The sequence below is a fragment of the Bradyrhizobium oligotrophicum genome, from assembly GCF_051168495.1.
In the GTDB taxonomy this organism is placed as follows: domain Bacteria; phylum Pseudomonadota; class Alphaproteobacteria; order Rhizobiales; family Xanthobacteraceae; genus Bradyrhizobium; species Bradyrhizobium oligotrophicum_A.
On the sequence record NZ_JBNPVB010000021.1, the window covers coordinates 1 to 112894 of the forward strand.

At 65.7% G+C, this 112894-nt stretch carries 106 protein-coding genes and 1 tRNA gene (1 of these 107 cut by a window edge); 51 read left to right on the plus strand and 56 right to left on the minus strand.

What is annotated here, in order from left to right; translation table 11 throughout:
* Positions 1-141: 141 nt before the first annotated feature.
* The 3 genes from ACQR1B_RS29860 to ACQR1B_RS29870 form a co-directional block, all read right to left on the minus strand.
* A complete protein-coding gene (locus ACQR1B_RS29860; RefSeq protein WP_434836246.1) occupies positions 142-1545 on the minus strand; it encodes a lipase family alpha/beta hydrolase in 1404 nt (467 codons plus the stop codon).
* 241 nt (positions 1546-1786) lie between these two features.
* A complete protein-coding gene (locus ACQR1B_RS29865; RefSeq protein ID WP_434836247.1) occupies positions 1787-2101 on the minus strand; it encodes a hypothetical protein in 315 nt (104 codons plus the stop codon).
* Between the two features lie 280 nt (positions 2102-2381).
* Complete coding sequence (locus ACQR1B_RS29870) at positions 2382-2519, minus strand: hypothetical protein (RefSeq protein ID WP_434836248.1); 138 nt, start codon at positions 2517-2519, stop codon at positions 2382-2384.
* 195 nt (positions 2520-2714) lie between these two features.
* Here ACQR1B_RS29870 and ACQR1B_RS29875 point away from each other — a divergent pair, with 195 nt between their 5' ends.
* Together ACQR1B_RS29875 and ACQR1B_RS29880 are read left to right on the plus strand one after the other, a co-directional pair.
* The gene (locus tag ACQR1B_RS29875; RefSeq protein WP_434836249.1) at positions 2715-2873 is read left to right on the plus strand and encodes a hypothetical protein; all 159 of its coding nucleotides are present in this window, start codon (positions 2715-2717) and stop codon (positions 2871-2873) included.
* Complete coding sequence (locus tag ACQR1B_RS29880) at positions 2870-3160, plus strand: type II toxin-antitoxin system RelE/ParE family toxin (RefSeq protein WP_434836250.1); 291 nt, start codon at positions 2870-2872, stop codon at positions 3158-3160. The genes ACQR1B_RS29875 and ACQR1B_RS29880 overlap by 4 nt, the downstream gene beginning before the upstream one ends.
* Before the next feature lie 187 nt (positions 3161-3347).
* Here the strand turns inward: ACQR1B_RS29880 and ACQR1B_RS29885 are convergent, their stop codons facing one another.
* From ACQR1B_RS29885 to ACQR1B_RS29895, 3 genes are all read right to left on the minus strand, one after another.
* Entirely contained in the window at positions 3348-4580 is a 1233-nt protein-coding gene (locus ACQR1B_RS29885; protein WP_434836251.1) for a GGDEF domain-containing protein, read from the minus strand.
* A 129-nt stretch (positions 4581-4709) separates the two neighbouring features.
* Positions 4710-6218 (minus strand): AMP-binding protein, encoded by a 1509-nt coding sequence (locus ACQR1B_RS29890; RefSeq protein ID WP_434836252.1) that lies wholly within the window; start codon positions 6216-6218, stop codon positions 4710-4712.
* A 67-nt stretch (positions 6219-6285) separates the two neighbouring features.
* Positions 6286-8112: an extracellular solute-binding protein gene (locus ACQR1B_RS29895; RefSeq protein WP_434836253.1), complete on the minus strand. Its 1827-nt coding sequence runs from the start codon at positions 8110-8112 to the stop codon at positions 6286-6288.
* 260 nt (positions 8113-8372) lie between these two features.
* Here ACQR1B_RS29895 and ACQR1B_RS29900 point away from each other — a divergent pair, with 260 nt between their 5' ends.
* A complete protein-coding gene (locus ACQR1B_RS29900) occupies positions 8373-9152 on the plus strand; it encodes an invasion associated locus B family protein (protein WP_434836254.1) in 780 nt (259 codons plus the stop codon).
* A 156-nt stretch (positions 9153-9308) separates the two neighbouring features.
* On the opposite strand, the gene hspQ is transcribed toward ACQR1B_RS29900, so the two are convergent.
* On the minus strand, positions 9309-9641 hold the full coding sequence (gene hspQ, locus ACQR1B_RS29905) for a heat shock protein HspQ (protein ID WP_008965329.1): 333 nt from the start codon (positions 9639-9641) through the stop codon (positions 9309-9311).
* A gap of 129 nt (positions 9642-9770) precedes the next feature.
* Between hspQ and ACQR1B_RS29910 the strand changes: the two genes are divergently transcribed.
* Positions 9771-10724, plus strand: coding sequence for an AEC family transporter (locus ACQR1B_RS29910; protein WP_434836255.1), 954 nt, complete (start codon positions 9771-9773; stop codon positions 10722-10724).
* Positions 10725-10746: 22 nt separating this feature from the next.
* On the opposite strand, the gene ACQR1B_RS29915 is transcribed toward ACQR1B_RS29910, so the two are convergent.
* Complete coding sequence (locus tag ACQR1B_RS29915) at positions 10747-11946, minus strand: UbiH/UbiF family hydroxylase (RefSeq protein WP_434836256.1); 1200 nt, start codon at positions 11944-11946, stop codon at positions 10747-10749.
* A 117-nt stretch (positions 11947-12063) separates the two neighbouring features.
* On the opposite strand from ACQR1B_RS29915, the gene pcsA reads away from it, so the two are divergent.
* The 3 genes from pcsA (at position 12064) to ACQR1B_RS29930 (ending at position 14670) form a co-directional block, all read left to right on the plus strand.
* The gene (gene pcsA / locus ACQR1B_RS29920; RefSeq protein ID WP_434836257.1) at positions 12064-12798 is read left to right on the plus strand and encodes a phosphatidylcholine synthase; all 735 of its coding nucleotides are present in this window, start codon (positions 12064-12066) and stop codon (positions 12796-12798) included.
* The gene (locus ACQR1B_RS29925; protein ID WP_434836258.1) at positions 12795-13520 is read left to right on the plus strand and encodes a TerC family protein; all 726 of its coding nucleotides are present in this window, start codon (positions 12795-12797) and stop codon (positions 13518-13520) included. Before pcsA ends, ACQR1B_RS29925 begins: the two co-directional genes overlap by 4 nt.
* Positions 13521-13695: 175 nt before the next feature.
* On the plus strand, positions 13696-14670 hold the full coding sequence (locus tag ACQR1B_RS29930; RefSeq protein ID WP_434836259.1) for a quinone oxidoreductase family protein: 975 nt from the start codon (positions 13696-13698) through the stop codon (positions 14668-14670).
* Between the two features lie 7 nt (positions 14671-14677).
* Here the strand turns inward: ACQR1B_RS29930 and ACQR1B_RS29935 are convergent, their stop codons facing one another.
* The 3 genes from ACQR1B_RS29935 to ACQR1B_RS29945 all read right to left on the minus strand — a co-directional run bounded on the left by ACQR1B_RS29935 (position 14678) and on the right by ACQR1B_RS29945 (position 17326).
* Positions 14678-15343, minus strand: a complete 666-nt coding sequence (locus tag ACQR1B_RS29935; protein WP_434836260.1) for a YkgJ family cysteine cluster protein — start codon at positions 15341-15343, stop codon at positions 14678-14680.
* A gap of 203 nt (positions 15344-15546) precedes the next feature.
* Positions 15547-15828: a hypothetical protein gene (locus ACQR1B_RS29940; protein ID WP_434836261.1), complete on the minus strand. Its 282-nt coding sequence runs from the start codon at positions 15826-15828 to the stop codon at positions 15547-15549.
* A gap of 301 nt (positions 15829-16129) precedes the next feature.
* On the minus strand, positions 16130-17326 hold the full coding sequence (locus ACQR1B_RS29945; RefSeq protein ID WP_434836262.1) for an acetylornithine transaminase: 1197 nt from the start codon (positions 17324-17326) through the stop codon (positions 16130-16132).
* Between the two features lie 395 nt (positions 17327-17721).
* Between ACQR1B_RS29945 and ACQR1B_RS29950 the strand changes: the two genes are divergently transcribed.
* The gene (locus ACQR1B_RS29950; protein WP_434836263.1) at positions 17722-18849 is read left to right on the plus strand and encodes a DUF2336 domain-containing protein; all 1128 of its coding nucleotides are present in this window, start codon (positions 17722-17724) and stop codon (positions 18847-18849) included.
* 12 nt (positions 18850-18861) lie between these two features.
* On the opposite strand, the gene rimO is transcribed toward ACQR1B_RS29950, so the two are convergent.
* Positions 18862-20187: a 30S ribosomal protein S12 methylthiotransferase RimO gene (gene rimO / locus ACQR1B_RS29955; RefSeq protein WP_434836264.1), complete on the minus strand. Its 1326-nt coding sequence runs from the start codon at positions 20185-20187 to the stop codon at positions 18862-18864.
* Positions 20188-20299: 112 nt separating this feature from the next.
* Here rimO and ACQR1B_RS29960 point away from each other — a divergent pair, with 112 nt between their 5' ends.
* The 5 genes from ACQR1B_RS29960 (at position 20300) to ACQR1B_RS29980 (ending at position 26109) form a co-directional block, all read left to right on the plus strand.
* On the plus strand, positions 20300-20890 hold the full coding sequence (locus ACQR1B_RS29960; RefSeq protein ID WP_008965342.1) for an ANTAR domain-containing response regulator: 591 nt from the start codon (positions 20300-20302) through the stop codon (positions 20888-20890).
* Entirely contained in the window at positions 20887-22041 is a 1155-nt protein-coding gene (locus ACQR1B_RS29965; protein WP_434836265.1) for a CmpA/NrtA family ABC transporter substrate-binding protein, read from the plus strand. Before ACQR1B_RS29960 ends, ACQR1B_RS29965 begins: the two co-directional genes overlap by 4 nt.
* A 345-nt stretch (positions 22042-22386) precedes the next feature.
* A complete protein-coding gene (locus tag ACQR1B_RS29970; RefSeq protein ID WP_434836266.1) occupies positions 22387-24174 on the plus strand; it encodes a NirA family protein in 1788 nt (595 codons plus the stop codon).
* The gene (locus ACQR1B_RS29975; RefSeq protein ID WP_434836267.1) at positions 24171-25787 is read left to right on the plus strand and encodes a sulfite reductase subunit alpha; all 1617 of its coding nucleotides are present in this window, start codon (positions 24171-24173) and stop codon (positions 25785-25787) included. The genes ACQR1B_RS29970 and ACQR1B_RS29975 overlap by 4 nt, the downstream gene beginning before the upstream one ends.
* A 172-nt stretch (positions 25788-25959) precedes the next feature.
* A complete protein-coding gene (locus tag ACQR1B_RS29980) occupies positions 25960-26109 on the plus strand; it encodes a hypothetical protein (RefSeq protein WP_434836268.1) in 150 nt (49 codons plus the stop codon).
* Here the strand turns inward: ACQR1B_RS29980 and ACQR1B_RS29985 are convergent, their stop codons facing one another.
* Genes ACQR1B_RS29985 through pxpB form a run of 3 tightly spaced genes read right to left on the minus strand, consistent with a single transcriptional unit; the run spans position 26110 to position 28696 of the window.
* A complete protein-coding gene (locus ACQR1B_RS29985; protein ID WP_434836269.1) occupies positions 26110-26883 on the minus strand; it encodes a LamB/YcsF family protein in 774 nt (257 codons plus the stop codon).
* 50 nt (positions 26884-26933) lie between these two features.
* The gene (locus ACQR1B_RS29990; protein WP_434836270.1) at positions 26934-27968 is read right to left on the minus strand and encodes a biotin-dependent carboxyltransferase family protein; all 1035 of its coding nucleotides are present in this window, start codon (positions 27966-27968) and stop codon (positions 26934-26936) included.
* A complete protein-coding gene (pxpB, locus tag ACQR1B_RS29995) occupies positions 27965-28696 on the minus strand; it encodes a 5-oxoprolinase subunit PxpB (RefSeq protein ID WP_434836271.1) in 732 nt (243 codons plus the stop codon). Before pxpB ends, ACQR1B_RS29990 begins: the two co-directional genes overlap by 4 nt.
* A 244-nt stretch (positions 28697-28940) precedes the next feature.
* On the opposite strand from pxpB, the gene ACQR1B_RS30000 reads away from it, so the two are divergent.
* Both ACQR1B_RS30000 and ACQR1B_RS30005 read left to right on the plus strand, forming a co-directional pair.
* Complete coding sequence (locus tag ACQR1B_RS30000) at positions 28941-29639, plus strand: ribonuclease activity regulator RraA (protein ID WP_257164758.1); 699 nt, start codon at positions 28941-28943, stop codon at positions 29637-29639.
* Between the two features lie 36 nt (positions 29640-29675).
* Positions 29676-30080: a (R)-mandelonitrile lyase gene (locus ACQR1B_RS30005; RefSeq protein ID WP_434836272.1), complete on the plus strand. Its 405-nt coding sequence runs from the start codon at positions 29676-29678 to the stop codon at positions 30078-30080.
* Between the two features lie 68 nt (positions 30081-30148).
* Here ACQR1B_RS30005 and ACQR1B_RS30010 read toward each other — a convergent pair whose 3' ends face one another.
* Positions 30149-31042 (minus strand): DUF2147 domain-containing protein, encoded by an 894-nt coding sequence (locus tag ACQR1B_RS30010; RefSeq protein WP_434836273.1) that lies wholly within the window; start codon positions 31040-31042, stop codon positions 30149-30151.
* Positions 31043-31133: 91 nt separating this feature from the next.
* A complete protein-coding gene (locus ACQR1B_RS30015) occupies positions 31134-31610 on the minus strand; it encodes an Lrp/AsnC family transcriptional regulator (RefSeq protein ID WP_434836359.1) in 477 nt (158 codons plus the stop codon).
* Between the two features lie 147 nt (positions 31611-31757).
* Here ACQR1B_RS30015 and ACQR1B_RS30020 point away from each other — a divergent pair, with 147 nt between their 5' ends.
* The 3 genes from ACQR1B_RS30020 (at position 31758) to ACQR1B_RS30030 (ending at position 34199) form a co-directional block, all read left to right on the plus strand.
* Positions 31758-32777: a 1-aminocyclopropane-1-carboxylate deaminase gene (locus ACQR1B_RS30020; RefSeq protein ID WP_434836274.1), complete on the plus strand. Its 1020-nt coding sequence runs from the start codon at positions 31758-31760 to the stop codon at positions 32775-32777.
* A 757-nt stretch (positions 32778-33534) separates the two neighbouring features.
* Complete coding sequence (locus tag ACQR1B_RS30025) at positions 33535-33675, plus strand: hypothetical protein (RefSeq protein WP_434836275.1); 141 nt, start codon at positions 33535-33537, stop codon at positions 33673-33675.
* 218 nt (positions 33676-33893) lie between these two features.
* A complete protein-coding gene (locus ACQR1B_RS30030) occupies positions 33894-34199 on the plus strand; it encodes a hypothetical protein (protein ID WP_434836276.1) in 306 nt (101 codons plus the stop codon).
* Between the two features lie 3 nt (positions 34200-34202).
* Here ACQR1B_RS30030 and ACQR1B_RS30035 read toward each other — a convergent pair whose 3' ends face one another.
* The 3 genes from ACQR1B_RS30035 to ACQR1B_RS30045 all read right to left on the minus strand — a co-directional run bounded on the left by ACQR1B_RS30035 (position 34203) and on the right by ACQR1B_RS30045 (position 37525).
* A complete protein-coding gene (locus ACQR1B_RS30035) occupies positions 34203-34424 on the minus strand; it encodes a DNA recombinase (RefSeq protein WP_434836277.1) in 222 nt (73 codons plus the stop codon).
* A 1013-nt stretch (positions 34425-35437) separates the two neighbouring features.
* Positions 35438-36637 (minus strand): IS91 family transposase, encoded by a 1200-nt coding sequence (locus tag ACQR1B_RS30040; RefSeq protein ID WP_434836278.1) that lies wholly within the window; start codon positions 36635-36637, stop codon positions 35438-35440.
* Positions 36638-36649: 12 nt separating this feature from the next.
* On the minus strand, positions 36650-37525 hold the full coding sequence (locus ACQR1B_RS30045) for a tyrosine-type recombinase/integrase (RefSeq protein WP_434836279.1): 876 nt from the start codon (positions 37523-37525) through the stop codon (positions 36650-36652).
* Between the two features lie 241 nt (positions 37526-37766).
* Here ACQR1B_RS30045 and ACQR1B_RS30050 point away from each other — a divergent pair, with 241 nt between their 5' ends.
* Positions 37767-38327, plus strand: coding sequence for a hypothetical protein (locus ACQR1B_RS30050; protein ID WP_434836280.1), 561 nt, complete (start codon positions 37767-37769; stop codon positions 38325-38327).
* A 449-nt stretch (positions 38328-38776) separates the two neighbouring features.
* Here the strand turns inward: ACQR1B_RS30050 and ACQR1B_RS30055 are convergent, their stop codons facing one another.
* From ACQR1B_RS30055 to ACQR1B_RS30095, 9 genes are all read right to left on the minus strand, one after another.
* Complete coding sequence (locus ACQR1B_RS30055; RefSeq protein WP_434836281.1) at positions 38777-39247, minus strand: PaaI family thioesterase; 471 nt, start codon at positions 39245-39247, stop codon at positions 38777-38779.
* Complete coding sequence (locus tag ACQR1B_RS30060; protein WP_434836282.1) at positions 39237-39836, minus strand: Ada metal-binding domain-containing protein; 600 nt, start codon at positions 39834-39836, stop codon at positions 39237-39239. The genes ACQR1B_RS30055 and ACQR1B_RS30060 overlap by 11 nt, the downstream gene beginning before the upstream one ends.
* Before the next feature lie 90 nt (positions 39837-39926).
* On the minus strand, positions 39927-40718 hold the full coding sequence (locus tag ACQR1B_RS30065; RefSeq protein WP_434836283.1) for a transporter substrate-binding domain-containing protein: 792 nt from the start codon (positions 40716-40718) through the stop codon (positions 39927-39929).
* A gap of 242 nt (positions 40719-40960) precedes the next feature.
* Positions 40961-41356, minus strand: coding sequence for a hypothetical protein (locus ACQR1B_RS30070; protein WP_434836284.1), 396 nt, complete (start codon positions 41354-41356; stop codon positions 40961-40963).
* 185 nt (positions 41357-41541) lie between these two features.
* Complete coding sequence (locus tag ACQR1B_RS30075) at positions 41542-42540, minus strand: hydroxyacid dehydrogenase (RefSeq protein ID WP_434836285.1); 999 nt, start codon at positions 42538-42540, stop codon at positions 41542-41544.
* 28 nt (positions 42541-42568) lie between these two features.
* Positions 42569-43669: an ABC transporter ATP-binding protein gene (locus ACQR1B_RS30080; RefSeq protein ID WP_434836286.1), complete on the minus strand. Its 1101-nt coding sequence runs from the start codon at positions 43667-43669 to the stop codon at positions 42569-42571.
* Positions 43670-43688: 19 nt separating this feature from the next.
* Positions 43689-44600, minus strand: a complete 912-nt coding sequence (locus ACQR1B_RS30085) for a carbohydrate ABC transporter permease (RefSeq protein WP_434836287.1) — start codon at positions 44598-44600, stop codon at positions 43689-43691.
* Positions 44600-45538, minus strand: coding sequence for a carbohydrate ABC transporter permease (locus ACQR1B_RS30090; RefSeq protein WP_434836288.1), 939 nt, complete (start codon positions 45536-45538; stop codon positions 44600-44602). The genes ACQR1B_RS30085 and ACQR1B_RS30090 overlap by 1 nt, the downstream gene beginning before the upstream one ends.
* Before the next feature lie 114 nt (positions 45539-45652).
* The gene (locus ACQR1B_RS30095; protein WP_434836289.1) at positions 45653-46993 is read right to left on the minus strand and encodes an ABC transporter substrate-binding protein; all 1341 of its coding nucleotides are present in this window, start codon (positions 46991-46993) and stop codon (positions 45653-45655) included.
* A 496-nt stretch (positions 46994-47489) separates the two neighbouring features.
* Between ACQR1B_RS30095 and ACQR1B_RS30100 the strand changes: the two genes are divergently transcribed.
* A complete protein-coding gene (locus ACQR1B_RS30100) occupies positions 47490-47636 on the plus strand; it encodes a hypothetical protein (protein WP_434836290.1) in 147 nt (48 codons plus the stop codon).
* A gap of 36 nt (positions 47637-47672) precedes the next feature.
* On the opposite strand, the gene ACQR1B_RS30105 is transcribed toward ACQR1B_RS30100, so the two are convergent.
* On the minus strand, positions 47673-48299 hold the full coding sequence (locus ACQR1B_RS30105) for a TetR/AcrR family transcriptional regulator (RefSeq protein WP_434836291.1): 627 nt from the start codon (positions 48297-48299) through the stop codon (positions 47673-47675).
* Positions 48300-48387: 88 nt separating this feature from the next.
* On the opposite strand from ACQR1B_RS30105, the gene ACQR1B_RS30110 reads away from it, so the two are divergent.
* Together ACQR1B_RS30110 and ACQR1B_RS30115 are read left to right on the plus strand one after the other, a co-directional pair.
* Positions 48388-49116, plus strand: coding sequence for an NIPSNAP family protein (locus tag ACQR1B_RS30110; RefSeq protein ID WP_434836292.1), 729 nt, complete (start codon positions 48388-48390; stop codon positions 49114-49116).
* Positions 49117-49311: 195 nt separating this feature from the next.
* The gene (locus ACQR1B_RS30115) at positions 49312-50760 is read left to right on the plus strand and encodes a hypothetical protein (protein WP_434836293.1); all 1449 of its coding nucleotides are present in this window, start codon (positions 49312-49314) and stop codon (positions 50758-50760) included.
* A gap of 136 nt (positions 50761-50896) precedes the next feature.
* Here the strand turns inward: ACQR1B_RS30115 and ACQR1B_RS30120 are convergent, their stop codons facing one another.
* Entirely contained in the window at positions 50897-51496 is a 600-nt protein-coding gene (locus tag ACQR1B_RS30120; protein ID WP_434836294.1) for a TetR/AcrR family transcriptional regulator, read from the minus strand.
* Positions 51497-51644: 148 nt separating this feature from the next.
* On the opposite strand from ACQR1B_RS30120, the gene ACQR1B_RS30125 reads away from it, so the two are divergent.
* Complete coding sequence (locus ACQR1B_RS30125; RefSeq protein WP_434836295.1) at positions 51645-52040, plus strand: VOC family protein; 396 nt, start codon at positions 51645-51647, stop codon at positions 52038-52040.
* Between the two features lie 152 nt (positions 52041-52192).
* On the opposite strand, the gene ACQR1B_RS30130 is transcribed toward ACQR1B_RS30125, so the two are convergent.
* Positions 52193-52282: transfer RNA gene (locus ACQR1B_RS30130), tRNA-Ser, on the minus strand.
* An 882-nt stretch (positions 52283-53164) separates the two neighbouring features.
* Here ACQR1B_RS30130 and ACQR1B_RS30135 point away from each other — a divergent pair.
* Positions 53165-54091: a septal ring lytic transglycosylase RlpA family protein gene (locus ACQR1B_RS30135; RefSeq protein ID WP_434836296.1), complete on the plus strand. Its 927-nt coding sequence runs from the start codon at positions 53165-53167 to the stop codon at positions 54089-54091.
* A 133-nt stretch (positions 54092-54224) separates the two neighbouring features.
* Here ACQR1B_RS30135 and ACQR1B_RS30140 read toward each other — a convergent pair whose 3' ends face one another.
* Complete coding sequence (locus ACQR1B_RS30140; RefSeq protein ID WP_434836297.1) at positions 54225-59411, minus strand: IPT/TIG domain-containing protein; 5187 nt, start codon at positions 59409-59411, stop codon at positions 54225-54227.
* A gap of 1152 nt (positions 59412-60563) precedes the next feature.
* Between ACQR1B_RS30140 and ACQR1B_RS30145 the strand changes: the two genes are divergently transcribed.
* The 4 genes from ACQR1B_RS30145 (at position 60564) to ACQR1B_RS30160 (ending at position 62918) form a co-directional block, all read left to right on the plus strand.
* The gene (locus ACQR1B_RS30145) at positions 60564-61106 is read left to right on the plus strand and encodes a phage tail protein (RefSeq protein ID WP_434836360.1); all 543 of its coding nucleotides are present in this window, start codon (positions 60564-60566) and stop codon (positions 61104-61106) included.
* Between the two features lie 135 nt (positions 61107-61241).
* Complete coding sequence (locus ACQR1B_RS30150; protein WP_434836298.1) at positions 61242-61769, plus strand: phage tail protein; 528 nt, start codon at positions 61242-61244, stop codon at positions 61767-61769.
* Between the two features lie 63 nt (positions 61770-61832).
* Positions 61833-62381, plus strand: a complete 549-nt coding sequence (locus tag ACQR1B_RS30155; protein ID WP_434836299.1) for a phage tail protein — start codon at positions 61833-61835, stop codon at positions 62379-62381.
* 18 nt (positions 62382-62399) lie between these two features.
* Positions 62400-62918 carry a GNAT family N-acetyltransferase gene (locus ACQR1B_RS30160; protein ID WP_434836300.1) on the plus strand — a complete coding sequence of 173 codons (519 nt, stop codon included), beginning with the start codon at positions 62400-62402 and terminating at the stop codon, positions 62916-62918.
* A 12-nt stretch (positions 62919-62930) separates the two neighbouring features.
* Here ACQR1B_RS30160 and ACQR1B_RS30165 read toward each other — a convergent pair whose 3' ends face one another.
* Positions 62931-63887, minus strand: a complete 957-nt coding sequence (locus ACQR1B_RS30165) for an alpha/beta fold hydrolase (protein ID WP_434836301.1) — start codon at positions 63885-63887, stop codon at positions 62931-62933.
* Between the two features lie 170 nt (positions 63888-64057).
* Between ACQR1B_RS30165 and ACQR1B_RS30170 the strand changes: the two genes are divergently transcribed.
* The 8 genes from ACQR1B_RS30170 (at position 64058) to ACQR1B_RS30205 (ending at position 72243) form a co-directional block, all read left to right on the plus strand.
* On the plus strand, positions 64058-65308 hold the full coding sequence (locus ACQR1B_RS30170; protein WP_434836302.1) for a D-alanyl-D-alanine carboxypeptidase family protein: 1251 nt from the start codon (positions 64058-64060) through the stop codon (positions 65306-65308).
* A 4-nt stretch (positions 65309-65312) separates the two neighbouring features.
* Complete coding sequence (gene tmk, locus ACQR1B_RS30175) at positions 65313-65993, plus strand: dTMP kinase (protein ID WP_434836303.1); 681 nt, start codon at positions 65313-65315, stop codon at positions 65991-65993.
* Positions 65990-67030: a DNA polymerase III subunit delta' gene (locus ACQR1B_RS30180; RefSeq protein WP_434836304.1), complete on the plus strand. Its 1041-nt coding sequence runs from the start codon at positions 65990-65992 to the stop codon at positions 67028-67030. The genes tmk and ACQR1B_RS30180 overlap by 4 nt, the downstream gene beginning before the upstream one ends.
* A gap of 70 nt (positions 67031-67100) precedes the next feature.
* Entirely contained in the window at positions 67101-69194 is a 2094-nt protein-coding gene (metG, locus tag ACQR1B_RS30185; RefSeq protein ID WP_434836305.1) for a methionine--tRNA ligase, read from the plus strand.
* Positions 69194-69985: a TatD family hydrolase gene (locus ACQR1B_RS30190; protein ID WP_434836306.1), complete on the plus strand. Its 792-nt coding sequence runs from the start codon at positions 69194-69196 to the stop codon at positions 69983-69985. The genes metG and ACQR1B_RS30190 overlap by 1 nt, the downstream gene beginning before the upstream one ends.
* A complete protein-coding gene (locus tag ACQR1B_RS30195; protein ID WP_434836307.1) occupies positions 69982-70779 on the plus strand; it encodes an MBL fold metallo-hydrolase in 798 nt (265 codons plus the stop codon). The genes ACQR1B_RS30190 and ACQR1B_RS30195 overlap by 4 nt, the downstream gene beginning before the upstream one ends.
* Positions 70780-70955: 176 nt before the next feature.
* Positions 70956-71585, plus strand: a complete 630-nt coding sequence (locus tag ACQR1B_RS30200) for an antibiotic biosynthesis monooxygenase family protein (protein WP_434836308.1) — start codon at positions 70956-70958, stop codon at positions 71583-71585.
* Between the two features lie 154 nt (positions 71586-71739).
* A complete protein-coding gene (locus tag ACQR1B_RS30205; protein WP_434836309.1) occupies positions 71740-72243 on the plus strand; it encodes a hypothetical protein in 504 nt (167 codons plus the stop codon).
* Between the two features lie 314 nt (positions 72244-72557).
* Here the strand turns inward: ACQR1B_RS30205 and ACQR1B_RS30210 are convergent, their stop codons facing one another.
* From ACQR1B_RS30210 to ACQR1B_RS30220, 3 genes are read right to left on the minus strand one after another with little or no spacing between them, the layout of a single operon-like run.
* Entirely contained in the window at positions 72558-74201 is a 1644-nt protein-coding gene (locus ACQR1B_RS30210) for an acyl-CoA synthetase (RefSeq protein ID WP_434836310.1), read from the minus strand.
* A 28-nt stretch (positions 74202-74229) separates the two neighbouring features.
* Positions 74230-76116, minus strand: coding sequence for a TRAP transporter large permease (locus ACQR1B_RS30215; protein ID WP_434836311.1), 1887 nt, complete (start codon positions 76114-76116; stop codon positions 74230-74232).
* A gap of 36 nt (positions 76117-76152) precedes the next feature.
* Positions 76153-77172 carry a TRAP transporter substrate-binding protein gene (locus ACQR1B_RS30220; RefSeq protein WP_434836312.1) on the minus strand — a complete coding sequence of 340 codons (1020 nt, stop codon included), beginning with the start codon at positions 77170-77172 and terminating at the stop codon, positions 76153-76155.
* 446 nt (positions 77173-77618) lie between these two features.
* Between ACQR1B_RS30220 and ACQR1B_RS30225 the strand changes: the two genes are divergently transcribed.
* Positions 77619-78455: a hypothetical protein gene (locus ACQR1B_RS30225; RefSeq protein WP_434836313.1), complete on the plus strand. Its 837-nt coding sequence runs from the start codon at positions 77619-77621 to the stop codon at positions 78453-78455.
* A gap of 70 nt (positions 78456-78525) precedes the next feature.
* On the opposite strand, the gene ACQR1B_RS30230 is transcribed toward ACQR1B_RS30225, so the two are convergent.
* Both ACQR1B_RS30230 and ACQR1B_RS30235 read right to left on the minus strand, forming a co-directional pair.
* A complete protein-coding gene (locus ACQR1B_RS30230; protein WP_434836314.1) occupies positions 78526-79251 on the minus strand; it encodes a site-2 protease family protein in 726 nt (241 codons plus the stop codon).
* Positions 79248-80129 carry a DUF2167 domain-containing protein gene (locus tag ACQR1B_RS30235; RefSeq protein WP_434836315.1) on the minus strand — a complete coding sequence of 294 codons (882 nt, stop codon included), beginning with the start codon at positions 80127-80129 and terminating at the stop codon, positions 79248-79250. The genes ACQR1B_RS30230 and ACQR1B_RS30235 overlap by 4 nt, the downstream gene beginning before the upstream one ends.
* A 271-nt stretch (positions 80130-80400) precedes the next feature.
* Here ACQR1B_RS30235 and ACQR1B_RS30240 point away from each other — a divergent pair, with 271 nt between their 5' ends.
* Positions 80401-81216, plus strand: a complete 816-nt coding sequence (locus ACQR1B_RS30240) for a hypothetical protein (RefSeq protein WP_434836316.1) — start codon at positions 80401-80403, stop codon at positions 81214-81216.
* A 46-nt stretch (positions 81217-81262) separates the two neighbouring features.
* Here ACQR1B_RS30240 and ACQR1B_RS30245 read toward each other — a convergent pair whose 3' ends face one another.
* Positions 81263-82183, minus strand: coding sequence for a hypothetical protein (locus ACQR1B_RS30245; protein WP_434836317.1), 921 nt, complete (start codon positions 82181-82183; stop codon positions 81263-81265).
* Between the two features lie 211 nt (positions 82184-82394).
* Positions 82395-83855 carry a GH1 family beta-glucosidase gene (locus tag ACQR1B_RS30250; protein ID WP_434836318.1) on the minus strand — a complete coding sequence of 487 codons (1461 nt, stop codon included), beginning with the start codon at positions 83853-83855 and terminating at the stop codon, positions 82395-82397.
* A 195-nt stretch (positions 83856-84050) separates the two neighbouring features.
* Between ACQR1B_RS30250 and nthA the strand changes: the two genes are divergently transcribed.
* The 4 genes from nthA (at position 84051) to ACQR1B_RS30270 (ending at position 86756) form a co-directional block, all read left to right on the plus strand.
* Positions 84051-84701, plus strand: coding sequence for a nitrile hydratase subunit alpha (gene nthA, locus ACQR1B_RS30255; protein WP_434836319.1), 651 nt, complete (start codon positions 84051-84053; stop codon positions 84699-84701).
* Entirely contained in the window at positions 84701-85360 is a 660-nt protein-coding gene (nthB, locus tag ACQR1B_RS30260) for a nitrile hydratase subunit beta (RefSeq protein ID WP_434836320.1), read from the plus strand. The genes nthA and nthB overlap by 1 nt, the downstream gene beginning before the upstream one ends.
* Positions 85357-85746, plus strand: coding sequence for a nitrile hydratase accessory protein (locus ACQR1B_RS30265; protein ID WP_434836321.1), 390 nt, complete (start codon positions 85357-85359; stop codon positions 85744-85746). Before nthB ends, ACQR1B_RS30265 begins: the two co-directional genes overlap by 4 nt.
* A gap of 176 nt (positions 85747-85922) precedes the next feature.
* Positions 85923-86756: a hypothetical protein gene (locus ACQR1B_RS30270; protein ID WP_434836322.1), complete on the plus strand. Its 834-nt coding sequence runs from the start codon at positions 85923-85925 to the stop codon at positions 86754-86756.
* Positions 86757-86831: 75 nt separating this feature from the next.
* On the opposite strand, the gene queC is transcribed toward ACQR1B_RS30270, so the two are convergent.
* Entirely contained in the window at positions 86832-87548 is a 717-nt protein-coding gene (gene queC / locus ACQR1B_RS30275) for a 7-cyano-7-deazaguanine synthase QueC (RefSeq protein WP_434836323.1), read from the minus strand.
* Between the two features lie 131 nt (positions 87549-87679).
* On the opposite strand from queC, the gene mazG reads away from it, so the two are divergent.
* Positions 87680-88498, plus strand: a complete 819-nt coding sequence (mazG, locus tag ACQR1B_RS30280; RefSeq protein WP_434836324.1) for a nucleoside triphosphate pyrophosphohydrolase — start codon at positions 87680-87682, stop codon at positions 88496-88498.
* 22 nt (positions 88499-88520) lie between these two features.
* On the opposite strand, the gene ACQR1B_RS30285 is transcribed toward mazG, so the two are convergent.
* Complete coding sequence (locus ACQR1B_RS30285; RefSeq protein ID WP_434836325.1) at positions 88521-89423, minus strand: LysR family transcriptional regulator; 903 nt, start codon at positions 89421-89423, stop codon at positions 88521-88523.
* Positions 89424-89549: 126 nt separating this feature from the next.
* On the opposite strand from ACQR1B_RS30285, the gene ACQR1B_RS30290 reads away from it, so the two are divergent.
* Genes ACQR1B_RS30290 through ACQR1B_RS30305 form a run of 4 tightly spaced genes read left to right on the plus strand, consistent with a single transcriptional unit; the run spans position 89550 to position 94378 of the window.
* Complete coding sequence (locus tag ACQR1B_RS30290) at positions 89550-90950, plus strand: MFS transporter (RefSeq protein ID WP_434836326.1); 1401 nt, start codon at positions 89550-89552, stop codon at positions 90948-90950.
* Complete coding sequence (locus ACQR1B_RS30295; RefSeq protein ID WP_434836327.1) at positions 90947-92632, plus strand: FAD-dependent oxidoreductase; 1686 nt, start codon at positions 90947-90949, stop codon at positions 92630-92632. Before ACQR1B_RS30290 ends, ACQR1B_RS30295 begins: the two co-directional genes overlap by 4 nt.
* A gap of 16 nt (positions 92633-92648) precedes the next feature.
* Positions 92649-93326: a thiamine pyrophosphate-binding protein gene (locus ACQR1B_RS30300; RefSeq protein ID WP_434836328.1), complete on the plus strand. Its 678-nt coding sequence runs from the start codon at positions 92649-92651 to the stop codon at positions 93324-93326.
* Entirely contained in the window at positions 93323-94378 is a 1056-nt protein-coding gene (locus ACQR1B_RS30305; protein WP_434836329.1) for a thiamine pyrophosphate-dependent enzyme, read from the plus strand. Before ACQR1B_RS30300 ends, ACQR1B_RS30305 begins: the two co-directional genes overlap by 4 nt.
* An 83-nt stretch (positions 94379-94461) precedes the next feature.
* Here the strand turns inward: ACQR1B_RS30305 and hflX are convergent, their stop codons facing one another.
* The 7 genes from hflX to dusB all read right to left on the minus strand — a co-directional run bounded on the left by hflX (position 94462) and on the right by dusB (position 103869).
* The gene (hflX, locus tag ACQR1B_RS30310; RefSeq protein WP_434836330.1) at positions 94462-95841 is read right to left on the minus strand and encodes a GTPase HflX; all 1380 of its coding nucleotides are present in this window, start codon (positions 95839-95841) and stop codon (positions 94462-94464) included.
* Between the two features lie 11 nt (positions 95842-95852).
* Complete coding sequence (gene hfq, locus ACQR1B_RS30315) at positions 95853-96101, minus strand: RNA chaperone Hfq (protein ID WP_006613906.1); 249 nt, start codon at positions 96099-96101, stop codon at positions 95853-95855.
* Positions 96102-96372: 271 nt separating this feature from the next.
* Positions 96373-97743 (minus strand): sigma-54-dependent transcriptional regulator, encoded by a 1371-nt coding sequence (locus tag ACQR1B_RS30320; protein WP_434836331.1) that lies wholly within the window; start codon positions 97741-97743, stop codon positions 96373-96375.
* A gap of 17 nt (positions 97744-97760) precedes the next feature.
* Positions 97761-100103 carry an ATP-binding protein gene (locus ACQR1B_RS30325; RefSeq protein ID WP_434836332.1) on the minus strand — a complete coding sequence of 781 codons (2343 nt, stop codon included), beginning with the start codon at positions 100101-100103 and terminating at the stop codon, positions 97761-97763.
* Between the two features lie 176 nt (positions 100104-100279).
* On the minus strand, positions 100280-101722 hold the full coding sequence (ntrC, locus tag ACQR1B_RS30330) for a nitrogen regulation protein NR(I) (RefSeq protein ID WP_434836333.1): 1443 nt from the start codon (positions 101720-101722) through the stop codon (positions 100280-100282).
* Positions 101723-101731: 9 nt separating this feature from the next.
* Positions 101732-102919: a two-component system sensor histidine kinase NtrB gene (locus ACQR1B_RS30335; RefSeq protein ID WP_434836334.1), complete on the minus strand. Its 1188-nt coding sequence runs from the start codon at positions 102917-102919 to the stop codon at positions 101732-101734.
* Positions 102916-103869, minus strand: a complete 954-nt coding sequence (dusB, locus tag ACQR1B_RS30340; RefSeq protein ID WP_434836361.1) for a tRNA dihydrouridine synthase DusB — start codon at positions 103867-103869, stop codon at positions 102916-102918. Before dusB ends, ACQR1B_RS30335 begins: the two co-directional genes overlap by 4 nt.
* A gap of 468 nt (positions 103870-104337) precedes the next feature.
* Here dusB and ACQR1B_RS30345 point away from each other — a divergent pair, with 468 nt between their 5' ends.
* The 3 genes from ACQR1B_RS30345 (at position 104338) to ACQR1B_RS30355 (ending at position 107228) form a co-directional block, all read left to right on the plus strand.
* Entirely contained in the window at positions 104338-105519 is a 1182-nt protein-coding gene (locus ACQR1B_RS30345; RefSeq protein WP_434836335.1) for a bifunctional 2-C-methyl-D-erythritol 4-phosphate cytidylyltransferase/2-C-methyl-D-erythritol 2,4-cyclodiphosphate synthase, read from the plus strand.
* 352 nt (positions 105520-105871) lie between these two features.
* Entirely contained in the window at positions 105872-106486 is a 615-nt protein-coding gene (locus ACQR1B_RS30350) for a CinA family protein (protein WP_434836336.1), read from the plus strand.
* Between the two features lie 97 nt (positions 106487-106583).
* Positions 106584-107228: a hypothetical protein gene (locus ACQR1B_RS30355; protein WP_434836337.1), complete on the plus strand. Its 645-nt coding sequence runs from the start codon at positions 106584-106586 to the stop codon at positions 107226-107228.
* 83 nt (positions 107229-107311) lie between these two features.
* Here the strand turns inward: ACQR1B_RS30355 and ACQR1B_RS30360 are convergent, their stop codons facing one another.
* From ACQR1B_RS30360 to ACQR1B_RS30375, 4 genes are all read right to left on the minus strand, one after another.
* The gene (locus ACQR1B_RS30360) at positions 107312-107533 is read right to left on the minus strand and encodes a hypothetical protein (protein ID WP_434836338.1); all 222 of its coding nucleotides are present in this window, start codon (positions 107531-107533) and stop codon (positions 107312-107314) included.
* Positions 107534-107883: 350 nt separating this feature from the next.
* A complete protein-coding gene (locus tag ACQR1B_RS30365; protein WP_434836339.1) occupies positions 107884-108234 on the minus strand; it encodes a DUF1127 domain-containing protein in 351 nt (116 codons plus the stop codon).
* A 244-nt stretch (positions 108235-108478) separates the two neighbouring features.
* A complete protein-coding gene (locus tag ACQR1B_RS30370) occupies positions 108479-109036 on the minus strand; it encodes an HD domain-containing protein (protein ID WP_434836340.1) in 558 nt (185 codons plus the stop codon).
* 31 nt (positions 109037-109067) lie between these two features.
* Entirely contained in the window at positions 109068-109325 is a 258-nt protein-coding gene (locus ACQR1B_RS30375) for a hypothetical protein (RefSeq protein WP_434836341.1), read from the minus strand.
* A 561-nt stretch (positions 109326-109886) separates the two neighbouring features.
* On the opposite strand from ACQR1B_RS30375, the gene ACQR1B_RS30380 reads away from it, so the two are divergent.
* Entirely contained in the window at positions 109887-111149 is a 1263-nt protein-coding gene (locus ACQR1B_RS30380; RefSeq protein WP_434836342.1) for a methyl-accepting chemotaxis protein, read from the plus strand.
* Between the two features lie 371 nt (positions 111150-111520).
* Here the strand turns inward: ACQR1B_RS30380 and ACQR1B_RS30385 are convergent, their stop codons facing one another.
* Both ACQR1B_RS30385 and lipA read right to left on the minus strand, forming a co-directional pair.
* Complete coding sequence (locus ACQR1B_RS30385; protein ID WP_434836343.1) at positions 111521-111994, minus strand: type II toxin-antitoxin system RatA family toxin; 474 nt, start codon at positions 111992-111994, stop codon at positions 111521-111523.
* 10 nt (positions 111995-112004) lie between these two features.
* Positions 112005-112894, minus strand: partial view of a lipoyl synthase gene (gene lipA / locus ACQR1B_RS30390; RefSeq protein ID WP_434836344.1) — the 3' portion only. 70 nt of this gene lie beyond the right edge of the window; only the last 890 of its 960 coding nucleotides appear in the window; its start codon lies off the right edge, out of view; the stop codon is at positions 112005-112007.

Here is a 112894-nt window from a genome sequence, read left to right on the forward strand (position 1 = left end):
TGACTCTCCGAGGGTTCGAGTGTGGAAACCCAAACCTATCGGAAGGGCTCGCTCACCGCTCCCCCATGGAATCTACGGACCACGACTCGTCGCTGGATAAGTAACGCCCGACTTTGTAGCTCAGGCCTTGCGCCGCGCGTCTCAGGGCGTTCCGCGCAACGGCGCCAGTCCTGGATGCGAATTGACGAAGAACACGGCGCTCGATGGTGCGCTCGTCTGATGTGTGTCGCCCTCGAACCGCATGACATAGGCGCCGGGGAGGCGTGGCGCCGTCCACTGCGCCGAGATGTGCGTGATCTCCGGTCCCTGGTAATCGAGTGGCACTCCTCCACCATAGGCGACCAGAGCAGGCTTCACGGCACTGCTGCTCTGCAAGCCCGGGCGCGGCGCAGCGCTGACGCTCAGCCGTCCCCTGATGGTCGTGGTCGGCGTGTCCGGGATGATCAGCAGCTGCATGACTTCGCCGGGAGCAAAGCTGTGCTTGTGGAGGTTGATCGTGATGCCAGGCTCGGCCATCAGGAAGGCCCGCATGCGCGAGAGGCCGAAGATGTTGTCAAGCGCATCCGACAACTGGACGGTACCAAGGATTCCGACATGGTCGCCCGGCATCGAATACTTGCCGGAGTAGCTGCCCGCGAGGGCGCTATAGACAGGCACCGTGCCATCGCCATCCACCTTGATCGTCTCGACGAAATCCGTGCCGCGATAGAGATACGCGTTCGAGGTGTTCAGACCCGTGCCGGCGATGAGATAGTACGCGACACGGGACGGCCGATGCGCGATGTCGAGCTGCTGCCACGAGGTCGCGGCGGCGCGCGTGCTCGATGCCGTCAGCCCGTATTTGCCGGCGACGGCGGGGTCATAGACGTCCTGCTCCTGAGGAGTCAGAAGGGTGTCGAGCAGCACCTCGGTCCCGGGAATCGGAAAGCATTGGAAGCAGGCCGGGTAGCTCGGATTGTTGGCGATCCTGCGCAAGTCGTCCCGGCTCACGCCGAGCGAGCCCGCTTCACAGCCCAGCGCCTGACCCTGAGCGGTCGCTGCGCCCAGATGCGGCCCGCAAACAGCGATCAGGCGCTTGATCGTCCCAAACCACGGCTCGTTCCGGTATCTCTGGCTTTCCAGCACCAGCCGCGCCACCAGATTGCCCATCGAATGGCACACCAAGGTGACCGCCGTTGCCCCCGCGCCGACGGCCTGGGCGATGCGCCGTGCCAGCATCTCCGACGAGGCGACGAACGGCGCGTTCGATTGCCAGAGATCGACCCGCCAATCATAGTAGAAGTCGATGCGCTCGGCCTTGGGCTGGAGCCGGTTTGCGATCTCATCCAGCTTGTTCATGATCGGCCGATAGACCGGATACGCGTAGCCGTCGAACACCGGAAGCTCGGCCCAGATCCCGGTCGCTTTCACCTCCGGATTGAGCAGATCGCCGACGCGGTGGTAACCGTCCCAGACGATCTCTTCCACTGTCGGCGGCCATACCTGGGTCTCCCCCAGACTGAGGCACGACCCCGTGATGCCGGGGACCAGAATGATCGTCTCCATCGACACCTCCCTGGTGCTGACACCGACCGCGCGGACCTATCGGTCGCCGGTACGTTGTTGCCGCAAGGAAGCTATGTGCATTTCCGGATGAAGACAATCGAAAGTTGAACCCGCTGCCTGCGGCTAGCGGGGCGATCGGAGCGCTGTGGATGAAGCACGGTCGAGCGCCTCGGAGACCCAATCCTCGCGACGCCGCGCGTTGCGTCTCGCCGTAGACGCGGGCCAACAGCGTGCTCAAGCATCACAGATCGACTCTGACCTCGACCGCATCAGGGTTTTTGGCTTCGCCATATCGCTTGATCACAATGCTACCCCGCGTCAGTGGAAACGCCTTCAGGATCGGCGCGATGACACCGAACAGCTGATCGGCGTCGGGACCGTACATGAAGAGTACACAGCGTCCGCCGCCGAACTCGTCGCCGTCGAACTCGCCGACTCCGTGATGGTCGATCGCCTGCTGCAGCTTGGCTGTCAGATCGGCGATCTCTGCGCATTCGCGCTTCGACCCGAAGGAGCCTTCTCTCAAGGGAATATAGGCAATGACAGCCTGCTCCATGCGCCGTTCCAATCAGATGCTGACGGTACAATGTAGCACGCGTCGGGCGGATGAGCGAAGGGCAATCAGCTACTGCACGTGATCGGCGTGCTACGGTCCGTTGACGCTCCTACTTCCTCGTCATATCCATCACCCATGCCCGCTGCTCTTCCGTATCCGGCACGGGCACGCCGCGCTTCGGCTCGCAGGGACAGCGCGGTCGGGGATCGGGAACGACAGGAAGGCCATGCCTTGCAACTGGCACGGCGCCGCCTCGCGCTGCAGTCCGAGGTCGTGAACCTCAGCAGGCTGACGACGAGGGCAACCCCTTGCTCGCCCAGGCGCGGATCTCGTCGTCGAGCCAGTCTCCGGCCCGCGGCCGCGCTGCGATGGCAAGGCGGCCGGTGATGGGGAGGCCGATCCAGTGCAGGCGGGACATGGGGATGATCCTCGTCAGTGAACGTCATCCGGATGAGCGAAGCGACGTCCGGGCTGACGCTGCCGGCCACAATTGGGCACTCATGACAGCTGGCCGGCTTTGCGCTAATCTGCGTCCATGAAGACCAAAAAGCTCACAGATGTTCTCGAACGCGTCGAGGCTTGGCCGGCCGAGCTGCAAGACGAGCTTGCCGAGATGGCGCTCGAAATCGAGGCTGGCGTGACCGCTGGCGAATATCGGCCGAGCGATCTCGAATTGGCCGGCATCGATCGTGGCCTCCACGCCGCCAACGAAAGGCGCTTCGCCAGCGAGGAAGACGTCGAAGCCGCGTTCGCCAAATTCCGCCCCCGATGAGGGTCGTCTACACAGACGAAGCCCTCAGGGATCTCGCAGACATTGCCGAATGGCTCGCCGATCATTATCCAGCCGCCGCGCCGGCCGTCGCTCGGCGCATCAAGCGTGTCGTGGCCCATATTGGCCGATGGCCGTCGAGCGCACGTCGTGTCGTCGATCGCCCAGATGTCCGCGCAGCCCCGCTCGGTCGCTATCCCTATAAGATATTCTATCGTGTCAATGATGATACGGTCGAGATACTGCACATCCACCATGCCGCGCGGCAGCCATGGACCTCACAGACGTGAGCTTCGGCAGGCCGAAGCAGTCTACGATGGTGTGGGCAAACAGGCGCATGCGACGCCGCCGCGTCGCTTCGTGCCGACCACATTCCAGGCGGTGCCAATGATAAGGCCCGCGCCGCCTTGCGGCCGCCCTTTGCCACCACGAATCGGAGTTCGAATCTGCGCAATGATGTCGGCGGGCTGCCCCGCCTCACGACGCCGCGCGTTGCGCCTCGCCATAGACCCTGGCCAGCAGGGTGCGCGCGGTGTCGCCTGGCTGCAGCGCGGCGACGGTGACGGAGGGCTCCGTGCGCGTGTCGCGCTTGCCGTGGGAGGTGTGGCGCATCACGCTGGAGAGGCGGCGCGCGATGGCGTGGGCTGAGCGCAGGTCGGTTTCGGCGAACACGACGACGACGGAGCCGTTGTCCTCGTGGGTGCCGAAATCCATCCGCCGCATCAGGCGGCTGATGATGCGGGCGCCGTCATATTGCGCGCGCGGGTTGACCGGATCGAAGGCGAAGCGGGCGACGGCGAGGCTGCCGCCGTTCTTCTGGGTCTGGCTGACCGCGGTGGCGAAATCGCGCGCGAATGCGCTGCGAGTCAGCAGGCCGGTCCGCGGGTCGAGCATGCCGCCGGCTTCGATGGCGCGCAGGGTGCGATTGAGCCTGGTCTCGAACGCATGCTGCCGGATCAGGGGCAGGGCGCTGGCCGCGATGCGCCGCGGCTCGCCGGCGATGATCTCGAGATTGGCGAGTTCCTGAAGCGGGGCCGGCTGGTTGGCGGTGACGATCACGGCGAGGTTGCGGAAGCGCGTATCCTCGGCAAGCACCGCGAGGAACGCGTCGACCACGCGCGGTGAAAAACCTTCGCCCAGCACGATGCCGTCGATGTCGCGGCTCGACAGATGCTTGGCGGCGACCTCGATGCTCAGCGCGCCGACGACGGCGATGCGCTCGCCGAGCGCGACCGACAGCCCGGGAAGCGAGGCGCCGCGGCCGAGCAGCAGCACCGTCGCGTCGTCGAGCGGGTCGCTCTCGGGCAACGTCGCCTCCGGCGCCTTCTTCTCGTCGAGCCGGCGCAGCACTGTCGTGTGCAGCGTGCGGACGCGCAGCGCCGCGCGCAGGCGCGCCAGCAGGCGGTCGGTATCGTCGCTACCGTGCAAAGGGATGGCGTTGTCCGGCAGAGCCGTATCGCCCGGCGCGATCGCCATCATTGGAATATAGGGTTTGCGCGCACTCACTTGTCGCGACAGCGCGGCGACGTCCGCCGCGTCGGCGCCGTCCATCACGGCCAGCACCGCAGCGGGTTGGACCCGCGACACGGCCGCTGTCGCATCGGCCCATCGGGTTTCGGCTGTGGGAAGGATTTGCGCCGCTGCGAGGGCCGCGATCAGCGAAGGCCGCGTGGCATGAGAAACGATGAGGAGCGGGCCTTGTTGGGACATCCAGGAACTCAGGATACGCTGACGACGACGCGCGATCCTAGGTCCCTGATGTTAACGCGGCGTCAACACTGTTCCGAACGCCTCGGTTGCCGTTCGTTCGATCGCGACAACAGATTCGACGCGGCCATTTCAGCCGCCCGAGCTGGCGCGGTCGCGGAAGGCCTCGACCATCAGAGGATTGAGGCCGAGTTCGGCCAGCGCTTCGCGCGCGCGGGCATTGTCCATCGCGCGGCCGGCGAGCCGGTGACCGCTGAGCCGGTCGGGCAGGGCCGTCAGCAGCGCGCCCTGGCCGAGGCGGCGCGACCATTCGTGCAGATCCTGCGCGAGGAAGCGGTAGCCGCCCACGGCCATCACCCCGGCGGGCGGCGCCGTGATCGAGATTGTGTCGTGGGCCCGGTCGAGGCGTACGGCGTATTCGGTGTCGACGAAATCGCGCGGCGGCGCGGGCATCAGCGAGTCGCTCGGCGGCGACGGCGGCGCGTAGGCGGCAAGCACGACCATCGGCCCGCGCAGGCCGAGCGTGCCCTTGGGCGTCACCACGATCTCGCCGGAGATCGACGATCCCGGCTGCTCGCGCGGCGCGCCCTGGCGCCCGGGCTTGACCGGCCCCGGCAGGCCGTCGGCCGAGGTGCGGCGCACGGCGAACAGGCCGGCTTCACCGAACAGATAGACATCGGTCAGCTCGATATCGCGCGTGCTCCAGGACGGGCTCGACGCGACCTGCTCGGGCGCACGCCACATTCCGAGCACGTAACGCAGGTTCGGCAGCCGGGCCGCGAGGTCACCCTCGTCGAGACGCAAGGCGAGTTGCGCCGGTGCGATCAACGTATCGCAGGCCAATTCCGCGAGCTGCTGGTCGAGCGCATCGGCGTCGAACGGGTGGTGCAACGCAAGGGTGCCGCCTGACAGCAGCCACGTCACGACGGAGGCTGCGAGACCGGCGAAGGATGACGGCAGAAACGCCGACATCATGTTCACGCCCTGCGGCAGATCGCTCTCGAGCGAGATCGCGAGCCCGCCGGCGATCAGGCTGAGATGGGTGCGCGGCACGGCGCGGAAGCCGTCGGCGGTGACGTCGAACGAGACGATCGCGGCCTTGCGGCCGTCGGGCATGATCCCCCGCGTCGTGCGCGACGGCTTGGCGATCGACTGATCGAGCGAGTACATGCCCTCGGGCAGGTCGGAGCCGAAGCCGCAGACGTGGCGGATCGAGAACGCCTCGGCTGCCGCGTTCATCGCTAGGTCGGCGTGGATCACGCCGTCGATCTTCGACATCGTGACGATCGCCCGGGCGCTGGTGCGGTTCAGCGCCGCCACCAGCTCGGACTGCCGCCACAGCAGCGGGAACAGGGCAACGACCAGGCCGGCGCGATGCGCGGCCAACACGGTCAGCACGAACTCGATGGTGTTGGGCAATTGGACCGCGATCACCGAATGCGCGGGCAGGCCGGCGTCGATGAAATGCGCCGCCAGCGCCGAGATCACGCGATCGGCTTCCGCATAGGTGAGTCGCATCGGCGGCCGGCCGGTGACGCGCTGCTTGTTGATCGGATCGATCAACGCAACCGCATCCGGCTTGCGCGCCAGGATGCGTTGAAACAACGCGTCGAGCGTCGGCGACGTATTGGCCTGATTCACCTGTTGCCCCGTACTTTCACGGACCCGGCCAAAACCAATTTGTCCCCAGACCAACTGCCCCGGTTGGTCATTTGGGTGCCGGCTCCGGCCGCTGCCACCAGCTCTCCGGGAGTGCTCCCGTCAAAGCTGTCCTCTTTGGCCGTTCTATACGATTCCACCGAGCAATCCATTCCTCGGCGGCATTGAGCACTGGAATAGCGTAGAATCCCGCCATCAGGGTACGGTCCAACGCGCGAACCGTCGAGATAAATTCCGTCCTGTCGCGGGCCCGCAACAGCGCGGCGATCATGGCGTCGACGGCCGGGTCCTTGGCGCCCATGTAGTTCCGCGTGCCGGTCCGGTCGGCGGCCTCGCTGCCCCAGTAGAACGCCTGCTCGTTGCCGGGCGACAGCGACTGGTCCCAGCGGTTCTGGATCATGTCGAACTCGAAGCTCAGGCGCCGCTGGTCGAACTGGACGGGATCGACCACCCTGATCGACGCATTGATGCCGGCGCGCTTGAGGCTGCCGGCAAAGGCCAGCGCAATGCGCTCCTGATCGCGTGTCGTGACCAGGATCTCGAAGGCGAGCGGCTCCCGGGTCGTCCGGCGGCGCAACACCGTGCCGTCCAGCCCGTAGCCGGCCTCGGCCAGCAGATCGAGCGCGGCCTTCAATGTGGCGCGGTCGCGCCCGGAGCCGTCGCTGACTGGCAGGCGGTAGCTGCCGTCCATGATGTCGGCCGGGATCTGCGCTGCGAACGGTCGCAACAGCTCGCGCTCGGTCACATCGGCTGCGCGCCCATAAGCCGACAGCTCGGAGCCGGCGAAATAGCCGCCGTTGCGGCGGTACAGGCCGAAGAAGTAGTTGCGGTTGATCCATTCGAAATCGAACAGCAAGGTCAGCGCGCGGCGGACCCTGAGGTCGGCGAACACCGTGCGCCGGGTGTTGAACACCAGGAACTGCGAGGGTTGCGGCATTCCGGAGGTGACGCTGTCGCGGATCACCTCACCGCTGCGCGCCGCCGGAAAATCATAGCCGTCGTGCCAGCGCAGCGGCTCGGTTTCGACCCGGAAGTCGTACAGGCCGCGCTTGAAGGCCTCGAACTGGCCGTTGGACTCGCGATAATAGTCGAGCCTGACCTCGTCGAAGTTCCACAATCCGCGGTTGACCGGCAGGTCGAGTCCCCAATAGTCGGGGTTGCGGGTCAGGGTGACGCTTGCGCCGGGCCGCACCGCCGTCACGCGATAGGGCCCGGAGCCGAGCGGTGCCGCCATCGTGGTGTCCTCGAAGGTCGCGACGTCGGTGGCATGCTCCGCCAGAATCGGCATCAGGCCGAGAATCAGCGGCAGCTCGCGATCTTCCGTGCCGCCGAAATCGAATCGGATCGTCGTGGGATCGAGCACCTCGGCCTTGGCGACCTTGCCGTAGAACTGCCGGTGGTTGGGCCGGCCGTGATCGCGCAGCAGGGCAAAGGAGAATGCGACGTCCTCGGCGCGCACCGGCTGGCCATCGGAGAATCGGGCGCGGGGATCGAGATGGAACGTGACATAGGTGCGGCGGTCATCGGTCTCGACACCGCGGGCCAGGAGCCCATACAGCGTGAAAGCCTCGTCATTGCCACGCGTGAGCAGGCTTTCAACCACATGGCTGCGGATTTGCTGCACTGCGACGCCGCGAACGATGAAGGGATTCAGGCTGTCGAAGGTGCCGAGCAGTCCCCACACGAGACGGCCGCCCTTGGGCGCATCCGGGTTGGCGTAGGGCATGTGGTCGAAATCGGTCGGCAAGGCCGGATTGCCGTGCATGGCAATCGCCGCAGTTTCGGCGGCATGTGCACTGCAAGTGTAGACCTGCGGCAACAACGCCAGGATGACGGCGATCCATGCCACCGCGGCGAGGAACATGCGCTGCAGCATCAGGATCGGGGCGCAAGCATTTGATTCGGAACGGGCCACTCGGGGCTTTTACCACAGGCTCGCCCGCGCTAGACCGCGGCTTAGACATGGTCTCGCGGCATTGATCTTTCCGCGCACCGCGTTATGAAGGCGGGCGATTGAGCAGGGCGGCAACGCCTGTCACTTAACCGCCTCATTTCCTGAGGAGACAGCCGCTTCAACGGCTTGGTGTGGCGCCTTTGGCGGTCTCGGGCGCTGCCGTTCAGAAAGGGTTTTCCGCAATGAATTTCCGTGACTTGGCCTCGTCGGTTGGGCCGCGTGGGCGGCTCGTCGCCCTGCTGGCGGTCACCGCGCTGGCCGTTCCCTTCGCTTCGGCAGCGCAGGCGCAGGCTCCGGCGCCTGCTGCGCCCAAAGCGAAGGCTCCGGCTGCCGCCCCCAAGGCTCCCGCTCCGGCCGCGCAGGCCCCCGCCGCTCCTCCCGCCGCCGGCCAGCCGCAGCAACAGGCCCAGCAGGAGATGCCGCAGCTGATCTACGCGCCGTGGACCAAGTTCTGCCTGAAGGGGCAGGACGCCAATGCCAAGCAGGTCTGCTTCATCGGCAAGGATGGCCGCATCGAGTCCGGTCAGCCTGTGGTTGCAGCCGTGATCATCGAGCCCGAAGGCGAGCCGAAGAAGATTCTGCGCGTGACCCTGCCGCTCGGCATGCAGCTGCAGCCCGGCACCCGCATCGTGGTCGATCAGAACCAGGCGCTACAGAGCGGCTACGTCATCTGCTTCCAGAACGGTTGCATGTCGGACTACGAAGCGACTCCGGACTTCCTGGCCAGCCTGAAGAAGGGCCAGAACCTCTACGTCCAGGCGATCAACTCGAACGGCACGGCACTAACCTTGCCGCTGCCGCTGCAGGAAGGCGGCAGCAGCTTCGCCAAGGCCTATGACGGCCCGCCGACCGATCCGAAGGAGTTCGAGAAGACCCAGCAGAAGCTGCAGGAAGAGCTGCAGAAGCGCGCCGAGGAGCAGCGCAAGAAGCTCGAGCAGACTCAGCCGCCGGCGAAGCAGTAACGCTCGTCGCAGCCGGGACATCCGAGAAACGAAAAGCGCTCCGATCGGGGCGCTTTTTTTGTCGGCAGCGATCGTCGACGGTAGCGATTGCGCGAATGAGCCGGGCCTTAATCCAGCTCGGCCGGGCGAGGCCGACGCGAGCCTGCGCGGGCTCCCTCAGTTCAGCAACGGATTGCGTGGCCGGTAGCCGCCGGACTTGTCCTTGATGAAGATCTCGGCAACCTGGGAGTGTCGGATCGGTTCGCCTGATTCGTCCGGAACGAGATTCTGCTCGGAGACATAGGCGACGTATTCGGACTCCGCGTTCTCAGCCAGCAGATGGTAGAACGGCTGGTCCTTGTGCGGACGAACCTCCTCGGGGATCGAGAGCCACCATTCCTCGGTGTTGTTGAACTCGGGGTCGATGTCGAAGATCACGCCCCGGAACGAGAACACCCGATGCCGGACGATCTGGCCGATCTGAAACTTGGCAGTTCGCGCTTTGATCATGCTAGTCGAATAGACCAGGATTGAGGCCGATGCTAGTGCCCCACGGGCGGATTTAATCTAGACAGCGCTGATTCGGCGCCGTTCCGCGCCCGCGTCCCAGGCCCGCACCGGGTCAGCCCGACGAGACCCATGTTCGACATTCTCAACCTGGCGTTGCCATATTTCGGCGTCGTTTTCATAGGGTTCGCCTGCGGTAAGTGGAAGAGGCTGCCGGAGGCCGGCCTGTCCTGGATGAACTTCTTCCTGCTCTACGTGTCGCTGCCGGCCCTGATGTTCAACCTCATCGCCCGCACGCCATTTGCGGAGCTGAGCAACCCTCCCTTTCTGGTTGCAACGACGCTCGCGACGATGCTCACCTTTACCCTGGCGCTCGTCCTCGGCAAGGTGATCGGCCGGCTGTCGTTGCGCGAAGCGACCATGGCCGGGCTCGCAGGCGGCTACGGCAATATCGGCTACATGGGGCCGGGGCTCGCGCTCTCCGTACTCGGCGCCAAGGCGGCGGCGCCGACCGCGCTGATCTTCTGTTGCGACAGCATCTTCCTGTTCTCGATCGTGCCGCTGCTGGTGGAACTCACCGAGCGCGACCATGCCTCGCTCTGGCATGTACTGCGGACCGTGCTGCGCCAGATCCTGCAGAATCCGCTGCTCATGGCGACGGCAGCCGGCATCGGGGCCGCGGCATTCCAGCTCCATCTGCCGATCGCTGTCGACCGCACCGTGCAGTTCCTGCAGAACGCCGCGGCGCCGACGGCGCTGTTCGCGCTCGGCGTCACCGTGGCACTCCGCCCGTTCGAGCGCCTGCCATGGGAGGTGCCGGTGCTGACGGTGGTGAAGCTCGTCATTCACCCGCTGATATCGTTTGGGCTGATGCTGCTGTTCGGGCCGTTCGCGCAGCCCTGGGCCGCGACCGCGGTGCTGATGGCGGCATTGCCGCCGGCGCTCAATGTGTTCGTCATCGCGCGCCAGCACGACAGCTGGATCGAGCCGGCCTCATCGGCGGTGCTGGTCGGCACCTTCGCCTCGGTGGTCACGCTGACCAGCGTGATGTGGCTGATCCAGAGCGGTCGCCTGATGTTTCCCTGACGTGCGGTTTCCCTGATCGCCGTCAGCCGGCCTTGCGCGACGTGCGCCAGGACGGTGCCAGGCCCTCGCGCATCGCCAGCCGCCGCAGCGGGCCGATGCCGCCGATCATGTGCATGCCGACGGCGCGCAGCGACTGCATCGGCAGGAAATCGCTGAGCAGGGAGCGGTTGGCGACGTCGATGACGAAGGTGCGGCTCAGGATGTCGGCGCGGCGCGCAGCGCCGTAGCGTGCAATCACCTGCGGCGCGCCCACATCCTCACCGGCCGCCTTGGCGTTGCGCACGATGTCGGCGAGGTCGATGCCGTCGCGCAGGCCGAGGTTCAGGCCCTGCGCGCCGATCGGCGGCACCACATGCGCGGCCTCGCCGATCAAGGCAATGCGGTTCTGAGCGTAGCGATGCGGCCGTTCGATCGCGAGCGGAAACAGGTGCCGTCCCGGCTCGACTTGCACGCGGCCCAGAATCGAATGCGACTGCCGCTCGGCGGCCGCCGACAGGGCGTCGTCGTCGAGGGCGAACAGCCGGTCGGCCTCCTTCGGCGCCGCGACCCAGACGACGCTGCAGCGATCGCCCGGCAGCGGCACGAAGACGCACGGTCCGTGCGGCGTGTGGAACTCCGTCGACGCATTGTGATGCGGCCGCGCGTGGGTGATGTTGAAGGTCAGCGCGGACTGCTGCAGCGTGCGTCGGCCGACGCCGATGCCGGCCGCCTCGCGGCACAGCGAATGGCGGCCATCGGCGCCGACCACGAGCTGGGCGGTCAGCACGCGGCCGGATGCTGTGGTGACCGTCACCCCCTCGGCGTCGGTGCGGACGCTCTCGGCGTCTTCGGCAACCCGCGTCAGTTCGCCTGTCTCGCTCGCGCGCTGCTCCAGCGCCTCGACCAGAACCGCGTTGGCGATGTTGTAGCCGAACACGTCAAGACCGATCTCGTCGGCCATGAAACGCACCTCCGGCGCGCGGATCAGGCGGCCGGTATCATCGACCAGCCGCATCGTCTTCAGGCCCGCAGCGCGATCGCGGCACGACGACCAGACGCCGATCTCGTCGAGGAAGTCGACGGAGCCGCCGAGCAGGGCGGTGGTGCGGTTGTCGGCATAGGGAGCCTGCCGGGCAACGAGGGCCGTGCGGGCGCCGGTCTGTGACAGCGCAATGGCGGCCGCGAGCCCCGCCGGTCCGCCGCCGACGACGATGACATCGAAGCTGGTGTCTGCATTGGTCATACCGGAACATTTGACGTTCCCGCGCTCTTTTTCAAGAGCCGCGCGGACGCCTGCGCGGCGCATCGTCGCAATCGCGGATATGCAATTGCCCGCGATTCCTGATAGCACTGGCGCTGCATGGATCAGTTGAGACCAGAGAGCGCCATATCGGCCACGCCGGCGCATCGCGCCGCCGCCATGTCGGTGCACGTCTTCACCGCGCTCGGCGCCGGCGTCGCGCTGCTCGCCATGCTGCAGGCGGTGCGCGAGCACTGGACCGCGATGTTCTGGTGGCTCGGCCTGGCGCTCATCATCGACGGCATCGATGGGCCGTTGGCGCGCCGGCTCGACGTCGGCCACGTCCAGCCGGACTGGTCCGGCGACGTGCTCGATCTCGTGGTGGATTTCACGACCTATGTGTTCGTGCCGGCCTATGCGATCACCGCGAGCGGCATGCTGCTGCCGCTGGCTGCGCCCGTGATCGGCGTCGGCATCGCGGTGACCGGGGCGCTGTATTTCGCCGACCGCCGGATGAAGAGCGACGACAATCATTTTCGCGGCTTCCCCGGCCTGTGGAACATCGCTGCGTTCTATTTGTTCCTGCTGCAGCCGCCGCCGCTGCTCGCGACCCTCGGCCTCGCGATCCTGATCGCGCTGACCTTCGTTCCGTTCCATGTCATTCACCCGGTGCGCGTCGAGCGTCTGCGCTGGCTGACGCTGCCGCTGGTCGCGCTGTGGGGCGTGCTGGTGATCTACGCGCTCAGCATGAATTTTGCCGTGAGTCCGGTCGTCACGGCGGTGCTGTGCGCCATCGGCCTGTACATCGTCGCGAGCGACTCCGCGATCCGCCTGTTGAGATCCTTGAAAGCATGATCGACCTCCTGACCAGCCCTGAAGCCTGGGCCGCACTGCTCACTTTGACCGCCCTCGAGATCGTTCTCGGCATCGACAACGTCATCTTCCTGTCGGTGATCACCTCGCGCATCCCGCAACCGCAGGCGACCCGCGCGCGGCAGATCGGCCTCGCGCTGGCGCTGGTCTTCCGCATCCTGCTGCTCAGCGTGCTGGTCTGGCTGATCGGCCTGACGCAGCCGGTGTTCTCGATCCGCGGGCTCGGCTTCTCGTGGCGCGACATCATCCTGATCGCCGGCGGCCTGTTCCTGATCGCAAAGGCCACGCACGAGATCCATGGCGAGGTCGAGGCCCGCGAGGACGACGGCCCGCAGAGCGGCGGCGGGAACAAGTTCTTCTGGGTGATCGTGCAGATCATCGTCATCGATCTCGTGTTCTCGCTGGACTCGATCATCACCGCGATCGGCATGGCGAAGGACCTCGAGATCATGATCGCCGCGGTCATCATCGCCGTGATCATCATGTACGTGTCCTCGGGACCGGTGGCGCGTTTCGTGGCGAACCATCCGACCACCAAGATGCTGGCGCTTGCCTTCCTGGTCCTGATCGGCGTCGCGCTGGTCGCCGACGGGTTCGAGTTCCACATCCCGCGCGGCTACATCTATTTCGCCATCGTCTTCGCTTTGGCCGTCGAGGCCTTCAACGTGATGGCATCGCGCAACCGCAGGAAGCGCAAGGCGTGACGAGCTGAGTTGACAACGCCGTCGTGATCGCCTTCGCTTTTGCCACAGCCGCGCCTGCGGCCGTGGTCCGGCTCGTTCGACAGGGCCGGATCTGCGATAAGAATCAGGGTTGTTGAGCGTTCTGAGGTCGGATTCCCGGGTCCGGCCACGGCGAGTCCGAAGAGGAGACGGCGGGATGGCCAAGGCGGTGCGCGTGCACAAGGTGGGAGGCCCCGAGGCGCTCGTCTATGAACCGGTCGATCTGGCCGCCCCCGGCCCGGGCGAGGTCCGCATCCGCCAGCACGCGATCGGACTGAACTTCATCGACGTGTATTACCGCACCGGCCTCTACAAGGCGCCGGGCCTGCCGTTCATCGCCGGCAACGAGGCGGCCGGCGAGGTGATCGCGGTCGGGCCGGGCGTGACCAACTTCCATCCCGGCGATCGCGTCGCCTACTACGAGAATCTCGGCGGCTACGCGACCGAGCGCAACATCGGCTGGCAGCGCCTGGTCAAGCTGCCCGACCACATCACCTACGAGCAGGGCGCCGTGCTGATGCTCAAGGGGCTGACGGTGTGGTATCTGCTGCACAAGACGTTCAAGGTCGAGCCGCATCATCGCGTGCTGATCCACGCCGCAGCCGGCGGCATCGGCCTGCTCGCCTGCCAATGGGCGCGCGCGCTCGGCGCCCATGTCATCGGCACCGTCGGCTCCAAGGCCAAGGCCGATCTCGCACTGGCCAATGGCTGCGATCACGTCATCCTCTACAACGAGGAGGACTTCGTCGCGCGGGTGAGGCAGATCAGCCGCGGCGAATTGTGCGACGTGGTCTATGACGGCGTCGGCAAGTCGACCTTCCCCGGATCGTTGTCCTGCCTGAAGCCGCGCGGCCTGTTCGTCAGCTTCGGCAACGCCTCGGGGCCGGTGCCGCCGTTCTCGATCGCCGAACTGAACAGTCATGGCTCGCTGTTTGCCACCCGGCCGAAGCTCAACGACTATATCGGCAAGCGCTCCGAGTTGCTGGAGGGCGCGGACACGCTGTTCTCGGCTATCATCAGCGGCAAGCTGCACGTCCCGATCAACCACGCCTATGCGCTGAAGGATGCGGCCAGGGCGCACGCTGATCTCGAAGGCCGCGCCACCACCGGCGCCTCGATCCTGAAGCCGTGATTGTCGACTAGGTCGGGTCGCCGATCCTCGCCGCGCCGTCGGCGGCACGGCTCCACAGCATCGCGTTGACTTGGCCTGCCGTCGGCTGTGCGATCCGGGCCGGCGCCAGACTGTCCTTGCCGTCGAGCCAGGCGCGCTCGCGCTCCGGAGCGCCGAGGGCCAGCACGAGGCCCTGGTTCAACTCATACAGGTGGGCGGCAAGGCCGGCCTCCGCGAGGGCCGCCCTCAGCGCATCCTGAATCAATCCGCGCAGGGCGACATGAGGTGCCGAGATCGGGACCTCGACATCACGTCCCGCCATCGCCTGGATGCAGGCGCGCCGATCGAACGACGCATGCCCGCGGCAGGCTAGGGGACGTGCGGGGTGGATGATACAGGCGCCGCGCACCGCGAAGGGGCAGGGCTGGCGCAACGCCATCCGCTCGGTCTCGCCCAAGCCCCGCGTCGCGCGATTGGCGAGTTCGACTCGGCGTGACAGCGGGCCGAGTGCCGTTGCCGGCATCTGCGCGTCGATCTGGCGGATGTAGCGGGCGAGCAGAAAGATTTCGGGCGCCGTCGCGGTGACACGCAGTGCACAGCAGGCGGGGCAGCCCTTCGTGCATGCCAGCGCCGGCAGATGAGCCGACTGCGCGCCGATATTGGCCTCGAACAGGTTGAACGCCTGATCGGTCAAGGCTTCGACCGCCGGCCCTGATCCGGGCAAGTTGGCGAGAAGGACACGAAAGCTCTGCTGCAATTCGCCGAAGACCGATTGCACCATGCCGTTCTCCCGTCCCGCCGTGACATCATGATCGACCGCGGCGGACCCGGCCCACCGCGGTCGACAGGGATGAGGCCGAGAGGACGCCCGCTGCCTCATCCAGACTGGCTCCGATGTCAGGCGGCGACGTCCCTCAGAATCGCTTCGAAGCAGGGACGGGGGATCCGGAAAAAGCCCCGGCCGCCCGCGAAGGTCTGATAATGCGGGCGCGCCAGTTGCAGCAGGCGCTCATACCATTGGTTGGCGGTCAGGCCGGCCGGCTTCTCGCCGATCGAGTTGATGTCGGAGTTCGGGAAGAAGCGAACGTGGATCAGCACGTCCTCAGTGGCGGCGGCCGGCGCGATGTGGCTCCTGGTCCCTTCGACGGGCAGCACCCGAGCCAGATTGTCTCTCGCCATTCTTGCATCTCCTTGTGTCGTGCCGACCTCGTCGTCGGCGGAATGAACATCAGCTTGGTCCCGGCAAGCCTCGTCCCTCCGAGCTGATCACATCCCGTCCAACGCTGTATCCTTTCGAATACAACGTAAGTCATCGGATCGCAGGTATTTGGCCATGGCAGGATCGTTGTTCAGGGGGCGGACTGTCTTTGATCCAAATCAATCGAAGCGACAGCAGGGCGTCATGTTCGTTGCCCCGTCCGTGGGCAGTCGAGACGCAGGCTTCTCCATCGGACAAGCCTGCGTCATGCACCATGATGCATCAGGCCACGCAGCGTGCAGCGCCGACCTTGGTCAGGATGCCGTCGAGCGTGTCGGTCATGGCCGCGATCTCGTCGCGGGTCACGTTGAGGGCCGGCATGAAGCGCAGCGTGTCCGGTCGCGGCGCATTCAGCAGCAGGCCGAGCTCGAAGGCATGGGCGACGATCGCCGGCGCGATCGGCCTGACGACGTCGAGCGCGAGCAACAGGCCACGACCGCGCACCTCGCCGAGCCCATGGCGCGCCGAGATGCGCTGCAGCTCGCTTTCCAGATAGATGCCGTTGTCCACGACGCCTTTCAGAAAATCCGGCTTCGCGACAACGTCGAGCACGGCAAGCCCGGCCGCACACATCAGCGGATTGCCGTTGAAGGTGCCACCTTGATCGCCATGCTCGAAGCAGGACGCCGCCTCCGTTGCCAGCAATGCAGCGAGCGGGACGCCGCCACCGATGCCCTTGCCGAGCGTCATGACGTCCGGAAGGACGTCGGCGTGCTCATAGCCGAACAGTTTTCCGGTCCGGCCCATGCCGGTCTGGATCTCGTCAACGATGAGGAGCAGCCCATGCCTGGTCGTCAGCGTCTGCAATTGCTGCAGGAACTTGGCGGTTGCGGGCCACACGCCGGCTTCGCCCTGGATCGGCTCCAGCATGATCGCGACCGTATTGTCGGAGATCAGCGCCTCGACCGAGGCGATATCGTTCAGGCGGGCCTTGGGAAAGCCGGGCACCTTCGGCTCGAACAGCGGCTCGAACGCCTTCTTGCCCGAGGCCGACATCGTCGCCAGCGTGCGGCCGTGGAAGCCGCCCTCGAAGGTGATGATCTCGTAGGCGCCGTTCTTGCGCAGGGCACCGTATTTTCGCGCCAGCTTGATGGCGCCCTCATTGGCCTCTGCGCCGGAGTTGGTGAAGAACACCTGGTCGAAGCACGAGCGCTGGGTAAGCGCCTTGGCCAGTTGCAGACTGGTGTCGTTGAAATAGGCCGGGCTCGGCGTGATCAGCCGGGAGGCCTGGTCGCCGAGCGCCTTGGCAAGCTCCGGCGGCGCATGGCCGAGCGCGTTCACGGCCCAGCCCTGGATGAAGTCGAGATAGCGCTTGCCGCCGTCGTCCCACAGCCACGAGCCCTTGCCCTGGACGAACACGGTGCGCGGACGCGCCGTGATCTCCATCAGGGAGTCATACGGATGGGAGGCGGTCAGCATGTTCAGTCTCCTATGGTCAGGGGGAAAACGATGGGCCGAAAAGCGAAAAGGCCGCTCCTTTGCGGGAGCGGCCTTTCGAAAACCTGAGCTGATGAGCTAGCTGATCAGCAACGTCTTCGGACATGGCGCGCCCCGGCATCGTCACGGCGGTGACGACGGCAAACGGCGGCGCGGCGGTTGGTCCGGTTGAAGATCATGCGGCGCCCATACAGGTAAATTGCGGCCGGTGTCAAGACGCCGGTCGCCAGCGGTTCGGGATCGATCCGCCTCCTCAGCCCGTGCGCTGACCGCACCGGGCGTTCGGCTCGCAACGGTTAGTTACAATTTTACCAAACATTTAGCCGCTGCGTTTACCATCCGCCTCAGCCAGAATTTTCAAGCGCTCAGAACAGGCGATGTCCAACCCCCATCTCACGATCGCCGAGGAAGTGCAGGCGGCGATTGCCACCGGCTCAGCCGAACGCTGCTCCGGCGTGGCCGCGCGGGTCGCATCCCTGTTCATCGCCACGGCCGGCAGCCTGGACGTCGAGCAGCAAGCCCTGTTCGCGGACGTTTTCGAGCGCCTCGTCAACACGATCGAGCTGCGCGCGCTGGCCGATGTCGGCGCCCGCATCGCGCTCGCCGAGCTCAGCGCCCAGCTCGCGCCGGTGTCGCAGGCACCCGCCGCGGTGATCCGGCGGCTCGCCCATCACGACGACATCACGGTAGCCGGACCCGTGCTATCCGAGTCGCCACGGCTCAGCCCCGAGGATCTGGTCGAAATCGCCGGCAGCCAAGGCGAGAAGCACCTGATCGCCGTCGCCGGTCGCTGGTGGCTGCAGGAGATCGTCACCGACGCGCTGTTGGCGCGCCGCTTTCCGAGTGTCAGCCGCAAGCTGATGAAGAACCCCGGTGCCCGAATCTCGGCGGCCGGCTTTTCGATCATCCTGGCGCAGGCGGAAGGCGATCCCGAACTGGCCGTCGCCACCGGCATTCGCGCCGATCTGCCGGCCGGGTTGCGCCGGACAATGCTGCAGGGCGCAACCGAGGCGGTGAAGGCGCGGCTTCTCGCGGCGGCGCCTCCGCATCTCTATGAGGAAATCCGCGGCGCGATCGCCGCAGCCGCCGCGGGCGCGGAGCGAGGCATGTCGCGTTCGCGCGACTTCGGCAACGCGAAGCTGACGGTGGCGAAGTTGAAGCAGACCGGCAAGCTCAGCGAGGCGCTGCTGCTCGATTTTGCCCGTCAGCGGCGCTATACCGAGACGATCGCGGCCATCGCGGAGCTGGCAAAATGCAGCATCGAGCTGGTGCGGCCGTTGATGCAGAGCCTGCGCAGCGACGGCATCCTCGTGCCGTGCAGGGCTGCCGGGCTGGGCTGGACCACGGTGGCGGCGATCCTCGACAGCCGGTTCGTGTCGGGCGAGACGAAGCCCGACGAACTGATCAAGCTCAAGAACAGATATCTCGAACTGACGGCCGACGAGGCGCGACGGCTGCTGCGGCTGTGGACCATCAGGGCGAGTTCGTCCCCGAAGACGAACTGACCGGGCGCCCGATCAGAACCCGGCCACGGTGGCGTGCAGGTCGTATTCGTCGGCGCGCTCGATCTTCGCCGTGACGATCTCGCCGACCCGCAGCGGCCGCCGGCTGGACAGGTAGACCGCGCCGTCGATATCGGGCGCATCCGCCTTGGAGCGCCCCTTGGCGACGGTCGGGCCGACCTCGTCGATGATGATCTGCTGGCGGGTGCCGACCTTGCGCTTGAGCCTGCGCGCCGAGATCTTCTGCTGGCGCGCCATCAGGGCATCCCAGCGCTCCTGCTTGACGTCGTCCGGGACCTGGCCGGGCAGGGCATTGGAGGTCGCGCCCGCGACGGGCTCGTATTTGAAGCAGCCGAGCCGGTCGATCTCGGCCTCATCCAGCCAGTCCAGCAGGTAGGCGAAATCTTCGTCCGTCTCGCCGGGGAAGCCGACGATGAAGGTGGAGCGCAACGCCAGATCGGGGCAGGTCGTCCGCCACGCCTTGATCCGGTCGAGCGTCTTGTCCTGTGCGGCCGGCCGCCGCATCGCCTTGAGGACGTTGGGGCTGGCATGCTGGAACGGGATGTCGAGATAGGGCAGCACCTTGCCCTCGGCCATCAGGCCGATGACCTCGTCGACATGCGGGTAGGGGTAGACGTAGTGCAGCCGGACCCAGGCGCCGAGATCCCCGAGCTCGCGGGCGAGATCGAGGAAGCGGGCCCTGACGGTGCGGTCCTTCCAGGTGCTTTCGGCGTATTTCAGGTCCAGCCCGTAGGCGGAGGTGTCCTGCGAGATGACCAGCAGCTCCTTGACGCCGGCTGCGACCAGCCGTTCGGCCTCGCGCAGCACGTCGGCGGCCGGCCGCGACACCAGATCGCCACGCAGCTTCGGGATGATGCAGAAGGTGCAGCGGTTGTTGCAGCCCTCGGAGATCTTCAGATAGGCGTAGTGGCGGGGTGTCAGCTTGATGCCCTGGGGAGGCACCAGGTCGAGATGCGGGTTGTGCACTGGCGGCGACGCCCGATGGACGGCGTCCAGTACGCTTTCGTACTGCTGCGGACCGGTGATCGAGAGCACGCCGGGATAGGCCTGCTCGATCTGTTCCGGCTCGGCGCCCATGCAGCCGGTGACGATGACCTTGCCGTTCTCGGCCATGGCCGAGCCGATCGCCGACAGCGATTCCTGCTTGGCGCTGTCGAGGAAGCCGCAGGTGTTGACGATGACGACGTCTGCGCCGTCATGCTGGCGAGCGAGCTCGTAGCCCTCGGCGCGGAGCCGCGTGATGATGCGCTCGGAATCGACCAGCGCCTTCGGACATCCGAGCGAAACAAAGCTGATCTTGGGCGCGGAACCCTGCTGCATCTTGGGACTGCCTGATGGGATGGGCGTCAGCTAGTCCGAATTGCCCAGAAAGACAAGGCTTTAAGGCGGTCGCGTCCATGCTATGGATGAGGGCCCGGATACCTGGTGATCGATGAGCGCCGAGCAATCGCCTAAAATCGTGATCGTCGACGAGAGCCCGATCCGCGCCGCCATCCTGGAGGAGGGGCTGCGGGAAGCCGGTTTTACCGGCGTGGTGCATGTCAGCGAAATGCAGGGTCTGCTGGCGCGGATCTATGCGCTGGATCCGGACGTCATCGTCATCGATCTGGAAAACCCGAGCCGCGACGTGCTCGAGCAGATGTTCCAGGTCAGCCGCGCCGTGCGCCGGCCGATCGCCATGTTCGTCGACCAGAGCGATGCGGCCTCGATCCAGGCCTCGGTGGAGGCGGGCGTGTCCGCCTACATCGTCGATGGGCTGAAGAAGGAGCGGATCAAGCCGATCCTCGATCTCTGCATCTCCCGCTTCAATGCGTTCTCGAAGCTGCAGGACGAGCTCGAACGCACCAAGTCGGCGCTGGAGGATCGCAAGGTCATCGACCGCGCCAAGGGCATTCTGATGAAGATGAAGGGCTTCACCGAAGAGGAGGCCTACGTTCTGCTGCGCTCCACGGCGATGCGCGAGAAGAAGAAGATCGGTGAGATCGCCCAGTCGATCCTGACCGCCTCGGAGATGCTGAAATGACCGGCCCGCTTCGCATTGGCTTCATTCCGCTGGTCGATGCCGCGGCGCTCATCGTCGCCGTCGACAAGGGCTTCACGGTTGCGGAAGGTCTGGATGTCACGCTGGTCCGCGAGGTGTCCTGGTCGAACGTCCGCGACAAGCTCAACATCGGCCTGTTCGATGCCGCGCATCTGCTGGCGCCGGTGGCCATCGCTTCCAGTCTTGGCATCGGCCACGTCAAGGTCCCGATCGTTGCGCCGTTCAATCTCGGCGTGAACGGCAATGCCATCACCGTGACCCCGGCGCTGCATGCCGAGCTGATGGCGCATCTCGACGGCGACCGCTTCGATCCGCTGGCGACGGCGCTGGCGCTGGCGCGGGTCGTTGCCGCCCGCCGCAAGGCCGGCGCAGAGCCGCTGACCTTCGGCATGACGTTCCCGTTCTCGACCCACAACTACCAGCTCCGGTTCTGGATGGCCGCGGGCGGCGTCGACCCCGACGAGGATGTTCGTCTCGTGGTGCTGCCGCCGCCTTACATGGTCGAGAGCATCGCCAGCGGCCATGTCGACGCGTTCTGTGTCGGCGCGCCGTGGAATTCGATCGCGGTCGATCTCGGCATCGGCCACATCCTGCACTTCGTGTCGGATGTTCTGGTCCGGGCGGCGGAAAAGGTGCTCGCGGTCCGGCAGAGCTGGGCCGACACGAATCCGGACGCGCTGGCAGCATTGGTCCGGGCCTGCGGCCGCGCCGCTGATTTCATCGAGCAGAACCATGCCGAGGCGGCGCAGATCCTGGCTCAGCCCGAGCGCATCGGCGTCGATGCCGAGGTGATCCAGCGTACGCTGGACGGACGGCTGAAGATCTCGCCGGACGGCACCTTCCGCGAAAGCCCGCGCTATCTACTGGTGGGCCGGGAAGATGCGGGACGGCCGGAGAAGATCCAGGCCGCATGGCTGTATGCGCAGATGGTCCGCTGGGGCCAGACTGCCCTCAGCGGCGAAGCCCTGAGCACGGCCATGGGCGTGTTCAGGCCCGATATCTACGACGCGGCGATGGGCACGGTCGCCGCCGGCGGGGATGCCGCCATCGGCGCGTTCGCCGGTCCGCCATTTGCGGCCGACGACATCATGGGCCATCTGAAGGCCTTCAAGATCGGCCGCTGGACGCCCTGATGATTCCCCTCCGTGCAGGATCTGGGCATCCGGCGCCGCCGATCAATTTTTGGGCGGCGTGCCCGTATTTCGAGGCGTGAGCCTGCAACCGCGCCTTCATTGATTCGGGCAGCAGCCTGTTTGCGCTCACATTTCTGCCGCTAGGCGGTTGGCACGCAATTTGAATATTGCAGTGCAGTCGGCCGCCATAGATGCCGCCGACTGCAATCCATCTCGGATTTCCGCAGCAACGAAGCTGGTCGGATCGTTCCTCTGAAACGCGCCTCATCGGCGGTTCGGACCACGCGATCCTCATCCCATCCGCAAACGCCAATCGCCGTGGCCGCTGGAGCTTCGTCCGCCATCATGAAAATCGAACCCTTGTCAGTCGACTTCAACGACGAGCAGAAGCGCTATCTCGAGGGGCTGGCTGCCGGCCTCAAGGTCACACTCGCCGGCCGCGGGCAGGCTGCCGCGACCGTGGCGGAGCCGACCGGGCCGGACGCCATCCACATCAAGGCTCAGGACAAGGTCATCGCGTCCGGGCGCAAGCTCGCCGACCAGGAGAAGCTCAAGCGCGAACTGCATCCGTTCGATGCCTATGAGCGGCTGAAAGAGCAGGCCCGCAGCAATGCTGCACCGTCGGCAGCCGACAATTTCCGCTGGCGCTATCACGGCCTGTTCCACGTCGCGCCGGCGCAGGACTCCTACATGTGCCGGTTGCGGATTCCGAACGGCGTGATGAAGCATTGGCAGCTCGCAGGCCTGGCCGATCTGGCCGACCAGCTCTGCGGTCCCTATAGCCACGTCACGACGCGGGCCAACCTGCAGCTGCGCGAGATCCCGCCCAAGCATGCCGTGATGCTGCTGGAAGGTCTGTCGGATCTCGGCCTCACTGCGCGCGGCTCCGGCGCCGACAACATCCGCAACGTGACGGGGACGCCGACCGCGGGCATCGATCCGCAGGAGCTGCTGGACACGCGGCCCTACGCCCGCGAATGGCACTTCCACATTCTCAACGACCGCTCGCTGTACGGCCTGCCGCGCAAGTTCAACGTCGCCTTCGACGGCGCCGGACGGATCGCAGCGCTGGAGGACACCAACGACATCGCGTTCTCGGCCGTCGAGGTGAAGGACGGTTTCGGCGTCGCGCCGGGCGTCTGGTTCAGGCTCGGCCTCGGCGGCATCACGGGCCACAAGGATTTCGCCAAGCCGACCGGGATCATCGTCGAGCCGGAGCGCGCGACCGAGGTCGCCGACGCCATCGTGCGGCTGTTCATCGAGACCGGCGACCGCACCAACCGGCTGAAGGCGCGTCTCAAATACGTGCTCGACAGCATGGGGCACGACAGGTTCATGGAAGCCGTCGAGGCGAGGCTCGGCCGCAAGCTCGCACGTGTCCCCGACGAGGCGCTCGCACCGCGTCCCCAAGCGGATCGCATGGCGCATATCGGCGTGCACCCGCAGAAGCAGCAGGGCCTGAACTGGATCGGCGTCGTGCTGCCGCTCGGCAAGCTGACGGCGGATCAGATGCGCGGTCTCGCCAAGGTGGCTGCGGATCTCGGCGATGGTGAGATCCGGCTCACGGTCTGGCAGAACCTGCTGCTGTCGGGCGTGAGCGACGACAAGGTTGCATTGGCCTGCGCCGCGATCGCGCAGATCGGGCTTTCGACGACAGCCTCGCACATCCGCGCCGGGCTGATCGCCTGCACCGGCAATGCCGGCTGCAAGTTCGCGGCTTCCAACACCAAGCAGCATGCCGCCGAGATCGGTGACTGGTGCGAGACGAGGGTGGACCTCGACACCCCGCTGAACATCCATCTGACCGGCTGCCACCACTCCTGCGCGCAGCACTACATCAGCGACATCGGCATGATCGGCGCGAAGGTGCCGGTCGGGGAGGGCGACGACACCGTCGAGGGCTATCATCTGTTCGCCGGCGGTGGCTTCGGCCCACAGGCCGATATCGGCCGCGAGGTCTATCGCAATCTCAAGGCCGAGGACGCGCCCCGCACGGTCGAGAAGCTGCTCAAGGCCTATCTCGCCCACCGCACCTCACCCGACGAGACCTTCTTGTCGTTCGCCCGTCGCCACGACGGCGAAGCCCTGCGCCAGCTCGCCGAAGCCCAGACGACGTCCGAGGTGTCAGCATGAACCAGATCACGCCCATGTTGAAGATCGAGCCGAAGATCGAGATCATTCCTCCGACCGCGCCGTTCTCCGAGGCGCAGCGCTCCTGGCTCAACGGCTTCCTCGCCGGCGCGCTCGGCCTCGACGGATCGACGGCGCTGTCGCCCGCGCAGAACGGCGCCGTGCTCGCACCCGCAGGCGATGCTGATGACGACGAGGCGCCCTGGCACGACCAGACCATGCCGATCGCCGAGCGCATGAAGCTGGCCGAGGGCCGTCCGTTGCGCCGCCGCCTGATGGCCGCGATGGCGCAGCAGGACTGCGGCCAGTGCGGCTACAATTGCAGCGACTATTCGGATGCGATCGCCAATCGCAGCGAAGCGCGCCTCAATCTCTGCGTCCCCGGCGGCAAGGAAACCGCGCGGATGGTCAAGGCGCTGTATGAGGAGATCGACAAGGCGCCGGCCGCGGCCAAGCCCGCTGCTGCCGCAATGCCGGCCACCGTGTCCGTCGTCGTCACCGAGCCCGGCCGCTCGCGCGACAATCCAGTCGCGGCGACGTTCCTGTCGCGGCGGCTGCTCAACAAGCCCGGCTCGGAGAAGGAGACCTGGCACATCGAGTTTGATCTCGCCGAGGCCGGGCTCGACTATGTCGTCGGCGATTCCTTCGGCATCTTCGCCAAGAACGACCTCGGCCTCGTCGACCAGATCATCGCGCTGCTCGGCGCCTCGCACATGACGCAAGTGAACGGCAAGTCGCTGCGGCAGTGCCTGCTCGAGGACGTCTCGCTGTCGCCCGCGCCGGACTCGCTGTTCGAGCTGATCTCCTTCATCAGCGGCGGCGCGACGCGCGACAAGGCGCGGCGGCTGGCGCAGGGCGAGGATCCCGATGGCGATGCGGCGACGCTCGATGTCATGGCCGTGCTGCAGAAGTTCTCCGGCGTCCGGCCGCATCCCGAAGCCTTCGTGGAAGCCCTGGAGCCGCTGCAGCCGCGGCTGTATTCGATCTCGTCGTCGCACAATGCGACGCCTGGAAAACTGTCGCTGACCGTCGACTGCGTCCGCTACGTCATCGGCAAGCGCAAGCGCCTGGGCCTCGCCTCGACGTTCCTCGCCGAGCGCATCAACCCGGGCGACAAGCTCCACGTCTACGTCCAAAAGGCGCATGGCTTCGCGCTGCCGGCCGATCCGAAGACGCCGATCATCATGGTCGGCCCCGGCACCGGCATCGCGCCGTTCCGCGCCTTCCTGCTCGATCGCAGGGCGACCGGCGCGCCGGGCAAGAACTGGCTGTTCTTCGGCCACCAGCGCAGCGACTGCGACTTCTTCTACGCCGACGAGCTCAACGCGATGAAGACCTCCGGTCTTCTCACGAGGCTGTCGCTGGCGTGGTCGCGCGACGGCGACAAGAAGTTCTACGTCCAGGACCGCATGCGCGAGGTTGGGCGCGAGGTGTGGACCTGGCTCGCCGAGGGCGCCCATCTCTACATCTGTGGCGATGCCAAGCGCATGGCCAAGGACGTCGAGCGGGCGCTGGTCGACATCGTCGCCCATTTCGGCGCGCGGTCGACGGATGAGGCTGTCAGCTTCGTCGCTGACCTCAAGAAGAAGGGCCGGTTCCAGCTCGACGTTTATTAACGAGTCGAAGCGGGTTGGAGCCCTGCGGATAAAATTCTCAGCTGGAACATCGGCTGAGAATTTTTTGGTTCCCCATGGACCCCGGACAGGGGGCTTGTCGTTATTTCGTCGGTTGCCTTGCATCGGGCCGCGAGAACGCTTTTCTCATGGCCGGAACTTCAGGAGACCGGTCATGCGGACGCTATCGACGCCCCTGCGACGGATGCCCCAGGCTCGTGCCATTCGCGAGCGCGGCGCCATGGCCGCGATGGTCGCATTGTACGGTGCACTGGCTCTGATCGCCGCGATCACCTTGGGCATGCCGTTCACGCATCCGTTCTGATCAGCCCGCTGTCTTGAACGGCGCGACGGTAATACCGGCAGCGTCGAGCGCCTTGCGCACCTCGCGGGCGATCTCCACGGCACCCGCCGTGTCGCCGTGGATACACACCGTGTCGGTCCGCATCTTCATGACTTTGCCAGTGACCGAAACGACTGCGCCGTCCTGCACCATGCGCACGACGCGGTCGGCGATCTCCTTTGGATCATGCAGCACTGCGCCCGGCTTGCTGCGCGAGACCAGCAGGCCATTGTCGTCATAGGCACGATCGGCAAACACCTCGTGGGCCATCGACAGGTTCGCCTTCTCGCCGGCCGTCACCAGCTTTGAATTCGCGAGCACGACGAAGATCAGGCTGGGGTCGACGGCCCTGATCGCCTTGGCGATCGCGTTCGCCGTCATGTCGTCCTCGCAGGCGACGTTGGACAGCGCACCATGCGCCTTCACATGCGTAACCTTGTGGCCGGCGGCGGTCGCGATCGCCTGCAGTGCGCCGATCTGGTAGGCGACCAGGTTTTCGATCTCCGATGATTTCAGCCCGGGCACCTGGCGCCGGCCAAAACCGTGCAGGTCGCGATAGCCGGGATGGGCGCCGATGCTGACGCCCTTGGCCTTGGCCATCTCGACCGTCCGGCGCATGATGTCGGCGTCGCCGGCATGGAAGCCGCAGGCGACGTTGACCGACGTCGCGAGTTCGATCATCGCGGCGTCATTGCCCATTTCCCACGGGCCAAAACTTTCTCCGAGGTCGCAGTTGAGGTCGACGTTACCGGTCATATCGAGGTCCGCGCGTTGATGGGTTCGAAGCAGCGTTAAAGGCGATCAGGTTAATCCGGCGTCACTCCAAGCCAAGTGCCGACGTCGGTCGCGCTGACCGCATGCCCGGCCACGTTGGCCGTGAACAGGGCGTCGGTGTTGAAGTCGCTGCTTGCCAGCTCGGTGACGCGGCCGGGCAGGCTGCGCAGCAGATCCTTGTAGCGGCGCAGCTCGGCCTGGGCCTCGGCGATCGTCACGGCCTCGAAGCGGAACGGCGTGCCGGCCGGCGTCTGCGCCAGCCGGCCGAAATCGGCGGTGATGACGGTCGCGATCTTCGGATAGCCGCCGCTCGTGCCGCGGTCCGCCATCAGCGCGATCGGCGCGCCGTTGCCGGGCACCTGGATGCTGCCCTCGACGGTGCCGTCGGAGACGATGTTGTGGCCGTGCAGATGGCGGATGGCTGGGCCTTCGAGGCGATAGCCCATCCGGTCGCTGGTGGCCGAGACCCTCCAGTCGCTGCCGAGGAACAGCGCCTTCATCTCGTCGCTGAACTCGTCGTCCTGCGGTCCCATCACGACCCGGATCGCGCCGCTCGGCTTCGGCAGCTCGATCCGCATCTCCGGCGTCGGGCTGGCGGTTGCCACCTCGAACACGTCTCCCGATTGCAGCGGGCGCGGGTAGGGGCTGCCGAGCCCGGCGCGGGCGTTGACCGAGAGGCTGTCGAACATCGGCTCGCCGGTGATGCCGCCTTCGAGCGCGAGATAGCTGAACGAGCCGCCGCGCGCGAAGCCGAGTGTGAGCTTCTCGCCCTCGTTGAGCGTAACGGACGTATTCATGTCGACCGGGCGCTTGGCCACGTCAGCGGGGCGCGGCGCGCCCGACAATGCCACGCGCACGGCACCGCCCTTCGCAGTGAACGTCGCGCCGAACGGACCGATCTCGATCGCAGCGGCCATCAGCTCATTGCCCACGAGACTGTTTGCCGCCGCCAGCGACAGCTTGTCCATCGCGCCCGACGGCGTCAGCCCGTAGCGCTGCGCGCCGAAGCGGCCGCCATCCTGCACCGAACTGGCCGGACCGATCTGCGAGACGAGGAGCGTACTCATGCGGCGACCCGCTCGGCGACGAGCTCGCCGCCCTCGGCAGCGCGCTCCTGCTCGGCGAAGGTCTTCACGTCGACCGCGGCGAAGCTGACCTCGTCGCCGGGCTCGAGCAGGAAGGTCGGCTCGCGGTGCAACTGGAACGTCCGCATCGCGGTGCGGCCGAGCAGGTGCCAGCCGCAGGGGCCGGCGAGACACTGGATGCCGGTCTGGATGCCGCCGATGGCGACGACGCCCGCCGGCGTCGCGAGCCGGGGGTTCTGCCGGCGCGACATCTGCAGCGATGGATCGAGGCCCGACAGATAGGACCAGCCTGGCGTGAAGCCGATCATGGCGACACGGTAGGTGCCGGCGACGTGGCGGGCGACCACTTCCTCCGGCGTGAGGCCGAGCGCCTTGGCGACGTCCTCCAGATCGATCCCGTGCTCGCCGCCATAGCAGACCGGAACCCGCCAGCGCCTGACCTCGCTGTCCGGCGCGAGCGCCGCAGCCGACAGCGCCAGCAGTCTGGCGGCGAGCGCATCGTGGTCGATCACGCCGGGATCATAGTGCACCAGCAACGAGCGATAGGTGGGCACGGTCTCGGCGATGCCCTCGATTCCGGCTGCGGCCAGCGCATGGTCGAGCGCGAGGACGCGGCGGTTGGCGGTCTCGTCGATGGTCCGGCTGAACTCGACCGTGACGGCGCTGTCGCCGCTGGGCAGGAGACGAGGAGGTGGAAAAGGATCAGCCATGAGTCCGAATGGATCCGCGTTGGTGTTCCCTGATCTAGCCGTTTTCACGCGCCGGCGGAATTGGGCTCAAATCAAAAAGTCTCGAAAATTCAATAAATTAATCGGACGTCCTGCGATAAGAGAATTTTATCGGGCCGCGCGCCCCGCATGCCTGCCGCGCACGCTGCGAGGCCTTGACGCGGGGACGGTCGCTCGCAAGATGCGCCTGCTTTTTTCGCCAGCCCATTGGAGCACCCGTCTCAAGATGTCCCTCACCCCCGAAGCCATCGCAACTCTGTCCCAGGTCACCACCGCGACCATCACCACGGTCCTGCTGAAGAAGGGATTGCGCAATGTCTGGCTGCGCGGCGCGAAGCCGCTGCGTCCGGGACAGAAGCGGCTGGTCGGTCCTGCCTTCACGCTCCGCTTCGTACCGGCGCGCGAGGATCTGGCGACGCCGGAATCCTGGTCGTCGCCGATCTCCACGCGCACCGCGATCGAGGCTATGCCCGAGGGCTGCATCGCCGTGGTGGACGCGATGGGCGTCAAGGACGCCGGCATCTTCGGCGACATCCTCTGCGCCCGCATGGTCAAGCGCGGCGTCACCGCGCTGATCACCGACGGCGTGGTGCGCGATCTCGAAGGCGTGCTCGGTACGGGCCTTCCCGTCTGGTGCGACGGCTACGCCGCGCCGCCGTCGGTCGCAGGCCTGACCTTCGTCGGCTGGGGCGAGGCGATCGGCTGTGGCGGCGTCGCCGTGTTCCCGAACGATGTGATCGTGGCCGACCAGGACGGCGCCGTCCTGATCCCGCAGGCGATGCTCGACCACGTGCTCGCCGAGGGCCCCGAGCAGGAGCGCATGGAGGCCTGGATCGTCGACGAGGTCAACAAGGGCGCAGTGCTGCCGGGTCTGTACCCGATGAACGCCGAGACCAAGGCGCGCTACGCCGCCTCCAAGAAGTAAGCTCACAAACGAGCGACAGCTCCAGAAAGGCACATCATGGATTTCCACCCCGCAGGCTCGCGCCCGACGCGCAAGGCCCCCGCCGAGTACTTCACCGGCAACGTGTTGCAGGACCCGCTGATCATGGCGCCGGCACCGGCGCGCCTCAACGCCTCGCGCGTCTCGTTCGCGCCGGGCGCGCGCACGGCCTGGCACACCCATCCGCTCGGACAGACGCTCTACGTGGTCTCCGGCATCGGCCGCATCCAGGCCAAGGGCGGCCTGGTGCGCGAGATCCGGCCGGGCGACGTGATCTTCATCCCGCCGGGCGAGAAGCACTGGCACGGCGCCTCGCCGGACAACGAGATGACGCACATCGCCATGCAGGAGGCGCTCGACGGCGTCTACTCGAACTGGATGGAGCACGTCACCGACGAGGAATACGCGACGCCTGTCGGCTGATGCGGGACTAACAAGATGACGAGCGCGCGGTCGAAAGGCCGCGCGCTTTCGTTTTGACCGGGCCGTTCTCAGTTCACCCGTGTCCAGGTCTGGCCGCCGCAGAACATGCCGCCGAAGGCGCAGCCCTGCACGCGCAGACTGTCGGGGCCTTTCAGATTGATCGTGGAATCGTAGGTGCTGCCGCTGTTCGGATCGTAGATGCGGCCGCTCCACTTCTTCTCCTGCGCCTTGTCGCCCGGACGCATGTTGATCAGGATCTGCTCGCCGTTCTGATTGGTCTTGGCGTTCACAGCGTAGCCGCAGAGATTGGTCCCGCACGGCTCGATGCGGATCTTGCCTTCCTTCTCCTCGGTCAGCCAGATGCCGACCGGAGAATTCGGATCGCGGACAGCGGTCGTTGCCGAGGCTGGCGGGATCGCGGCGGTGGTCACGGCGGCCGGCGCCTGGCCGGGCCGTGAGGGCGGCTGCACGGACGCAGGGGCCTGGGGAGCGGCAGGGGGCGTCACAGCCGCCGGAGGCGTGATCGGGGCCGCGGCCGTCGGAGCCGGCGCGACAGGAGCAGGCGCTGCAATCGCTGGGGCCGCAGGCGCCGTGGCCTGAACCGGTGCGGGCGGCGCGGGGGCAGTAGCGGGCGCCGTTGCCGTCGGGACGGGAGCCGCAGGGGGAGCAGGGGCTGGCGCCACTGCCACCGGCGCCTGAGCGGGCGGGGCGGGGGTCACCGCCGCCTCGGCCGGTGCCTGGGCCGGCTTGTCCGGGCCGGGCTGTGGCTTCACCGCCGAATCCTGCTCGCGCTTGGCTCGTTTGGGCTTCTTCTGATCGGTGTTGTCGTAGACGCCGGGGATCTGCACCGTGCCGCGGTCGGGATCGATGCGGATGGTCTTGCCGCCATATTCGATCACGTACTGCGCCTGGGCGGCACTGCTGGCCAGCACCACGGCCGCAACGGCCAACAGCCTCTTCATCAGGATCTCCGCGATGCCGGTTGCTGAGGTGAGCGAGCTCACGCGCAATTAAGTCGCCGATGCGGCAAGCCCGGTTCAACGCACGCCCCGCTCAGAAATCCAGCGGCGCATTGTCGACGACCTCCTTCATCACGAAAAAGGTGCGTGTCTGGCGGACGCCCGGCAACGAGATCAACTGGTCGCCATGCATACGGTTGAAGTCGTTCATGTCGCGGACGCGGATCTTGAGGAAGTAGTCGAAATCGCCGGCGACGAGGTGGCAGTCGAGCACGAATTTCAGCTTGCGGATCGCGGCCTCGAAGGTGCGAAAACTCTCCGGCGTCGAGCGGTCGAGCACCACGCCGACCAGCACCAGCGCGCTGCGCTCGACCTTCTCGGGCGCGATCTGCGCGCGGACGCCTGTGATGTAGCCGTCCTCGAACAGGCGCTGGGTACGGCGATGGCAGGTGGCCGGGCTGACATGAACCGCCGCTGCGAGGTCGGCATTGCTCATCCGGCCGTCCTTCTGCAGGAGCTGCAGAATGCGCCGGTCGACGCGATCCAGATCCGGACTGGACGATTCTTTCAGTTTCTCCGACATATCCGGATCATTCTCTCGCCGATGTGGGACCGAGCGCACGTAACCATGAAAAGCAGGCCGGAGAAAGAGAGCACCTTTCGCAAGGTTTCCCATATGTTTTCGGCCGACCCATTCCACCATCCTCGGAGAGACCCCGTGCTTCGGCTCGACAAGTTCAAGAAGTATCCGCTCACCTTCGGCGTCACGCCCATCGAACATCTGCCGCGCCTGACGGCTGCGCTCGGCGGCAAGGTGCAGATCTACGCCAAGCGCGACGACTGCAATTCCGGCCTCGCCATGGGCGGCAACAAGCTGCGCAAGCTCGAATACATCGTGCCCGACGCGATCGAGTCGAATGCCGACACGCTGGTGTCGATCGGCGGCGTGCAGTCGAACCACACCCGCATGGTGGCGGCGACCGCGGCCAAGATCGGCATGAAGTGCGTCGTCGTGCAGGAGAGCTGGGTGCCGCACGAGGACGCCGTCTACGACCGCGTCGGCAACATCCTGATGACCCGCCTGATGGGCGCCGACAGCCGCATCGTCGAGGACGGTTTCGACATCGGTATCCGCAAGAGCTGGGAGAACGCGATCCAGTCGGTGAAGGATGCCGGCGGCAAGCCCTACGGCATTCCGGCCGGTGCTTCCGTGCACAAGTTCGGCGGCCTCGGCTATGTCGGCTTCGCCGAAGAGGTGAGGGCGCAGGAAGCCGAGATGGGCATCAAGTTCGACTACGTCATCGTCTGCGTCGTCACCGGCTCGACCCAGGCCGGCATGATCGTCGGCTTCGCCGCCGACGGCCGCGCCGACCGCGTCATCGGCATCGACGCGTCCGGCACGCCGGAGCAGACCCGCAGCCAGGTGCGCCAGATCGTCGACAACACCGCGGAGCTGGTCGAGCTCGGCCGCAAGGTGCGCGACGACGAGATCGTCATCCTCAACGACTACGCCTATCCGGCCTATGGCGTGCCGAGCGCCGAGACCAACGAGGCCATTCGCCTGGCCGCCCGCACCGAGGCAATGATCACCGATCCCGTCTACGAGGGCAAGTCGATGCAGGGCATGATCGACCTCGTCAAGAAGGGCTACTTCCCGGAAGGCTCGAAGGTGCTCTACGCCCATCTCGGCGGCGCTCCCGCGATCAACGGCTACAGCTACACGTATCGCAACGGGTGATAGCAGTTGCGGCTGACGCACGCGGTCTCGTCGGGATGAGCCGAGGTGCCGCCACACGTACAACTGTCGTCCCGGCGTCCGAGCCGGGACCCATAACCACCGGCCGTGGTGTCGTCGCGAGCCATCCACACATGACGCCGTCATTCCGGGACGCGCGCAGCGCGAGCCCGGAATCCATAACCACACATGGACGTGTTGGGCACGCCGGCTGCTCCATCTCGTTCCAACAAAGTCCGCTTCGGAGTATGGATTCCGGGCTCGCGCTACGCGCGCCCCGGAATGACAGCGAGTGTGCTGACAGACTTTCGCTTGCATGACATCGCTACACATGAGTTGGCGTTCTCGCGACGCCTCAGCGTCCGAGTGATCCGTCCGTCGTGCCCTCAAAATCGAAGAGGGCGCAGGGAATGCCGGGCGCTGGCCGCAACCCATGGCCCGCCTGCAACAAGAAAAGCAGGCGGCAGTCACCACAGGTTCAGCCGAACTCCGGCATTCCCTGCGCGATGGTCTTCACGCTTATACGCAGTCTCCCTGGTGCGCCGGGCTTGTTGGCCACCATGGCGACAATGCGCTTGCGCGCATTGCGCTGGACACCAGCATCGGGGTGTCAGGACCCTGCGACTTCACGTCCGCGCCATGCCGTTCGTCCGCGTGCAAGCACGCTGCGGCATCTCGCGGCCATCGCCTCCCCACCTCGCGTGTCGTGACGATCGCGCGCAACGCCCCTCTCGATGAGGCGGGATGGCGGCAATAAACCATGGATTTCGGAAAAACGCAACAGGAATTTTTTTCAGGCGAGGACTGGACAGGGGTCTTCGCGTTGAAAATGCTTGCGAACATTGCGTTTTGGCGCAGGCCATTTGGGGCATTCTTGCAGGGCATTCCCATCGCGGCGTGAGATGCCTCGACGATGTCCCATCAAACGTCGCCGTCGTCCGTCGTAGATCTTCTCCGAGCCGATAACGCACCGCTCATCAGAGTCCGGGAAGGTCGCTTAAGGGCGATTATCGGACGTCAGCCGCGATTCTGCTGTGCAAACGCTGGTTCGCCGTTTGGCGCGAGCCAGCCCGCTCGCTACACTTAAGAGTTGCCATCGCTTGAACTGGAGGGATTTCGATGGGCATCTGGGAAGCTGTCGCATCCATCGCAAAGGACCGGGAACATCCCGTCGCGAACGCCGTCGCCGTTTTTGCTGTGATCGTCTTTACCTTGGGCGGAATGGCCGCATTCATGGCCTTTCCGTTCCTCTTGACCGCAATCGTAAAGAGCGGCGGGGACGTGATGACGGGTAAGGCGCCCGTCCAATCGATTTGGCGCAACTGCTACGATTTCAAGGAGCTGAACGGTCAAGTGTTTCGAGTTGACCAGTGCAGCGGCCAGCTGGAGCCGTACAATCCTACAACAAAACCAAAAGAGGAGTGAGGGTCAAAGAAAACCCTTGCCTACATGGCCTTCAAATTCATGCGCGCGCCGATCATATATCTTCAGGGTATCGACCTTCACATGGCGGCTCTGCTTCATAATCTTGAGCGCGTCCTGGCCACCGTCGAGCGCCGAGGTGACGAAGCCAGCGCGAAGCGAATGCCCTGAGAAAGCACTTGCCTCCAGACCAGCCGCGCCGAAAACCTGCTTGATGATCCGTGACACCGAGCGATCGGAAAGCGCCTGGTGGCCAACACGGCCGTGGCGATCGATCTCACGGAAGATCGGTCCCTCCCGGATCCCGGACGCCTCGAGCCAGGCCTTGAGCCGCTGCGACAGGCCGGAGGTGGCCGCCGTTCGGCACTGGGAGATCCGTGCCTTCGCCCTCCTGGTCGGTCTTGGACCGGCCGATGTGCAACAAGATGCCACTGGCGCGCCACGAAATGTCGGCGACTTGCAACGCGACGAGCTCGGTGCACGACAATCTTTCCTCCCTCATCTGAGGGGGCAAAAGTTGCTATGCCGTGTTAGAGGTACAACCCGGCACTTCGGAGGGAGCAATGGCAGCGCCGAAACACGGGCAGCTTGTGCAGGGCGAAGAGTATCTCTCCGTCGTTTGCCCCAGCTGCGAGAACATTGTCCCAATCGCACCAGCAGGCGAACTTTACATGGTCGCCGCCCGCAAGATAACGATCGGCTGTCCTTTCTGCGGGAATTCCGCAGAGCTTCCGTTGGACACAGCGGAGAACCGAACGCTCGAGATCTTGCCGCCGACGACGCAGTAGATCTACCTGACGTCCTCTAAGGGCTGACAGCGTACGTGATCTGCCTGCCTCGGTAGCGTCCGTTCGGGGCGAATTACGGACGTAGCGCGATAGCCCGATCGAGGCGTGAATGTGAAGGGTTTCGGATGCCGGCCGCATGATTGACGGTGCGGCACATTCGGGCGGCCGGCGTCCGAAAGCCTCCAAGGGAGGAAACCGCGCATGATGGGCAGGACTGGTGCGGCAGGCTCTATGGGGATTTGAGCGCTGCAGGCGAGCCAGCTGATGGAGTTCGAACCGGTGCAGCAAGCTGCGCGACGACGACGCGACCAATGAATGAGCGGTGGGCGGCGTTGAACGCGATCAACCATCGGCCGATCGGCGACGACAAAGGAAAGCCTGGGTGCGCTCTGCCGTGGCCGGTCGATGAGCGGCGGGCACTGCGGGCAGCTTTGCAAAATGGCGGTTGGGCGGTCATGAGGTATCGATCCTGATGGCGCCGGTTGGTGCGGTCGGTTGATGACGCGGCGTTGCGCCTCGCTCAAAGACCTCGATGACGATCATGCGACCGCCGCAGCATGGACATGGCGGCTTGGCCGTGTCGACGGTGGTCTCGGTCGGCTCATCCCCACGATCCCTGATGGCGAGCAGCTCGCGCGCACGTGCGATGTTGTCGGCGCAGGCGCCTCGCGCCAGCAGGCCGTAATGGCGGATGCGGTTGAGGCCCTTCGGCAGCACATGGATGAGGAAGCGGCGGATGAACTCGTCTGTCGCGAGCGTCATCCGCTTTTGACGGTCGCGGCCCTCGACGCGGTAATCCTTCCACCTGAAGGTGACGCCGTGCCGGTCGAAGGCGATCAGGCGGCTGTTGGCGATGGCGACGCGGTGCGTATAGCGCGACAGATAGGCCAGCACGGCCTCGGGGCCGCCGAACGGACGCTTGGCATAGACGACCCATTCCGTCTTGCGCGACGCCGCCAGCATTGCGGCGAATGATTGCGCCCCGGCGAGATGGGCGTCGTTGCCGAAGAAGCTCAGGCGCCCGGCCTGGTGAAGGGCGGCAAGGCGCTCCAGAAACAACCGCCGGAACAGGCGTGAGAGCACGCGCACCGGCAGGAAGAACCTCGGGCGGCAGGACACCCAGCGCTGGCCGTCGGGCGAGATGCCGCCGCCCGGCACGATCATGTGGACGTGCGGATGGTGGGTCATGGCCGAGCCCCAGGTGTGCAGCACGGACGTGATGCCGATCCGGGCGCCGAGGTGCTTCGGGTCCGCGGCGATCGTCAGCATCGTCTCGGCTGAGACCTTGAACAGCAGATCGTAGACGGCAGCCCTGTTGTGATAGGCGATGTCGGCGATCCGAGCCGGCAGCGTGAACACGACGTGATAATACGGCACCGGCAGCAGCTCGGCTTGGCGATCGGCGAGCCACCGCTTCGCCGCGGCGCCCTGGCACTTCGGGCAATGGCGGTTGCGGCAGGAGTTGTAGGCGATGGACGTGTAGGCACAGTCCTCGCAGCGCGCGACATGGCCGCCGAGCGCTGCCGTGCGGCAGCTCTCGATCGCCGACATCACCTTCAACTGGTCGAGGCTGACATGGCCGGCATGGGCCTGACGCCATGCCGGACCATGGTCGCGGAAGATATCCGCAACCTCCAGAGCCGGACGAGACACGCCGCCCCCACGTCAGCCGGGCGGCCGGGTCTCCTTCAGTTTGATCGCGATGTGCTCCAACGGGCTCATGACCTCGCTGATCGTCTTGGTGGCGACCCTTGTATAGAGCGCGGTCGTATCGAGCTTGGCGTGACCGAGCAGCACCTGGATCACGCGTACGTCGATGTTCTGCTCCAGGAGATGGGTGGCGAAGCTGTGACGCAAGGTATGCAGCGAGACGCGCTTGTGGATCTCCGCCATTTGGGCCGCGGCATGACAGGCCCGATTGAGCTGCCGTGTCGTCATCGGCTGCGCTGGATCACGCCCCGGGAATAGCCAGCCCTGGGGACGGGCCGCCTTCCACCACGCGCGCAGCAGGTCGAGCAGGCTTGGCGACAGCATGACGTTGCGGTCCTTGCCGCCCTTGCCCTGCTCGACGCGGATGATCATGCGCTTGCTGTCGATATCGGAGATCTTGAGCGAGACGACCTCGTTGGCGCGGAGGCCGGCGCCGTAGGCCACGCTGAGCGCCGCCTTGTATTTGAGCCCGGGCGCCGCATCGAGCAGCCGCGCCACTTCCTCCACGCTCAGCACCACCGGCAGCTTGCGCGGCTGGTGGATGAAGTGGGTGTGCTCGACGATCTCGTGACGCCGCAGCGTGACCTTGAAGAAGAACCGCAGGGTCGAGACCGTCTGGTTGATGGTCGGCACGCCGACGCCGCGCGATGCCAGATGGAGCTGATAGCGGCGCACGTCCTCGAAGCTGGCCAGATCCGGCGAACGTCGGAGGAAGGCTGCGAAGTCCTTGACCCGCTGCACGTAGTCATGTTGGGTCTTGGGCGCGAATTTGCGGATCGTCATGTCTTCGATCATGCGCCGCCGCAACGGGCTCATGGCCTCGTCGGTCATGGGGATGCTCCTGTCTTGTGTGAAGGTTGCGAACCCCTCATCTCAAGACAGGACGCCTCGTTGCGCTATCCACTCAGCCGTGCTGCCGGCTGTCTTGCCTACCGCGCGAGCGGTTTAGTCCCCTGACCCGACTCGGACATGGACCCGTTGCTCGGCACCGGACAGAATGCCACCGCAGCCCCGTCAACTTGGCGGCTGACGAACTCGTGCCCCGCTGCTACTCTGGCGCAACCTAGGAGGGATGGAGCATGCCGGAAGTCGAGAAAAAGGACGACAACGTCAACGTCATTGGGATACTCCGGAATCCTTCCAGGTGACGAACTTCAAGATAATCCATTTCGGTCCTGTCGAGACTGATCGCATCTACCGTGAGATCGGCCGGTTCATCTTCGAATTCTCGCAGCTTGAATACACGCTGCGGTACCACGTCGCCGAGATGGCTCGCATCGATGACCAGTATTTCGACATCGTGACGTCGGCATTCGATTTCGCAAAGCTGTGCTCGGCGCTGCTGGCGCTATCGGCCAAGGAAAAGGGCGGCAAGCCCGATCCGACCCTCAAGGACCTGATCGCCGACTGCCATGAGGTCAACACCATCAGGCTCCGCGTGGTGCACGGTCTCTGGGTCATCGGCTCCGGCAACGACCGCGCCATCCACACGTCGCGCAACTCCATGCAAAGCGAGGTCTACTTCGACAAACCGGGAGACCTCGACGACCAGTCGAACCGCTGCAACAGGCTGCGGAGCGATATCGAGAGGGCGATCTACGCCATGCCTATCTTTGAGAGGCCGAAAAAATGACGGTCATCGATCCCGCCGCGGCGCCCGACGACCTCGCTGACGTATCGCTCGAGCGAATTGCTACAGTCATGGCTGCGACCGGACGCCGCGAAGCGACGGCCGATGATTGAGGACTGTCCGAATGACAGTGCATTGGTGGACGCAGGCACGCAACGTGTGGCTTTTTGCGTTCACCACTTATTTCGTCTTTTGGTCGCTCTACGGGATTTTCCGTCCGAAGCTGTCACCTCGGACGGAAGCGTGGTTCGCGCTATCACATTACTTGATATTTCTGCCGGTAGTGCTGCCTGCGCTTGTCGTGTTGTGGTGTCTTGAGTGGGCTACGAAGCGCAAGCCGCCAAGATCAAACAAATGAATATCTCTGACGTCCGTAATGGGCTGAATGCGGACGCTGGTAACTCGGCAAAGGCCTGCGCTGGGTCGCAAGTGAACTCTGACGTGAGGGGTCATCACGCGTCGAAGATCAGGCAGGTCGTCGTGCCGTGCGCGAGCAGGCGGCCGCCGGCGTCAGTGATCCGGCCCTCGGCGGTGCCGACGCGCCGACCGCAGGTGAGAACAGTTCCCTCGGCGCGGATCACTCCCGTGTCTGGCGTGATAGCTCGCAGCAGCGAGATCTTGAACTCCAGCGTCGTCTGGGCAACGCCCTTGTCGAGCATCGACCAGATCGCAAGGCCCATGCAGCTGTCGAGCAGCGTTGCGGAGAGGCCGCCGTGCACGGTGCCGGCCGGATTGAGGTGGTCCTCGGTGGGCAGCGCGGCCACGACGACGAGGCCTTTCGATGCCTCGACAACGTCATAGCCCAACGTGCGTGCGATCGTATTGAGCGGCAGCGTCCTGTGCGCGAGCCCCTGGACGAATTCAAGGCCGCTCATCTGCCTGCGCCTGATGTCTTCGACCGTCCCGTAGTTCCTATCCGACATTTTCGATCCCTTGCTGTTGCTGCGCGGCTCTCGGTCTGCGCGGGCGCAGCTTCGATGGCGGACGACCATAGAGCGCAACGAAAGTCGCGCTCATGCGGCGCGGGCTGGAAAAGCCTGCGCGGCTTGCAATCCGCGCGATTGGCAGGTCCGTCTCATCGAGCATCCGCTTGGCGCGTTGGATGCGCAGCGATTGCGCGATCTGGCTCGGTGATGCCTCGAGATGTGCCGCGAACAGGCGCGCCAGATGACGCGCAGAAATCCCGAGTCGATCCGCCAGTGCATCGATGCCGTCATGGTCGAGCGCGCCAGCCTCGATCAGGGTCAACGCGCGATCGACAGTGCATCTGGTCCCTTTCCAGGCCGGGCAGAACGGCACGGTCTCGGGGCGGCAGCGCAGGCAGGGGCGATAGCCGGCGGCTTCGGCCGCCGCAGCGCTGCGGTAGAAGTGGACGTTCCGGGCCATCGGTGTCCGCACCCGACAGACTGGCCGGCAATAAACGCCGGTCGTTTTGACGGCGACGAAGACGAGACCGTCGAGCGCGGTGTCACGACGGCAAAAGGCCTGGTAGAGGGCTGCATGGTCGTTCATAGCTCACGATGTACCGCGATTGCCGGCGCATCGCGAGCCGAAGCCGATGATCCGGTCCGAAAGTGACCGTTCGATTGGACTCGCCGCATCTCAATCAAACCAGGTCTTGTAGATCGTCTGATAGCTGCCGGTCTCGGTTGCGATGTGCAGCCACTGGTCCACGAACGCCTTCAGCGCCATGTCGCGCTGCAGCCAGTAGGCCTTCTCGGAGAAGTCGAACGGCTTGTCGGGATGGACGGCGCAGAGCACGCCGGGATGCAGCTTCTGCTGATAGCGGGTCTCGGAAGCGTCGGTCATCATCAGGTCGGCTTCGCCCTTGGCGATCTCGTCGAAGATGGTGACGTTGTCGGTGTGGACGCGGATGTCGGCGGACTTGAGATTGGCGCGTGCGAAGCGTTCGTTGGTGCCGCCGGGATTGACGACGACGCGGGTGCCGGGCTTGTCGATGTCGGACAGGGTCTGGAACTTCGACGTGTCGGTGCAGCGGGCGATCGGGGTCTTGCCTTCGCGCATGATCGGCGTGGTGAAGTAGCCCTTCTTCTGGCGGTCGAGCGTGATCGACACGCCGCCCATCGCGACGTCGAACTTGTCGGCCTCGAAATCCTTCATCAGTTGTGGCCAACTGGTCGGCACGTACTCGACCTTGACGCCGAGCGCCTTGCCCAGCGCCTCGGCCATGTCGACGTCGAAGCCGGAGAATTGTCCGGTGGCCTTGTCGAGATAGGTGAAGGGCTTGTAGTCGCCGGTCATGCCGACCCGCAGGGCGCCGCGCTGCACGATCTCGTCGAGGCGGGAGGCCTGTTCGGCGGCGGCGGAGACGGCGAGGCTGCAGACGAGAACGAGCCCAGTCAGGACGGACAACGGACGGTCGAAGATCCCCATCTTGCAACACCTCCCCCTCGAGTTGATCATCCTTCTTATACGAGGAGACGTCGGCGGACGAGGGGGAGGACGAGGCTCGTCTGTTCCGGCCGCCGGTTCGGCGCGGCCAGAGCGCGAGCCTGTATTCAATTCTGCAAAAAATGAAGGCCGGGACGAAGCCCGGCCAGGATGGAGCACATGCAACATGGTCGAGGGCAGGGAGCTTGCCGGGCAAGCGCCGCAGCCGGCGTTCGCGCCGATAGCTACTTCTCGCCCGGGCCGGACGGGAGGAACGCCGCGGTCGGGCCCTTGCCGGTCATCTCGTTCTTCAGCGCCTCGAAGCGCTCGATCGCCTCGCGCGCGCGGCTGTCGACCAGCCTGACGGCGGCTTCGGCCGTCATCGGACCGGTGCCGACGGCGATCGAGGTCGGCCCGACGGTCTCGTCGACGTAGTAGCCGTCGTCGCCACGCCGTGCGGTCCAGCGGAAGCGGATCGCGGAAATCGGGCCGGGACCGATCTTGGTGTAGCCATCGGCCTGATCGAACGACACCATCGTCGCGCCGGCTTTGTTGGACGGCACTGCCTTGTCGGCCTTCGACTCCGGCTGATCGAGAATGCTCGCTATCGTCGCGAGCGCGTGATCCGTCGCAACACTCATGGCCGCCTCGGTTCCTACTGGCGCGCGCAAAAGCCGGCGCCAATAGTCACAGTTGTAGCGAATTTCCGGCAAGTTGCAACAATACGTTCAAATTTGGGCAACAAAGCGGTGGACGGCAGATCGACGCTCGCATCGGGCAAGACGCCGACGCGGGACGTTCCCGACCACCGACGCCAGCGGCGTTGCTACAGCACGTCCTGATTGATCACGTTCTGCCGGATCGGATCGCCGTCCAGGACGCTGAGAATGTTGCGCGCGGTCTGCTCGCTCATGCGGTCGACGGCCTCGCGGGTGACGCCGGCGACGTGCGGCGCCATGATCACGTTCGGCAGCGCATGCAGCGCGTGGCCGACCGGCGGCGGTTCCTGTTCGAACACGTCGAGCCCGGCACCGGCCAGCCGTCCCGACACCAGCGCGTCGTGCAGCGCCGCCTCGTCGATCAGGCCGCCGCGCGCGGTGTTGATCAGATAGGCCGTGGGCTTCATCAGCCGCAGACGCGCGGCATTGAACAGGCCGATGGTCTCCGGCGTCTTCGGACAGTGGATGCTGACGAAGTCGGCGCGCGGCAACGCGGCGTCGAGATCAGCGACGGGCTCGCAGCCGGCCGCGGTGATCTCAGTGGCAGGCTTGTAGGGGTCGTAGACCAGCACCTGCATCTCCATGGCGAGGCAGCGCTTGGCGGTGCGGGTGCCGATGCGGCCGAAGCCGATGATCAGCACGGACTTGCCGTAGAGGTCGAACGGCAGCACGCCGAGCCGGGAGCCCCAGGTGCCGTCCTTGACCATCGCATGCATCTCGTTGGCGCGCTTGGCGAGCGTCAGCATCATGAACAGCGCCTGCTCGGCGACCGACGGCGAATTCGCGGTGCCCGCGACCATCAGCGGCACCTTGTGGCGGCTCAGCGCCGGCACGTCGACCGCATCGAAGCCGACGCCGATCCGGGTCACGACCTTCATGTCGCCGGCGGCGACGAGCTCCGGCTCGCCGAAACGGGTCGCGCCGAGCGCCACGCCATGCACGGGCGCGTGGGACGTGAGCAGCGCGGAGAAATCGGCGGCCGAGATCATGTTGGGAAACTCGATCATCTCGACATCGTCGCGCGCCGCGAGCAGCGCGCGGCCCTTGGCCGAGAAGGATTCCGTGACGAGGATCTTGTTCTTGTTGCTTGCCGTCCTGCTGCTCATGTCCTGCCCTTGAAGCGTCTTTTGCTCGTCAAATCACGAGTCCTGTCGCTTCATTTAGCAGGTGCATGTTGTTGAGGTCCATGGCCATACGCAGAGGGCTGCCATCCCGCGCGCCGGCATTGGGGTTGACCCGGCCGCAGACCGGCGTCTCGTTCAGCGTGAAGTAGACCAGCGTCTCCATGCCCATCGGCTCGGTGACGTCGAGCAGTGCCTCGAACGGCTCGAGTCCGGGCTCCGGATGGGGCCTGATTTCGGTAATGTGCTCCGGCCTGATGCCGAGCAGCAACGGCTCATTCCGCGACACGGATTGATAGCGCGCGGCGCGCGCCGGCGGCAGCGGGAAGGCGATGCGGTCGGTGAGGCGGATGTGGAGCCGGCCATCGGCCTCCTCGAGCCGGCACGGCACGAAGTTCATGGCGGGCGAGCCGATGAAGCCGGCGACGAAGCGCGTCGCCGGCTGATGATACAGTTCGTTCGGCGTGCCGATCTGCTCGATACGCCCCCGGTTCATGACGACGACGCGGTCGGCCAAGGTCATGGCCTCGACCTGGTCGTGGGTGACGTAGACCGTCGTGGTGCGTACCTTCTGATGCACCTTCTTGATCTCGATGCGCATCTGCACCCGCAGCTTGGCGTCGAGGTTGGACAGCGGCTCGTCGAACAGGAACACCTTCGGATTGCGCACGATCGCGCGGCCCATGGCCACGCGCTGGCGCTGGCCGCCGGAGAGCTGCTTCGGCTTCCGGTCGACGAGGTCGGCGATGTCGAGCATGCGCGCTGCTTCCGCCACGCGGCTCCTGATCTCGGCCTTCGGGTAGTGCTTCAGGCGCAGCCCGAACGACATGTTCTCCGCCACCGTCATGTGCGGGTAGAGCGCGTAGTTCTGGAACACCATCGCGATGTCGCGGTCCTTGGGCGGCACGTCATTGACGACGTCGCCGCCGATCGTGATGTCGCCATCGGAGATGTCCTCGAGGCCCGCAATCATCCGCAACGTCGTGGACTTGCCGCAACCGGAGGGGCCGACCAGGACGACGAATTCGTGGTCGGCGATGTCGAGATCGATGCCCCTGACCGCCTCGACGTCGTCATAACGCTTCACGACCTTGCGCAAGCTCACTTCAGCCATGTGTGATCAACCCCCGTCATCAGCCTTTGGTCGCGCCGGCGGTGAGCCCGGCGATGTAATAGTCCATCAGGAATGCGTAGATGATCAGCGGCGGCGCGGCCCCTAACAGCGCGCCGGTCATGATCTGTCCCCAGTTGAACACGTCGCCCTTGATCAGGGTGGTGACGATGCCGACCGGTAGCACCAGCTGGTCGGCCGATGTCGTGAACACCAGCGGATACAGGAACTGCGCCCAGGAGACGGTGAAGGCGAAGATGGTCGCCGCGATCAGGCCGGGCAGAGCGACGGGGATGAAGATCCGCGTCAGCGTCTGCAGCCAGGAGGCGCCGTCGATGATCGCGGCTTCATCCAGCTCCTTCGGGATCGAGGCGAAATAGCCGATCATGATCCAGGTGCAGAACGGCACCGTCAGCGTCGGATAGATGAACAGCAGCACGTACCAGCGGTTGATCAGCTGGATGCCGGTGACGTCGCCGATCAGCGCGAACATCTTGAACAGCGGAATGAACAATAGGCTGTCCGGAATGAGGTAGGTCAGGAACACGCCGGTGGCGAGCGTCGCCGAGCCCCAGAATTTCATCCGCGACAGCGCGAACGCGGCGGGAATGCTGATCAGCATGGTGATGATCACGACGATGATCGAGACCATCGCGGAGTTGAAGAAGAAGCGCAGGAACTGGTTCGACGTCAGCAGTGCGGCGTAGTTCTCCAGGGTCGGATGGAACACCCACCACGGGTTGGTCGCGGCCGAAATCTCCGCGCTGCCTTTGAGCGAGGTGATCAGCATGTAGAACGGCGGCACCAGCGAGAAGATCGCGAACAGCGTCAGGAAGACATACGACCAGCGCAGCGCCCAGGCGCGGTCGCGGCTCATCGAGCCATATTTGACGTTACGGGTCGGGCCGGCCTTGTCGATCGCAAGCGTGCTCATCAGGATTCGTTCCCCCGCTTGTTGACGTCGCGCAGGATGAAGATCGCGGCCACCGCCAGGATCGGCACCATGAACAGCGAGACGCTGGCGCCGAGCGGAATGTCGCTGCCCTCGATGCCGACCCGGAACGCCCAGGTCGCGAAGATGTGCGTCTTGTCGAGCGGGCCGCCGGCGGTGAGGATGCGGACGATGTCGAAATTGGCGAACGTCACGATCAGCGAGAACAGCGTGGTGATGGCGATGATGTTGCGCATCATCGGCAAGGTGACGAACCAGATCCGCTGCCACCAATTGGCGCCGTCGATCGCCGCGGCCTCATAGAGCTGCTCGGGCACCGATTTCAGCGCCGCCAGATACATGATCATGAAGAACGGCGCGCCGTACCAGACGTTGACCAGGATCACCGAGAACCGCGCCCAGACGGCATCGCCGGTCCATGGGATCGGCCCGATGCCGAAGAACGCGAGCGTGTAGTTGAAGGCGCTGTAGGACGGGTCGAACAGCCACAGCCAGGCGAGCGTGCTCATCGCCGGCGGGATCACCCAGGGCACCAGCAGCATGCCGCGCCATTTGCGCTGGCCCTTGGCCGGGATGTTGTGGACGAAATGCGCGACAATGAAGCCGATCAGCGCCTTGAACACCACGGCGGTGATCGCGAAGATGCAGGACTGCTTGACGACCAGCCAGAACGTGTCGCGCTTGAACAGGAACTCGAAATTGCCGAAGCCGACGAAGCGCTGCATCGACTTGTTCAGGGTCGCCAGATGCACCGAATAGAAGGCGGGATAGACGACCAGCAGCGCGATCAGCAGGATCAGCGGCAGGGTCATCAGGAAGGCCGTGGTCGACTTGCGCCTCAGCGCCTTGTGCAGGCCGCCGCGGCCGGCAGCATTGCGGGGGCGGGCTGCGGCCGTTTCGCCGATGGCAGTATCGACCATGAGAGCGAGCTCCTCGTGAGATCCCGGCGGATGGCGTTGACTGGGCGTGGCGATGGATGATGCGGGCGGCCCGCCTCGAACTTGCGGGCCGCCGACGTTGCAACGGACGTCAGCTCAGCTGCGCAGGAAGCCTTCGCACTCGCCCTCGGCCCAGGACAGCGTCTTCTCCAGGCTTTCGCCCTGGGCGTAGCGCAGGCACATCTTGGTCTGCGTCGCCTGGAAGTAGATCTGCTGCGCGACCTTGGGCGGCGCGGGCGACGCCGCGATCGAGAGCACCTGCTGCTGATACGGATCCGGGTAGTGGAAGATCGTGCCCTTGGGCGGTCCCTGTTCGGCCCAGACCTTCAGCTTGGTCAGTTTCTCGAAGGCCGGCAGGTCGTAGCCGCCGCTCGCTTCCACCATCTTCTCGATCGATGACGGCTTGGAGAGATGGACGAGCAGGCTCTTCGCCGCCGGCTTGTTCTTGGAGAAGCTCCAGATCGACCAGAAGTAGGGCAGGAACGGCGCGAAGCGGCCCTTGGGCCCGGCAGGAAAGCCGTGGGTCCAGCACTGCTCCGCCACCTGCGGTGCATCGCGCTTGGCCACCGCCCAGGCGCTCGGCGGGTTCATGATCAGCGCGCCCTTGCCCGCGATCAGCCATTTGTTGTTCGAGGCGTCGTCCCAGGCGCCGACATCCGGCGGCAGGAAGGCGATCAGCTTCTTGTAGAACTCGAGCACCTGGCGCACCGCGTCGGTCTTGACCGTGAGGTTGCCCTTGGCGTCGACCAGTTCGGCGCCGAACGCCTTGAAGAACGCACCGGCCGTATCGACGTTGTCGGAGGTTTCGCCGAGACCGATTCCGAACGGCACCCCGGCCTTGTGACAGGCCTCCGCGGCCTTGAGAAACGTATCCGTCGTCCAGTTCTCGGCCTTCGGCGGGCCGCCTGCCGGATACATTTCCTGCACGTCGATACCGGCATGCTTCTTCATCAGGTCGATGCGCGAGCAGGGGCCCTTGATCTGGCTGCCGACGCAGGCCGGCACGCCCATCCATTTGCCGTCGAGCGTACCGAGGTACTTGACGGTATCGTTGACGGCGCCGTTCTCCTGAATGATCGGCCCCATGATGTCGTTCACGGGCTCCAGCAGGTCGGAGTTGGAGTGGCACCACCAGGTCGGCATCTGGAAGATGTCATGGCCTGACTTGGCCTGTGCCTCGGCGGCGATGGTCACGAGGTTCTTGTTGCCCTGGCTGGTGATGTAGTCGATCTCGATGTCGACCTTCTCCTTGGCTGCCCATTCCTTGCAGAGCTCCCTCGACGCATCGTTGGCGCCGGGAACCCAGTGGTCCCAGAACCCGATCGAGAGCTTGCCGGCGGCATGGGCGCCGCGAACATACGGCGCGGTGATCATGACCGCCGAGGCGGCAGCAGTCGCAGCAACGAATTGTCGGCGGTTCAGCTTCCTCCGTGACATGGCGTTCCCTCCCTGGTGAGCCAAGCATTCGGTTGATGGCGAATCCTGTTTGTTAGTTATTGCGTCGCGTCACGCGCGCATGGATTTCGCTTCGGTGCAATCAGAGCAGAATTGCGCGCGGCTGTCGAGAAAGCAGGTGAGGCGAAACTGAGAACCAAGGGTGGGCACATTTCGTCGCAGCCTGTGCAACGATTGCGTCGCAGCGATCGGCACCGCAACGCAAAGCTATGAGCATCGTGGAGAGGATCATCGCGTGTGCACGTCGCGCGACCGACGGACTTGCACGTTGCGGCAACGATAGAATTCGGCCGCCTCGGAGGCCGCCGGTCGACATCGCCGGAGCGGACTCGGGGGGGCGGCGAGGGAGCGGGAGCCAATGACGATCCGCCGGTAGGGGATGGCGATGCGCCGGCGTCTCTGCACCGCAGCAGGGGTTGTGTTGTTGGCGCCTCGACGGCGCCGGCGCGTCAGGTTGCCGCGCAGGGATTGTTCAAGGGTGTCGAGCAGGGCGCCCGCGAAGGCAACAAAGTTCCTGATCGACCGCGCCGCCGACCAGCGCGCGGTCGCCGACGCCTCGGAGTCGCTGGTCACCAGCCTCGACGACGAGATGGTCCGCCTCGGCCGTGAGCGCGGGCTGGACTAATCAGGCGTCGCGGATCTGGAGCACGCACGCCTCGCGTCAGCGCGCCGTCGTGACGCCGCGATACTTTATGGCGAGCAGCGCTGCCAGCTCGGCTCTCGCATCGACCAGCGGGATGGCATCCTGGCGCGCCTTGGCCATTGCCATTGCGCCGGAATAGGCCGCGATGACGAGGGTGGCAAGGCTGTCCGGGTGCAGGTCGCGGGCCCGGCCGGCGAGAATGTCGGCGTAGAACTTCGCACGCAGGGCATCATGCCAGGCCGTGAAGATGCCGCTGAGCGCGACGCGCATGTCCGGGTCGTGCGGCGAGATCTCCATGGCCATGTTGTTGAGCGGGCAGCCGGACACCGCACGCTTGCGCGTCAACTCGCCGATGATGCTGGCAAAGATGCCGTCAATGGCCGTGGGCGCGTCGACATGGGCATCCAGCGGAACGATCCAGGCCTCTGCGACGGCCTGCGCCACCCGGTCCTGGATCACAGCCAGCCCAAGGTCACGCTTGGCCGGGAAATGATGCGCCATGGCGCCGCCCGACACCGACGCCTTCTCGCGGATCTCCAGCATTCCCGTTGCGAGGTAACCGTGACGCACGAACGCGTCATAGGCGCTGTCGACGATGCGCCGGCGCACGCCCTCCGGGTCGTTGGTTCGTCTGGATGCCGTCATGGTCGCGCCGACAATAGCGGCTTGACAAAACAGGTCAATCGCCCTGTTATAAAAAACAGGACGATCGACCTGTCGAGAGAGGGCTGATATGCGGGATCATTCCATCTTCGAACTGCGCCGCTACCGCCTGCGCCCGGGTGGCCGGGAGACGCTGATCAAGCTGTTCGACGCCGCGTTCGTTGAACCCCAAGAGTCATTGGGAATGCGCATCGAGGGCGAGTTCAGGGACGAGAAGGATGCCGATGCCTTCGTGTGGGTCCGTTCCTTCGCGGACATGGAGTCACGATCGCAGGCGCTGCAGTCGTTCTATACGGGCGACATCTGGCGGGCGCATGGTACGGCGGCGAATGCGACGATGCTCAATTCCCACAATGTGCTGCTGCTCAAGCCGGCCGGCGCGATGCGGCCGTTCGCACACAATCTGCCGCGCGACAGAGAAACGGCGCGTGGGCACGCGCGCGGCATCGTCGTCGTCAACATCTGTTCGCTGGCGCCGGGGCGGGACTCGGATTTCGCCGATTTCTTCTCCGAGCGCGCCTATCCGGCCCTGCGCGACGCGGGCGCGCGCATCGACGCCATGTTCGTCAGCGACCGCAGCACGAACGGCTTTTCAAGACTCCCGGTGCGCGAAGGCGAGACGGTGTTCGTCTGGCTCGAATGCCACGCGGATGCGGCCAGCCTGGCCCGCTGCCGTGAACAGCTCGCCTGCAACTCGGACTGGACGGGCCACATCCTGCCGCGCATCGACGAACAGTGCTGGCGGCCGATCGAGGTGTCCGAGCTGACGCCGACCGCGCGCTCGCTTTGCGCCTGGTGACCGGACACCGCATGGGTTCGGACACGGTCGGGCGACGACAACGGCCGGGACGGGTGCTTTGGCACGGCACCTGGCCGGAGAGCCGTGATGGCAGGGAATATCGGCTCGCATTCCGGCTGCGGGCGGATCGTATTGACCGCAAAGCCGACGACAGGCAGTCTCCCGGCGCCTGCACGCTGACGTGCTTACCATGAGTTGGATATTTGCGGGATTGGCCGGCGGGAAGCTGCGATTGAGCAGAAACGTATTGTAACGTTCATTGCGATTGTGTCGCATTCAATTGCGACGTACTTATTTATTACGAAGTTATTTGGTCGCCGGGAGAAACCCGTGCCGCCCCGCCTATTTGGAGGAAGGTTATTGTCGAAACTGCAAGTGCGCCGCTGGATCAAAGAGCGGTTGGGACCTGGCGAAGCCAGCATTGCAGACCGGCTCGACGCAGACGCCAACCGCTTCATCGAGGCCTTGCAGTCGGAATTGAGGGCTGCGAAGGATGACGCGCAGCGCTACAAGCGCATCACTGAGGAAATGGGCGTGATCATGGGCCGCCTGCGCGATGAGCGCGACGGCCACAAGCTCCACGCGGAGTCGGCCTCCGCCGAGCTTCGCCGGCTGACGCGGCCACGTGCGGCGGCGGTCTCCTGCAAAGAATCGGCAGTTCTCGCCGGCAACGGCCAAGTTGGGCCTACGTTGAAGAATACACCTGCTTCCGCGCTGCGGGTGCTCTGCGTGGGAACGGGCCGCGACGGAACGACGTCTCTCGCACGGATGATGCAGGACGTCTTCGACAGTCAGGGCAACGGCGACAAGGCGGTGCACGAATGGGGGTCGAGCGAACTCAACGAGTTGTTCTGCCGGCTCAAGGAAGGCAATGACGGCAGCGTCGAGGCCGAGATTCGTCAGTTGATCCTCGACTGCCCATATGCGTGCGTCGTCGGCAACGGCTATGCGGCCGTCCTGCCGATCATCGCCGACCTGCTCGGCGATCAGGTCACGCTGGTGCATCTGCGACGCCGCGACCGGGCGGCGTGCATCGCCAGTCTGGCCGAGAATGCAGAGCTGTCGCCGCAGAACCATGTCTACTACGCCGATTCGCCGGCCGCGCTACGGAAGCGTCCGACGGCTTTCCATTTCGGGGAGATGTCGAAGCCGCAATGGACGGATCTGTCGCTGACCGACAAGTTCGGCTGGTACTACGACAAGACTCACGCCCTGATCGAAAAACATAAGCGCTTGTTCACGAACTCGCTCTCCGTCGACACCGAGGATCTCGCCACGGACAGCGTGCGCGCCGCGCTGGCTCATGCGGCCGGCAGCACCGAGATGCCGCGGGCCTTTCACGTCAACCGGTTCGTCGATCTGCGCCACGTGCCGACCGATCGTCGCAGCTTCGTGCAGCGCCTGTTGGGCCAGCTGGACGTCCAGAAGCTGGCTCATGACGATCTGTATGGGCTCCGGCAGGTCCTCAACGAGATGATCTATCATCTGTCGCATTTTCCCGACGAGGCGCCGGGCGCGCTGGATGAGCTGCGCTGGACGCTAAACGAGACGCACAACCTGCTCAATCACCGCATCGAGGATGTTCGCGAGCTGATGGAGCGGGTCGGTGTCGAGCCCACGACGGCGCCTCTGCAAAACGGCTAGGGCACGCGGCATGCGCGTTACGAAGCTCGCCTGAACCGTTGAAGGATTTTGACCAAACGGCAGGCTGCCTCAACTCGTCGCGGCCCGGCCGACCGTCACCCCGGGAGCGACAAAGGCTGCGGCTGCGATCATCTCACTATGGCGGAGTGGCGGCAAGGCGCAATGCTGCCTGCGCGACGAGCTTGGCAATACGTTCGGACAGAGCCGGGTCCGAAACGGCGCGGGCAAGAGTCACCCCGCCGCTGAGCATGGCCAGCAGCACGATCGCCTGATCAGCCTGCGCGGGGGTATACGCTGCTGCGTCACCATCTCGGGGCAGGCCCGCGGCGATCTCCCCGACAAGACGCCTCAGTTCGGCGGTATAGGCCGCGCGCGTCTGACGATCCGCGCGCATCACGTCGGCTGACAGGCTCGGCAAGGCACAGCTCTCGCCGAGATCGCAGGTCCGCTTGTAGCCCAGGTAGAAGTTCACGAAGGTCTCGAGCCACCCGTTCGGTTCGCTCGCCTTGAGCACGGCCACCCCATGCCGCAATTCATCCAGGCCGGACAGCACCGCCGTGCGGAAGGCTTCGCTCTTCGATTTGAAGTGTCCGTAGAACGCGCCATTCGTGACGCCCGCGGCCTTGGTCAAGGCGTCGATGCCGGCGCCGCCATAACCCGCCGTTCGAAACAGCCGGCCTGCCGCCGCGACGACCCTGGCCCTGGTTTCCTGTTTGTGTTCCGCGCTGTAGCGCATCGCCGACCTCATTGAGAGCAATCTCTCTTTATTGCTTGTCGAAAGCGCGATCAACGTGTATCGATAGAGAGTGACCGGTGTGTACGGGTGCGATCGCTGTTCGCATGCGGCGAGACGTGCTGAGGCGCGTCGGCGCCAGGAGACGACGATGCAGCTGGCAAACTATCTCTTCTTCACGACGCAATGCGACGCCGCACTTGCCTTCTACACGGCCTGCGGGCTCGGCCATGTCACGACGCTCGTGCGCCATGGAGAGCAGGGCATTCCGGTCGCAAGTGAGGCCATGCGAGGCAAGGTGATGCATGCGCGGTTCGAAGGACCGGGAGTCCTGTTCTTCGCATCGGACAATCACCACGCCGAGCCGATGCGCGGCTCCGCCCACATGCTCATCATCGACGATCGCACGACGACCGACGCTTTGTTCGCAAAGCTCGCTGACGGCGGCAAGGTGACGACGCCGCTCGCAGTGCAGCCGTGGGGGACCTATTACGGCAAACTCACCGACCGGTTCGGCGTGCAATGGATGCTGAACTGCGAGTCGTAGACGGATTGTACGTTGAGACGTCGTTCACCGGGACGAAAGCGTGCGCTGAGACCAACAGCTCAGTCGCGGGCGATTTGGCACATAACGATCCAACGACGTCGGCCGGCTAGCCGATCGGGGAAGCGATTCCATGAGCGATCGAAGACGGCAATTGGCGGAAGGGGTGGGATTCGAACCCACGGTACCCTTGCGGGCACGCCGGTTTTCAAGACCGGTGCCTTAAACCACTCGGCCACCCTTCCATCCGGCGCCGTTTCCGGAATGCGCCGATGCGCACGCAATCGACGGCGCGGCATCATGGCGACACTTGTTTAGGGTGCTGGCTTGCGGCTCGTCAACGGCGCTTTCACGAGCGAGCCGAATCTCGTTCGTTCAAAAACCCGCCTTCACCTGAACGCAAAAACCATCAAGCCCGAGCACAAAACCACCGTGCTTACTGCAGCCAGGGCGAGAAAGCCGCCCGAAAGCAAGTCTCGATGTCGCACGGCCCACCTGCTGCGGCTGAACGGCCGGTTCGAACTCACCCAATGGCGCGGAACCCACGCGGTCGTTCGAGAAAAATATCGCTCGTTGAAATGTCCAGCTCCAGGTCGGTCCTGAAGTGTCGTTCTTGAAATGTCGCTCTTGCAGCCGACGAAAGCCGACCTTGCCGTCGGCTGTTCGGCCGTTTCAGCGTCAGGCCCGCGAACGGACCCCTTCAAACGCATGAGCGAGGAAGATCCCGGCGCCAACCAAGCCCATCACTGCTGTCATTGCTTCGATCATCGCGAACACACCCTCGTTGCGCCCCGTGTGAAGGAAACGACGTGCAGCCCTGCACAGTCAAAATGATTCAGGTCCCGGAAAATGAGAACCGTCCTAAGTGAGGATTTCGCGCAACATATGTGTCCAAAAAGGTGCAGTCGCAACAACGAGACGCGGAGTAGTGCACGCGTGGGCGGCGAGCGCATCGATGAGCAACCGCCGGAAAGCTCCGGTTAACCACGGCGGGGGCCACCCCATTTCCGCCGTGTTCGGGTTGCGTTAGTCTCGTGCATTGAGTTGCGGGGGACGCGACTCGGGGAAAAGCTGAGACGCGCCGGCCTGAACGGTCGGGCGAAACGGCAAATTGGTATTTGGGGTCGATGGGGATTGGTCGAACAGATCCGGTCGAGCAGGCGGTGCGGTGTGCCGTCGCGGTTCTCGCCTGCCTGATGGTCGCGAACTGCGCCTCGTCCAACAAGTTTGCCAGCAGGGTCGACCCGAAATACGGCGTGTCGTCGAGCCCGCGCGTCGTCGGTTTTGGCGAGCCGGTGCCGAAGGGCGGCGGCGTCTATCGAATCGGCAAGCCCTACACCGTGGCCGGCAAGACCTACGTTCCGGAAGAGGACGCCAACTATCGTGCCGAGGGCATGGCGTCCTGGTACGGCGATGATTTCCACGGCCGCCTGACCGCCAATGGCGAGGTCTTCGACATGACGTCGCTGACCGCCGCCCATCCGACCCTGCCGCTGCCGAGCTACGCCCGCGTCACCAATCTCGCCAACGGCAAATCGCTGATCGTCCGCATCAACGATCGCGGCCCCTACCATGGCAACCGGCTGATCGACGTCTCCAACAAGGCGGCCGATCTGCTCGAGTTCAAGGGCAACGGCATCGCCAAGGTCCGGGTCGAATATGTCGGCCGCGCCCCGCTGGAGGGCTCCGACGACACCCAGCTGATGGCGACCTTGCGCACCGGCATCCCGGCGCCGGCACCGTCCCTGGTGCGCGTGGCCTCGGCCAGACCGTTCGTGCCCGAGATGGGCGGCACCGGCCGGCCGATTCGCGGCGAGATCCCGCTGCCGGAGGGGCGACCCTATACGCTCGGAAACACCTCGGCCGACATGGCCTCGGTCGGGGCGACCTCGGAACTGTCGGCCTCCAGCCGGACGAGAGGGCGCAGCCTCGATAATCCGCGCGCCGTGTCCTACGACCAGGACGGCCGCTACATCCCGCAGGGCGGCAGGGCGGAGGCGAACGACGGCGCAGCCGAAGCCCGCGACATCATGAGCGGCCGCGGGCTGTACTGAGATCGGCGCGACGGCCACGACGGCCAGCTCGCGTGAACCGCCCCTTTCGGGGCGGTTTTGATTCCGGTGGTCGCCCGAGCGGCGGTCGCCCAAGCCCACTGAACCAAAGCCCACCGAACCAAAGCCCGCTGCATTACTGCGCCGAGAACGGCACCCGCGCCCTGGCCGAGTAGGTCCAGATCTGGGTGGCGCTGCCGATGCCGCCGAGCTCGGCGCCGAGGCCCACGCTGGCCCCGCCCGGCGTCCTGATGCCGAGCCCTCCGGTGGCACGCGCGGACCAGCCCTGGAGCAGCGGCGTCGAGGAGAGAGCGGTGCCGACGAGCGCCGCGGCATCCTCCTTGTTGAAGTAGTAGTCGCCATACAGGCCGACGAACGGCGTCAGCACGAGGCCGCTGTCGAGCCAGGCCACGGGGTAGGCCGCCCTCAGGCCGCCGGAGGCGCGGCCGTTGGCGAAATCATGGGTGCCCTGCCGAGTGCCGAGCGAATCGACATAGGCGTTCTCGTGCTCCCACAGCGCATAGACCTTGGCCGAGGGCTCGAGCAGGAAGCCATAGGCCTGGTACATGCCGGTGAGCCCGGTCGACACCAGCCAGCGCTGGCCGTTGAAATTGCCCTGCGCGGTGCCGGCGGTGCCGTTGTAGCCGATGCCGGAATAGGCCACCGCCGCATCGTAGCGCAGCGTCGGCGACAGCTTCCAGCCGAGATAGGCGCCGACCGTCCAGCCATCGCCCTTGAGCTTTCCGTTGATGTCCTGCTCGGTGTAGCTGAAGGTCTCATACCCACCGAGCGCGCCTACCAGGACATTCGGTGCGACCTTGTAGGTCAGCCCGATCAGCGCGTTGAGCTGCTGGCCGTAGAGCGAGGACTGGGCTGCCTGAGTGACGCCGCCGGTGGTCGTGGTGCCCCAGCGGTCGATGCCGGTGCCGCGCACGTCGGCCCACAGCAGCCATTGCTTGTCCTCATGCCATCTGGGCGCGGCTTTCTTCGGCAGCTGCGGGTCGATCGCCGCGAAGGCATTGTCGATCCGCGACCGGCCCCGGCCGGATCTGCCATCGATGAGGCCGCCGCTGCGATCGGCGCCATAGGCGCTGCTGCCCGAATCGGCCGCGCCGGGCAGGGGCACGGCGTTGTCCTGGTCACGCGGATCGGCGGAGAAATTGAAGCGCATGCGGCCATTGCCGGGGGTCAGGAAGGCCCCGCCATCGTTGAAGCCATCGCCGATGGCTTCGTCGATCGCCCCGGAGATGGCCTGTCCCGAATTCTGCGCCACCATTTTGGTGACGTTGAGCTGCAGAGCGCGCAGCCTGACGCTGTCGAGCGGCACGTTCACGGTCTGCGCGAGGCCGGGCGAGGTGCTGGCCGCAAAGCTGGGACTGCCGCCATAGTTTGCCGTGATGGTGTGGCTGCCCACTGTAAGCGCCGATGTGGTGAAGGTCGCAATGCCGCCGCTCAGTGTCGCCGTTCCGATCGCCGTGCCGTTGTCGCTGAACGTGACCGTGCCCGTCGGCGTTCCACCCGACCCGGTGACCGTTGCCGTGAACGTCACGGGTTGGCCCGCCTGGCTCGGGTTCTGCGAGGAGGCGAGCGTCGTCTGCGTCGCTGCCGACTGATAGGCGAAGCGGTCCGCGGCTGAGGTGGCGGAGGTCTGGCCGCTGTTGGTGACGGTGATGTCGACCGTCCCGCTACCGGCGGGCGAGACTGCCGTGATGGAGGTCGCTGAGTTGACGGTGTAGCTCTGCGCATTGACGGCGCCGAACTTCACGCCTCCGGCGCCGGTGGTCCCGGCGAAGCCGGTGCCGGCGATGGTCACCGTGGTGCCGCCCGCCGCGGGGCCCGACGTCGGCGAGATCGACGTCACGGTCGGCGCGCCGAAATAGCTGAACTGGTCGGCGGCCGACGTCGCCGACGTGCCGCCGGCGGAGGTGACCCTGACGTCGACCGTGCCGGTCCCCGCTGGCGAGGTTGCGGTGATCGAGGTGGCCGAGTTGACCGTGAAGCCGGTCGCTGGCGTCGCACCAAAATTCACCGCGGTCGCCCCGGTGAAGCCGGTGCCGGTGATGGTGACCGTGGTGCCGCCGATCGCAGGCCCGGAGGTCGGTGCGACCGAGGTGACGGACGGAGCGGTCGTATAGGTGAATTGATCCGCTGCAGAGGTGGCCGACGTGCCGCCGACGGTGGTCACCCTGATGTCGACGGTGCCGGCGCCGGCTGGCGCGGTCGCGGTGATCGAGGTGGCGGAGTTGACGGTGAAGCCGGTTGCCGGCGTCGCGCCGAAATTCACCGCCGTGGCGCCGGTGAAGCCGGTCCCGGTGATGGCCACGGACGTGCCCCCCGCCAACGGCCCGGCGGTCGGCGCGATCGACGTCACGGTCGGCACCGGCGAGTAGGTGAACTGATCGGCGGCCGACGTTGCCGAGGTGCCGCTCGGCGTTGTCACGCGGACGTCGACCGTGCCGGTGCCCGCCGGTGAGGTCGCCGTGATCGAGGTGGCGGAATTGACCGTGAACCCGGTCGCAGGCGTCGCGCCGAAATTCACCGCGGTCGCCCCGGTGAAACTGGTGCCGGTGATGGTGACCGAGGTGCCGCCTGCAACAGGCCCGGATGTCGGTGAAACCGATGTCACGGCCGGCGGCCCGATATAGGTGAACTGATCGGCCACCGAGGTCGCCGACGTGCCGCCCGTGGTCGTGACCCTGACATCGACGGTCCCCGTGCCGGCCGGCGAGGTGGCCGTGATCGAGGTGGCCGAGTTGACCGTGAAGCCGGTCGCGGGTGTGGCGCCGAAATTGACGGCCGTCGCACCGGTGAAATTGGTGCCGGTGATGGTCACCGTCGTGCCGCCGGCCGCTGGCCCCGAGGTCGGCGAGATCGAGGTCACCGTCGGCGCAGGGATGTAGGTGAACTGGTCGGCCGCCGAGGTGGCTGACGTGCCGCCGGCGGTCGTGACCCTGACATCGACCGTGCCCGTGCCAGCCGGCGAGGTCGCCGTGATCGAGGTGGCCGAGTTGACCGTGAAGCCGGTCGCCGGCGTGGCGCCGAAATTGACCGCCGTGGCGCCCGACAAATTGGTGCCGGTGATGGTCACCGTGGTTCCGCCGGCACCCGGGCCCGAGGTCGGCGAGATTGATGTCACCGTCGGGGCGGCGACATAGGTGAACTGATCTGTGGCCGAGGTGGCCGAGGTGCCTCCGACAGTGGTCACCGTCACGTCGACCGTGCCGGTGCCGGCGGGTGAAGTCGCCGTGATCGAGGTGGCGGAATTGACCGTGAAGCCGGCCGCCGGCGTCGCACCGAAATTGACCGCGGTGGCACCGCTCAGATTGGTGCCAGTGATCGTGACGGTCGTGCCACCGGCCGTCGGTCCCGCCGTTGGCGAGATCGACGTCACCGTCGGCGTCCCGATATAGGTGAACTGGTCGGACGCCGAGGTGGCCGATGTGCCGCCAGCGGTGGTGACCCTGACGTCGACCGTGCCGGTGCCGGCCGGCGAGGTCGCGGTGATTGAGGTCGCCGAATTGACCGTGAATCCGGTCGCAGGTGTGGCGCCGAAATTGACGGCGGTGGCGCCAGTGAAGTTGGTGCCGGTGATGGTGACCGTCGTGCCGCCGGCCACGGGACCCGAGGTTGGCGAGATCGAGGTCACGGTCGGTGCAGGGATATAGGTGAACTGGTCGGACGCCGAGGTGGCCGATGTGCCGCCAGCGGTGGTGACCCTGACGTCGACCGTGCCGGTGCCGGCCGGCGAGGTCGCCGTGATCGAAGTGGCCGAGTTGACCGTGAAGCCGGTCGCGGGCGTGGCGCCGAAATTGACCGCCGTGGCGCCGCTCAGGTTGGTGCCGGTGATCGTCACCGTGGTGCCGCCCGCACCGGGCCCCGACGTCGGCGAGATCGAGGTCACCGTCGGCGCCGCGACATAGGTGAACTGGTCCGCGGCCGAGGTCGCCGAGGTGCCGCCGACCGTGGTCACGGTCACATCGACCGTGCCGGTGCCGGCCGGCGAGGTCGCCGTGATCTGCGTCGCCGAATTGACCGTGAAGCCGGCCGCGGGTGTCGCGCCGAAATTCACCGCGGTGGCGCCGCTCAGGCCGGTACCGGTGATGACCACCGTGGTGCCGCCGGTCTGCGGACCTGCCGTCGGCGAGATCGACGTCACCGTCGGCGCGGCGACATAGGTGAACTGGTCGGACGCCGAGGTGGCCGATGTGCCGCCAGCCGTGGTGACCCTGACATCGACGGTCCCCGTGCCGGCCGGCGCGGTCGCGGTAATCGAGGTCGCCGAGTTGACCGTGAACCCGGTTGCAGGCGTGGCGCCGAAATTGACGGCGGTGGCGCCAGTGAAGTTGGTGCCGGTGACGGTGACCGTCGTGCCGCCCGCCACGGGACCCGAGATCGGCGAGATCGAGGTCACCGTCGGTGCAGGGATGTAGGTGAATTGGTCGGACGCCGAGGTGGCCGACGTGCCGCCCGCCGTCGTGACCCTGACGTCGACGGTGCCGGTGCCGGCGGGCGAGGTCGCGGTGATGGAAGTCGCCGAGTTGACCGTGAAGCCGGTCGCGGGTGTGGCGCCGAAATTGACGGCAGTGGCGCCAGTGAAGTTGGTGCCGGTGATGGTCACCGTGGTGCCGCCGGAACCGGGCCCAGAGGTCGGCGAGATCGAGGTCACGGTCGGAGCAGGGATGTAGGTGAACTGATCGGCAGCAGACGTGGCCGATGTTCCGCCCACAGTGGTGACGGTCACATCGACGGTGCCGGTCCCGGCCGGCGACGTCGCGGTGACCTGGGTGGCCGAGTTGACCGTGAATCCAGTCGCAGGCGTGGCGCCGAAATTGACCGCGGTCGCGCCGGTGAAGCCGGTGCCGGTGATGACGACAGATGTACCGCCGGCGCCGGGTCCCGATGTCGGTGCGATCGACGATACCGTGGGCGCGGCCACATAGGTGTATTGATTCCCCGCCGCCGCCTGGGATGGGGCGCCATTGGTGACCGTCACATTGACGGTGCCCGCCGACCCGGCCGGCGCGACCGCCGTGATCTGGGTGTTGGAGTTGACCACGTAGCTGGTCGCATTGGTCGAACCGAACTTCACGCCGCCGGCGCCGGTGGTTCCGGTGAATCCGGTGCCGGTGATGACGACCGAGTTGCCGCCTGCGGTCGGGCCGGAATTCGGTGACAATGCGGTGACAGAGAGGCTGGGCGTGACGTTCGTGAGCGAGATGGTCAGGCCACTGTCGGTGGTGCCGAACGTGCCAGTGCCAACATCAGTCGTCGACGAATAGTTCAGAATGATCGTGTCGGAGGTCGTCGGCGGCGCCGTCGTCATCGTCAGATTATAAGTTACGTAGTAGGCATTGCCGTTATTGGGATCGATCGTCTCTATTGGCGTAATCGTGTAGACGCCCCCATTCGAACCCGCGATCGATGCGGAAGTGTCTCCGGCGCCGCTCCCGGTAATCGGGAAACCGGTATTCGTGTCGGTTCCGCATGCATTGTACAGGCCGCTGTTGGCGATTCGATTGTATTGTGTGCCCGTTTTCGGCACGAGCGCCGCGCCGGGACCGGTGGCCCCATTGACGCTGAATGTGATCTGCGAGTTCAGCGCGATGCTGGTCGACACCGTCAATGCGGACACTGCCCCGCAATTGGCAGCCCAGGCGTCACTTGCAGCAAAGGATACGAGCCCCACGACTGCCGAGACAATGGCGTAGCGTCGGGCGCCGGCTTTGCCGGGTCGGGAGGCAGGGGCTGTCGCAGGGCAGGACGGGTGTGCCGGCGGTCTGTCGAGCGCGCAGCCGATAGCGTGGGCGAATGCGTGCCCCATGGCACGGACCCGCATCCAGATCCCGGCAGTGCGATTCGCGATGCGCCCTCGCCGCAGAACCGTCGCGATGATCGCATTCAGGCCCCGACAGCGCGGCCAAGCATGCGTCAGGGCTGCAGCTACGCAGATCAATCGCATTGCTTGCCCTGCGAACACACGCAATGAGGCCAGACAACTCTGTCGGGTCCGTCTCGTGAAAACCACCAGGCCCCCTTCGCGGCATCAACTTCAAGTTGACGATGCCGGCGCAATAATTGATCAGATAAATTGAGTTCTACATGTTACCTTGCATTAGGACGTGACTGCGCGCCGCGAGCAAGAAGCCACCCCGCCAGTTCCGTGCGAAACCCGATCGGCGCGCCCGATTTTCGAGCTCTAGTTGCAACTCAGCAACAGATCAGTGTTTGGTGGAACAACCCCGAAAAGCGCCGTCGCGGGGTAGCTCCTGTTGGGTTGCAGGCAATTCCAGGCGCGAGCGACACTGCTAGAAGTTGTCTCGTGCGTTGACTGCGCGCGTAGGGCTTGACTGTTTCAGTTCCACCCACTAACAATCCTGGCGAGCATATGCATCGTAATGCACTGCGTTTTAATCGATCGCGCGTCGATATTCCGCGCTTCAATGACAAGGCGATCCATCGCTGGAAGAGGGGGAGCATGCCGTTACAACCCATCCTGGGTCAGATCATGCCCTTTGCCGGCACGACGGTGCCGAAGGGATGGGCGCCGTGCAACGGCGCCCTCCTGGCCATTCAGACCAATCAGGCGCTGTTTTCATTGCTCGGCACGTATTACGGCGGTGATGGGATCAGGACGTTCGGGCTGCCCGACTTGCGCGGCCGCGCGATTCTCGGATCCAGCGGCAGTGGTGGCAATTTTCCTGCCGGCATGACCAGCGGCACGGTTTCAGTGACCCTGAACGCGCAGCAGCTTCCGAGCCATAACCACATGGTTCAGGCATCGACAGCGCAGGGAGCGGGACGCGGTGCGGCGGCGACCAACAATCTGTTCGGAACCAACACCATCCCGCCAGCCAGTCCAAAAATGATTTTCCTGACTGCAGGCAGCGCCGAGGTGCCGCTGGCGCCGGGCACGAATGTCCTCGATCAAGGCGGCAATCAAGCTCACAACAACATGCAGCCCTATCTCGTCATCAACTACATGATTGCGCTCAACGGCGTCTATCCATCCCGCGACTGAGATTCCGGCTGCGAGGCGCCCAGCTTCGGCCAACCGCTTTCAATTCGAGTTTCTTCCAGGACTGCGCTTCGCGAGAGGCGCATCATTCTTTGAACTGCTTTGCTGTCAATTGATGCTTTGAAAGGGACCGCAGCGATGTCAGACCCCTTTATCGGCGAAATTCGGCTGTTCGGGTTCCCACGGATTCCGGATGGCTGGCTGGCCTGCAACGGACAAAGCCTGCCGATCTCGCAATACGACACGCTCTATGCCATCATCGGCACGACCTATGGCGGCGATGGCGTGCAGACCTTCAATGCCCCCGATTTGCGCGGCCGCGTGCCGATCGGCCAGGGGCAGGGGCCGGCTCTGCCGCTCTATGTGCTCGGCGAAATTGCGGGCGAGGATGGACATGTCCTGATCGCCAACGAAATGCCGGTGCACGGCCACGCGCTGATGTCGTCGACCGCCACAGCAGAGACGTCGGCGCCGAGCGCGACGGTTCATCTGGCGACGGCGTCATCCGGAAATCTCTACGCGCCGGCAGCGGACGCCGCGCCGTACGAGACGATGGCCGCTTGCGTCGCATTGGCGGGCAACAATTTCCCACACAACAACATCATGCCGACGGTCGTCGGCAACTACTGCATCTGTTACCTCGGCATCTTTCCGTCCGCGGGCTGATCACGCCTCCCGCCCATTCATATCGATCGATTTCGCGCTTCAGTGGATTTGAGGAGAGATTCCGTGTCAGACCCGTATATCGGCGAAATCCAGGCCTTTCCGTTTACCTTTGCCGCCCAGGGCTTCAACCAGGCCTGGCTGCCCTGTTTCGGCCAGTTGCTGCCGATCCAGCGGTTCACGCCTTTGTTCGCCTTGATCGGCACCTATTACGGCGGCAATGGCACGAGCAATTTTCAGCTGCCCAATCTGAGCGGCAGCGTCACCAACGGTCAAGGCGACGGTCCGGGCCTCGAGCCGCGCGTCATCGGCGAATCGATCGGGAGCAGCACGGTCGGCCTGGTCACCAGCGAGATGGCGGCCCACACCCACGGCCTGCAGCTGGGGAGCAAGACGGCGGCAAATGCGGCGCCCGGTCCTGGAACGGCCGGAAGCATGGCCGCCATCGATCCGACCTTCAATGGCTTCGTGCCGCTGCCGAGCACCACCACTTTTGCACCGAACGCAATGACGTTGACCGGGCAGGGGCTGCCGCACGACAATACGCAGCCGACCCAGGCGCTGATCTGGTGCATCGCCTATGCTGGGATCTTCCCGTCGTTCAACAACTCCTGACCGTTGGGTTCGGTCGGCATGACGACGATCGAATCCGAGATCGTCTCAAGCGACGCCCGATTGCGCCTGAGGCTCGCCGGGATCGCGGACGAGCCGTTCCTGCGCGACCTCTTCAAATCCGTCAAAGGCGCACAACTCGTCACGGGCGGTCTGCCTCCGGCGATGCTCGAGCTCGTGCTCGCGCAGCAATACCACGCGCAGGTCGCGGGCTACGCAGCGCAGTGTCCCGAGGCCCGATCGCTGATCATCCTGCGCGACGGTGCACCGGTCGGACGTCTGCTGCTCGATCGCGGGGCGTCGCGATGGCACGTGGTGGATCTCGCGCTATTGCCGGGTGCCCGCAACGCGGGCGTCGGACGCGAGATCATGCAGGCGGTCGCCGCGGCGGCGCGGGAGCAGGGTGCAGAGGTGCTCTCGCTCGCAGTCGCGACGGCGAATGAAGACGCGGCGCGATTCTACGCCCGGCTGGGATTCCTGGATGTCACCGACGGTGCGACCGCGTCGCATCGCAAGATGGAGCTGGCGCTCGCACGCTGAGCTCCATCCGACTCAGGGGCGAGCAGGCGCCACCTCGCGCAGGAACGCAATCAGGGCCGCATTCACCTCGTCAGCGCATTCCTGCTGGATCCAGTGCCCGGCGCCATCAATGATCAGCTTGCGCCTCAGATCCGGCAGCACGCGCTCCATCTCCTGAACGCGCTTGGCACCGATCAGCCCGGTCACGACCGCGTCCTCGCTGCCCGCGATGAACAGCGACGGCTGCCGGATCGGCGCGTCCTGCCAGGGCGCGGTGAGCTCCCAGTTGCGATCGATGTTGCGGTACCAGTTCAGGCCGCCGCGAAAGCCGGAGACGCGATAGGCCGCAATGAACTCGGCGAGATCGGCCTCGCTCAGCCATGCAGGCAGAGGCAGGTCGGGGTTTGCGGCGCCGAGGAAGCCGTTGCCGGGTGCGACGAACAGCGCCTGCGGATCGGAGAAGCCGCGCGCCAGCATCGTGCGCATCGTCAGTGCGACGTCGCGCTCGAACTCGGCCTCGGCGAGGCCCGGCGTTTGAAAATACTGCCAGTAGAAATTCTCGATGCCGCCGGCCCTCAGCGTGTCGAGCGGACGGCAACGGCCGCGAAACGGCGGCGGGACGCTCAAGCCTGCGACGGCCGTGAACATGTCCGGGCGGAACAGCGCCGCATGCCAGGCCACCGGCGCGCCCCAGTCGTGACCGATGATGACCGCCTGACGCTCGCCGAGCGCCGTGACCAGCGCCACCATGTCGCCGACGATGTCGAAGATCGAATAGGCGGCGACGTCGTCAGGCGCCTGCGACCGGCCGAAGCCGCGCATGTCCGGCGCCACGACGCGATGGCCGGCCGCGGCAAGGGCCGGAATCTGGTGCCGCCACGAATAGGACAGTTCGGGCCAGCCGTGGCACAGCACCACGAGCGGCCCTTCGCCCTGTTCGCGCACGAACAGCTCGACGCCATTGGCCTTGACGATCCGTGTCGATGCCACCCCTTCCCCCTCGATGTCTCGATTTTGATTGTCCGTCCCGCTGTATCGCACCGCGCGCCGGGCCGTGCAAATCACGGGACAGCCGCTCCATCCGCAGGACTGCCGTGTTGTTTGGACACCGGGCAGCTGCTAGATTCCGTGCGCGCTCCAGAGCTTAGCCGATGGATTTCATGACCTACCCGTTCCGTCGCTCCGGTTTCACCTCCGGACGGGCGACGCGCGCATTCGTTGTCCTGACAGCCGTGATTGCTCTCGGCTGGAGCGGGCTGTTGTATGCGGCCAACCAGAGCGTCCAGGGCGCGCGCAAGGACGACGGCGGCTTCGACGGCGACGCGCCGACTGCCATCCTGATGGAGGCGACCAGCGGTAGCGTGCTGTTCGAGAAGAACGCGGACGAGCTGCGCGCGCCCTCCAGCATGATGAAGCTGATGACCGCGGAGGTGGTGTTCAACGCGGTCAAAGAGGGCACGATCAAGCTCAACGACGAATACCGGATCAGCGAGAACGCCTGGCGCAGGGGCGGGGCGCCCTCAGGCGGCTCGACCATGTTCGCAGCCCTCAACAGCAAGGTGTCGGTCAGCGATCTCCTGCACGGCGCCATCATCCAGAGCGGCAACGACGCCTGCATCGCGCTCGCGGAAGGCATGGCCGGCAACGAGAAGATCTTCGCCGCCGAGCACATGACCAAGCGCGCCCGCGAGCTCGGCCTGACCAAATCGACCTTCGCCAATTCCAACGGGCTGCCCGACCCGGGCAACAAGATGACGGTGCGCGAGCTGGCGATGCTCGCCCGGCATATCATCCTGGATTTTCCGGAGTTCTATAAGATCTTCGGAGAGAAGGAATTCACCTGGAACAAGATCCGGCAGCAGAACCGCAATCCGCTGCTGAACGCGATGGAAGGCGCCGACGGGCTCAAGACCGGCTTCACCAAGGACGGCGGCTACGGCATGGTCGGCTCGGCCGTGCAGAACGGCACCCGGCTGATCGTCGTCGTCAACGGCCTGGAGGATGCGGAGGATCGCGCCACCGAGGCCAAGAAGATGCTGGAGTGGGGCTACCGCAATTTCGAGACCCGCACTCTGTTCGCCGCCGACCAGACGCTGGGCTATGCCAAGGTGTTCGGCGGCGAGAGCCGCTCGGTCAAGCTGACGAGCCCGGTTCCCGTCAAGGTCATGGTCCAGAAGAACGGTGGTGACAAGCTGATCGCGCGCATCGTCTACAGCGGCCCGGTCAAGGCGCCGATCGAGCCAGGTCAGAAGGTCGGGATTGTCAGGGTCTGGCGCGGCCCCAATATCGCCATGGAGGCCCCCGTCTATGCTGCGGAGGCGGTGGGCACGGGGTCCACGATGCGGCGCGCGATCGATGGGGCCAGCGAGCTCGTGATCGGGATGTTCCGCGCCGGGGCCGAGAAGCTCTAGAGACATGGCGGATTTAGCTTTGAAACGTGGTCCTGGCCGCGGCCGGTTCGTCACCTTCGAGGGCGGCGAGGGTGCCGGAAAATCCACGCAAATCAAGATGTTGGCGGACCATCTGGAGAAAGAGGGCGTGCGCGTCGTGCTGACCCGCGAGCCCGGCGGATCACCGGGCGCCGAGATCATGCGCCACCTCGTCCTCTCCGGCATGGGCAAGCTGCTCGGCGCCGAGGCCGAGACCCTGCTGTTCGCGGCCGCCCGCGACGACCATGTGCGCAGCGTGATTCTGCCGGCGCTGAACCAGGGCAGTTGGGTATTGTGCGACCGCTTCTTCGATTCGACCCGGGCCTATCAGGGCAGCCAGGGCAAGGTTGCGCCCGACGTGCTCAATGCGATGCAGCGGGTCACGATCGGCGATCTCAAGCCGGATCTGACCCTCATTCTGGACGTGCCCGTCGAGGTCGGCCTGCAGCGCGCGGCGGCGCGGCGCGGCACTGGAACTCCGGACCGGTTCGAGGGCGAAGACATCAAGTTCCACAAGGGCCTGCGCGACGCCTTTCACAAGATCGCCGCCGAGGATCCCGGACGCTGCGTGCTGATCGACGCGACGGCCGGCGCGGAAACGGTGTCGCATATCGTCTGGGACGCCGTGCGCGAGCGGCTGTTCACGGCCGTGGCGGCGGCGTCATGAGCGCGCGCAAGGTCGAGCCCGAGATCGCGGTCCGTCCCCCGCGCGAGACCACCGCTCTGTTCGGACACCACGAGGCCGAGGCGGCGCTGCTGGCAGCCTATCGCAGTGGACGGATGGCGCATGCCTGGCTGATCGGCGGCCCGCAGGGCATCGGCAAGGCGACGTTGGCTTATCGCATGGCGCGCTTCGTCCTGGCCAACCGCGATCCTGCCTCCGACTCGGTGCGCGCCGCCGATTCGCTGTACGTCGATGCGGACGACCACGTCGCCCGATTGATCGCGTCCGAGGCCCATGGCGGGCTGCTGACCCTGGAGCGGTCCGCCAACGACAAAGGCGTGCTGCGCACCGTCATCACCGTGGACGAGACCCGCGAGACGATCTCGTTCTTCGGCTCGACCGCGGCGGTCGAGGGCTGGCGCGTCTGTATCGTCGACACCGTCGACGAGCTCAATCCCAACGCCGCCAATGCGCTGCTGAAGATTCTGGAGGAGCCACCGCAGCAATCGCTGTTCCTGCTGGTCAGCCACGCACCGGCGCGGGTGCTAGCCACCATCAAGTCGCGCTGCCGCAGGCTGGCGCTGCGGGCGCTGTCGACAGACGACGTCATCAGCGCGGCGGCGGAGGCGGCTGGCATGGGGGCCGCCGATCCGGCACTGCGAGAGGCGGCCAAGGCGTCCGAGGGCAGCGTCGCGCGCACCCTGATGCTGATGGGCGGCGACGGCCTGCAACTGCAGACCCGGACGGCGGCGCTACTCGCCACCCTGCCGCGGATCGACGCGAGCGAGCTGCATGCCCTGGGCGACGCGCTCGGCACCAGCGATCGGGTCGCGCTGGCGAGCTTCCTCGACAGTATCGAGCGCTGGGTGGCGGAGCGGCTCCGGGCCGCGGATCCCAATGCGGAACTGCCGCGCCTTGCACGGCTGGCGGAGGTATGGGAAAAGATCGTTCGCGCCGCGCGCGACACCGAATCCTATAATCTGGAACGAAAACCGCTGGTTTTCTCGGTGTTCGGGATGCTCGCCGAAGCCACGCGCTGACCGCGCCGACCATCATCCCGGGATCGCCAGGATCAATCCGTCGACCGACGTCGTCAAAGAGGAATTTGCCGTGGCCAAGGCCAGCAAGACAACCGTGAAGAAGGGCAAGCCCGCAGGCAAGGGCGCCGCAAGGAAGGCCGCCGCCAAGGCACCGAAGAAGGCCCCCGCGAAGGCAAAGGCCACCGCCAAGGCGACGTCCGCGAAGGACAAAGACGCCAAGGCCAAAGCGAAAGCAAAGGCCGCCAAGTCCAAGACGGCGCCGGCGAAGGCCAAGAGCAAATCCCCGGCCGCGAAGGCGACGAAGAAAGTCGCGAAGGGTGCCGCCAAGAAGGCTGTGAAGGCGCCTGCCAAGAAGGCCGCCGCGAAGCCCGCAGCGCCCCCGGCCAAGACGTCCGCCAAGCCGGCAACAACGAAAAAGCCCGCCGCTACGAAACAGCCGGCCGCGCCGGCCGTCGTCGAAACGCCGAAGCCGCCGCGTGCCGCGAAGCCCAAGGCGCCGCGCAAGCCGAAGGTCGAGGCGGCTGTGGTTCTTGATGTCGAGGTTCTCGACGTCGAGGTCGCCGAGGTCGAGGTGCCCGAAGTTGAGGAAGCTGCAACTCCCATCGCAGCCGAGCCGGTGGATCAGAATACGTTCTATGTCACTACCGCGATCGCCTATCCCAATGGCAATCCGCATATCGGCCACGCCTATGAGGCGATCGCGACCGACGCCATCGCGCGCTTCGCGCGGCTCGACGGCAAGGACGTGTACTTCCTGACCGGCACCGACGAGCACGGCCTGAAGATGGTGCAGACCGCGCAGAACGAGGGATTGACGCCGGGCGAGCTCGCCACGCGCAATGCCGGCCGCTTCCGCGACATGGACGAGCGGCTGAACGTCTCGTTCGACCGCTTCATCCGCACCACCGAGCCTGCGCATCACCGCTCGGTCCAGGCGATCTGGAACCGCATGCGCGAGAACGGCGACATCTATGCCGACAGCTACGCCGGCTGGTACTCGGTGCGCGACGAGGCCTATTACGCCGAGGACGAGACGGTCGTCGGCGAAGACAACGTTCGCCGGGGACCGCAGGGCACGCCGGTCGAATGGGTCGAGGAGAAGAGCTATTTCTTCCGCCTATCCGCCTACCAGGACAAGCTGCTCTCGCTCTATGAGAATCAGCCGGATTTCATCGGCCCGGACGCGCGGCGCAACGAGATCATCAGCTTCGTCAGGGGCGGGCTCAAGGACCTCTCGATCTCGCGCACCACCTTCGACTGGGGCGTGCGGGTGCCCCATGACGACGAGCACGTGATGTATGTCTGGGTCGACGCGCTGACCAACTACATCACCGGCGTCGGCTTCCCCGACGAAGACGATGCCAATTGGAAGTACTGGCCGGCCGACGTCCACGTCATCGGCAAGGACATCATCCGCTTCCACGCGGTGTACTGGCCGGCATTCCTGATGTCGGCGGGCGTGCCGGTGCCGAAGCGCGTCTACGCCCACGGCTTCCTGTTCAACCGGGGCGAGAAGATGTCGAAATCGGTCGGCAACGTCGTGGACCCCTTCAATCTCGCCGACCAGTATGGCGTCGACCAGCTGCGCTATTTCTTCCTGCGCGAGGTGCCGTTCGGCCAGGACGGCAACTACAATCACGAGGCCATCGTCGCCCGCATCAATGCCGATCTCGCCAACGACCTCGGCAATCTCGCGCAGCGCTCGCTGTCGATGATCGCCAAGCAGCTCGGAGGCGTGCTGCCCGAGCCCGGCGAGTTCTCGGCGAACGACAAGGCGATGTTGGCGGAGGCCGACGCCATGATCGGTGCCGCGCGAAAAGCCATGGCGACCCAGCAGATCCACCAATGGCTCAACGCCGTGTGGTCTGTCGTGGCGGAGGCCAACCGCTATTTCGCGGGCGAGGCGCCGTGGGCGCTCGCCAAGACCGATCCGAAGCGCCAGCACACGGTGCTCTACGTCACCGCCGAGGTGATCCGGCAGGTCGCGATCCTGACCCAGCCGGTGATGCCCACGGCTTCCGCGAAGCTGCTGGACAGCCTCGGCATCCCCGCGGACGAGCGGAGCTTTGCGCAACTCGGTGGCGAGGTGAGGATCGCGCCCGGCACGCAGCTGCCGGCGCCGCAGGCGGTGTTCCCGCGCTACATCGAGCCGACGGCGGCGTGATGCTGGTCGACAGTCACTGCCACCTGGATTTTCCGGATTTTGCCGAGGATCTGGACGGCATCGTCGCACGCGCCGCCGCCGCCGGCGTCGGCCGCCTGGTGACGATCTCGACGCGGGTGCGGCGGCTGCCGGAGCTGCTCGCCATCGCCGAGCGGTTCGACAACGTCTACTGCTCGGTCGGCACCCATCCGCACAACGCGGACGAGGAGGACGGCATCACCGCCGAGGAACTGATCGCACTGACCAAACATCCCAAGGTCGTTGCGCTCGGCGAGGCCGGGCTGGACAATTTCTACGACCACGGTTCCAAGGACGCGCAGGAGCGCGGGTTCCGCGCGCATATCGCGGCCGCCCGCGAGACCGGTCTGCCACTGGTGATCCACACCCGCGAGGCCGACGAGCAGTGCGGCCGCATCCTCGACGAGGAGATGGCGCGCGGTCCTTTCAAGGCCGTGCTGCATTGCTACACCGGCGGACGCGAGCTGGCGATGAAGGCGATCGATCTCGGACTGCACATCTCGTTCACCGGCATCGTGACCTTCAAGAAGTCGGACACCCTGCGTGCGCTGGCTGCCGAGGTGCCGGCAGACCGGATCATGGTCGAGACCGACGCGCCGTATCTCGCGCCCGGCAAATTCCGCGGCAAGCGCAACGAGCCGGCCTATGTGGTGGAGACCGCCAAGGTGCTGGCGGAAACCCGCGGCGTGTCGTTCGAGGAGTTCTCGCGCCAGACCACAGAGACCTTCTTCAAGCTGTTCTCCAAGGTGCCGCGATCCGAGGTGCTGGCATGACCTTGACGCTCACCATCCTCGGCTGCGGCTCCTCGGCGGGCGTGCCGCGCCCGGCGCTCGGATGGGGCGCCTGCGATCCGAACAACCCCAGGAATCGCCGGCGGCGCTGCTCGCTGCTGGCCGAGCGCCGCGGCGCGCATGGCGTCACTCGCGTCGTGATCGACACCTCGCCCGACCTGCGTGAGCAGCTAATCGACACGAATGTCGATCACATCGACGCGGTGTTCCTGACGCATGAGCATGCCGACCAGACCCATGGCATCGACGATCTGCGCTCGGTGGTGATGCATCAGAGGCGGCGCATTCCGGTCTACCTGAACCAGTCGACCGCCAAGGACATCATGCACCGGTTCTCCTATTGCTTCATCTCGCCACCCGGCAGCGACTATCCACCGATCCTGACCCAGCATGCGATCGAGGCCGGCGAGACCCAGGCGGTGGAAGGCAAGGGCGGCGAGCTCGAGCTGACGGCATTCCTGGTCCAGCACGGCAACATCCCCGCGCTCGGCTATCGCATCGGCAACGCCGCCTACACGCCGGATCTCAACGACATTCCGGAAGAGAGCTGGGGCGCGCTGGAGGATCTCGACCTCTGGATCGTCGACGGCCTGCGCCCGGCGTCGCATCCGAGCCATTTCTCGGTCAACGACGCCCTCGCCTGGATCGAGCGATTCAAGCCGAGGCGCGCCGTCATCACCAACATGACCGCCGATCTCGACTACGAGGTGCTGCGCCAGAGCCTGCCCACCGGCGTGGTGCCGGCGTTTGACGGGATGCGGCTGGAGATCGGGTAGGGTGGGCAAAGGCGATGCCGCGCTCTCTCCTCACGCGAGATCGCAATGGCGCCGTGCCCACCATCTTGCCGAGGAATTGACCGCGCGACGGTGGGCACGCGTCGCCTGACGGTGCCGCTTTGCCCACCCTACGCAGCAATTGGATCCGTGCCGAGCTAACCAGGAGCAGCCTTGCCATGATGTCGCTGTTCTTCGAGGTCGAGGTCAAGCCGGGCCGGCTCGACCAATATCTGCAGCTCGCCGCCGCGCTGCGGCCTGATCTCGACGCGCTCGGCGGCTGCCTGTTCCTCGATCGCTTCAGGAGCCTGTCGCGCGACAATCTGATCCTGTCCTACCAGATCTGGCAGGACGAGGGCGCCCTGGCCGCGTGGCGGGTGCACGCCCATCACCACGACATCCAGACCCTCGGCCGCGACAAGGTGTTCTCCGACTATCGCCTGCGCGTGGCGGAGCTGGTCCATGAGGTGAGGCCGGGGCAGGCGGCCTGGCAGCCGGAGCGGCGCGGCACGTACAATGATCCGAAGCGCCGAGCGCCGACGTATGTGCTGGTGCTGGAGACCGCAGCGCCGCAGCTGAATACTTTAACGGGCCTCGCGGTTGAGAGCTTTTCAAGCGTGTATCGCGAGAGCCGCTACGCGCATCTCGTCGCGCTGCCGGACGAGGCCACCGGTGTGACACTGAGCACTCAACTGCTATCCGAACGCAGCGCCGACAACATCCGCGTCGTTGAAGTCGCCAGAGACTACGGCATGTACGACCGCCGCGAAGCGCCGCAGTATTATCCGGAGAAGAGCAGGGGCGACTGATTCATGGTTCGCCTTTCCCTGGCAATCGATCGCCGCCGCCCGTCTACCGAATTTCGGTGAATCAGGACCGGCGAGCCCAAGGCATGCATGATCGACGATGACAATGCCCAACAGAGAACTGGTTCTGGACACACCTCGCGGAAGAGTGAGGGTGTTGGATGAGCCGACCTACACGTTTGGATCGACCGACAATTTGCGTCGGTACGAAAGTGAAATCCGTCTGGATGACTCCAAACCTTATTCGATCCACGGGGTCAGTATCGACGAGAAGTGGTCGGTCGTTTTCGGCGCGGGTGGAGGGCCGACGACCGTACATCAACATTCTGCCGTCGAATTCGACGATCGGTTGTTCCTTGCAGTCGGCAACCAGATGGTGTGCCTCGACCTGCAGATCGCGAAGATGGAATGGTCATTGGAGGTCGATTGGGCGTCGTGTTTCGGCGTGTATTGGGACGACCGGCATCGCGCGCTGATATCTCACGGCGAACTCCAAATCTCCCGATTATCCCTCAGAGGGGAAACGATCTGGGCCACAGACGGTCGTGATATTTTCACCGGGGGGTTTCAGTGCCTGCCTACGGCGATTGAAGTGATCGACTTCAATCACGAGGTTTATCTGCTGGACTACCTGACGGGCAGGGTGTTGAACCGGCGATAGGCCGCGCTGGTCGAGACCGATCCCTTCGCCACGCCATCCTGACGAGGAGCAAACGAGAGTTGGGACGCATAAAAAGTCCGGCCGCGGCCGCGATGGCCGTGACTGCGCCCTCGCCCCTTGTGGGAGAGGGCTCAAAGGTGGTCGCTGCGGACTCACTTGGGTGAGGGGTTCGTGCCTCACATTCCGTTCTGAGTTCGTGGCAACCCCTCACCCGGTTTCGATGCTTTGCATCGAAACCACCCTCTCCCACAAGGGGAGAGGGTGCACCGTCCGTGTCGATGCAACTCATCAGCTCAGCTGATAGTTCGGCAGCTCTACGCCGAGATCGCCTTCGCCGAGTTCACCTCGTTCCGCAGCAGGAATTTCTGGATCTTGCCGGTCGATGTCTTCGGGATCGGGCCGAACACCACGACCTTGGGCGTCTTGAAGCCGGACATGTGGCTGCGGCAATAGGCGATGATCTCGGCTTCGGTCGTTTGCGCGCCGTCCTTCAGCTCGATGAAGGCGCAGGGCACCTCGCCCCATTTCGGGTCGGGCTTGGCGACGACGGCGGCGAACAGCACCGCGGGGTGCTTGTACAGGATGTCCTCGACCTCGACCGAGGAGATGTTCTCGCCGCCGGAGATGATGATGTCCTTGGAGCGGTCCTTGATGATGACGTAGCCGTGCGCGTCGAGCACGCCGAGGTCGCCGGTGTGGAACCAGCCGCCGGCGAAGGCCTCCTTGGTCGCTTTCTCGTTCTTGAGATAGCCCTTCATGACGATGTTGCCGCGGAACATCACCTCGCCGATGGTCTCGCCGTCGCGCGGCACCTCCTGCATCGTCTGCGGATCGAGCACCGTGACGGCTTCCTGCAAGGGATAAGGCACACCCTGGCGGCGCTTCATCTGCGCACGCTCGGCGGCGGGCAGGTCGTCCCAGCCGGGCTGCTCGGCGCACACGGAGGCGGGGCCGTAGACTTCGGTCAGGCCATAGACGTGGGTCAGCTTGATGCCGATGCTCTCGGCGCCTTCGAGCACGGCCACCGGCGGTGCTGCGCCGGCGATCAGGCCGACGACCGGCTTGTCGCGCTTGCCCTTCGGCGCGTCGGGCGCGTTGATCAGCACGTTGTAGACGATCGGCGCGCCGCACATGTGGGTGACGCCGTGGGCCTTGATCAGCTCGAAGATCCTGGTCGGCTCGACCTTGCGCAGGCAGACATTGACGCCGGCGGCGGCCGCCATGGTCCAGGGGAAGCACCAGCCGTTGCAGTGGAACATCGGCAAGGTCCAGAGATAGACCGGATGCTGGCCGAGCCCGCCCGCGAGGATGTTGCTGACGGCGTTGAGATAGGCGCCGCGGTGATGGGTGACGACGCCCTTGGGATTGCCCGTGGTGCCCGACGTGTAGCTCATCGCGATCGCGTCCCATTCGTCAGCGGGACGGCGCGGTTCGAAGGAGGGATCGCCCGAGGCGACGGCCGCTTCGTATTCGATCTCACCGATGCGGCTGCCGCCGGCGTAGGAGGCATCATCGACGTCGATGACGAACGGCTTCGCGCCGCTCATCAGCTTGAGCGCCTCGCTGATCACGCCGGAGAATTCGGGGTCGACCAGAATGATCTTGGCCTGGCCATGATCGAGCTGGAACGCGATCGACGGCGCGTCGAGCCGGATGTTCAGCGTATTGAGCACGGCGCCGGCCATCGGCACGGCGAAATGGGCTTCGTTCATGGCCGGGATGTTGGGCAGCATCGCCGCCACCGTGTCGCCCTCGCCGATGCCGCGACCGGCGAGATACGACGCGAAGCGGCGGCAGCGCTCGTAGGTCTGGCGCCAGGTGAAGCTGCGGCCCTCATAGACCGTGCTGACATGGTCGGGATAGACGGCGGCGCTGCGCGCCAGGAAGCTGAGCGGGGTCAGTGGCACGTAGTTGGCCGGGGTCTTGTCCAGGCCGATCTGATACTGGTTCGTGCTCATCGCTGTCCTCCCTCGTCGCCTCAAGAGTTTACAGGAACCCGATCGAAATCCACGGAAAAATCGCAACGATGATGAGGCCAATCAGGAGCGCCAGCAGGTAGCCCCAGATCGGCCGGATGCCCTCGGCGGGATCGACCCGGCCGATCGCGCAGGCCGCGTAATATCCGACCCCGAACGGCGGCGCGAACAGGCCGATTCCCATCGCCAGGATCACGATCATGGCATAATGCACCTCGTGCACGCCGACGGCGCGCGCGATCGGAAACAGTAGCGGCCCGAACAGCACGATCGCCGGAATGCCCTCCAGCACGCTGCCGAGGATCGTGAAGGCCACGATCGAGACCGCGATGAAGGTCGCAGGCCCGCCCGGCAGCCCGGTCATGGCGGCCGCCAACGAGCGCGAGAAGCCGGACTGCGTCAGGCCCCAAGCCATGCCCGTCGCCGTGCCGATGATCAGCAGGATCGCGCCGGACAGCGCCGCGGTTTCGATCAGCATCGGCATCAGCCGTCGCCAATCGAAGCGGCGATAGATCAAGAGGCCGGCGAGAACGCCATAGACGATGCCGATCGTCGAGACCTCCGTCGCGGTGGCGATGCCCTCGACCACGGCGGCGCGGATCACGAAGGGCAGGGCCAGGGCAGGGACCGACACGATGAAGGCTTTGCCGATCTCGGCGCCGGTGGCGCGGCGGACGCCGCTCATGTCCTCGTGACGATAGCGCCACCACACCAGCGCGCACAGCGTGACCGCCAGCACCACGCCCGGCAACAGGCCGCCGGTGAACAGCGCCGCGATCGAGACGCCGGTGACCGAGCCGATGGTGATCAGCACCAGGCTCGGCGGAATGGTTTCGGTCTGCGCGCCGGTGGCGGCGAGCAGGGCGACGAGATCGCCGGGCTTGGCGCCGCGCGCCTTCATCTCCGGAAACAGCACCGGCGCGACCGCGGCCATGTCGGCCGCCTTGGCGCCGGAGATACCGGACACGAGATACATCGCGCCGACCAGCACGTAATGGAGTCCGCCGCGGACATGGCCGAGCAGGCTCGCCAGGAAAGCGACCATCGCGCGCGCCATGCCGGTCATCTCGATCAGCAGGCCGAGGAACACGAACAGCGGCACCGAGAGCAGGATGAGATGGCTCATGCCCTCGTCCATGCGCCCGACCAGCACCATCAGCGGCGTGCGTGTCGTCAGCGCCAGATAGCCGAAGATCGCGAGCCCGAACGCGAACGCGATCGGCACGCCGGCGAAGACGCAGAAGCCGACCACGCCGACGAAGAAAATCACGAGGTTGATGTTGCCGAGCGGCTTCAGGACCGGCTGCGCCAGCCAGAACAGCGCCAGGATCGCCGCGATGGACACGACGGCCAGCAGCATCGTCCTGGCGTTGGCCGCGCGCGCCAGGCGGATCAGCGCGAACAACGCCATCAGGGCGATGCCGACCGGCAACGCGGCGGCGCGGCAGATGTTGGAGATCTGCAGTGCCGGCGTCGTGATGTAGCTTTCCTCGTAGGCATATTCCCAGGCCGGCCAGGCAATCATCACCAGGAACGCCAGCGCGGCAGCGGTCGCCACGAGATCGAGATAGGCACGCAAGCCCGGGCTTGCGCGCGCCACCATCGCGGTCATCCGCATGTGCTCGCCGCGGCGGAACGCCACGGCGGCACCGAGCATCGCGAGCCACAGGAACAGGATCGAGGCGAGTTCGTCTGACCAGATCAGCGGCCGGTGCAGACCGTAGCGCGCGACCACGCCGGCGAACAGGATGACGATCTCGGCGACGACGAGCAGCGCCGCCGGGATCTCGACCAGCAGGCCGAGCAGGGCCTCCAGGCCATCGAGCCAGGACCGGCGGCGAGGGGTCTCGATGACCACCTCGCTGATGGCAATTTCCGTGAACTCGGCCTGCGCCATGACGTCACCCGAACGCGCTTACGACGCCCCTGCACGTTACGACAGCTTGCCGACGGCCTTTTCCAAGAGCGCCCAGGCCTCGTCGCCGTACTTGCCCTTCCACTCGCCATAGAAGCCGGCGGTGCGCAGCTTGTCGCGGAACGGCGCCACGTTGGGCTGATTGAAGGTCAGGCCCTTGCCGGCGAGATCCGCCTGCAAGCCGGCATTGAGCTTGGCGACGTCTTCGCGCTCCTTCACCGCGGCGGCGTTGATGTGCTTGGCGACGATGGCGCGCATGTCGGCCGGCACGGCCTCCCAGGCGCGCCTGTTGGCCAGGAACCAGAAGCCGTCCCACATGTGGTTGGTCAGCGAGCAGTATTTCTGCACCTCGTAGAGCTTCGCCGTCGAGATAATCGCCAGCGGGTTCTCCTGGCCCTCGACGACCTTGGTCTGCAGCGCCGAATAGACCTCGCTGAAATTGATCGAGGCGGGCGCCGCCTCGAACGCCTTGAACATCGAGGTCCATAGCGGCGACACCGGCACGCGGATCTTGAAGCCCTTGAGATCATCGGGGCCGTTGATCGGCTTGGTCGACGACGTCGTCTGGCGGAAGCCGTTGTCCCAGATCTTGTCCATCACCATCAGGCCGGCCTTGCCGATCTGGCCGCGCACATAGGCGCCGAGGTCGCCGTCCATGGCCTTCCAGACCGTGTCGTAGTCCGGGAATGCGAAGCCGATGCCGTTGATCGAGGCCGCCGGCACCAGGGTCGCCAGGATGAGGCCTGAGAGCGTGAAGAACTCGACGCCGCCGGAGCGGATCTGGCTCAGCATATCCGTATCCGAGCCGAGCTGGTTGTTCGGGAAGATCTGCAGGTCGAACTTGCCGTTGGTCTCGGCCTTGATCGCCGCCGCCATCTCCTTGGCGCGGACGTTGAGCGGATGCGTGTCGGGCAGGTTGTTGGCGTATTTGTAGCTGAACTCGGCGGCCTGGGCGCGCGCCACATGCGGCGCCGCGATCCCACCCAGAACGGCCGAAGCCGCAGAGGCCTTCAACAGCGCGCGTCGTGACAGGCTCATTCTCGTTTCTCCCTGGGGCTTCTTCTTGTTTCATCTTGCGTCGCATGACGTCGCGGACGAATCCAACAGACGGCACGACGTCGTCTGCGCTTATTGCAGCGATGGGCCGAAGCAGCAATATCGGCGTTCACAACTCCACGCTGCGATGGCCGCAGAGAGAGGGCCATGGGCGGGGGCCGGAAGCCAGATCGTCCGCACGAGCTGCCGTGATTTCCGAGGTTCTGGACGCAAGCCACTGAATTCCATGGACATATAAATATTCCATAATATACCTTATGCGAATTGGATATGGGCGCCATGGACCGACCCTCCGGCCATAGAACGCGGTCCAACCGGACTGCAATCGGTGCGAAATCGCCGCCCGCTCGTCACCCCGCAGTCTTGGTTTGGTCAAAGCCCCCGGCTCAATGCGCAGCTGAGGATTGGGCACACGGGGCGTATCGCGCATGGGACCCGAGGACATGCCAGTTCAGTCGACGCCGACGGAAGTTGATCCAGGCGCTGCCGCGCTGTCACCCGATGACGACATCTGCGAGGACATCTATCAGCGCGTCCTGGCGGAGGTGCGCGCCCGCATCGATCAGCGGATCGCCGACATCGAAGCCCATGCGGCGGCCTCTGAGCCCGCCGAAGCGGCCGAGCTTGCCGCAGACAGCGTCGCCCAAGCGGCCGCGCCTCGAGCGCCGCGGCGCCGGCCCCTGGTGCGCGCGGCGATCACTCTGGCGGCATCCGCCGGGCTGGTCGGCGCGCTGGTCACGCTGGCCCGGGACCATACCGAGACCATTACATCGGTGACCGATCGGATCGAAGCCGCGCTGCAGTCGATCAGCCGCGAGAATCGTCCGAAGGCGGTTACAGCGGGCGGGCCGGACACGGCCGTGAGCGAACCGGACGGTGCCGATGCTGCGCCAACGCCCCCTGCTTCATCGCCCGCGCCCTCACCATCGCCCGAAGCGACGACGGTGGAGCGCGCGAGCGACCCGTCCTCCGCGATGGCCGAGGCCCGCCCCGAGCACGACATGCCATCCGCTCCGGAGCGAGACATCGCGCCCCTGATCGAAAAGATCGGCCATGACGTCGCAGAGCTGCAGGCTGTATTGCAGGAGCTGAAGGCCAGCCAGGAGCAGGCCAGCCGCGATCACGCCAAGGCCATCGAACAGCTGCAAGCAAGCCAGGATCAGCTGGCGCGCGCAGTCCGGGCGTCGAAGACCGAGCCGACCGTCGGAGCAATTGCGCGGCCGGCGCCCCGGCCGCCACAGGCGCGCCCTCCTCGGTTTCCGTAGCGCGTGAAACCATATCCGGGCAGGGCACGGGACACCCCTGCTCCCTGCCCGTTTGCTGCGCCTCGGAAACTCAGCCGGACGGCCGCAAGTGGCTCAGCATCTCATGCACGTCGTAGGTCATCACGGCGAGCAGCGCGGCGAGTGCCAGATAGGTGCCGGCATATTCGATCTTGGTCTGCAGCGTCGTGCCGTAATAGGCGACGTTCTCTGGCGCGCCGGGATCGTAGCGCCATGCCTTCATCAGTTGCGGCGCCGCCAGGATCGCAATGATGATGAGCATCGGACTCGGGCGGTACAGCATCAATGCGAGCAGCATCGGAACGCCCAGCAGCCAGATACGTGGGCTGAGCACGCTGGTCACGCGGCCGCCGTCGAGCGGCGAGATCGGCAGCAGGTTGAACAGATTGAGGAACAGGCCGGAATAGGCGATCGCAAGCAGCAGATTGCTGTCTTCCGATCGCGCCCACAGATACACGCCGAGCGCCGCGGCGGTGCCGACCAGCGGGCCTGCGAGCGCCACATAGGCTTCGGTCTCGACGTCGACTGGCTGCTCCTTCAGTGCGATCCACGCACCGACGAACGGGATGAAGGCCGGAGCACCGACGTCGAGACCGCGCTGACGGGCTGCGATGTAGTGGCCCATCTCGTGGGCGAACAGCAGCGCGATGAAGCCGGCCGCATAGCGCCAGCCCCAGATGCCGGCATAGACCACCAGCGACAGCAGCATGGTGCCGCCGCTCGTGGCGAGCTTTCCCCACTTCAGACCTGAGAACAGGATCAGCAGCAGAGCCTTCACGCCTGCCTGCCAGCGTTGTCGTTCCGCGGCTTGCGGCGGAAGAAATTCATGATGGCGGCTCCAAACCCGACCACCGCGAAGATGATGATCTTGGCGAACTTCAGGACGAACGCGCCGGCCAGCGCCAGCAGTCCAAGCTTCTTGGCGGCGACGCCGCCGACCAGCGCCAGCAATCCGTATTCGGCGATCCGATCCGTGCCTGCGCTGAAATCCTCATAGCGCTTGCCGGAATGATAGGAAAGATCGGACAAAAGCTCGTGCGCGACCGCCTTGTCGCCGGCGATCCGCTCGGAGCCCGAGAGCAGATTCAGGCTGAAATAGCCGTCGCGTCCGAGCGCGAAGGTGTTGTAGTTCACGTTCTTCGGCGCATCGTCGGGCTGGTCCTTGTTCTTGGCGAGCAGCGACCACACCAGGCGATGCGTCGTTGCGTCATAGGCCGGCGGCTCGATCCAGCCGATGACCGCCATTTCGGGGAAGCCGCGCGCAACGCGGTCCTTGTTGGCCTCCTCCGCGCCGGCGCGGAGATTGCTTAGTAGTTCGTCCGCATTCCAGTTCTTGGCGTCGTCGTCTTTGATGTAGCCTTCCTTGATGTGCTTGATCACCACCATCCAGTCGTCGTTCTGGCGCTTGCCGACGACGAGCCCGACGAAGGTTGCGTCGTTGACCACGTTGCCGAGAGCGCGCAGGACTCGCAGGCCTTCGCTCTTCGGGACGTAGAAGTAGTCGGCCGGCAGCTTGAGCGTGCCCTGATCGATCAGCGTGATGTCGCTCGGCCCGTCGGTGCCGGCCTGGCTCGCACCCTGCCAGGCCGCCATCAACTCCGCCTTGCGCGCGCCCTCGTCGACCGGCGCGGCGTGCACGACAGCCGAAAGGCTCACGAAGGCTGCGCATATGACTACTCGTAAGACAACAACCAGGATTTTCATCGGCCCCCATCCTTCAACACAGTCTCGTCGGCCGAATGCTACCTGGAGCGTTCGCGTCCATGCAAGGTAAGAGGCCCTCCAAGGAGGGACCGTTGTCCGAAAAGGCCCCCTCCTCGTCACGACGCTGTCTTGCTTTCGGCCAAAGCGGCGGGTCGAGTCACGCTTGAAAATTCAAAGAGAAAAACGGCGTCGGCGGCGGGCGTTCAGGGTTTGGGGATCACAAATGCAGTCCACACAGAATGCGCAAAAGATCGATCCAAGCGAGATCGGGCTCGCCCCGGAGAAGCCGGACAAGACCAGCTACGATCAGCTCTATCGCCGGGTGCTGCGCGAAGTGCTGACCCGGATCGATACGCGGCTGGCGGCCATCGAGAAGCCGTGGGTGGCGGCCGACGCCGCAGCCGCGGCGAGCAGGAGCGATGCGCCAGGCCCGGACGGCAGCCGCTGGGCGCGCATCAAGGCACCGCTCGGCAAGCTCCGCGGCCGCAATGCCGTGGGCCTCGCATTGCTGGTCTTGCTGGTCGGCGGCTCCGTCGCCTGGTCGCAGCGGGACGCCGGGTCGTCGTTGATGGACCGCTGGATGCCCGGCTCCACCGAGACCTCAACGGACGAGGCCGCCGCACAGCAGGGCAATGAGGACGCCATGATGTCGAACGCCTCCCTGAGAGGGACGGAAGACGGCGGGACGAGCGGCGGTCCAACCACTCTGATGCAGCGGATGGCGCACGACATCGCCGAGCTGCAGCAGGGTATCGAGCAGATCAAGAACACGCAGGATCAGGCCAGCCGCGATCACACCCGGGCCATCGAGCAGTTGCAGGCCGGTCAGGACCAGTTGATGCGTCTGGTCTCGCGGATGTCGAACCAGGCGGCGCAGACGCGCGGCGGAGCGCTCCCACCGTCTCCACCGCAGCAGATCGTCGTGACGCCGCAACCGCGGACCACGACGGGACTGGCGCGGCCGCAGCAGCAGGGCTCGACCATCGGATCGTTCCTGACCCGCAACACCTCGGGCATCCAATCGCCGTTGCCGCGCTGACTCTGGCGATCAGCGGCGGCCCCGTCGCGGATCTCAGTGGGACCCGCTATGAGCAGGCGTGAAGCCGTCCATCATAGCCGCGATACGTGCCCTTGCCGGCATCATAGGTGCGGAAGCTTTTGCAGCTGACGCTGCCCCGCTTCACGTCCTTCTTCTTGCCGACGTGGCGCTTGCGCTTGGCCGGCTTGTCGTCATCGTCCTTGGCGTGATGATGACGCGCATGCCGACCCTCCGGCTTGGCTGACGCGCTCGCACCATCCTGTTTGGTGGCAGCGGGCTTGTCCTTGGCGGCGGCGGATGCCGCCGGCAGGTCGGGCTGCTTGCTCTCGGCTGGGGCTGGCGCGGGTTTCACCTCGGCAGCAGCGGCAGGCTTTTCGACGGGCGCCGCCACCGGCGGCTGGCTCTCAGCGGCCTTCTCTTCAACGCCGTCGCGAGACTTGGCCGGCGCCGGGACGTCGTTCGCGACGGCGGGCGTGTCGACCGCCGGCGCGGCAGGCTTTGCCTCGGTCACGGCCGGCTTGGCGGCGGGGTCGGGCTCTGCCTTGGGCGCGTTGCTGATCTCAGGCTTGGTTTCGTTCTTGCTTTCGTCCTTGCCCTCGCTCTTGGAGACGGCCAGCGTCTCGGAGGCCGGCGGCTTGGCCTCGGCCTCGACAGCCTTGGGCGCCTCGGCGGAGGCCGCCGGGGCGGGCTCGGCTGACTTTTCGGCAGTGGCCTTCTCCGGCTCCGCTGCGCCGGCCGGCTTGTCCGCGGTTTGCTCGGCCGGCTTGGTCTCGGCGGATGCGGGTTTCGCCTCGGGCTCCGCCGGCTTGTCGGCCGGCGCGGCGGCAGAACTCTCGGTGGCGGGCTTGGCCGCGTCGTCGGCCGAACTCTGCGCCCATGCGCTGGTGCCCGCAATCGCTCCCACGACGCAGAACAGTACGCCTGCGCGCAGGATGAGGGCGGTCGGACGAACGATCGATACTAGCATGCAGAAAAATCTCGGTTGTGGAGCTGAGAGCCAGCGGTTTACGTCAGATTCCTCGTCCTTTCGCCTCGAAAACCGCGCACGCGCAAAAGAGTCGCACGCGGTGTGCTTTCCAAGTCGTGCAGTCGCCATCTCCGCGTGTGAAGCCGTGCGGATGAACAATCAACGTCGGGTGATGGGCGGTCCTGCTGGACGCGCCGCGCCCGCGGCCTGTTCAGGCGCTCGCGGCGTTGCGCGTGATGACGTGGCGATAATAGGACGCGCTGAGCTTGGGCGTGCGCAGCTGAGTGTCGAAATCGACGTGATAGACGCCGAAGCGCTGCTTGTAGCCGAACACCCACTCGAAATTGTCCAGCAGACTCCACAGGAAATAGCCCTTCACGGGCACGCCTTCTGAGGTCGCGCGCTGCAGCTGGGCGAGATAGTTGCGCAGATACATCACGCGGTCGAGGTCATGGATCTTGCCGTCGGCAGTCATCTTGTCGTCCGACGAGGTGCCGTTCTCGGTGATGTAGATGGTCTTGAGATTCCAGACCTTGGCGGCGAGCTTGGGCACCCAATAGGCGGTCTCCGGTCCCACCAGCAGCCAGGGCGAGCTCATGTGCGGAAACGAGGCCGGCATCGGCAGCACGTCGAAACCCGCAGCGCGATCCGACGCCACGACATAGGCCTGTGGCGCGTAGATGTTGAGGCCGACGAAATCGACCGGCGCCGAGATGGTCTTGAGCTCGTCGGAGGTGAAGGTCGGCGCATCCTTGCCCGACCAGGCCAGAAAGCCGTCGGTATAGCGGCCAGCGAGGATGACGTTGAGGAAGCCCGCATTCATCTCGCGCGTCGCGATCTCCGCGGCGCGGACGTTCTCGGGCGTATCGATGGCCGGCAGGCAGGCGGTGATGTTCTCGGCCATGCCGACGCGCGTGCCGGGCCGCCCCTTGGCGCGGATTGCCTGCACGGCCAGGCCATGTGCCAGCGCCACGTGATGGCGTGCCTGGTTGACCTCCTGCGGCGGCAGCTTCAGCCCGGGTGCATCGATGCCGAGGCCATAGCCGAACGGCACGAACCGGCCGCATTCGTTGATGGTGAAGATGGTCTTCACCCGGTCGCTCAGATGCTGCGCGACGTGGCCGGCGTAATGCGCAAAGGCCTTCGCCGTCTCGGCCGAGCGCCAGCCGCCGACCCGGTCCTGCAGCGCCTGCGGCAGGTCCCAATGATACAGCGTTGCATAGGGCTCGATACCGTTCGCCAGCAGTTCGTCGACGAGGCGATCGTAGAAGTCGAGGCCCTTCGGGTTGGGCGTCATCCCGCCATCCGGAAACAGCCGCGGCCAGGCGATCGAGAAACGGTAGGCCCGGCAGCCGAGTTCCTTGATCAGGCGCACGTCGTCCTTGTAGCGGTTGTAGTGATCGCAGGCGACGTCGCCGGTGCTGGCGTCCTCGATGTTGCCCTGCAGATGGCTGAACACGTCCCAGATCGATGGCCCGCGGCCATCGGCAGTGACGCCGCCCTCGATCTGATAGGATGATGTGGCCGTGCCCCAGACGAAATCGGCAGGAAAACGACGTCCGGCATCATCCGTCACTGCGGCCTCCTCCGCTTGCGCCGGTCCACTCGCTGCCCCGAGGGCTGCCAGTCCGGCCAGCTTGGCAAGATCACGGCGGGAGACGTCGTTTGGCATTGATGAACCTCAATCTATTGGTCTTTTCCCCCCAGCCCCGGCGGGCAGCCCCCGTCAGGAACCACATCTTGGCGCCGATTTGAACCGGTGGAACCCGTGGAATTGAAGTTACAGTCTGAGCGTGCCCTCGCGAGATATCGCCACCTGGGCCGGGCATCGCTCGACAGCACAGGGGCATAGGCCTATTTTCGCGCCATGACCGATCACGATCACCACCACGACCATCATCACGATCACTCGGAATTGTCCGAGACCGAGCTGCGCGTCCGCGCGCTGGAAAGCATCCTCACCGAGAAGGGCTATGTCGATCCGGCCGCGCTCGACGTGCTGATCGAGACCTATGAGAGCAAGGTCGGCCCCCGCAATGGCGCCCGAGTGGTGGCGCGGGCCTGGACCGACCCGGCCTTCCGCGCGCGGCTGCTGGCCGACGCCACGCCGGCCATTGGCGAGCTCGGCTATGCCGGCCGCCAGGGCGAGCACATCGTGACGGTCGAGAATACGCCGGAGCTGCACAACATGGTCGTGTGCACGCTGTGCTCCTGCTATCCCTGGCCGGTGCTCGGACTGCCGCCGGTCTGGTACAAGTCGGCGCCCTATCGCGCCAAGGCGGTGAAGGATCCGCGCGGCGTGCTCAGCGATTTCGGCTTCGCGCTGCCGCCGGCGACGAAGATCCGGGTCTGGGATTCGACCGCGGAGGTGCGGTATTTCGTGTTGCCGATGCGCCCTGAGGGCACCGACGGCTGGAGCGAGGAGCAGCTCGCCGAGCTCGTGACGCGCGACAGCATGATCGGCACCGGCCTGCCGATGCGGCCCGGCAAGGTGCAAAACGCTGAGGTGAAGGCCTGATGGATGGCGCACACGACATGGGCGGCGCCTCCGGCTTCGGTCCGGTCCGCCCCGAACCGAACGAACCTGTCTTCCACGCCGAGTGGGAGCGCCGCGCGCTGGCGATCACGCTGGCGATGGCCCTGCCCGGCGGCTGGAACATCGACATGTCGCGGTTCGCGCGGGAAAACCGCCCGCCGGCCGACTATCTCGGCATGAGCTACTACCAGATCTGGCTGGCCGGCCTCGAACGGCTAATGCAGGACCGCCACCTGCTCGAAGCCGACGAACTCGCCGCCGGCAAGGCGCTGCATCCGCCGCAGCCGGTCGCGAAGATCCTGACCGCCGACGAGGTCGCTGCGATGCTGCGGCGGGGCGGTCCGACCGAGCGCACCGTCACCAAGCCGGCGCTGTTCACGGTCGGCGACCGCGTGCGCGCCAAGGACATGCATCCGCCGACGCATACGAGGCTGCCGCGCTACGTGCGCGGCCATCTCGGCCGCATCGAGGCCGTCAGGGGCGTCCACGTGTTTCCGGACAGCAACGCGCACGGGCATGGCGAGGACCCGCAATGGCTCTACACGGTGTCGTTCAGCGGCGCCGAGCTGTGGGCCGATGCACCCGATCCACTGCTCGAGGTGACGGTGGACGCGTTCGAGCCGTATCTGGAGCGCGCATGACCACGCCCGATCGGCACGCCACCCTGGAGGCTGCGCGCGCCCTGCCCGGCATTCCCGTCGACGCCGACGGGCCGGTGTTTCGCGAGCCGTGGGAGGCGCACGCCTTCGCGATGGCCGTCACGCTGCACGCCCGTGGGCTGTTCACCTGGCCCGAATGGGCGGCGGCGCTCGCCGATGAGATTGCCCGCGCGCAGGCTGCAGGCGACGCCGATTGCGGCGATACCTATTACCGGCACTGGCTCGCGACCTTGGAGCGGCTGGTCGCCGAGAAGGGCGTGACCACGCCCGCCAACCTCGCGCGCTATCGCGATGCCTGGGATCACGCCGCCGACCGCACCCCGCACGGCAAGCCGATCGAGCTGCGCCCGGAGGATTTCGCCGGCTGAGTATCCTCGCTTGTATCGTTAAGCGCGGGTGACCAAGTCGCGAACCATTTGACGTTCTCGTCTTAACGGCCGGGTATTCATGATGCCAAGAGCCGTATCTGCTCGAAATTGAACATTCATCAGTGTGTCCGTAGCGTCCCCCGCATCTTCTTTGATGAAGTTGAGGGGACGTCGAAATGCCTGCGTCAGAATCTTTCGCTTCCATCGTGGACACGCTCGCCGGCGTGCGCCGGGACTACCACGAGAAGCTCAAATCGATCCCGCAATACGAGGCCTTCCTGCTGATCGAGAGCTCGACCGAGAAAGCTGCCGGAGCCCTCAACGGCACCGAGGCGTCGTCGTCATCGATCGCCACCGACGTGATCGACTCGCTGCAATATGCGCGCGCCCGCTTCGAGCAGCACATGACGTCGATCCGGGAATATCGCGTGCTCGTCGCGATCGACAGGGTGATCAAGGAGATCTCGCAGCATCTGGGCCTCGCCGCCCAGGACGACGCGCCGGCACAACCGAGTCCGGCTGCAGAATCGGATCATCCGGCGCCTGACGCCGCGGTCGCCGTCGCATCGACGGAAGCCGTCGACGACAGCGCATCAGCAGAGACCGCCGCCGGCGAGCCCGAGCCCGAGGTCGAGCAGGACAACGTCGAGCACGCGAATGCCGAGCCCGAGGTCGCCGAAGCGCCTGCTGCCGCCGAGCCCGCAGAAGCCATTGCAGAGGCCGAGGAAGAGGCCGAGGAAGAGGCTGCGACGCTGCGCGTCGTCGATGCTCCGGTCAAATCGCCCTCGATCGTGCCCGTCGAACATGACGCCGATGCCGCCCATGACGACGACATCGTCGTGCTCAATGCGCCGGCCTGGGAGAAGAGCGGCAAGGACGACATCACCGCCCGTCTCGCCGCGCAGGCAGCGTCCGCTGCAGCCAATGACTCCGACGACGGCCATGACGTCGCCGACGGCGATCTCGTGATCGTCAGCCAGCGCGAGTCGTCCGACCACGAGGCGGCCTGAGATCAGCAACGGCGATCTCATCGTCCGTCGCACGCGGAGCTCAATGCACGCGACGTCCGGGCTCCGCGTCGTCGTTCAGGCCTGTCCGCCGACCGCGATGTATTCGCGCCAGCCCTTGGCGCGGAGCTCACAGGCGGGACACCGGCCGCAGCCATGGCCCCAATCGTGGCGCGCGCCGCGTTCGCCGAGATAGCAGGTGTGTGACTGCTCGCGGATCAGATCGACGAGGCCCCTGCCCCCGAGATCATGGGCCAGCTGCCAGGTCGCCGCCTTCGACAGCCACATCAGCGGCGTGTGCAATTCGAAGGGGCGCGCCATACCGAGGCTCAGCGCCGTCTGCAGCGCCTTGATGGTGTCGTCGCGGCAGTCGGGATAGCCGGAATAGTCGGTCTCGCACATGCCGCCGACGATGTGGCGGATGCCGCGCCGATAGGCCAAGGCCGCCGCAAAGGTCAGGAACACGAGATTGCGGCCCGGCACGAAGGTGTTGGGAAGCCCGTCGGCGCCCATCTCGATCGCGACGTCGCGCGTCAGCGCCGTTTCGGAGATCGACGCCAGCGTCGGAATGTCCAGCGTATGATTGTCGCCGAGCCTGCCCGCCCACTCCGGGCGCAGCTGCGCGAGGCCCTCGAACAGACGGGCACGGCAGTCGAGCTCGATCGCGTGGCGCTGTCCGTAGGCGAAGCCGATCGTCTCGACACGCGTGAAGCGGTCGAGCGCCCACGCCAGGCAGGTGGTCGAATCCTGCCCGCCCGAGAACAGCACCAGCGCCGTTGCATCCTGCTCGCTCATGGCTTTCGCTTAGCACCATCGTCCGGCCAGGCCAACCCGCCGGCGAGCGCGGCTCCGGGCCGTTTTTGCTGGGACGCGCGCCCCGCTTGGGGCATACAGGGCCCGATCGAAAGATGCTGTCAGGACCCGCCATGATCCCTTCCCGCGACATCTCACGCCTGATCGAGATCATGGCTGCGCTGCGCACGCCCGTCACCGGCTGTCCGTGGGACGTCGAGCAGACCTTCCAGACGATCGCGCCCTACACCATCGAGGAAGCCTACGAGGTGGCCGACGCCATCACCCGCAACGATCTTGACGATCTCCGCGAGGAGCTCGGCGATCTCCTGCTGCAGGTGGTCTATCACGCCCGCATCGCCGAGGAGCAAGGCGCATTCGCGTTCGGCGACGTCGTCGAAGGCATCACGAAAAAGATGATCCGCCGCCACCCGCATGTGTTTCCCGACAAGGACGGCAACGTCACCAAGCCGACCAAGGGGACCTGGGATCGCATCAAGGCCGAGGAGAAGGCCGAACGCGCCGCGCGTCGGCCGCCCGAGGACCAAGCGAGCAAAGCGTCGCTGCTGTCGGGCATCAAGGCCGGCCAGCCGGCGCTGGTCCGCGCCATGGAGTTGCAGCGCAAGGCGGCGACCGTCGGCTTCGACTGGAACGACCCGCGCGCGGTGCTGCAGAAGATCCGCGAGGAGGCCGACGAGATCGAGGCCGCGCTTGACAACAAGGACGCGACCGAGCTGAGCGCGGAGACCGGTGATCTGCTGTTCGCGCTGGTCAACCTCGCCCGTCACGCCGAGGTCGATCCGGAAACCGCCCTGCGCGGCACCAACGCCAAGTTCGAGCGCCGCTTCGCGCACATCGAGACGGCGCTCGCCGCCAAGGGCCGCACGCTGGAGGAAGCCTCGCTCGACGAGATGGACGAGCTGTGGAACGAGGCGAAGGAACTGGAGACGTAGCTCCGCCGCTCCGAGGCCGCGATCAGCCGCCCTTGGTCGAGAGCAGGCCTCGTGCGATCTCGACGAAGCGCTGCGCGGCCGGCGACAACCCGAAGTCGGCGCGGCTCAGCAGGGATACGTGCCGATAGATCGTCGGCTGCGACAGCGGGACCGCGGCGAGCGTCGGAAATTGCGCCTTCGGCAGCATGTGTCCGGGCAGGATGCTGATGCCGGCCCCCTCGGCGGTGAGCGCCAGCGCGGTCGTGATCAGCGACACTTCCCAGGCCGGCTTCAGCGCTCGCCCCGTCTGCGCCAGCGCCTCGTCGATCTGACGGCGGATTCGCGTGCCATGGCGCATCGTGATCAGGTCCGAGCTCATGATGCCGTCCCATGTCAGACGGCGGTGCTGTTCGAACCGCCCGTCCTTGATCGCGATGGCCGAGAGCGGACTTCGCATCAGCGTCTCGACCCGCGCCTCCGGCACCCCGTCGTTCTCGACGCTGCCGAGGCCGAATTCGGCCTGCCCATCCATCACGACGGCGAGCAGTTCGTCGGGCGCGACGTCGAGCAGGTCGATGCTGACTTCGGGATGACGGGACCGGAACGTCGCGAAAACGCGCGGCAGCAGCGCCGAGGCGACACCTGCTGACACCGCGATGGAAATCCGGCCGGCCTTGATCTCGGCGAGGTCGCGCATCCGCTGTGACAGGCCCTGCGCCCCCGCCAGGATGCGCTCCGCGGCGGCGATCGCCTCCCGGCATGCCGCCGTCGGATGCAGCGCGCGCGTCGTCCGGTCGAACAGCTTGAGCTGAAAATTCTCCTCGATCTGCCGGATCAGCAGGCTGATGGCCGACTGCGTAACGCGCATCTCGGCGGCCGCCTTGGTGATGCTGCCGAGCCGATACACCAGGACCAGCGCCTCCAATTGCCGCAGGCTCGGGGACATTAGCTTTCCTCATGAATGAATGAGAATTTTGTGGCTAATCGAAAGATTTTGATCATGCAACATATTCGCAAACAGCCGGAAGCTGCAGCGAAGCGGCTACACAACAACAAAACGGGGGAAGAGCACTTGACGCAAGGGATCAATCTCACGCGCTACGTCGACGAGCGCCCGCTGTCGGGATTCCAGATTCGTGTCATCTGCCTGTGCGCGCTCGTGGTCGGGCTCGACGGCTTCGACGCCCAGGCGCTCGGCTTCGTCGCCCCCGCCCTCAGCAAGGACCTGCATCTGGCGCCGGGCGCCCTGGGCCCCGTCTTCGGCGCATCCCTGTTCGGCGTGATGATCGGCTCGTTGGTGTTCGGCGCCCTCGCCGACTATCTCGGGCGCAAATGGCTCGTGGTCGCCGGCGTTCTCGTATTCGGGCTGGGATCGCTGGCGACGACGCAGGCCGCCAGCGTATCCGACCTCGTCATCATCCGGTTCGTCACCGGCATCGGGCTCGGCGGCGTGCTGCCCAATACGATCGCCCTGACCGGTGAGTATTCGCCGCAGCGCCGTCGGACGCTGTTGATCATGCTGATGTTCATGACGGTGTCGCTGGGCTCGGCGCTCGGCGGCGCGGTGGCGGCCAAGCTCATCACCGCCTATGGCTGGCAGGTCATCTTCCTCATCGGCGGCGTTCTGCCGCTCATCCTCTGTCCGATCCTGATCGTCTGGCTGCCGGAATCGCTGTCGCTGCTGGCCCTCGACGGCAGCAAGAGCGATCGCGTCCGCGCGCTGCTGACCCGCATCGATCCCTCGGCGCGGCTTCCGGCCGATGCACGCTTCACGATCGTCGAGGAGAGCGGCAAGGGCTTCCTGCTGCCGCAGCTGTTCACCAAGCGACGCCTGCTGCCGACCCTGCTGCTCTGGGTCATGTTCTTCATGAACATGATGGACATCTATTTCCTCAACAGCTGGCTGCCGACGCTCACCCATGGTGTCGGGCTCGACGTCCAGGCGGCGATCGCCATCGGCGTCGCGTTCCAGCTCGGCGGAATGCTGGGCACCATCGGGCTCGGCGTGCTGATCGAACGGTTCGGCTTCGATCGCGTCCTGTTCGTGACCTACGTCGCGGGATTCCTCTCGATCGTCACCATCGGCATCGCCGGAGCATCATTGCCGATCCTCGTGCCCGCCGTGTTCATCGCCGGCGTCGCGGTGATCGGCGGACAGATCGGCTGCAACGCCTATGCCGCGCGCATCTATCCGACCTACATCCGCGGCACCGGGATCGGCTGGGCCCTGGGCATCGGCCGCCTCGGCTCGATCCTCGGCGTCACCCTCGGCGGGCTGATGCTCGCGGCGCATTGGGACATCGCCTCGCTGTTTCAGGCGAGCGCGGTGCCGCAGCTCTGTTCGGCGCTGGTGATCGTCGGCCTCGCCGTGCTCGGCATGCGCGGCAGCCTTCCGACCTCCGACGACACCCAACGAGAGGCGCTCTCGGCGCCCGAGCGTGGCTGGATTCAAGAGCAAGAGAAGCTGACATGAAGACGATTCAGACCCAGGTCCTCATCGTGGGCGCCGGCCCCGTCGGATTGACCGCCGCCATGGACCTGGCCTCACGCGGCATCGACGTCGTCGTCGCCGAGATCAGGCGCGCCGGCGAGCCACCCAACGTGAAGTGCAACCACGTGTCCGCGCGGTCGATGGAGGTGTTCCGCCGCCTCGGTGTCGTCGGCCAGGTGCGCGAGGGCGGCCTGCCGGCCGACTTTCCGAATGACTGCGCCTATCGGACCGCGGTCGTCGGCCGCGAACTGACGCGCATCCCGATCCCGTCCCGAAACGACCGCTACACGGCGACCGGAGGGCCGGACACCGATTGGCCGACGCCCGAGCCGCCCCATCGCATCAACCAGATCTATCTCGAGCCCATCCTGTTCGCCTGCGCGCAGGCGCGGCGCGAAATCAGAATCCTCAACCGGGTCCAGGTCGATCATTTCGAGCAGCACGACCACGGCGTCATCGCGCGGGCGCGCGATCTCGACGCCGATCAGGACATCACCATCTCCGCTGATTACCTGATCGGCTGCGACGGCGGCCGCTCCGCCATACGCAAGCTGATCGGCTCGCGCCTCAGCGGCACCGACGTGGTGCAGCGGGTGCAGTCGACCTACATCCACGCTCCCGCACTGAAGGACCTGATCACCCAGAAGCCGGCGTGGATGACGATGTCGCTCAATCCGCGCCGCTGCGGGACCACGGTCTCGATCGATGGCCGCGACAATTGGCTGATCCACAACCACCTCGCCGCCGAGGAGGTGGAGTTCGACAGCGTGGATCGCGATTGGGCGCTGCGCACCATCCTCGGCGTCGACGACCGTTTCCAATATGACATCATCAGCAAGGAGGACTGGATCGGCCGCCGGCTGGTGGCCGATCGCTTCCGGGATCGCCGCGCCTTCATCTGTGGCGATGCCGCGCATCTGTGGATCCCCTATGCGGGCTACGGCATGAATGCCGGGATCGCCGATGCGGTCGATCTGTGCTGGATGCTGGCCGGCGTCATCAACGGCTGGGCCCACCCGGCCCTGCTCGACGCCTATGAAGCGGAGCGGCAGCCGATCACCGAGCAGGTGTCGCACTTCGCGATGAACCACGCCCTCGCCGTGATGAGCCAGCGGCGCTCGGTGCCTGCCGAAGTGGAGATCGACGGTCCGGTCGGCGATGCGGCGCGCAGCAAGGTCGGCAAGGCCGCCTACGATCTCAACGTCCAGCAATATTGCTGCGCCGGCTTGAACTTCGGCTACTACTACGACGAGTCACCGGCCATCGCCTATGACGGCGAAACGCCGCCGCCCTACGGCATGGGCCATTTCACAGCCTCGACGGTGCCCAGTGCGCGCGCGCCGCACGTCTGGCTGCCCGACGGACGCTCGCTGCTCGATGCACTCGGCCCGGCCTACACGCTGGTCCGGTTCGACCGGACCGTCGATGCCGCGCCGCTGGTCGACGCCGCAGCCCGCCAAGGCGTTCCCTTGACGCTCGTCGACGTCGACCGGGGGAAGGCCGGCTATGGCTTTGCGGAAAGCCTGCTCGTGGTGCGGCCTGATTCGCATGTCGCCTGGCGCGGCATGGCCGCCCCGCCTGCGCCGGGCGCGTTGTTCGATCGCCTGCGCGGCGTCCCGGAGCAGCACGGCGCGACGCGCCGTGACGAAGCCCTCCTCCTTTGATCCCCGTCACCCGACCATGACAAGCCGCCGCACCGCGCACTACTTCCTCGAGGCCCTCGTAGATCTCGGCGTCGATTACATCTTTGCCAATCTCGGCACCGATCATGTGTCGCTGATCGAGGAAATTGCGCGCTGGGACAGCGAGGGCCGGCGGCGTCCGGAGGTGATTCTTTGTCCTCACGAAGTGGTCGCGGTGCACATGGCAATGGGCTATGCGAGCGCGACCGGCCGTGGCCAGGCCGTCTTCGTCCATGTCGATGCCGGCACGGCGAATGCGTGCATGGCCATTCAGAATGCGTTTCGCTACCGGCTGCCGGTGCTGCTGTGTGCCGGGCGGGCCCCGTTCGCGCTGCATGGCGAGCTGCCGGGCGGACGCGACACCTACGTCCACTTCGTGCAGGACAGTTTCGACCAAGCCAGCATCATCAGGCCCTACGTAAAGTGGGAGTACACATTGCCCTCCGGCGTGGTCGTCAAGGAGGCGCTGGCCCGCGCGGCCGCGTTCATGCACAGCGATCCGCCTGGCCCGGTCTACATGATGCTGCCGCGCGAAGTGCTGGCCGAGGACTGGGACGACACGGCGATGCCGGCCTACCCGCCCGCGCGCTACGGCAGCGTCAAGGCCGGAGGCATCGAGCCGGAGCGTGCGCATGCCGTGGCGGATGCGCTCATGAAGGCGACCCGATCGCCTTGACCTCCTACCTCGGCCGCAGCGCCGCGGCCGTTTCGGTGCTGGAACGATTGGCGCTCGTCTGTGGAATCCGTGTCGTCGAGTTCAATCCCGTCACGATGAACATCTGCCAGGACTCACCGTGCTTCGCCGGCTTCGACCCGGCCGCGGTCATCGCCGGTGCCGACCTCGGCCTGCTCATCGACATCGACGTGCCGTTCATTCCTCAGATGCTGAAGCCGGCGGATCGGCTGCGCTGGATCCAGATCGACATCGATGCCCTGAAGGCGGACATTCCGATGTGGGGATTTGCCACCGACCTCCGCATCCAGGGCGATTCCGCCGTCATTCTTCGCCAGGTGCTGGAGATCGTCGTCGCCCGCGGCGGCGATGCCCATTTGAGGAAGGTGCGGGACCGGATCGCGAGCTGGCATCCCGCGCGCGAAGCCGCGCAGGCCAGACGGATGGCGGCGGCCGCTCGGAAGGGCTCACTGGGCGCGATCGACGCCGCCTACCTGTTTTCACGGCTGCAGGTGCTTCTGTCCGAGGATGACATCGTTCTCAACGAGGCGGTCCGCAACGCGCCGGTGCTGCAGCAGCAGCTTCGCCGCACCAAGCCGATGACCTATGTGGGTCTGGCGGGCGGCGGCCTCGGCTTCAGCGGCGGCATGGCGCTCGGGCTCAAGCTGGCCAATCCTTCACGGCGCGTGGTGCAGATCGTCGGCGACGGCGCCTACCATTTCGCCGCGCCGGATTCCGTCTACGCCGTATCCCAGCAATACGGACTGCCGATCTTTTCCGTAATCCTCGACAACAAGGGTTGGCAGGCCGTGAAGGCATCGGTGCAACGCGTCTATCCGGACGGCATCGCGCAGCAGACGGATTCGTTCCTGTCGAGGCTCTCTGCCGATCATCAGGGCGAGCAGCGGCGTCTGGTCGACATCGCCTGCGCGTTCGGCGCCCATGGTGAACGGGTCGACGATCCTGACGACCTCGATGCGGCGATCACGCGCTGCCTTGCGGCCCTCGAGACCGGGCGCGCCGCAGTGCTGCACGTCGACATCACGCCGTTGTAGCCATCGGAGAGCGGCGCCGGATGGCCATGCAGGATCTCAAGGGCCTCGCTCAGTTGCGCCGAAGCGCACACGAGGAGCAGCGTTCACGCCACCCTGGGCACGCCGTGATAGCGCTCGACGACGATGTCGCGCTTGGTGGCGTCGACGCGCACGGTCATGTCGTAATGGCCCTCGTGCAGCTCCTTGGCGAGCACCTCGGCGTTGCGATGCAGCCAGGAGATGCCGGCGCCGTCGGCCGCGTCGATGGTGAGGTCGAGCGTGGTCCGGGCCGCAGCGAGCCGGTCTTCGATCGCCTGCAGCAGCGGCGCGACCCCCTCCCCGGTCTCGGCCGATACCAGGAAGCACGGCCGCTCCGGCGGCCGGCGGGCGGCGACGTTGGCGAGGTTTTCGCGCGCCGCCTCGTCCAGCCGGTCGATCTTGTTCCAAACCTCGATGATGGTGTCGGTGGCCTCGGGATCGATGCCGAGCTGGCTGAGCACCAGCTCGACGTCGTGCTGCTGCGCCTCGGCGTCCTCATGCGACATGTCGCGGACGTGCAGGATGACATCCGCCTCCAGCACCTCCTCAAGCGTGGCGCGAAACGCCGCGACCAGTTGCGTCGGCAAATTGGAGATGAAGCCCACGGTGTCCGACAGCATCGCCTTGCCACCATGCGGCAGGCCGATCGCGCGCAGGGTCGGATCGAGCGTCGCAAACAGCATGTCGGCCGCCTGCACGTCGGCGCGGGTCAGGCGATTGAACAGCGTCGACTTGCCCGCATTGGTGTAGCCGACCAGCGCCACCACGCGATACGGCACGCGCTGGCGCCCGGCGCGGTGCAGCCGGCGCGTCGCCTGCACCTTCTTCAGCTCGTTCTCGAGCCGGGCGATGCGATCGCCGATCAGCCGGCGGTCGGCCTCGATCTGCGTCTCGCCCGGGCCGCCCATGAAGCCGAAGCCGCCACGCTGGCGCTCCAGATGGGTCCAGGACCGCACCAGGCGGCTGCGCTGATAGTTGAGATGGGCGAGCTCGACCTGCAGCGCGCCCTCCTTGGTCTTGGCGCGGCGGCCGAAGATTTCGAGGATGAGGCCGGTGCGGTCGAGCACCTTGGTGTTCCAGGCCTTCTCCAGGTTGCGCTGCTGGATCGGCGACAGCGCGCAATCCATCACCACGAGTTCTGCGCCCTGGCTGGCGATCACGCCGGCGATCTCCTCGACCTTGCCCTTGCCGAGATAGGTCGCCGGACGAATCTGTCCGATCAGAGCGAGGATCGATTCGGCGACGGTGAGGTTGATGGCGCGCGCCAGCCCCGCGGCCTCGTCGATCCGCGCCTCGACGTCACGCATGTCGGAATGGCTGGCCGGCGCGCCGTCATCGCCACGGCGTGTCCGCAGATACGGGCCGACCACGATGACTCGGCCCGTTGTCTTGACGTCATCCGGCCTCGAAAGGCCGATGGCCCCTTCGCGATCCCGGGGTTCCAATCAGGTCACTCTCACGCCGAAGCGTCCTCGCCGCCCTCGAACAGCTGGATCGGAGCCCCCGGCATGATGGTGGAGATCGCATGCTTGTAGACGAGCTGCGAATGACCGTCGCGCCGGAGCAACAGGCAGAAATTGTCGAACCATGTGACAATCCCCTGCAGTTTCACGCCATTGACCAGGAAGATCGTAAGCGGTGTCTTGGTTTTCCGAACATGGTTGAGAAAGGTGTCTTGTAGGTTTTGTGCGCGGTCTGCCGCCATCGTTGTTATCTCGCAGTCTTGTGTTTTTCTTATTGGACCATCGGCGACCCGATTGCAGCTTTCGGAATCGTCGCGGTGTCCCATGATCCATTGAGATCCCCCTCGAGGGAGCATGGGACGGCCGGATTAGAAGACAGGCGAGCATATTAGGCAAGCCGATTGCATGGAGGCCGGTTCCAAAAGCGCCGGATTCGCCCGTAAAACTTCGGAACCGGACGAATTTTCCAACGTAAATTCGTCCAGGTCGGCAAAGTTTGCCGGGTTGGGCCGGTCAGCCGACCCCCAGCGCCTTCAGCTTGCGATGCAGGGCCGACCGCTCCATGCCGACGAACTCTGCCGTGCGCGAGATGTTGCCGGAGAAGCGGCTGATCTGGGCGATCAGATAATCGCGCTCGAACACCTCGCGGGCCTCGCGCAACGGCAGGCCCATGATGTGCTCGCCATTGTTGCTGGTCGGCATCGCCGGCACCATCGATCCGACGTCCGGCGGCAGCATGTCGGCGGTAATGATCACCTCCGGGCCGCCGGCTGCGAGAATCATCACGCGCTCGACGTTGTTGCGGAGCTGGCGGACGTTGCCGGGCCAGACATGCGACTGCAGCACGGCCATCGCGTCCTGCCCGATCTGCCGCTTCGGCAGGCCTGTCGTGATCGAGATCTGGTCCATGAAATAGTCGATCAGCTCGGGAATGTCCTCGCGCCGCTCCGACAGCGGCGGAACCCTGATCGGAACCACCGAGAGGCGGTGATAGAGATCTTCGCGGAACCTGCCGGCCCCGATCTCCTCCTCCAGGTTTCGCGCGGTCGAGGAGATGATGCGCACATCGACGTGCACCTTCGTCGTCCCGCCGGCGCGCTGGAAGGTCTGATCGACCAGAACGCGCAGAATCTTGTTCTGCGTCTCGCGCGGCATGTCCGCGATCTCGTCGATGAACAGCGTGCCGCCATGCGCCTCTTCGAGCGCGCCGGTCTTGCGCGCCTGCTCGCCGTTGGACTGCTCGATGCCGAACAGCTCCTCCTCCATCCGCTCCGGCGTGATCGCGGCCGCGTTGATCACGACGAAAGGCCCTTCGGCGCGCGGCGATTGCGTATGCAGCGTGCGGGCGGCAAGCTCCTTGCCGGAGCCGGGCGGACCGACGATCAAGATGCGGCTGTTGGCCTTGGCGGCGCGTTCGATGGTCTGGCGCAGCTGGTTCATCGACGGTGAGCGTCCGGTCATGCTGCTCGCCGTCGGCGCCAGCTGCTTCAGTTCGCGCACCTCGCGCTTCAGCCGCGACGTCTCCAGCGCGCGCGTCGCCACGAGAATCAGCCGGTCGGACTTGAACGGCTTCTCGATAAAGTCGTAGGCGCCGCGCTTGATGGCGGCGACCGCGGTCTCGATGTTGCCGTGGCCGGAGATCATCACGACCGGTAGATCGGGATGATCCTTCTTGATCTGCTCCAGCAGCTGCAGGCCGTCGAGCTTGGAGCCCTGCAGCCAGATGTCGAGAAACACGAGATTGGGTCGGCGCCCCGCGATTTCGGCCAGCGCCGAATCGCTGTCGCGAGCCGTTCGAGTCGTGAAGCCCTCGTCGTCCAGGATGCCGGCGACCAGCTCCCGGATATCGGCTTCGTCATCGACAATCAGAATATCACTCGCCATGGATTACGCCTGTCTCGTCAGCTGCCGGTTGCGGCTTGGATTTTTGGTTGATCATTGGTCGCTTGAACCGGGCTTGCGGTTTCCCCGTTCGGCGCGGTGGTCGGCACATCGCCCGCAGCGACCGCCTGGTCCTTGCCCCCCGGCTTTGCAGCCTGACCGGAGACGGCGAATCGCAGCCGCATCCAGGCGCCGCGCTGGCCGTCGCGGAAATCGGAAGCGTCCTTCAGCTCCAGCTTGCCGCCATGGTCCTCCAGGACGCGGCCGACGATCGCGAGCCCGAGCCCGGTGCCCTTCGCGCGCGTCGTGACATAGGGTTCGAGCAGCCGCTGGCGCGCCACCTTCGGCAGGCCGATGCCGTTGTCGATCACGTCGATCAGCACGTCGCCGCCCTCGCGCGAGGCGACGACGTCGATTCGGCCCTTGCCGAGTTCCTCCGGCGGCACCACCTCGATCGCCTCGGTCGCGTTCTTGATGATGTTGGTCAGCGCCTGCGAGATCAGCCGGCGGTCGAACTGCGCGCGCAGCGGATCCTGCTTGATGTCGGTCTCGATGTCGATCTCGGGATGCGCGACCTTCATCAGGAATACGGCCTGCCTTACCGCATCGGCGACGTCTTCGCCTTCCATCACCGGCTTCGGCATCCGCGCAAAGCGCGAGAACTCGTCGACCATTCGCCTGATGTCGTCGACCTGCCGCACGATCGTCTCGGTACACTGCTCGAAAACGGCCTTGTCCTCGGTGATGACCTTGCCGAATTTGCGGCGAATCCGCTCTGCGGACAGCTGAATCGGCGTCAGCGGATTCTTGATCTCATGCGCGATGCGGCGCGCGACGTCGCCCCAGGCCGATGTGCGCTGCGCCGAGACCAGCTCGGTGATGTCGTCGAGCGTGATGATGTAGCTGTCGCGCGCCTGGTTGGTCTGCTCGGCCGTGACGCGCACCGACAGATTGCGCTCATGGCCGTCGCGCTGGATCGTGATCTGTCCCTGCACCAGGCGCTGCTTGCCCTCGCGCGCGGTCTTCATCATGTCGTCGAGCTCGGGCAGCACGTCCGACAGCGGATGATCGAGCACCTCCTGCTCGGCATGACCGATCAGCTTCTCGGCGGAGCGGTTGAGGATGCCGACGCTGCCGGAAGCATCGACGCCGATGATGCCTGCAGACGCCGAGGACAGCACCGCCTCGATGAAGCGACGGCGGCTGTCGATCAGTTCGCTGGCGCTGACCAGTTCGTCGCGCTGCGTGCGCAGCTCCTGCGTCATCTTGTTGAAGGTCTGGCCGAGCTGGGCGAGATCGCCTTCCGAGCGGTGCTCGGGAACGCGGACGTTGAGGTCGCCGGTCGCCACCGTGTGCGCGGCGTTCATGAGCTGCCGGATCGGCGACACCAGCCAGTTGGCGAAGTTCAGGCCGATCAGCACCGAGGCCATCAGGATGGTCAGCGCGATCACCGCGAACATCAGCGCAAAGGCGACCTGGATGCCGAGGCGGCGCGACTCGACCGCAGCATATTCGGCAACCGAGGTCTCGGTCTGCTTGAGCTGCGCGATCACGCGCGGGTCGAGCAGCCGGGCGACATACAGGAAGGTGTCGTTGAAGGCGCGCAGCCGGATCACCGCCGCGACGTAGTTGGCGTCGGGAAACACCGCGATCTGCGGCTCGGTCTCGTTGACGTTGCTGAGGAAGTCGGCCGGCGGCGTCTGGAAGCTCTGCTGGATGCCGGTCTCGGCCGTCTCCAGGACCGTGCGGTCCTTGTCGATCAGCATCGCGCCCGGCAGGTTGCGCGAGGCGGCACTGGCGGTGAGCAGTTCGCGGAACGTGCCGCGGTCCTGGTCGTACAGCGGCCGCGCATGGGCGATGTCGTTCGCCATGCCCAGAATGTCGCCGCGAATCAGTTGCGCGTGCTCGTAGGTGTAGGCGCGCGCGACCGTCAGCGAGTTCTGGATCGCCTCCTTGGCGGGTCCCGAGAACAGCCGGTCGAGGCCGCGGTCGATGGTGACGTTGGCGACCAGCGACACCAGCACGGCCGGCAGCACCGCGATCACCGAGAACAGGCTGACGATCTGGACGTGCAGCCGCGCTGCCGCCCGGCCCCGCCGCCGCGCCTGCACCATCTGCCAGACCTCGCGGACGATGATCCCGACCAGGATCAGGATCGTTCCGGCGTCGATCAGGAGGAAGGTGCTGACGACTTCGGGCGTCGGCTCGATGGGGCTCAAGCCGACCAGGACGATGAAGGTCAGGAAGGCCGACAGCAGCGCGAGCGCCACCGCCGCCGGCGCCAGCCACGTACGCCAGTTCCAGCGCCTGCCATCTGCGGCGGACGAATCGAAGGGGGTGGCCGAAGTCTCTGCGCTGGTCATTCCGGCAATGGGTGATACTGAACGCGGCTCGTCCGGGAATCGGACTGATGCATTCCTACCACGCTGTTGCCAAATTGCGACAAATCCGCGGCGCGGAAGACCGACGCGGATTTGTCTACAATATTTCTCATCTGCGGCGACCTTGGGAGACCGCCGACGGTATCAAATAGCCGTCATCAGCCGCCGCTGCGGTAGACCTGGATGTCGAGGTCGCGAATCTTTTTGCGCAGAGTGTTGCGGTTGAGACCGAGCAGGTCGGCCGCGCGGATCTGGTTGCCGCGGGTCGCCGCCAGTGCCGCCGTCAGCAGCGGGATCTCGATTTCCTTCAGGATGCGGTGATAGAGGCCCGGCGGCGGCACGCCGTTCGGAAAGCCCTGGAAGTGCGAGGACAGATAGGCCTCCACGGCGCCGCCGAGATTGTCGATCGAGGTCGGTGCATTGGCGCCGGTGGTCACCGCTGGCGGCGCCAGCTCGCCGTCGATCACCGAGGCGGTGATGACGTCCTGCGGATACAGCGCGGCGAGGCGGCGGGCGAGATTCTCGAGCTCGCGGACGTTGCCCGGCCAGCGGTGCTGCTTGAGCCGCTCCAGCGCCGCAGCATCGAGCTTCTTCGGCGGCAGCCCGTCCTTCTCGGCCAGTGCGAAGAAATGCCGCACCAGATCCGGCAGGTCCTCGATGCGCTCACGCAGGGGCGGCAGCCGCAGCGGCACGACGTTGAGGCGGAAGAACAGATCTTCCCGGAACAGGCCCTGCTGGATCAGGATGCGCAGGTCCTTGTTCGACGCCGCGACGATGCGCACGTCGGTCTTGATCGGGGTGCGGCCGCCGACGGTGGTGTATTCGCCCTGCTGCAGCACGCGCAACAGTCGCGTCTGCGCCTCCATCGGCATGTCGCCGATCTCGTCCAGGAACAAGGTGCCGCCCTCGGCCTGCTCGAAGCGGCCCGAGGCTCTCGTGTTGGCGCCGGTGAAGGCGCCGCGCTCATGGCCGAACAATTCCGATTCGATCAGGTCGCGCGGGATCGCCGCCATGTTGACGGCGACGAACGGGCCGTTGCGGCGCTTGCCGTAGTCGTGCAGCGCGCGCGCCACCAGCTCCTTGCCGGTGCCGCTCTCGCCGGAGATCATCACCGTGAGGTCGGTCTGCATCAGCCGCGCCAGCACGCGGTAGATCTCCTGCATCGCAGGCGAACGGCCGACCAGCGGGATCGATTCGAATTCGCCGTCGTCGGGCTGGCTCGCCGCGCGCTCCTTCGGCTCGGCCAACGCGCGGCCGACGATCGCAATCAGCTCCTTCAGGTCGAACGGCTTCGGCAGATATTCATAGGCGCCGCGTTCCGAGGCCCGGATCGCGGTCATGAACGTGTTCTGCGCGCTCATCACGATCACGGGCAGGTTCGGCCGCATCTTCTTGATGCGCGGCAGGAGGTCGAACGCATTCTCGTCCGGCATCACCACGTCGGTGATGACCAGATCGCCCTCGCCCTGGCTGACCCAGCGCCACAGCGTGGCGGCGTTGCCGGTCAGCCGCACCTCGTAGCCGGCGCGTGACAGCGCCTGGTTCAGCACCGTGCGGATGGCCGTATCGTCGTCGGCAACGAGAATGCTACCTGCAGGCATGGGTGGTCCTCAATTTGATCCCTGTGAGGCGTGCAACGGCGTCCCCGAAACGTCGTCGCCATTGCCGTTCTTTGGGCCTTGGTCTTGTTGTTTGGTTGCGCTGTACATCGGCATCAGCACCCGGAAGGTCGTCTTGCGCGGCTGCGACTCGCACTCGATGATCCCGCCATGGTCGCCGATGATCTTCGCGACCAATGCAAGTCCGAGGCCGCTTCCGGTCGGCTTGGTGGTCACGAACGGATCGAACAGATTGGGCATCAGGTCTTCCGGCACACCCGGGCCGTTGTCCTTGACGCAGAACTCCAGCGGCAGCGACACCCGCGACTTCTTGCCGGGCACCGACAGCCTCACGCCCGGGCGGAACGCCGTCGTGAGCTGGATCTCGGCGTCCGAGCCGAGATCGACGACGGCTTCCGCGGCATTCTTGACCAGGTTCAGGAACACCTGGATCAGCTGATCCTGATTGGCCAGCACCGGCGGCAGCGACGGATCGTAATCCTCGATGAAGCGGATGTTGCGGGCGAAGCCCGACTGCGCCAGCCGCTTCACGTGATCGAGCACCGAGTGGATGTTGACCGGCCCGCGCGCCACCGGACGGTCGTCGCCGAACACCTCCATGCGGTCCACGAGCGTGACGATGCGGTCGGCCTCGTCGCAGATCAGCCGCGTCAGCATGCGGTCCTCTGAGGAGGCCTGCTGCTCCAGCAGTTGCGCGGCGCCGCGGATGCCCGACAGCGGATTCTTGATCTCGTGCGCGAGCATCGCGGCGAGCGCGATCACCGAGCGCGCGGCGCTGCGATGGGTGAGCTGTCGGTCCATCTTGTCGGCGATGGTGCGCTCCTGCAGCATCACCACGATGTGCCCTGCCCGCTCCGGCAATGGCGCGACATGCAGATCGACCAGCCGGTCGGCGCCGGTGCGCGGCGTGCCCAGGTCGACCTTGTACTCGTTGACCGGCGCATTGGTCGTCCTCACCTGGTCGATCAGCGCCAGCAGTGGCGAGCCGAACGGCACCAGCTTCTTCAGCGACTGCCGCTGCAGGAACTGCGTCGAGGAATCGAAGAACGATTCCGCCGCCATGTTGGCGTCCATGATCATGCCATCCGGGCCGACCACCAGCACCGGATTCGGCAGGGCGTTGAGGATGGCGTCGCCATCCGATGGAAGTCGCTTGCGCTGTTCTGCGGCTGGGCTCATGCGGCTGCACTCCAGGCAAAATCGTCGAAGGCGTCGGGCAGCGCCCGGCGCACCAGGGAAGGCTGCTCGGATGTCAGGATACGGTCGCGCCAGGCCTTCAGCTTTTCGACCGGCGCATTCGCGTGCTGAGCGGCGACGTCGAGCCCCCAGCCGAGATGCTTGCGGGCGTGCCGCAGGCCGACACGCTCGCCATAGTGGCGGCAGATCTCGTCGTAGAGTGCCGTGAGGTAACTCAGCTGCTGAGCGAGCTCCGGCGCGCGCTCCTCGGCGCCGCCGTCGAGACGGCGGCCGATCTGGCCGGGCAGCCAGGGGGCGCCTTGCGCGCCGCGGCCGATCATGACGGCGTCGGCGCCGGAGGCGTCGAGCGCCTCGCGCGCGTCCTCATAGCTCGTGATGTCGCCATTGACGACGACCGGCAGGTCGACCGCCGCTTTGACCGCGCGCACCGCGCTCCAGTCGGCCTCACCCTTGTAGAACTGCTGGCGCGTGCGGCCATGCACGGTGATCAGCTGCACGCCGGCCGCTTCGGCGCGGCGTGCCAGCTCCGGTGCATTCAGGCTGCGTTCGTCCCAGCCGAGCCGCATCTTCAGGGTGACGGGCACGTCGACCGCCTCGACCGTGGCCTCGATCAGCGTCAGCGCGTGATCGAGATCGCGCATCAGGGCCGAGCCGGACTGGCCGCCGGTGACGTGGCGCGCCGGGCAGCCCATGTTGATGTCGATGATGTCGGCGCCGCCATCCGCGGCGACCTTGGCGCCCTCGGCCATCCAATGCGCCTCGCAGCCGGCGAGCTGGACCACGTGCGGCCCGATGCCGCTGGCCTCGCAGCGCAGCCGGGATATCCACCGTCCCCTGACCAGATCGTCGCTGGCAGTCATTTCGGAGACGACGAGCCCGGCGCCGAGTTCGGCCGCGAGTCGGCGGAACGGCGCGTCGGTGATCCCCGACATCGGCGCGAGGACGGCCCGGTTGGCGAGCGAAACGTCGCCTATCTTCAATTGTTTGGCGGGTGTATTGGCCGGACCGGTCACGAACGACTCTTCAGCTCATCCGACGCATCATGCGTCTGCCCTGCACTTTCGAGCACAATTCTTGGGCAGTCAAGCGTCATGCCTACACTTTAGCCAAAACCGCCAGCATTTCAAGTGCAGTGCAGCAAGTTATGCTTGTTCGGCAGTCATGGTAAACCCTTCAGCCGCGGGATTTTTGCATGGCTCGCGGAGCTCGACACGGACTGCCTTTCAGTAACGGTAAGATCCGCGTTCGCAGCCCGCTCGTCCCGCGCATTTGCGGATGCCGGGGGTTAGCGCCGCGGCTCACGTCACGTGTGATCCTGCTCGCTTAACATGCTCTGCAGATGGTAGAAGCCGGCAAATCTCCTCATCCTCGTCTCTCATCAGCATCGATATCTTGTTCCCATGACGACTTCTCAGCGGACTGCAGCCATTCTCGTCGCGGCCGGACGCGGCTTGCGCGCCGGCGCCGGCGGTCCGAAGCAATACCGCACGATCGGCGGCCGCACCGTCATCCACCGCGCGCTCGCCGCCTTCGCGGATCATCCCGAGATCGCGGTGGTGCAGCCGGTGGTGAACCCAGACGACATCGACGTCTTCAACGCCGCGGTCAGCGGCCTGCGCCACGAGGCACCCGCGCATGGCGGCGCGACGCGCCAGGCCTCGGTGCTGGCGGGCCTGGAAGCGCTGGTGCAGCACAAGCCTGACATCGTGCTGATCCACGACGCCGCGCGCCCGTTCGTCACGCCGGCCGTGATCTCGCGTGCCATTCTAGCGGCCGGCACGACCGGCGCTGCGATCCCCGTCGTGCCGGTGACCGACACCATCAAGGAGGTCACCGCGAGCGGCGACGTTACCGCGACGCCGGAGCGCGCAAAACTGCGCATCGCGCAGACGCCGCAGACCTTCAAATTCGCCGTCATCCTCGAGGCGCATCGCCGTGCCGCGCGCGATGGTCTCACCGAGTTCACAGATGATGCGGCGATTGCCGAATGGGCGGGATTGACCGTCGCGACCTTTGAGGGCGATGTTGCCAACATGAAGCTCACCACACCTGAAGATTTCGTGCGCGAGGAGGCGCGGCTCGCGGCCATGCTCGGCGACATCCGAACCGGCACCGGCTACGACGTGCACGCGTTCGGCGAGGGCGACCACGTCTGGCTGTGCGGCCTGCGCGTACCGCATAGCAAGGGCTTCCTGGCGCACTCCGACGGCGACGTCGGCTTGCACGCTCTGGTTGACGCAATTTTAGGCGCCCTGGCCGACGGCGACATCGGCTCGCACTTCCCGCCTTCCGACATGAAGTGGAAGGGCGCCTCCTCTGACCAATTCCTGGCATATGCCATCGAGCGCGTCACCGCGCGCGGCGGCCGCATTGCCAATCTCGAGGTCACGATGATCTGCGAGCGGCCGAAGATCGGCCCGCTGCGCGACCAGATGCGCGCCCGTATCGCCGAGATCACCAGCGTCGACATCTCGCGCATCGCCGTCAAGGCCACCACCAGCGAGCACCTCGGCTTCACCGGCCGCGAGGAAGGCATCGCGGCCACGGCGAGCGCGACGATCCGCCTGCCGTGGAGTGTGTGACGCCGGCTGCGTCGAGGACGTGAGATCGGAGCGATCGATACGAGAGAGGACGTCGACCGCTAAGTAGAGATACGAGATCGAGCTGATCTCTGGAAGTTGGAATCAAGTCATCACCGCGAGCGCGGTGCGCTCCCTCGCCCCGCTTGCGGGGAGAGGGTTGGGGTGAGGGGGACTCTCCACGAGCGCGGCGCGCGGAGAGTCCCCCTCACCCGGATTGCATCTTGCGATGCAATCCGGCCTCTCCCCGCACGCGGGGAGAGGCGGAGTTCGCGGCGCCATCTCGAACTCATCAAACGCCATCGCTTTGGTGGCGAATCCTGAAGTCTCGATCGGTATCGAGGAAACGCTGCACATGGCGAGCGAACGTCAAATCGGCTCCACCAGCGCGCTGGCCCGCTCGCTGCTCGACCTGTGCCGGTCGCGCAAGCTGATGATCGCGACTGCGGAGTCCTGCACCGGCGGCCTGGTCGCCGCAGCCTTGACCGAAATCCCCGGCTCCTCCGACGTCATCGACCGCGGCTTCGTCACCTATTCCAACGAGGCCAAGCGCGCCATGCTCGGCGTCGAGACCTCGACCCTGCAGACCTTCGGCGCCGTCTCCAAGGAAACCGCGATCCAGATGGCCGTCGGCGCGCTCGAACGCGCCGACGTCGACCTCGCGGTCGCCATCACCGGCATCGCCGGCCCCGGCGGCGCCACCCCCGGCAAGCCGGTCGGCCTCGTCCACTTCGCCGTCGCCGCCCGCGACGGCCGCATCACCCACCGCGAGCATCGCTTCGGCGCCATCGGCCGCAGCGCGGTGCGGACGAGATCGGTGATCGAGGCGCTGCGCATGCTGATGGAACTGGCGAGGCCGCAGGTGCCGGCCAAGCCGAAACGCGCAGCGGCGACGCGCTTGCGCCCGCGCGTCGCACGGGCGCCGCGGCTACATCCGGTGAAGCGGCCGCCGAGGCGGCCGCGGACGTAGTTCGATGCGCCATGCTCTTGCCGCAGTGTCATCACGAGGGTAACCACTCAAGTGCTTGTCAATTGAGCGGACGTCAAGATGAGAGCGGAGGCAGGCAATGTTGTCTTGGTTTGGTCGTCGTCCAGCTGCGCCTAGCCCCGAACAGCTCCGCGTTCTGGACGCGCTCGCCGGGTATCCTCCTTACGCGCCACCTGTTTGGAAATCCTACGACCAGTCCGACGTGAGCGCGAACGAGGACTATGTTGCTTACTTCTTCAATCAGCAGGATCGTCGTATCGAAGCCTTGCGCAGCTTTCTCGGGAAGTTGCAGGTCGTGCTAGGTTTTGAGGACCAGAAAATCAAAACAGTCTCGGCCTGGTGTGCATCCCATGCGGACCTGTTGGTAGATGGACTTCAGCATCAAGAGAGTGAAGCGCTCTGGACCGCGTACAATCACTTCAACACTCCCTGGGTTGAGTCCCTAGTCGGGCTGAACGTTGTTTTTGATCTCGGAGTCTTCATGGGATCATGCATCATTGCTCGCAACCCAAAACTGAAGTGGTTGCCTTGCGTCGCCCTTGAGCCGATGTCGGTTGCATCGCACTTCATCCATGGCCAGAAAGGGGGGCGCGTTTTCGATCCGATCAAATGGACTTACACCGAGTGTAAGAATGTCCACTCGGCTAGATTTAATGCAGAAAGATGGCATGAAGATAGACTGTATGGAACGATAGATGCGCTCGGATCACTTCGGCGGACTTGATCCATCAAAGCGGATCGACCTCGGGTACGCCTACCCGAGAACATCCTCGGGTTCGTACGCTGCTCGTTCCGTCAAGCGAAGCTTCAGAGACCGTGCTTGGCCCATAGCGCGTTGATCTCGTCGTCGGTCGCAAATTGATCCGCCTCGCGAAGAGATTCCTGCAGCGAAGCAAGGTCTGCTGGGGTCAATTCGGCGCGACCCTCATCGTACCCTGTCAGCCGCAGCAGCACCCGCGCCAACTCGTCTTGCTCTTCGGCCGGAAGCTGGCGTGCCACATCGAAAGCTTTGTCAAGCAGAGTAGTCATGTTGGAAATCTGGACCGGCAAGCGATAGGTGGAAGTCCCCCGCCGCTCGCGACTGTGCGGACTGGCTATACTTTGCCCCGCCGCCGACCAATCTTCAACGACCCGCGTTTGCCTGCTCGTGAGGTTGAGGCGACGCTGCCGCCCCACCCTCAGTCGTCATCCCCGCGAAAGCGGGGATCCATAACCACAGGCCCCGGTGTGACGGCACGTCGGTGGCTCAGATCTCGTCTGACCAGATCTGCTGCGGAGTATGGATCCCGGGTCGGCGCCTTCACGGCGCTATGCGCCGTTCCGGCTTGCCCGGGATGACAGTTGTGGGTGGGCCGGCCCCTCAGTTTCAGCTGAAGTCTTCACGCACGCCAGAACGGTCGCCGGCACAACCGCCGCGCTTCGTCGCGCGTGAGGCCGTAGTCCTCCAGCACCTCGTCGGCGATCCAAGGCAGCTCCCGGGCGAAGCGGCGGCGCTCGCGCCAGCGCGCCCACCAGAGCCGCAGCAATGATGCGGGCTTGGGCGCGGCGCAGCCTTGATCGAGTGCCGGTCGCGCCAAGTAGTGGATGGTGGCGCCGGGCTTGGGCGGGATGGGATGATGGCGCGCCGAGCGATCGCGACCGCGCGCGGAGAGCCCAGGTGCCCCCAAGGCGTCGCGGAGTTCATGCGCCTCGATGGCGCTGATGCTCGGATCATCTTTCGTGCTCGGCATGGCGGGCTCCCCTTCGAATGAAGAACCTGTCGGCAACAAAAAAGCCGCCAGGTCCCTGGCGGCTGTTCGGATCAAATGCTGCAATGTCTCAGATTGAGCGCGATCCTCCCGCCGCCAGCGAGCTACGGTGCGTGATGCGACCAAAACGATGGGAGGCGACGGTAATCATGGCCGGCTCTATAGCTGATCCATCTGTGGTTGTCATCCTCGAATCCGGTCCGCAGCAGGCGCCTGCCCGATCTGGTCAGGACGGAAAGGCCCTTACGGTCCGCGCAAGTTGCCGAGCCAAAACTCCAGGCAGGGCCTGATCGAAAATCCGGCTCAGCGTGCGGTAGTACCAGATCGTGCCGTCCTTTCCGCCGGTGAAGCGCTGCCACACCGCTTCACCCACCTCGTCCAGGTCTCGCGCGATCGCCTCGGCATTGTCGACCTTGTCGGCGAGCGAGACCAGCAGCGATGACGCCGGCTTGGACGGCAGTTTGGCGAGGTAGGCTTCCTTGCGCAGGCGCCAGGCCGGCTTCGGATCGACCCAGGCATCCGTGCAGTCAGCGACGATCTCCGCGACCCCGTCGCCGAAGCGCCGGCGGATCTCATCCAGCGTGACCTGCCCGCCCTGGTCTTCGGCGGCGTCGTGCAGCAGCCCGGCGATGGCCTGGACCTCGCTGCCGCCAGCCGACAGCACGCGGCTGGAGACGCTGAGCAGATGCGCGACGTAGGGCACGTTGCTCCCCTTGCGCAATTGGGTCCGATGCAGCTCGGCGGCATAGACCAGCGCGGCGTCATAGCGATGCGAGAGTGACATTGGCTTGCTTCCTTCTTCAGTGCAGGCGCGATCAGACCAGCAGTCGAGCCGTCGGGTTCACGGACGTCATTTCCAGTCTTTGCTCGTCGAGCACGACGATAGCCGACCCGTCGGGCAAATCGGCTGTCAACCAGTGGCGCGGAAGGCACGCTGCGTGCGGCTCGCAGCCGCCGAAAGCGTAGCACCAGGCCGTGCGCCGCGAGACGAATTTCTTCAACGCGTTCAACGGTCGACTCACTGTCCAGTCCTTCCCGCGAAAATAATCTTCTTTCGCTTTTCCGGAATTCATGTTTCTTATCCCTCATCCCGCCTCGACACGAGGGGCGTATCGCGATCGTCACGAGACGCGAGGTCGGGATGCGATGGCCGCGGATGTGCCGCAGCGCGTCTTTGGACGTGCGGACGAACGGCAGTTGGCGGACGTGAAGTCGCAGCGTCCTGGCACCCCGATGCTGGTGTCACGCCGGTGGAGATGATGATCCGCCGGTCACGGGGGCAAGACAGCCCGGTCCCCGGGGAGACTGCGTATAAGCGTGAAGACCGTCGCGCAGGGGATGCCGGGATGTCTCGGCGGCACCTGTGGTTCCTGCCCCGTGCACTCTTTCACGCACGGGGGCCATGGGGGCGGCCAGCTCCCGGCATTCCCTGCGCCCTCGCCGGTTTGCGAGGGTCCCTGTCGGTCCCACCCCGGACGCCTCGGCGCCGCGGGAGATGCGGACGCGTGGACAGGCTCTCTCGGTCCGGACCACACCCCGTATATTTACCGGCTGCGACCCGCAATCGAAAGGTTTTGGTTAATTTTGCCCTGATAGCTCTGGCTCATTCTTCTCTGACAGTGGATTCGGGACCCATGGCTTTCTTTTCCGGCAAGTCGGCTGATCGCGTGCACAACCTGTTGATGGCCGAACTGTTCGAACGCCATCGCGATGCCATCCTGGTGATGTCCGAAGGCAAGATCATCGCCTGCAACGAGACCGCGGTCCGTTTCGGCGGCTTCCGCAGCAAGCAGGACCTGCTGTCGCGCTCGCCGGCGGCGATGGCGCCGGAGGTTCAGCCCAATGGCAAGCGCTCCGCCGACGTGGTCCGCGAGATGGATGCCAAGGCCAGGCGCGAGGGCCATGCGAGCTTCGAATGGACCACCAAGCGCGCCGACGGCAGCCCTGCTTTGGTGCAGATCACCCTGGTCCCGACCCAGGTCGAGGGCCAGACCTACGTCATGAGCTTCCGCCGCGATCTGTCCGATCTCGTCGCCGCACGTGAGGAGAAGGCGCGCGCGCTGAACCGGATCGCCAAGGATTTCGAGACCAGCGTCAGCGCCATCGCCAACGCGATCTCCGGCGCGTCGCGCGAGGTGGAGACCACGGCGGCCTCGCTGACCACCACGGCCGACCAGGCCGCGCAGCGCGTGGCGCTGGTGGCATCGGCCTCGAGCTCCGCGTCATCCAACGTGCAGTCGGTGGCCGGCGCCACCGAAGAACTGTCGACCTCGGTCAGCGAGATCAACCGCCAGGTCGCGACCTCCTCGACCATCGCCGCCGAAGCCGTCGAGGCGTCGTCGCGCACCAACGACCTCGTCAACAGCCTCGCGGATGCCGCCGCCAAGATCGGCGCGGTGACCGACATGATCAATGCGATCGCCAGCCAGACCAATCTGCTGGCGCTGAACGCCACCATTGAGGCCGCGCGCGCCGGCGATGCCGGACGCGGCTTCGCCGTGGTCGCCTCGGAGGTGAAGAGCCTGTCGAGCCAGACCGCGAAGGCGACCGACGAGATCTCGGCCCACATCAGCGCGATGCAGCGCGCCACCGGCGACACGGTCGCTGCGATCCAGGGCATCGGCGGCACCATCGGCCAGATCAGCGAGATCGCCAAGACGATCGCCACCGCCGTCGACCAGCAGGGTCACGCCACGCAGGAAATCGCCCGCTCGGTGAGCCAGGCCGCCAGCGGCACCCGAGAGGTCGCCACCAACATCGGCTCGGTCAGCCAGACGGTGGAATCCGCCGGTGGCGCCGCCCGGCAGATGCATGGCGCGGCGGGACAGCTCGCCAAGCACGCCGACGAGTTGCGCGGCAAGGTGAAGGATTTCCTGACCGCCCTGCAGGCGGCGTGAGTTTCGATCGTTGACGACCGACGTCGGCGATCAGGACGGCTCCGCGACGATGTCACGGAGCAGCTGTTTGAAGACGTGGAAAAGAATCCTAGAGCGACGCTGTTCGAGCGAGCGGCGCTTGTTTCGCTGTGAGTTGGTAGACCGCGAGCCCCACCCTCCGCTGTCGTCCCGGGCAAGCCGGAGCGGCGCAAAGCGCCGCGGAGGCGCCGACCCGGGACCCATACGCCGCAGCAGATGTGGTGAGACGAGCTCCGAGTTACCTGCCTGCCGTCACAAGCAATCCAGTGGTTATGGATCCCCGCTTTCGCGGGGATGACGACTGAGGGTGTGGCGCCGTCTGTGGTCTAGCACCGGCAGGCATGGGGAAAGACTTACGTCGACGATACTGCCGGCTTGCGGCCGTAGATGGCGTCGGCGCGCTTTTCGAACGCCGCGGACATCCGCGCGAACACCGTGTCGAACATCGAGCCCATCAGCATCGACAACATGCGGCTCTTGAATTCATAAGCGATGAAGAACGACACGTCGCAGGCGCCCTCGCCGCTCGGCTCGAAGCTCCAGCGGTTCTCCAGGCTCGAGAACGGCCCGTTGACATATTCGACCAGGATCTTGCGTCCCGCTCGATCGAGCGTGACGCGGCTGGTGAAGGTCTCGCGGACCAGCTTGAACGACACCGTCATGTCGGCGACGATCATCTCGGTGCCGTCCGGGCGCTGCGTGCGCTGGCGCACCGTCAGCGACTGGCACAGCGGCACGAATTCGGGATAGCGCTCGACGTCGGCGACGAGGTCGAACATCTGCTCGGCCGTGTGCGGTACCCGCCGCTTGTTGGAAAATCTCGGCATTTCGTCTCGATCAGCGCGTCATCGCGTCGCGCGCGGCCTTCAGCTTGGCGAAATCCTCGCCGGCATGGTGCGAGGAGCGCGTCAGCGGGCTCGCCGACACCATCAGGAAGCCCTTGGTGTAGGCGACGGTCTCGTAGTTGGAGAACTCCTCAGGCGTGACGTAGCTCATCACGGCGTGGTGCTTCTTCGTTGGCTGCAGATATTGGCCGATGGTGAGGAAATCGACCTCGGCCGAGCGCAGGTCGTCCATCACCTGCAGCACCTCGTGGCGCTGCTCGCCGAGGCCGACCATGATGCCGGACTTGGTGAAGATGGTGGGATCGATCTCCTTGACCCGCTGCAGCAGCCGGATCGAATGGAAGTAGCGCGCGCCGGGACGGACCGACAGATAGCGCGACGGCACGGTCTCGAGATTGTGGTTGAAGACGTCGGGCTTGGCCGCCACGACCTGCTCCAGCGCGCCGTCCTTGCGCAGGAAGTCGGGCGTCAGCACCTCGATCGTGGTGGTCGGGCACTTCGCACGGATCGCACGGATGGTCGCGGCGATATGGGCGGCGCCACCGTCAGCGAGATCGTCGCGGTCGACCGAGGTGACGACGACATGGGCGAGGCCGAGCTTGAAGGTGGCCTCCGCGACATGCTCGGGCTCGCCGGCGTCGAGCGCTTCAGGCAGCCCGGTCTTGACGTTGCAGAAGGCGCAGGCCCGCGTGCAGGTGTCGCCCATGATCATGAAGGTGGCGTGCTTCTTGTCCCAGCACTCGCCGATGTTCGGGCAGCCGGCCTCCTCGCACACGGTGACGAGGCCGTTCTCGCGCACGATGTTGCGGGTGTCGGCATAGCCGCGGGTGGTCGGCGCCTTGACGCGGATCCAGGCAGGCTTGGCCGGCGAGATCGAGTCCG

Excerpts from the sequence above, each read along its gene's own strand:
- ACQR1B_RS29860 (WP_434836246.1), bottom strand. The coding sequence starts at position 1,545 with ATGGAGACGATCATTCTGGTCCCCGGCATCACGGGGTCGTGCCTCAGT.
- ACQR1B_RS29865 (WP_434836247.1), bottom strand. The coding sequence starts at position 2,101 with ATGGAGCAGGCTGTCATTGCCTATATTCCCTTGAGAGAAGGCTCCTTC.
- ACQR1B_RS29870 (WP_434836248.1), bottom strand. The coding sequence starts at position 2,519 with ATGTCCCGCCTGCACTGGATCGGCCTCCCCATCACCGGCCGCCTTGCC.
- ACQR1B_RS29875 (WP_434836249.1), top strand. The coding sequence starts at position 2,715 with ATGGCGCTCGAAATCGAGGCTGGCGTGACCGCTGGCGAATATCGGCCG.
- ACQR1B_RS29880 (WP_434836250.1), top strand. The coding sequence starts at position 2,870 with ATGAGGGTCGTCTACACAGACGAAGCCCTCAGGGATCTCGCAGACATT.
- ACQR1B_RS29885 (WP_434836251.1), bottom strand. The coding sequence starts at position 4,580 with ATGTCCCAACAAGGCCCGCTCCTCATCGTTTCTCATGCCACGCGGCCT.
- ACQR1B_RS29895 (WP_434836253.1), bottom strand. The coding sequence starts at position 8,112 with ATGCTGCAGCGCATGTTCCTCGCCGCGGTGGCATGGATCGCCGTCATC.
- ACQR1B_RS29900 (WP_434836254.1), top strand. The coding sequence starts at position 8,373 with ATGAATTTCCGTGACTTGGCCTCGTCGGTTGGGCCGCGTGGGCGGCTC.
- hspQ (WP_008965329.1), bottom strand. The coding sequence starts at position 9,641 with ATGATCAAAGCGCGAACTGCCAAGTTTCAGATCGGCCAGATCGTCCGG.
- ACQR1B_RS29910 (WP_434836255.1), top strand. The coding sequence starts at position 9,771 with ATGTTCGACATTCTCAACCTGGCGTTGCCATATTTCGGCGTCGTTTTC.
- ACQR1B_RS29915 (WP_434836256.1), bottom strand. The coding sequence starts at position 11,946 with ATGACCAATGCAGACACCAGCTTCGATGTCATCGTCGTCGGCGGCGGA.
- pcsA (WP_434836257.1), top strand. The coding sequence starts at position 12,064 with ATGGATCAGTTGAGACCAGAGAGCGCCATATCGGCCACGCCGGCGCAT.
- ACQR1B_RS29925 (WP_434836258.1), top strand. The coding sequence starts at position 12,795 with ATGATCGACCTCCTGACCAGCCCTGAAGCCTGGGCCGCACTGCTCACT.
- ACQR1B_RS29930 (WP_434836259.1), top strand. The coding sequence starts at position 13,696 with ATGGCCAAGGCGGTGCGCGTGCACAAGGTGGGAGGCCCCGAGGCGCTC.
- ACQR1B_RS29940 (WP_434836261.1), bottom strand. The coding sequence starts at position 15,828 with ATGGCGAGAGACAATCTGGCTCGGGTGCTGCCCGTCGAAGGGACCAGG.
- ACQR1B_RS29945 (WP_434836262.1), bottom strand. The coding sequence starts at position 17,326 with ATGCTGACCGCCTCCCATCCGTATGACTCCCTGATGGAGATCACGGCG.
- ACQR1B_RS29950 (WP_434836263.1), top strand. The coding sequence starts at position 17,722 with ATGTCCAACCCCCATCTCACGATCGCCGAGGAAGTGCAGGCGGCGATT.
- rimO (WP_434836264.1), bottom strand. The coding sequence starts at position 20,187 with ATGCAGCAGGGTTCCGCGCCCAAGATCAGCTTTGTTTCGCTCGGATGT.
- ACQR1B_RS29960 (WP_008965342.1), top strand. The coding sequence starts at position 20,300 with ATGAGCGCCGAGCAATCGCCTAAAATCGTGATCGTCGACGAGAGCCCG.
- ACQR1B_RS29965 (WP_434836265.1), top strand. The coding sequence starts at position 20,887 with ATGACCGGCCCGCTTCGCATTGGCTTCATTCCGCTGGTCGATGCCGCG.
- ACQR1B_RS29970 (WP_434836266.1), top strand. The coding sequence starts at position 22,387 with ATGAAAATCGAACCCTTGTCAGTCGACTTCAACGACGAGCAGAAGCGC.
- ACQR1B_RS29975 (WP_434836267.1), top strand. The coding sequence starts at position 24,171 with ATGAACCAGATCACGCCCATGTTGAAGATCGAGCCGAAGATCGAGATC.
- ACQR1B_RS29980 (WP_434836268.1), top strand. The coding sequence starts at position 25,960 with ATGCGGACGCTATCGACGCCCCTGCGACGGATGCCCCAGGCTCGTGCC.
- ACQR1B_RS29985 (WP_434836269.1), bottom strand. The coding sequence starts at position 26,883 with ATGACCGGTAACGTCGACCTCAACTGCGACCTCGGAGAAAGTTTTGGC.
- ACQR1B_RS29990 (WP_434836270.1), bottom strand. The coding sequence starts at position 27,968 with ATGAGTACGCTCCTCGTCTCGCAGATCGGTCCGGCCAGTTCGGTGCAG.
- pxpB (WP_434836271.1), bottom strand. The coding sequence starts at position 28,696 with ATGGCTGATCCTTTTCCACCTCCTCGTCTCCTGCCCAGCGGCGACAGC.
- ACQR1B_RS30000 (WP_257164758.1), top strand. The coding sequence starts at position 28,941 with ATGTCCCTCACCCCCGAAGCCATCGCAACTCTGTCCCAGGTCACCACC.
- ACQR1B_RS30005 (WP_434836272.1), top strand. The coding sequence starts at position 29,676 with ATGGATTTCCACCCCGCAGGCTCGCGCCCGACGCGCAAGGCCCCCGCC.
- ACQR1B_RS30010 (WP_434836273.1), bottom strand. The coding sequence starts at position 31,042 with ATGAAGAGGCTGTTGGCCGTTGCGGCCGTGGTGCTGGCCAGCAGTGCC.
- ACQR1B_RS30025 (WP_434836275.1), top strand. The coding sequence starts at position 33,535 with ATGGATTTCGGAAAAACGCAACAGGAATTTTTTTCAGGCGAGGACTGG.
- ACQR1B_RS30030 (WP_434836276.1), top strand. The coding sequence starts at position 33,894 with ATGGGCATCTGGGAAGCTGTCGCATCCATCGCAAAGGACCGGGAACAT.
- ACQR1B_RS30045 (WP_434836279.1), bottom strand. The coding sequence starts at position 37,525 with ATGACCGACGAGGCCATGAGCCCGTTGCGGCGGCGCATGATCGAAGAC.
- ACQR1B_RS30050 (WP_434836280.1), top strand. The coding sequence starts at position 37,767 with ATGGAGCATGCCGGAAGTCGAGAAAAAGGACGACAACGTCAACGTCAT.
- ACQR1B_RS30055 (WP_434836281.1), bottom strand. The coding sequence starts at position 39,247 with ATGTCGGATAGGAACTACGGGACGGTCGAAGACATCAGGCGCAGGCAG.
- ACQR1B_RS30060 (WP_434836282.1), bottom strand. The coding sequence starts at position 39,836 with ATGAACGACCATGCAGCCCTCTACCAGGCCTTTTGCCGTCGTGACACC.
- ACQR1B_RS30065 (WP_434836283.1), bottom strand. The coding sequence starts at position 40,718 with ATGGGGATCTTCGACCGTCCGTTGTCCGTCCTGACTGGGCTCGTTCTC.
- ACQR1B_RS30070 (WP_434836284.1), bottom strand. The coding sequence starts at position 41,356 with ATGAGTGTTGCGACGGATCACGCGCTCGCGACGATAGCGAGCATTCTC.
- ACQR1B_RS30075 (WP_434836285.1), bottom strand. The coding sequence starts at position 42,540 with ATGAGCAGCAGGACGGCAAGCAACAAGAACAAGATCCTCGTCACGGAA.
- ACQR1B_RS30080 (WP_434836286.1), bottom strand. The coding sequence starts at position 43,669 with ATGGCTGAAGTGAGCTTGCGCAAGGTCGTGAAGCGTTATGACGACGTC.
- ACQR1B_RS30085 (WP_434836287.1), bottom strand. The coding sequence starts at position 44,600 with ATGAGCACGCTTGCGATCGACAAGGCCGGCCCGACCCGTAACGTCAAA.
- ACQR1B_RS30090 (WP_434836288.1), bottom strand. The coding sequence starts at position 45,538 with ATGGTCGATACTGCCATCGGCGAAACGGCCGCAGCCCGCCCCCGCAAT.
- ACQR1B_RS30095 (WP_434836289.1), bottom strand. The coding sequence starts at position 46,993 with ATGTCACGGAGGAAGCTGAACCGCCGACAATTCGTTGCTGCGACTGCT.
- ACQR1B_RS30105 (WP_434836291.1), bottom strand. The coding sequence starts at position 48,299 with ATGACGGCATCCAGACGAACCAACGACCCGGAGGGCGTGCGCCGGCGC.
- ACQR1B_RS30110 (WP_434836292.1), top strand. The coding sequence starts at position 48,388 with ATGCGGGATCATTCCATCTTCGAACTGCGCCGCTACCGCCTGCGCCCG.
- ACQR1B_RS30120 (WP_434836294.1), bottom strand. The coding sequence starts at position 51,496 with ATGCGCTACAGCGCGGAACACAAACAGGAAACCAGGGCCAGGGTCGTC.
- ACQR1B_RS30125 (WP_434836295.1), top strand. The coding sequence starts at position 51,645 with ATGCAGCTGGCAAACTATCTCTTCTTCACGACGCAATGCGACGCCGCA.
- ACQR1B_RS30135 (WP_434836296.1), top strand. The coding sequence starts at position 53,165 with ATGGGGATTGGTCGAACAGATCCGGTCGAGCAGGCGGTGCGGTGTGCC.
- ACQR1B_RS30140 (WP_434836297.1), bottom strand. The coding sequence starts at position 59,411 with ATGACGACGGCGCCGCCGACGACCTCCGACACGATCATTCTGAACTAT.
- ACQR1B_RS30145 (WP_434836360.1), top strand. The coding sequence starts at position 60,564 with ATGCCGTTACAACCCATCCTGGGTCAGATCATGCCCTTTGCCGGCACG.
- ACQR1B_RS30150 (WP_434836298.1), top strand. The coding sequence starts at position 61,242 with ATGTCAGACCCCTTTATCGGCGAAATTCGGCTGTTCGGGTTCCCACGG.
- ACQR1B_RS30160 (WP_434836300.1), top strand. The coding sequence starts at position 62,400 with ATGACGACGATCGAATCCGAGATCGTCTCAAGCGACGCCCGATTGCGC.
- ACQR1B_RS30170 (WP_434836302.1), top strand. The coding sequence starts at position 64,058 with ATGACCTACCCGTTCCGTCGCTCCGGTTTCACCTCCGGACGGGCGACG.
- tmk (WP_434836303.1), top strand. The coding sequence starts at position 65,313 with ATGGCGGATTTAGCTTTGAAACGTGGTCCTGGCCGCGGCCGGTTCGTC.
- ACQR1B_RS30180 (WP_434836304.1), top strand. The coding sequence starts at position 65,990 with ATGAGCGCGCGCAAGGTCGAGCCCGAGATCGCGGTCCGTCCCCCGCGC.
- ACQR1B_RS30190 (WP_434836306.1), top strand. The coding sequence starts at position 69,194 with ATGCTGGTCGACAGTCACTGCCACCTGGATTTTCCGGATTTTGCCGAG.
- ACQR1B_RS30195 (WP_434836307.1), top strand. The coding sequence starts at position 69,982 with ATGACCTTGACGCTCACCATCCTCGGCTGCGGCTCCTCGGCGGGCGTG.
- ACQR1B_RS30200 (WP_434836308.1), top strand. The coding sequence starts at position 70,956 with ATGATGTCGCTGTTCTTCGAGGTCGAGGTCAAGCCGGGCCGGCTCGAC.
- ACQR1B_RS30210 (WP_434836310.1), bottom strand. The coding sequence starts at position 74,201 with ATGAGCACGAACCAGTATCAGATCGGCCTGGACAAGACCCCGGCCAAC.
- ACQR1B_RS30215 (WP_434836311.1), bottom strand. The coding sequence starts at position 76,116 with ATGGCGCAGGCCGAGTTCACGGAAATTGCCATCAGCGAGGTGGTCATC.
- ACQR1B_RS30220 (WP_434836312.1), bottom strand. The coding sequence starts at position 77,172 with ATGAGCCTGTCACGACGCGCGCTGTTGAAGGCCTCTGCGGCTTCGGCC.
- ACQR1B_RS30225 (WP_434836313.1), top strand. The coding sequence starts at position 77,619 with ATGGGACCCGAGGACATGCCAGTTCAGTCGACGCCGACGGAAGTTGAT.
- ACQR1B_RS30240 (WP_434836316.1), top strand. The coding sequence starts at position 80,401 with ATGCAGTCCACACAGAATGCGCAAAAGATCGATCCAAGCGAGATCGGG.
- ACQR1B_RS30245 (WP_434836317.1), bottom strand. The coding sequence starts at position 82,183 with ATGCTAGTATCGATCGTTCGTCCGACCGCCCTCATCCTGCGCGCAGGC.
- ACQR1B_RS30250 (WP_434836318.1), bottom strand. The coding sequence starts at position 83,855 with ATGCCAAACGACGTCTCCCGCCGTGATCTTGCCAAGCTGGCCGGACTG.
- nthA (WP_434836319.1), top strand. The coding sequence starts at position 84,051 with ATGACCGATCACGATCACCACCACGACCATCATCACGATCACTCGGAA.
- nthB (WP_434836320.1), top strand. The coding sequence starts at position 84,701 with ATGGATGGCGCACACGACATGGGCGGCGCCTCCGGCTTCGGTCCGGTC.
- ACQR1B_RS30265 (WP_434836321.1), top strand. The coding sequence starts at position 85,357 with ATGACCACGCCCGATCGGCACGCCACCCTGGAGGCTGCGCGCGCCCTG.
- ACQR1B_RS30270 (WP_434836322.1), top strand. The coding sequence starts at position 85,923 with ATGCCTGCGTCAGAATCTTTCGCTTCCATCGTGGACACGCTCGCCGGC.
- queC (WP_434836323.1), bottom strand. The coding sequence starts at position 87,548 with ATGAGCGAGCAGGATGCAACGGCGCTGGTGCTGTTCTCGGGCGGGCAG.
- mazG (WP_434836324.1), top strand. The coding sequence starts at position 87,680 with ATGATCCCTTCCCGCGACATCTCACGCCTGATCGAGATCATGGCTGCG.
- ACQR1B_RS30285 (WP_434836325.1), bottom strand. The coding sequence starts at position 89,423 with ATGTCCCCGAGCCTGCGGCAATTGGAGGCGCTGGTCCTGGTGTATCGG.
- ACQR1B_RS30295 (WP_434836327.1), top strand. The coding sequence starts at position 90,947 with ATGAAGACGATTCAGACCCAGGTCCTCATCGTGGGCGCCGGCCCCGTC.
- ACQR1B_RS30300 (WP_434836328.1), top strand. The coding sequence starts at position 92,649 with ATGACAAGCCGCCGCACCGCGCACTACTTCCTCGAGGCCCTCGTAGAT.
- hfq (WP_006613906.1), bottom strand. The coding sequence starts at position 96,101 with ATGGCGGCAGACCGCGCACAAAACCTACAAGACACCTTTCTCAACCAT.
- ACQR1B_RS30320 (WP_434836331.1), bottom strand. The coding sequence starts at position 97,743 with ATGGCGAGTGATATTCTGATTGTCGATGACGAAGCCGATATCCGGGAG.
- ACQR1B_RS30325 (WP_434836332.1), bottom strand. The coding sequence starts at position 100,103 with ATGACCAGCGCAGAGACTTCGGCCACCCCCTTCGATTCGTCCGCCGCA.
- ntrC (WP_434836333.1), bottom strand. The coding sequence starts at position 101,722 with ATGCCTGCAGGTAGCATTCTCGTTGCCGACGACGATACGGCCATCCGC.
- ACQR1B_RS30335 (WP_434836334.1), bottom strand. The coding sequence starts at position 102,919 with ATGAGCCCAGCCGCAGAACAGCGCAAGCGACTTCCATCGGATGGCGAC.
- dusB (WP_434836361.1), bottom strand. The coding sequence starts at position 103,869 with ATGTCGGGGATCACCGACGCGCCGTTCCGCCGACTCGCGGCCGAACTC.
- ACQR1B_RS30345 (WP_434836335.1), top strand. The coding sequence starts at position 104,338 with ATGACGACTTCTCAGCGGACTGCAGCCATTCTCGTCGCGGCCGGACGC.
- ACQR1B_RS30350 (WP_434836336.1), top strand. The coding sequence starts at position 105,872 with ATGGCGAGCGAACGTCAAATCGGCTCCACCAGCGCGCTGGCCCGCTCG.
- ACQR1B_RS30355 (WP_434836337.1), top strand. The coding sequence starts at position 106,584 with ATGTTGTCTTGGTTTGGTCGTCGTCCAGCTGCGCCTAGCCCCGAACAG.
- ACQR1B_RS30360 (WP_434836338.1), bottom strand. The coding sequence starts at position 107,533 with ATGACTACTCTGCTTGACAAAGCTTTCGATGTGGCACGCCAGCTTCCG.
- ACQR1B_RS30365 (WP_434836339.1), bottom strand. The coding sequence starts at position 108,234 with ATGCCGAGCACGAAAGATGATCCGAGCATCAGCGCCATCGAGGCGCAT.
- ACQR1B_RS30370 (WP_434836340.1), bottom strand. The coding sequence starts at position 109,036 with ATGTCACTCTCGCATCGCTATGACGCCGCGCTGGTCTATGCCGCCGAG.
- ACQR1B_RS30375 (WP_434836341.1), bottom strand. The coding sequence starts at position 109,325 with ATGAATTCCGGAAAAGCGAAAGAAGATTATTTTCGCGGGAAGGACTGG.
- ACQR1B_RS30380 (WP_434836342.1), top strand. The coding sequence starts at position 109,887 with ATGGCTTTCTTTTCCGGCAAGTCGGCTGATCGCGTGCACAACCTGTTG.
- ACQR1B_RS30385 (WP_434836343.1), bottom strand. The coding sequence starts at position 111,994 with ATGCCGAGATTTTCCAACAAGCGGCGGGTACCGCACACGGCCGAGCAG.